At 61.2% G+C, this 115,343-nt stretch carries 87 protein-coding genes, 1 tRNA gene and 1 rRNA gene (1 of these 89 running past the window's edge); 62 read left to right on the top strand and 27 right to left on the bottom strand.

The genetic code is table 11. The annotated features are described in order from the left end of the window. A 5S ribosomal RNA gene (rrf, locus tag HDC30_RS19460) occupies positions 1–86 on the top strand; the annotation flags it as partial. Between the two features lie 65 nt (positions 87–151). Here rrf and HDC30_RS19465 read toward each other — a convergent pair. The 4 genes from HDC30_RS19465 to HDC30_RS19480 form a co-directional block, all read right to left on the bottom strand. Next, positions 152–1,330, bottom strand: coding sequence for a PepSY domain-containing protein (locus HDC30_RS19465; protein ID WP_183784442.1), 1,179 nt, complete (start codon positions 1,328–1,330; stop codon positions 152–154). A 76-nt stretch (positions 1,331–1,406) separates the two neighbouring features. Continuing rightward, a complete protein-coding gene (locus HDC30_RS19470) occupies positions 1,407–3,908 on the bottom strand; it encodes a TonB-dependent siderophore receptor (protein WP_183784444.1) in 2,502 nt (833 codons plus the stop codon). Positions 3,909–3,996: 88 nt separating this feature from the next. Then, a complete protein-coding gene (locus HDC30_RS19475; RefSeq protein ID WP_183784446.1) occupies positions 3,997–4,998 on the bottom strand; it encodes a FecR domain-containing protein in 1,002 nt (333 codons plus the stop codon). Next, positions 4,998–5,498, bottom strand: coding sequence for a sigma-70 family RNA polymerase sigma factor (locus HDC30_RS19480; RefSeq protein WP_183784448.1), 501 nt, complete (start codon positions 5,496–5,498; stop codon positions 4,998–5,000). The genes HDC30_RS19475 and HDC30_RS19480 overlap by 1 nt, the downstream gene beginning before the upstream one ends. A gap of 311 nt (positions 5,499–5,809) precedes the next feature. Here HDC30_RS19480 and HDC30_RS19485 point away from each other — a divergent pair, with 311 nt between their 5' ends. Then, positions 5,810–7,690, top strand: coding sequence for a methyl-accepting chemotaxis protein (locus tag HDC30_RS19485; protein WP_027611105.1), 1,881 nt, complete (start codon positions 5,810–5,812; stop codon positions 7,688–7,690). Positions 7,691–7,836: 146 nt separating this feature from the next. Here the strand turns inward: HDC30_RS19485 and HDC30_RS19490 are convergent, their stop codons facing one another. From HDC30_RS19490 to HDC30_RS19510, 5 genes are all read right to left on the bottom strand, one after another. Continuing rightward, positions 7,837–8,304, bottom strand: a complete 468-nt coding sequence (locus tag HDC30_RS19490) for an SRPBCC family protein (protein ID WP_097086764.1) — start codon at positions 8,302–8,304, stop codon at positions 7,837–7,839. Positions 8,305–8,328: 24 nt separating this feature from the next. Continuing rightward, positions 8,329–11,721, bottom strand: coding sequence for an amino acid adenylation domain-containing protein (locus tag HDC30_RS19495; RefSeq protein WP_183784450.1), 3,393 nt, complete (start codon positions 11,719–11,721; stop codon positions 8,329–8,331). Between the two features lie 13 nt (positions 11,722–11,734). Continuing rightward, on the bottom strand, positions 11,735–12,664 hold the full coding sequence (locus tag HDC30_RS19500) for a diiron oxygenase (RefSeq protein WP_183784452.1): 930 nt from the start codon (positions 12,662–12,664) through the stop codon (positions 11,735–11,737). Then, positions 12,661–13,437 (bottom strand): DUF3050 domain-containing protein, encoded by a 777-nt coding sequence (locus HDC30_RS19505; RefSeq protein ID WP_183784454.1) that lies wholly within the window; start codon positions 13,435–13,437, stop codon positions 12,661–12,663. The genes HDC30_RS19500 and HDC30_RS19505 overlap by 4 nt, the downstream gene beginning before the upstream one ends. Positions 13,438–14,205: 768 nt before the next feature. Beyond that, on the bottom strand, positions 14,206–14,916 hold the full coding sequence (locus tag HDC30_RS19510; RefSeq protein ID WP_027611110.1) for a GntR family transcriptional regulator: 711 nt from the start codon (positions 14,914–14,916) through the stop codon (positions 14,206–14,208). A gap of 196 nt (positions 14,917–15,112) precedes the next feature. Between HDC30_RS19510 and lapG the strand changes: the two genes are divergently transcribed. Further along, a complete protein-coding gene (gene lapG, locus HDC30_RS19515; protein WP_183784457.1) occupies positions 15,113–15,805 on the top strand; it encodes a cysteine protease LapG in 693 nt (230 codons plus the stop codon). A 14-nt stretch (positions 15,806–15,819) separates the two neighbouring features. Continuing rightward, complete coding sequence (gene lapD, locus HDC30_RS19520; RefSeq protein ID WP_098966539.1) at positions 15,820–17,766, top strand: cyclic di-GMP receptor LapD; 1,947 nt, start codon at positions 15,820–15,822, stop codon at positions 17,764–17,766. Between the two features lie 126 nt (positions 17,767–17,892). Here the strand turns inward: lapD and HDC30_RS19525 are convergent, their stop codons facing one another. Together HDC30_RS19525 and HDC30_RS19530 are read right to left on the bottom strand one after the other, a co-directional pair. Then, positions 17,893–18,231, bottom strand: a complete 339-nt coding sequence (locus HDC30_RS19525) for a hypothetical protein (RefSeq protein WP_027611112.1) — start codon at positions 18,229–18,231, stop codon at positions 17,893–17,895. Positions 18,232–18,378: 147 nt separating this feature from the next. After that, on the bottom strand, positions 18,379–34,617 hold the full coding sequence (locus HDC30_RS19530; RefSeq protein ID WP_183784459.1) for a LapA family giant adhesin: 16,239 nt from the start codon (positions 34,615–34,617) through the stop codon (positions 18,379–18,381). 357 nt (positions 34,618–34,974) lie between these two features. On the opposite strand from HDC30_RS19530, the gene HDC30_RS19535 reads away from it, so the two are divergent. From HDC30_RS19535 to HDC30_RS19590, 12 genes are all read left to right on the top strand, one after another. Further along, positions 34,975–36,327 carry a TolC family outer membrane protein gene (locus HDC30_RS19535; RefSeq protein ID WP_007961502.1) on the top strand — a complete coding sequence of 451 codons (1,353 nt, stop codon included), beginning with the start codon at positions 34,975–34,977 and terminating at the stop codon, positions 36,325–36,327. Between the two features lie 42 nt (positions 36,328–36,369). Further along, entirely contained in the window at positions 36,370–38,526 is a 2,157-nt protein-coding gene (locus HDC30_RS19540) for a type I secretion system permease/ATPase (RefSeq protein WP_027611114.1), read from the top strand. After that, on the top strand, positions 38,516–39,883 hold the full coding sequence (locus HDC30_RS19545) for an HlyD family type I secretion periplasmic adaptor subunit (protein ID WP_027611115.1): 1,368 nt from the start codon (positions 38,516–38,518) through the stop codon (positions 39,881–39,883). Before HDC30_RS19540 ends, HDC30_RS19545 begins: the two co-directional genes overlap by 11 nt. A gap of 370 nt (positions 39,884–40,253) precedes the next feature. Beyond that, positions 40,254–41,150 carry a TauD/TfdA family dioxygenase gene (locus tag HDC30_RS19550; RefSeq protein WP_183784461.1) on the top strand — a complete coding sequence of 299 codons (897 nt, stop codon included), beginning with the start codon at positions 40,254–40,256 and terminating at the stop codon, positions 41,148–41,150. Between the two features lie 18 nt (positions 41,151–41,168). Further along, positions 41,169–42,194: an ABC transporter substrate-binding protein gene (locus tag HDC30_RS19555; protein WP_183784463.1), complete on the top strand. Its 1,026-nt coding sequence runs from the start codon at positions 41,169–41,171 to the stop codon at positions 42,192–42,194. Between the two features lie 5 nt (positions 42,195–42,199). Beyond that, positions 42,200–43,060, top strand: coding sequence for an ABC transporter ATP-binding protein (locus HDC30_RS19560; RefSeq protein WP_027611118.1), 861 nt, complete (start codon positions 42,200–42,202; stop codon positions 43,058–43,060). 21 nt (positions 43,061–43,081) lie between these two features. Then, a complete protein-coding gene (locus HDC30_RS19565; protein ID WP_095137828.1) occupies positions 43,082–43,948 on the top strand; it encodes an ABC transporter permease in 867 nt (288 codons plus the stop codon). A gap of 196 nt (positions 43,949–44,144) precedes the next feature. Further along, positions 44,145–45,062 (top strand): LysR family transcriptional regulator, encoded by a 918-nt coding sequence (locus HDC30_RS19570; protein ID WP_027611120.1) that lies wholly within the window; start codon positions 44,145–44,147, stop codon positions 45,060–45,062. 218 nt (positions 45,063–45,280) lie between these two features. Further along, positions 45,281–46,819 carry an MFS transporter gene (locus tag HDC30_RS19575; protein ID WP_183784465.1) on the top strand — a complete coding sequence of 513 codons (1,539 nt, stop codon included), beginning with the start codon at positions 45,281–45,283 and terminating at the stop codon, positions 46,817–46,819. A gap of 26 nt (positions 46,820–46,845) precedes the next feature. Continuing rightward, positions 46,846–47,916, top strand: a complete 1,071-nt coding sequence (locus HDC30_RS19580) for an HlyD family secretion protein (RefSeq protein WP_183784467.1) — start codon at positions 46,846–46,848, stop codon at positions 47,914–47,916. Next, the gene (locus HDC30_RS19585) at positions 47,913–49,487 is read left to right on the top strand and encodes an efflux transporter outer membrane subunit (RefSeq protein WP_183784469.1); all 1,575 of its coding nucleotides are present in this window, start codon (positions 47,913–47,915) and stop codon (positions 49,485–49,487) included. Before HDC30_RS19580 ends, HDC30_RS19585 begins: the two co-directional genes overlap by 4 nt. A gap of 161 nt (positions 49,488–49,648) precedes the next feature. Next, positions 49,649–51,244 (top strand): glycosyltransferase family 39 protein, encoded by a 1,596-nt coding sequence (locus HDC30_RS19590; protein ID WP_183784471.1) that lies wholly within the window; start codon positions 49,649–49,651, stop codon positions 51,242–51,244. Between the two features lie 8 nt (positions 51,245–51,252). On the opposite strand, the gene HDC30_RS19595 is transcribed toward HDC30_RS19590, so the two are convergent. Together HDC30_RS19595 and HDC30_RS19600 are read right to left on the bottom strand one after the other, a co-directional pair. After that, complete coding sequence (locus tag HDC30_RS19595) at positions 51,253–52,011, bottom strand: slipin family protein (protein WP_003220464.1); 759 nt, start codon at positions 52,009–52,011, stop codon at positions 51,253–51,255. A gap of 2 nt (positions 52,012–52,013) precedes the next feature. Continuing rightward, the gene (locus HDC30_RS19600) at positions 52,014–52,544 is read right to left on the bottom strand and encodes an NfeD family protein (protein ID WP_311661723.1); all 531 of its coding nucleotides are present in this window, start codon (positions 52,542–52,544) and stop codon (positions 52,014–52,016) included. Between the two features lie 172 nt (positions 52,545–52,716). On the opposite strand from HDC30_RS19600, the gene HDC30_RS19605 reads away from it, so the two are divergent. The 15 genes from HDC30_RS19605 to pgaD all read left to right on the top strand — a co-directional run bounded on the left by HDC30_RS19605 (position 52,717) and on the right by pgaD (position 68,417). Continuing rightward, on the top strand, positions 52,717–53,178 hold the full coding sequence (locus HDC30_RS19605) for an aminoacyl-tRNA deacylase (RefSeq protein ID WP_041070977.1): 462 nt from the start codon (positions 52,717–52,719) through the stop codon (positions 53,176–53,178). 123 nt (positions 53,179–53,301) lie between these two features. Continuing rightward, complete coding sequence (locus tag HDC30_RS19610) at positions 53,302–53,547, top strand: DUF2789 domain-containing protein (RefSeq protein WP_183784474.1); 246 nt, start codon at positions 53,302–53,304, stop codon at positions 53,545–53,547. A gap of 82 nt (positions 53,548–53,629) precedes the next feature. After that, positions 53,630–53,875, top strand: coding sequence for a type II toxin-antitoxin system Phd/YefM family antitoxin (locus HDC30_RS19615; protein WP_183784476.1), 246 nt, complete (start codon positions 53,630–53,632; stop codon positions 53,873–53,875). After that, a complete protein-coding gene (locus tag HDC30_RS19620; RefSeq protein ID WP_183784478.1) occupies positions 53,865–54,146 on the top strand; it encodes a type II toxin-antitoxin system RelE/ParE family toxin in 282 nt (93 codons plus the stop codon). The genes HDC30_RS19615 and HDC30_RS19620 overlap by 11 nt, the downstream gene beginning before the upstream one ends. 143 nt (positions 54,147–54,289) lie before the next feature. Beyond that, a complete protein-coding gene (locus HDC30_RS19625) occupies positions 54,290–54,718 on the top strand; it encodes a MarR family winged helix-turn-helix transcriptional regulator (protein WP_007961473.1) in 429 nt (142 codons plus the stop codon). Next, positions 54,715–56,778 (top strand): FUSC family protein, encoded by a 2,064-nt coding sequence (locus HDC30_RS19630; protein WP_183784480.1) that lies wholly within the window; start codon positions 54,715–54,717, stop codon positions 56,776–56,778. The genes HDC30_RS19625 and HDC30_RS19630 overlap by 4 nt, the downstream gene beginning before the upstream one ends. Beyond that, a complete protein-coding gene (locus tag HDC30_RS19635; protein ID WP_027611129.1) occupies positions 56,775–56,984 on the top strand; it encodes a DUF1656 domain-containing protein in 210 nt (69 codons plus the stop codon). The genes HDC30_RS19630 and HDC30_RS19635 overlap by 4 nt, the downstream gene beginning before the upstream one ends. Further along, entirely contained in the window at positions 56,981–57,868 is an 888-nt protein-coding gene (locus tag HDC30_RS19640; RefSeq protein ID WP_183784482.1) for an HlyD family secretion protein, read from the top strand. The genes HDC30_RS19635 and HDC30_RS19640 overlap by 4 nt, the downstream gene beginning before the upstream one ends. Then, a complete protein-coding gene (locus HDC30_RS19645; RefSeq protein WP_183784485.1) occupies positions 57,865–59,307 on the top strand; it encodes an efflux transporter outer membrane subunit in 1,443 nt (480 codons plus the stop codon). Before HDC30_RS19640 ends, HDC30_RS19645 begins: the two co-directional genes overlap by 4 nt. Positions 59,308–59,400: 93 nt before the next feature. Next, on the top strand, positions 59,401–60,036 hold the full coding sequence (locus HDC30_RS19650; protein ID WP_025113416.1) for a hypothetical protein: 636 nt from the start codon (positions 59,401–59,403) through the stop codon (positions 60,034–60,036). Positions 60,037–60,283: 247 nt separating this feature from the next. Continuing rightward, positions 60,284–61,789 carry a YdgA family protein gene (locus tag HDC30_RS19655; protein WP_096796921.1) on the top strand — a complete coding sequence of 502 codons (1,506 nt, stop codon included), beginning with the start codon at positions 60,284–60,286 and terminating at the stop codon, positions 61,787–61,789. A 247-nt stretch (positions 61,790–62,036) separates the two neighbouring features. Then, entirely contained in the window at positions 62,037–64,520 is a 2,484-nt protein-coding gene (gene pgaA / locus HDC30_RS19660; RefSeq protein ID WP_183784487.1) for a poly-beta-1,6 N-acetyl-D-glucosamine export porin PgaA, read from the top strand. A gap of 12 nt (positions 64,521–64,532) precedes the next feature. Then, on the top strand, positions 64,533–66,530 hold the full coding sequence (gene pgaB / locus HDC30_RS19665; protein ID WP_183784489.1) for a poly-beta-1,6-N-acetyl-D-glucosamine N-deacetylase PgaB: 1,998 nt from the start codon (positions 64,533–64,535) through the stop codon (positions 66,528–66,530). 1 nt (position 66,531) lies between these two features. Continuing rightward, on the top strand, positions 66,532–67,887 hold the full coding sequence (gene pgaC, locus HDC30_RS19670; RefSeq protein ID WP_007961454.1) for a poly-beta-1,6-N-acetyl-D-glucosamine synthase: 1,356 nt from the start codon (positions 66,532–66,534) through the stop codon (positions 67,885–67,887). Further along, positions 67,884–68,417, top strand: a complete 534-nt coding sequence (gene pgaD / locus HDC30_RS19675; protein ID WP_183784491.1) for a poly-beta-1,6-N-acetyl-D-glucosamine biosynthesis protein PgaD — start codon at positions 67,884–67,886, stop codon at positions 68,415–68,417. Before pgaC ends, pgaD begins: the two co-directional genes overlap by 4 nt. Positions 68,418–68,520: 103 nt before the next feature. On the opposite strand, the gene HDC30_RS19680 is transcribed toward pgaD, so the two are convergent. After that, entirely contained in the window at positions 68,521–70,044 is a 1,524-nt protein-coding gene (locus HDC30_RS19680; RefSeq protein WP_183784493.1) for an FAD-dependent oxidoreductase, read from the bottom strand. 139 nt (positions 70,045–70,183) lie between these two features. On the opposite strand from HDC30_RS19680, the gene HDC30_RS19685 reads away from it, so the two are divergent. From HDC30_RS19685 to HDC30_RS19705, 5 genes are all read left to right on the top strand, one after another. Continuing rightward, positions 70,184–70,744 carry a YbhB/YbcL family Raf kinase inhibitor-like protein gene (locus tag HDC30_RS19685; protein ID WP_115988485.1) on the top strand — a complete coding sequence of 187 codons (561 nt, stop codon included), beginning with the start codon at positions 70,184–70,186 and terminating at the stop codon, positions 70,742–70,744. An 88-nt stretch (positions 70,745–70,832) separates the two neighbouring features. Continuing rightward, positions 70,833–72,518, top strand: coding sequence for a VWA domain-containing protein (locus tag HDC30_RS19690; RefSeq protein ID WP_183784495.1), 1,686 nt, complete (start codon positions 70,833–70,835; stop codon positions 72,516–72,518). A 29-nt stretch (positions 72,519–72,547) separates the two neighbouring features. Further along, the gene (locus HDC30_RS19695) at positions 72,548–73,129 is read left to right on the top strand and encodes an RNA polymerase sigma factor (RefSeq protein ID WP_221303464.1); all 582 of its coding nucleotides are present in this window, start codon (positions 72,548–72,550) and stop codon (positions 73,127–73,129) included. Further along, complete coding sequence (locus tag HDC30_RS19700; RefSeq protein WP_183784499.1) at positions 73,126–73,725, top strand: hypothetical protein; 600 nt, start codon at positions 73,126–73,128, stop codon at positions 73,723–73,725. The genes HDC30_RS19695 and HDC30_RS19700 overlap by 4 nt, the downstream gene beginning before the upstream one ends. 56 nt (positions 73,726–73,781) lie before the next feature. Then, entirely contained in the window at positions 73,782–74,012 is a 231-nt protein-coding gene (locus HDC30_RS19705) for a hypothetical protein (RefSeq protein WP_007963505.1), read from the top strand. A gap of 76 nt (positions 74,013–74,088) precedes the next feature. On the opposite strand, the gene HDC30_RS19710 is transcribed toward HDC30_RS19705, so the two are convergent. Continuing rightward, positions 74,089–74,165, bottom strand: a tRNA-Arg gene (locus HDC30_RS19710). A gap of 443 nt (positions 74,166–74,608) precedes the next feature. Here HDC30_RS19710 and gabD point away from each other — a divergent pair. The 3 genes from gabD (at position 74,609) to HDC30_RS19725 (ending at position 78,856) form a co-directional block, all read left to right on the top strand. Then, positions 74,609–76,051 (top strand): NADP-dependent succinate-semialdehyde dehydrogenase, encoded by a 1,443-nt coding sequence (gene gabD, locus HDC30_RS19715; RefSeq protein WP_096796912.1) that lies wholly within the window; start codon positions 74,609–74,611, stop codon positions 76,049–76,051. 185 nt (positions 76,052–76,236) lie between these two features. Next, positions 76,237–77,514: a 4-aminobutyrate--2-oxoglutarate transaminase gene (gene gabT, locus HDC30_RS19720; protein ID WP_003220503.1), complete on the top strand. Its 1,278-nt coding sequence runs from the start codon at positions 76,237–76,239 to the stop codon at positions 77,512–77,514. Between the two features lie 130 nt (positions 77,515–77,644). Next, positions 77,645–78,856, top strand: coding sequence for a response regulator (locus HDC30_RS19725; RefSeq protein ID WP_183784501.1), 1,212 nt, complete (start codon positions 77,645–77,647; stop codon positions 78,854–78,856). A gap of 139 nt (positions 78,857–78,995) precedes the next feature. On the opposite strand, the gene HDC30_RS19730 is transcribed toward HDC30_RS19725, so the two are convergent. Together HDC30_RS19730 and desA are read right to left on the bottom strand one after the other, a co-directional pair. Beyond that, positions 78,996–79,985, bottom strand: coding sequence for a sensor domain-containing diguanylate cyclase (locus tag HDC30_RS19730; RefSeq protein ID WP_183784503.1), 990 nt, complete (start codon positions 79,983–79,985; stop codon positions 78,996–78,998). Positions 79,986–80,232: 247 nt separating this feature from the next. Then, entirely contained in the window at positions 80,233–81,417 is a 1,185-nt protein-coding gene (desA, locus tag HDC30_RS19735; RefSeq protein WP_095137852.1) for a delta-9 fatty acid desaturase DesA, read from the bottom strand. A 147-nt stretch (positions 81,418–81,564) separates the two neighbouring features. On the opposite strand from desA, the gene dibA reads away from it, so the two are divergent. From dibA to HDC30_RS19765, 6 genes are all read left to right on the top strand, one after another. Further along, complete coding sequence (dibA, locus tag HDC30_RS19740) at positions 81,565–83,484, top strand: phosphodiesterase DibA (protein ID WP_183784505.1); 1,920 nt, start codon at positions 81,565–81,567, stop codon at positions 83,482–83,484. A gap of 291 nt (positions 83,485–83,775) precedes the next feature. Beyond that, on the top strand, positions 83,776–83,958 hold the full coding sequence (gene oscA / locus HDC30_RS19745) for a sulfur starvation response protein OscA (RefSeq protein ID WP_003220508.1): 183 nt from the start codon (positions 83,776–83,778) through the stop codon (positions 83,956–83,958). Positions 83,959–84,095: 137 nt separating this feature from the next. Further along, entirely contained in the window at positions 84,096–85,109 is a 1,014-nt protein-coding gene (locus HDC30_RS19750; RefSeq protein ID WP_183784507.1) for a sulfate ABC transporter substrate-binding protein, read from the top strand. A gap of 231 nt (positions 85,110–85,340) precedes the next feature. Beyond that, on the top strand, positions 85,341–86,159 hold the full coding sequence (cysT, locus tag HDC30_RS19755) for a sulfate ABC transporter permease subunit CysT (protein WP_183784509.1): 819 nt from the start codon (positions 85,341–85,343) through the stop codon (positions 86,157–86,159). A gap of 12 nt (positions 86,160–86,171) precedes the next feature. Beyond that, complete coding sequence (cysW, locus tag HDC30_RS19760; protein WP_003220512.1) at positions 86,172–87,044, top strand: sulfate ABC transporter permease subunit CysW; 873 nt, start codon at positions 86,172–86,174, stop codon at positions 87,042–87,044. A 3-nt stretch (positions 87,045–87,047) separates the two neighbouring features. Further along, positions 87,048–88,037 carry a sulfate/molybdate ABC transporter ATP-binding protein gene (locus HDC30_RS19765; protein ID WP_115988479.1) on the top strand — a complete coding sequence of 330 codons (990 nt, stop codon included), beginning with the start codon at positions 87,048–87,050 and terminating at the stop codon, positions 88,035–88,037. A gap of 81 nt (positions 88,038–88,118) precedes the next feature. On the opposite strand, the gene HDC30_RS19770 is transcribed toward HDC30_RS19765, so the two are convergent. Further along, positions 88,119–88,643: a DUF962 domain-containing protein gene (locus HDC30_RS19770; protein ID WP_096796908.1), complete on the bottom strand. Its 525-nt coding sequence runs from the start codon at positions 88,641–88,643 to the stop codon at positions 88,119–88,121. An 82-nt stretch (positions 88,644–88,725) separates the two neighbouring features. On the opposite strand from HDC30_RS19770, the gene HDC30_RS19775 reads away from it, so the two are divergent. Continuing rightward, positions 88,726–89,403 carry a Crp/Fnr family transcriptional regulator gene (locus HDC30_RS19775; protein ID WP_183784511.1) on the top strand — a complete coding sequence of 226 codons (678 nt, stop codon included), beginning with the start codon at positions 88,726–88,728 and terminating at the stop codon, positions 89,401–89,403. Positions 89,404–89,529: 126 nt separating this feature from the next. Here the strand turns inward: HDC30_RS19775 and uraH are convergent, their stop codons facing one another. Next, positions 89,530–89,940 carry a hydroxyisourate hydrolase gene (gene uraH, locus HDC30_RS19780; RefSeq protein ID WP_097086822.1) on the bottom strand — a complete coding sequence of 137 codons (411 nt, stop codon included), beginning with the start codon at positions 89,938–89,940 and terminating at the stop codon, positions 89,530–89,532. A gap of 11 nt (positions 89,941–89,951) precedes the next feature. Continuing rightward, positions 89,952–90,437, bottom strand: a complete 486-nt coding sequence (locus HDC30_RS19785) for a heme-binding protein (protein WP_183784513.1) — start codon at positions 90,435–90,437, stop codon at positions 89,952–89,954. Positions 90,438–90,573: 136 nt separating this feature from the next. On the opposite strand from HDC30_RS19785, the gene HDC30_RS19790 reads away from it, so the two are divergent. The 4 genes from HDC30_RS19790 (at position 90,574) to HDC30_RS19805 (ending at position 94,210) form a co-directional block, all read left to right on the top strand. Then, positions 90,574–91,254 (top strand): heavy metal response regulator transcription factor, encoded by a 681-nt coding sequence (locus HDC30_RS19790; protein ID WP_183784515.1) that lies wholly within the window; start codon positions 90,574–90,576, stop codon positions 91,252–91,254. Further along, the gene (locus tag HDC30_RS19795) at positions 91,244–92,632 is read left to right on the top strand and encodes a heavy metal sensor histidine kinase (protein WP_183784517.1); all 1,389 of its coding nucleotides are present in this window, start codon (positions 91,244–91,246) and stop codon (positions 92,630–92,632) included. The genes HDC30_RS19790 and HDC30_RS19795 overlap by 11 nt, the downstream gene beginning before the upstream one ends. Positions 92,633–92,745: 113 nt before the next feature. Beyond that, positions 92,746–92,994: a helix-turn-helix domain-containing protein gene (locus HDC30_RS19800; RefSeq protein WP_007963482.1), complete on the top strand. Its 249-nt coding sequence runs from the start codon at positions 92,746–92,748 to the stop codon at positions 92,992–92,994. Then, complete coding sequence (locus tag HDC30_RS19805) at positions 92,987–94,210, top strand: type II toxin-antitoxin system HipA family toxin (protein WP_183784519.1); 1,224 nt, start codon at positions 92,987–92,989, stop codon at positions 94,208–94,210. The genes HDC30_RS19800 and HDC30_RS19805 overlap by 8 nt, the downstream gene beginning before the upstream one ends. Before the next feature lie 3 nt (positions 94,211–94,213). Here the strand turns inward: HDC30_RS19805 and HDC30_RS19810 are convergent, their stop codons facing one another. Beyond that, entirely contained in the window at positions 94,214–95,218 is a 1,005-nt protein-coding gene (locus tag HDC30_RS19810; protein ID WP_007963478.1) for an AraC family transcriptional regulator, read from the bottom strand. 100 nt (positions 95,219–95,318) lie between these two features. On the opposite strand from HDC30_RS19810, the gene HDC30_RS19815 reads away from it, so the two are divergent. After that, positions 95,319–96,392: a fatty acid desaturase gene (locus HDC30_RS19815; RefSeq protein ID WP_183784521.1), complete on the top strand. Its 1,074-nt coding sequence runs from the start codon at positions 95,319–95,321 to the stop codon at positions 96,390–96,392. A gap of 112 nt (positions 96,393–96,504) precedes the next feature. On the opposite strand, the gene HDC30_RS19820 is transcribed toward HDC30_RS19815, so the two are convergent. Genes HDC30_RS19820 through HDC30_RS19830 form a run of 3 tightly spaced genes read right to left on the bottom strand, consistent with a single transcriptional unit; the run spans position 96,505 to position 100,539 of the window. After that, a complete protein-coding gene (locus tag HDC30_RS19820) occupies positions 96,505–98,115 on the bottom strand; it encodes an arylsulfatase (protein ID WP_183784523.1) in 1,611 nt (536 codons plus the stop codon). 13 nt (positions 98,116–98,128) lie between these two features. Then, positions 98,129–98,944: an ABC transporter ATP-binding protein gene (locus tag HDC30_RS19825; protein WP_183784525.1), complete on the bottom strand. Its 816-nt coding sequence runs from the start codon at positions 98,942–98,944 to the stop codon at positions 98,129–98,131. Then, the gene (locus HDC30_RS19830; protein ID WP_183784527.1) at positions 98,941–100,539 is read right to left on the bottom strand and encodes an ABC transporter permease; all 1,599 of its coding nucleotides are present in this window, start codon (positions 100,537–100,539) and stop codon (positions 98,941–98,943) included. Before HDC30_RS19830 ends, HDC30_RS19825 begins: the two co-directional genes overlap by 4 nt. Before the next feature lie 408 nt (positions 100,540–100,947). Between HDC30_RS19830 and HDC30_RS19835 the strand changes: the two genes are divergently transcribed. Beyond that, on the top strand, positions 100,948–101,961 hold the full coding sequence (locus HDC30_RS19835) for an ABC transporter substrate-binding protein (protein ID WP_027611160.1): 1,014 nt from the start codon (positions 100,948–100,950) through the stop codon (positions 101,959–101,961). 122 nt (positions 101,962–102,083) lie between these two features. Here HDC30_RS19835 and HDC30_RS19840 read toward each other — a convergent pair whose 3' ends face one another. Further along, the gene (locus tag HDC30_RS19840; RefSeq protein ID WP_027611161.1) at positions 102,084–103,004 is read right to left on the bottom strand and encodes a LysR family transcriptional regulator; all 921 of its coding nucleotides are present in this window, start codon (positions 103,002–103,004) and stop codon (positions 102,084–102,086) included. A 181-nt stretch (positions 103,005–103,185) separates the two neighbouring features. Between HDC30_RS19840 and HDC30_RS19845 the strand changes: the two genes are divergently transcribed. Further along, on the top strand, positions 103,186–104,106 hold the full coding sequence (locus HDC30_RS19845) for a TauD/TfdA family dioxygenase (protein WP_182403364.1): 921 nt from the start codon (positions 103,186–103,188) through the stop codon (positions 104,104–104,106). Between the two features lie 107 nt (positions 104,107–104,213). On the opposite strand, the gene HDC30_RS19850 is transcribed toward HDC30_RS19845, so the two are convergent. Together HDC30_RS19850 and HDC30_RS19855 are read right to left on the bottom strand one after the other, a co-directional pair. Next, positions 104,214–105,830, bottom strand: a complete 1,617-nt coding sequence (locus tag HDC30_RS19850) for an alkaline phosphatase family protein (protein ID WP_183784529.1) — start codon at positions 105,828–105,830, stop codon at positions 104,214–104,216. 215 nt (positions 105,831–106,045) lie between these two features. Beyond that, on the bottom strand, positions 106,046–106,990 hold the full coding sequence (locus tag HDC30_RS19855) for a LysR family transcriptional regulator (RefSeq protein WP_183784531.1): 945 nt from the start codon (positions 106,988–106,990) through the stop codon (positions 106,046–106,048). Positions 106,991–107,155: 165 nt separating this feature from the next. Here HDC30_RS19855 and HDC30_RS19860 point away from each other — a divergent pair, with 165 nt between their 5' ends. From HDC30_RS19860 to HDC30_RS19900, 9 genes are all read left to right on the top strand, one after another. After that, the gene (locus HDC30_RS19860) at positions 107,156–109,516 is read left to right on the top strand and encodes a TonB-dependent receptor (RefSeq protein WP_183784533.1); all 2,361 of its coding nucleotides are present in this window, start codon (positions 107,156–107,158) and stop codon (positions 109,514–109,516) included. A gap of 23 nt (positions 109,517–109,539) precedes the next feature. Next, a complete protein-coding gene (locus tag HDC30_RS19865) occupies positions 109,540–110,883 on the top strand; it encodes an aryl-sulfate sulfotransferase (protein WP_183784535.1) in 1,344 nt (447 codons plus the stop codon). 189 nt (positions 110,884–111,072) lie between these two features. Further along, positions 111,073–111,399 (top strand): hypothetical protein, encoded by a 327-nt coding sequence (locus HDC30_RS19870; protein WP_096797777.1) that lies wholly within the window; start codon positions 111,073–111,075, stop codon positions 111,397–111,399. Positions 111,400–111,561: 162 nt separating this feature from the next. Beyond that, positions 111,562–111,885, top strand: coding sequence for a hypothetical protein (locus tag HDC30_RS19875; RefSeq protein ID WP_007963450.1), 324 nt, complete (start codon positions 111,562–111,564; stop codon positions 111,883–111,885). Between the two features lie 50 nt (positions 111,886–111,935). Beyond that, positions 111,936–112,271 (top strand): hypothetical protein, encoded by a 336-nt coding sequence (locus tag HDC30_RS19880; protein WP_096797440.1) that lies wholly within the window; start codon positions 111,936–111,938, stop codon positions 112,269–112,271. Positions 112,272–112,545: 274 nt separating this feature from the next. Next, positions 112,546–113,361, top strand: coding sequence for an energy transducer TonB (locus tag HDC30_RS19885; RefSeq protein ID WP_183784537.1), 816 nt, complete (start codon positions 112,546–112,548; stop codon positions 113,359–113,361). Positions 113,362–113,405: 44 nt separating this feature from the next. Beyond that, positions 113,406–114,131 (top strand): MotA/TolQ/ExbB proton channel family protein, encoded by a 726-nt coding sequence (locus HDC30_RS19890; RefSeq protein ID WP_096797442.1) that lies wholly within the window; start codon positions 113,406–113,408, stop codon positions 114,129–114,131. Between the two features lies 1 nt (position 114,132). Beyond that, on the top strand, positions 114,133–114,534 hold the full coding sequence (locus tag HDC30_RS19895) for a biopolymer transporter ExbD (protein ID WP_003220570.1): 402 nt from the start codon (positions 114,133–114,135) through the stop codon (positions 114,532–114,534). Positions 114,535–114,825: 291 nt separating this feature from the next. Continuing rightward, on the top strand, positions 114,826–115,343 hold the 5' portion of the coding sequence (locus HDC30_RS19900) for an alpha/beta hydrolase (protein ID WP_003220572.1). 64 nt of this gene lie beyond the right edge of the window; the window shows 518 of its 582 coding nt (coding positions 1–518); it begins with the start codon at positions 114,826–114,828; its stop codon lies beyond the right edge, outside the window.

Consider the following 115,343-nt stretch of genomic DNA (forward strand, 5'->3'; position numbering starts at 1 on the left):
GATCCCATCCCGAACTCAGAAGTGAAACGATGCATCGCCGATGGTAGTGTGGGGTTTCCCCATGTGAGAGTAGGTCATCGTCAAGATTAAATTCCAGAACCCCTGTCTGCTAACGCAGACAGGGGTTTTGTCGTTTCAGGACCCCCAAACATCAGGCCGTTTTACGAGCCTGGCTGATGCGCCGGGCCTGCCACTTGCGCCACCAGATGTAGACGCCAGTCCCTGACAGCCCCGCAATCACAACACCCAATACCGCGATGATCACTTGCCCGGTGAAGCCGATGATCCGTCCGCCATGTATCGGTAGTTGCAAGCGGTAAAACCGTTCCCCCAATGTCCCTTGTCCGGCAATTTCCTGACCTAATAATCGCCCGTCAGTACCGTGGAAAAACAACCAGGATTTTCCATGCGCTTGAGTGTCATGTTGCCCGAATCCTGCGCCGTAGAAGTTGTACTCAAAGCTGTAATACAACTCCCCGATCGCCGCTGTCAGCCCTAACCTCTTCCCCTCGACCAATGCCCTTTCGTACGCCTGTTGATAACTCAACTGTGTCACCCCCAACTCCGAGGGAGGCATTCGCCCTCGAGCCTCATAAACGCTCGGCTCGATCGGTGAAAACCACGACACTGCCGGTTTGAACACCTGACTCGGCAAATTCATCGCGACACTGCTGACCGCAATCGGTAGCAACAACAACCACAGCCACAATCCACTGGCCCGATGCAGATCGAAGTTGAGTCGATAAACGTGGCCGCCCTTGATCTTCCAGGCCGCCGACCACTTTTTCCAGAACGGCTTGCCACGAGGAAACGTCAGCCACAGCGCGATGAAACAATCGATCACCCAGGCGCTGGCAACCAGCCCCATCAACCACAAACCCCAGTTTCCGGGCAGCGTCAGGTTGTAATGAAACTCAAGAATGAACGGAATGAAGTTCTCCCGGGAAAAGCAGCACTCGCCCCAGTAACGTTGGCCTTTCTGCTCGGCACTCACCGGGTCCAGATAGAACACCTGATTGCGCTCATCGAACGGTTTGCCGGTCGCCGGATCATTACGCGGTACCGCCGCCAACATGGCGGTATGCCCCGTCTCCTGCGGATACTCCATGTACCAGACCTGCAACTTCGGATGCGTGGTTTGCACCACGTCGACCAAGGCCCCGGGAGGCAATCGTTGCCCCTCAAATGAGGCTGCGTAGAAGTGCGAATTCAGCCACTCATCCAACTCATGATTGAACGCAAGAATGCTTCCGGTGATCCCGGCCAGCAGCAAAAACACCGCTGTTGCCAGCCCGATATAGCGATGCAACAACACCAACAATGCGCGCATGAGAATTTCCCCCACAGAAGCGACAAAGCCAGCCCCTGAAAACAGGGGCTGGCTTTTTTATGCACAAGGCAAAGGTTTAGAACTGGTAGCTGACCGTGGCGGCGACGTTGCGCTCTTCGCCCATGTAGCAGAAGTTCAGACTCGCGCAGGAGGCCACGTAGGATTCATTGGTCAGGTTGTTCGCGTTCAGGCGCACGTCGACACCTTTCAAACCAACCTTGCCCAGGTCATAGCCGATCGATGCGTCGAACAGCGTGTAGGAAGGCACCTTCAGCGTGTTTTCCGCATCCGCCCAGCTGTAACCGACATAACGCACACCACCGCCCAGGCGCAGGCCGTCGAGTGCCGCACTGTCGAATTTGTAGTCCGCCCACAACGACGCCATGTGCCGCGGTGCCTGAGTCGGCGAGTTGCCTTTGTTCTCGATCACATCGGTCGGCGTGCTCAAGGTGCTGACCATCGACTTCGAGTACTCGATATCGGTGAAGGTGTAGCTGCCGAGTACTTTCAGGTTGTCGGTCAACTGCATGTGCGCTTCCAGTTCCAGCCCTTGCGAACGGACAGCGCCTACCGCGCGGTAGAAGTTTTCCTGCGGCAGTTTGGTCGCCAGATTTTCTTGATCAATGCGGAACAGCGAGGCTGTGAACAGGTTGTCGGTGCCCGGCGGTTGATACTTCAGGCCGACTTCCCATTGCGTCCCGTCAGTTGGCGGCAGAGGATTACCGGCGCTGTCGGCATACGAGTTCGGGTTAAACGACTCGGAGTAGCTGATGTACGGCGCCAGGCCGTTATCGAACAGATACAACGCACCAGCGCGGCCGGTCAGTTTGGTGCGGCGGTCGTTGATTTCCGTGCCCACCGGACGGCCCGCTTCGGCGATACGGTTCTCATCCGACGTCTCGACCCAGTCCTGACGCAGACCCAGCGAAAACCGCCATTGATCCATCTCGATCAGGTCTTGCAGGTAGACCCCGGTCTGCTCCAGGCGGCGCAGGTAACTTGTGTCGCCGTACATATCGATCGCCGAATTGCCGTAGACCGGGTTGAACGCATTGATCGGCGCCAGACCGCCGCTGGTCCAGTCGACCACCGTTTTGCGCCGCTGATAGTCCGCACCCATCAACACGGTGTGCTTGGTAGCTCCGGTGAAGAATTCGGCCTGCAGCATGTTGTCGACGATGAACGCATGCAGACGTTCATCGCCGCCGGTGTAATAGCGGTTCAGTTCGTTGCTGGTTGGTGTCGTCCAGCCGTAGGCGTAGACCTGATCCATGTTCACTTTGGAGTCGAGGTAACGGAAATTCTGTCGCGCTGTGAAGACATCGTTGAAGCGATGTTCGAACTGATAGCCGAACGATTGCTGATCCCGCGAGTAGCCATCAATCCCCGGCTCGCCCTCGAAGAAGTGCGGCGAGATGCGATTGCCGTTGCGCTGATGAATCGTCCCGTCCGCCGGCACGCCACCGTGGTAGCCGCCATCCGGATCGTGCTGCAGATACGCCTGCAGCGTCAGCGAGGTGTCTTCAGTGAAATCAATGCTCAGGGTCGGGGCGAGGGCGAAGCGTTTTTCCTTGTTGTGGTCGAATTGTGTATCGGACTGATCCGTCAAACCGGTCAGACGATAGGCAATGCGCTTGTCGTCATCGACTGGGCCGCTGAAGTCAAACCCGACCCCGCGCTGACCTTGGGTACCGACCGTGGCCTGAACCTGATGATAGGCCTCGTACAACGGCTTTTTGCTGGTCAGCGCCACCAGGCCACCGGGCGAACTGCGGCCATACAAGACCGACGACGGGCCTTTGAGAATATCCACGCGCTCGAGGAAATACGGATCGACCTGCATGGTGCTGTAGGTCCCGCTGTCGCCCATCGACTTGAGGCCGTCGAGGTAGATGTTATCCACCGAGCCATCGTTGAAGCCGCGCATCGCCACATAGTCGTAGCGATGGGTCGCCCCGTAAGGGTTGGTCAGCACGCCGGGGGTATAACGCATCGCCTGGGAGACGGTCTGCGAGCCTTGATCGTCCATTTGCTCGCGGGTGACCACGGACACGCTTTGCGAAGTTTCTAGCAACGCAGTACTGGTCTTGGTGGCGATCTGGCTGTGGGTGGCGTTATAGCCTTCCATGCTGCCGAGTGCGTTGCCGAGGGCGAAACCTTTGATATCGGTGGTTGGCAGTGCCAGCGCATCGGTTTCACTGACAGGGCGCAGGACGTAGCTGCTGCCGTCCTGGCTGACTGCTTCCAGGCCCGAACCGCTGAGCAAATGGCTCAACGCCTGATCAGTTGAATATTCGCCCTGTACGCCCGGAGACTGTTGTCCCTGCGTTTGCTGCGGAGTCATCGCCAGGGTAATGCCTGCCTGACGGGCAAACTGGTTCAACGCTTCGCCCAGCGGGCCGGCGCCGATGCTGTAGCGATGACTGCTCGCTTCACTGGCAGGGGCGGCGAGGCTCAGCCCGGGCAGCGCACCGGCACCCAGAACGGTGGACAGCAGGGCAGCGCGAACGGCGTGGCGCAGCAGGCCCGATTCGGCAGTGAAATTCAGCGGTTTCTTACAGGTGAGGCGGACAGTCATTGTCGGTTTCCGTGGCAAGTCGCAAAGGCTGAGTTGAAGTGCTTTACAGACCAAGCCGGACTCGTCGCGAAAACCCGCCAAAATAATTTCAGGCCACCGGTTCCAGCGTGACCCACCAACGAGTGCGATAACGCAATTGCACCGGCAGGGTCTGCGGCAGGATGGCCAACAGCTTGTCGGTGTCCTCCAGGCGGAACACTCCAGACAGGCGCAAGTCCGCCACCTGCGGCGCGCACGCCACAAAGCCCTGACGATAACGCCCGACTTCATTGAGGAAATCGCCCAGGCGCATATTGCGGGTCACAATCAAACCATCGGCCCACGCGCCCACGTCCATATCCAGTGGCGCTGCCGGGCGCACCTGATGATGATCGATCAGATAGGTCTGCCCCGCGAGTGCCTCGACGGAGGTTGCGCCGCTGCGGATGGCGACGCTCCCGGAGCTGACGGTGAGCCGTGTGCAATCGCTGTCCTGACGCAAGATGAAGCGGGCTTTTATCGGCTCATAAATACCATGACGACTTTGCACGCGAAGTGGCCGGTTGAACGTCGCGCCTTCATCGTTACCGCCGCATGTGACGATGATTTCGCCGCGAGTGAGTTGGATCAGCCGCTGCTGCGCGGTGTAGTCCAGATCCACTGCGCTGGCAGTGTTCAGCTCGATCCGCGTGCCGTCGGGCAACTGGAACCCGCGACGCTCGCCGGTCGCCGTAGCGTAATCAGCGCGCCACTGCTGCCAGACGGAGGTGTCCTTGGCCAGCCACGCCGCGGAGCCCATCAGCACCGCGCCAGACAGCAGCTTCAAGGCTTGTCGCCGCCCCAGCCCTTGCGCACTGTTTTCCAGCGTATTGAACGCCACCTGGGCGCCGGGCACGGCGCGCAGGTTATGGCTCAGTTCGGCCTGCAGCGACTGCACGCGCTGCCAGGCCAGTTCATGTTCATGATGTTCGGCGCGCCACGCGTCGCACTGATGACTCAGGCGCGCATTGCCATGGTTGTTACGCAGCCGCAGCAACCAGTGGATGGCTTGCTTGACCACCTGTTGCTGCGGCTCGGCGCGGCGCGCGACTGAGTTGTTATCCACAGGCATCAACTTGCGTACCGCAACACGTAGCAGTGATACAGCGCATCGGCGACGTAACGTTCGACTGAACGCAGTGACAAGCCCATCTGCGCGGCGATCTGCTTGTGGGTCAAACCTTCGCACTGCGCCAGCAGAAACGCCTGACGCACTTTCGGTCGCAAGCCTTCAAGCATGCGCGCGATGCTCTCGAGCAACTCGATTACCAGCGCGCGGGTTTCGGCGCTTGGGGTTTCGGCTTCGGGCAAATGGGCGATGGTTTCGAGATAGGCGCGTTCGATTTCTTCACGACGCCAATGGTCGATCACCAGACCCCGGGCGATGGTGCGTAAAAATGCGCGAGGCGCATTGAGTTCAAGACGTTCGCTGCGCTGTATCAGACGGACGAAGGTGTCCTGGGCCAGATCCGCGGCATCCGCGGCGTTACCCAGCCGCGCCCGCAGCCAGGCGTTGAGCCAGCTGTGATGACTCCTGTAAAGCGCCTGCACTGCAAACTCAGGTGAGGACATGAACGCGACAGCCCGAACGTCACAAATGATAATTAGTCGCATTTTTATCAAGGGCTGGGAATTTTGCAACCTCTGCTCGGAGATCCAGCAAAAAAACTTCGTGGCAAACGCTCTGGCACGCCGTTCGGCGGGAATCTGACAGAAATGCAGGCCATTTCCCACGCAGCCCTAAGATTTCCGTGAATGGTGCCGACAGACTGGTGAGACATGCGTGCACCAAAGTAGAGCGGCCGTCAGAACGCCGCCTGCGCTGTACATGGAATGTTGCATCCCGGAACGCATCCCCACTTTTGCATAAGAAGTCCCATGAAATGAATCTCAAGTTCAGCCATAAAATCCTGTTGGCCGCCTCGGGCGTCGTGGTCCTGGCTTTCGCTTTGTTCACCCTCTACAACGACTATCTGCAGCGCAACACCATTCGCCAGAACCTCCAGTCGTCCGTACAGCAGGCCGGCGATCTGACCGCCAGCAGCGTGCAGAACTGGATGAGCGGGCGAATTCTGGTGCTGGAAAACCTCGCGCAGAACGTTGCCCATCAGGGCAAGGACGCCGACTTCCCGGGGCTGGTCGATCAACCGGCCTTCACCTCGAACTTCCAGTTCACCTACGTCGGTCAGGCCAACGGAGTGTTCACCCAGCGGCCTGACGCGAAGATGCCCGACGGCTACGACCCGCGTCAGCGCCCTTGGTACAAGCAGGCCGTGGTCGCCGACAAAACCATGCTGACGCCGCCATACATGGCGGCGGTCGGTGGTCTGGTCGTGACCATCGCCATGCCGGTGAAAAAGAATGGCGAACTGCTGGGTGTGGTCGGCGGTGACCTGAGCCTGGAAACACTGGTGAAGATCATCAACTCGGTGGACTTCGGTGGCCTCGGTCACGCGTTCCTGGTCAGCGGTGACGGTCAGGTGATCGTCAGCCCGGACAAAGACCAGGTGATGAAGAACCTCAAGGACATCTACCCGAATTCCGGTGTGCGCATCGAGAAGGGCAACCAGAACGTGGTGCTCAACGGCCAGGAACGCATCCTGTCGTTCACTCCGGTCAGCGGTTTGCCGAATGCCGATTGGTACATCGGTCTGTCGATCGATCGCGACAAGGCCTACGCCGCCCTCAGCCAGTTCCGTACTTCGGCGCTGATCGCGATGTTCGTCGCGGTCGCTGCGATTGCGCTGCTGCTGAGCCTGCTGATCAACGTCCTGATGCGTCCGCTGACCACCATGGGCCGCGCGATGCAGGACATCGCTCAAGGCGAAGGCGACCTCACCCGGCGTCTGGTCGTGGCAGGCAAGGATGAGTTCGCCGAACTGGGCAGCGCGTTCAACCAGTTCGTCGAGCGCATTCACGCGTCGATTTCCGAAGTGTCGTCGGCTACCCGTCACGTGCACGACCTGTCGCAACGGGTGATGGCCTCGTCCAACGCCTCGATCATCGGCTCCGACGAACAAAGTGCGCGCACCAACAGCGTGGCTGCCGCGATCAACCAGTTGGGCGCCGCCACTCAGGAAATCGCCCGCAACGCCGCCGATGCGTCGCAGCACGCCAGCGGCGCGAGCGAGCAGGCCGATGACGGTCGTCAGGTGGTCGAGCAGACCATTCAGGCGATGACCGAGCTGTCGCAGAAGATCAGCCTGTCGTGCACCCAGATCGAAACCCTGAATGCCAGCACCGACAACATCGGCCACATCCTCGATGTGATCAAAGGCATCTCGCAGCAGACCAATTTGCTGGCGCTCAACGCGGCCATCGAAGCGGCCCGTGCCGGTGAAGCCGGGCGTGGTTTTGCGGTGGTGGCGGACGAAGTGCGCAACCTCGCCCACCGCACCCAGGAATCGGCGGAAGAGATCCACAAAATGATCACCTCCTTGCAGGTCGGCTCCCGTGAAGCGGTGACCACCATGAACGCCAGTCAGGCGTCCAGCGAAGAGAGCGTGGAAGTGGCCAATCAGGCGGGCCTGCGCCTGGTCAGCGTGACCCAGCGCATCGGCGAAATCGACGGCATGAACCAGTCGGTGGCTGCCGCGACCGAAGAGCAGACGGCGGTGGTGGAAACCCTCAACGTCGATGTCAACCAGATCAACCTGCTGAACCAGCAGAGCGTGGCCAACCTCAATGAAACATTGAAGGATTGTGATGCGTTGTCGCAGCAGGCGAATCGGTTGAAGCAGTTGGTCGACAGCTTCAAGATCTGACTTTCAGATTCGAGACCGCGTTATCGTTCTTCGCGAGCAGGCTCGCTCCCACAAATTGACCGCGTTCCTACAGAAGGAATGCGATCAAAATGTGGGAGCGGGCTTGCTCGCGAAGGCGGTAGTTCAGTCACCGCCAAACTGAAGCCTTATACAAACAGCTTCAGCACATTCCCCATCGCATCATCGGCAAACCCCTGCACGAAATCCTTGAATCCCGGCAGTGCCTCGGTACCTCCGCTGGCCGGCTCGGCAATGATCGTCCAGGTCGCCCGCGACTTGCCCGCTCCCAATGATTCCACGTTCATTGCTGCCCACAAATTCGCCACACCCAAGGTGTTGTAGATCGTGGTCCAGGTCATGGCCCGTGCCTGCTCATCGCGTGAGTTGAGTTGCTCGACCACCACGTTGCCGTCCTTGAAGAACTTCTTGCGCAGCGACGACACGCCGTCGCCGGTCATTTCGATGTGCGACAGCGCCGGAATGAATCGGTCGAAGCCTGCGAAATTGCCGACCACCGCCCAGACCTGCGCCGCGTCCGCCGGCACTTCCACCGACGACACAACGTGGCAGCCGTGCGGGTTTTTGATCAGGGTGTCGGGTTGCAGATTGCTCATGGTGTTGCTCCTTTTTTGGATGAATCAGATGAAATTGATTTCTTTCAGGTAATCGCAGCCGCGACGCAGCAGCGCCGGGGATTTTTCCGGGTAGTGCGCGCCCATCTGTTGCACGCCGGCTTCAGCGTTGGCGTGGCCGATCAGGGAGATGTCGCCGATGTCTTCCTCGAAGCCGTTGAGGTAGAAACCGAGCACGCCGAACAGCGCGTTGTCGGCATCGACCCGGCCCAGTTGCTGCTGCCAGTCGGCGACGCTGACCAGCGAAAACTCGCTGCCGGTTTCGCGGAACGAAGCGACGTAGGCATCCCAACTCAGCGGTTCGGGGTTGTGCAGGTTGAACACCGCACGCTCGGTCGAATAACGGCTGGCGTGGAAGGCGATGAAGCGGGCGAGAAAGTCCACTGGCATCAGGTCGAAATTCAGCGCGAAGGCCGGTACCTGACCGAGCTGGATTGAGCCCTTGAGCATCAGCATCAAACGGTTTTTGTGCGGCTGGCAGACGCCGCTCAGGCTGTTGAAACTGATGTTGCCGGGGCGATACAGGTTGACCCACACCCCACGCTCGCGAGCCCGTTCTAGGACGCGCTCGCCGACCCATTTCGATAGGTTGTAGCCGTTGCGGATGTAGATTGGCGGGGTCGGTGCGGCGGGCAATTCGAGCACTCGGCCTTCGCCGTCGACGGTGCTGGAAGCGGACAGCGTCGAGACAAAGTTGAAGACCTTTTTGCTGCGCCCTTCACACAGGCGCAGCAGCTCGAAAATCGGCTCGACGTTATCTGCGGCAAGCGACTCGTAATCGAGCACGTGATTGACGTTGGCGGCGTTGTGCACCAGCGCGCCGAACTCGCGATCCAGGCGCTGATAATCGTCATCGGCCAGGCCGAGTTGCGGTCGGGTGAGGTTCGCGGAGTAGATCCGCACCCGGCTCAAATCGAGATGCTCGAGACGGTTCTCACGCAGCGCCTGAGCAAACCGCTGCGCCGCGGTTTGCCCGCCGCCGTCACGCACCAGACACGCCACCTCGCTGGCGCCCCATCCAAGCAGCGCTTCGACAATGTGCACGCCGACAAAGCTGTTGGCGCCGGTGACGATCACCTTGTGCACATCACCCAGGCGACTGATCGGCAGCGGCTCGATGTTCAGCGGGCGTTCGGCGTCGGCCATGGCCAGGGCGCTGAGCACCGCGCTGTCATCGGTACCGCGCACCAGCGTGGCGAGCTTGATGATGGTTGGCAGTTCGATGAAGCGGTTGATCGAGATGCTGCGCCCGAATTCCTCACGCAAACGCAGCAACATCCGTGACAGCAGGATCGAATGCCCACCGAGGTTGAAGAAACTTTCGTCGGTGGAAATATCGCTGCTCGGCAGCTCCAGCAGTTCCGCCCAGATCTCCAGCAGCAACGCTTCGTCAGCGTTTGCCGGCAGGCATTTCGGACTGCTGTCCTGCACGCTCACCGGCAGCTCCAGCAACGCTTTGCGGTCGACCTTGCCGTTGCTGGCGAACGGCATCTGCGCCAGTTCAGTCCACGCCACCGGTTGCATGTAGTCCGGCAGAAACTGCTGGGCATGCGCCTTCAACAGATCGCGGGCAGCGTCCGACTGCGGCTGCGCAAGAAACGCCAGAATCCGCCGCTGATGGTCGATCACCACCGCCACCTGGCGGTACAACTGGCTCTCGCGCAGGCAGCGCTCGATCTCTTCCGGCTCGACCCGGAAACCGCGAATCTTCACCTGATTGTCGCGCCGTCCGCACAGCTCAATGCCGTGTTCGCCCCACTTGGCCATGTCGCCGCTGCGGTAGGCGCGCAAGTTCTCACCGTGCGGCAGTTGCAGGGTCAGATAACGATCCGCGGTCTGCTGCGGATTGTTCAAGTAACCGAGGCAAACGCCGGGGCCGACGATGAACAATTCGCCGACGGTGTTCTCCGGCACCGGTTGCAACTCGTCATCGAGAATCAGCACCTGACTGTTGGCAATCGGTGCGCCAAGAGTGCGGTTGCTGTCACCCGGTTTGAGCTGGCGAGCGGTAATCAGCACCGTGGCCTCGGTGGGGCCGTAGAGGTTGTGCAGCGTGCCCTGCCGGGTCAGTTGCTCGATGACGAAGGGCTCGCAGACATCACCGCCGGTCATCACTTCCACGCCTTGCAGTTGCTCCAGCGGCAGGATGCTCAGCAGTGCCGGCGGCAGGAACGCGTGGGTCAGTTGCCGGCGGCGGATCAGCGCCACCAGTTGCAGCGGATCGCGGCGCTGGGTGTCATCCGGTACCACCAGTTCGGCGCCCTGCAGCAGCGTCGGAAAGATATCGATCAGCGACGAGTCGAAGCTCAGTGAAGAGAACTGCAACACCCGGCTTTCGGCGCGCAATTGCACGTAATCGGCGTACCACGCGGTAAAATGCGCGAGGTTCGCCTGGCTCAGCAGTACACCCTTCGGATGCCCGGTGGTGCCGGAGGTGTAGAGCGCCATGCACGGTGCTTCAAGCGTCGGCCGTTGACGCATCAACGGTTGGCTGAGATCCGCGTCGGCACTGTCGATATGACTGACATCCAGCCCCGGCATCGACTCACCGAGCGGATGCTCGCCGTCGTGCAGCAACAACACCGCGCCGGCGTTTTGCAGGATGTATTGCTGGCGCTGCAACGGATGGCTCGGCTCCAGCGGCAGATACACGGCGCCACTGCCGAGCACGGCCAGAATCGAGGCGAACAGCGCCGGGCTTTTCGGCTGGCAGATACCCACGATCCACGGCTGCGGATGCTGCTCGAGCAACGGTTGCAGACATTGCTGGATCGCACGGCTGTGGGCGTGCAACTGGCGGTAGCTGAGCGACTGCTCGGCCAGGTGCAGCGCCGGTCGCTCGGCGTGTTCGATCAGGCTGCGTTGCAGGCGTTCGATCAACGGCGTCTGCGCCTGTTGCAACAATGCCGGATGCGTCGTGGCGTTGAGGCGATGGACGTAAGCCAGGCTGTCGAGAAACGACAGATCTTCCACCTGTTCGAAGTCCGGCGCGGTAGCTGGCAATGCCTGCTGAAAAAACTCGGCATCGCGGGAGAAACGGCTGACCAGCAGCGCGACTTCGTCGACCACCTGCGTCAGCACTCGCTGGCGCAGTGCTTGACCATTGCCGGACGGCTCATCGCCAATCGGCACACGGCTGATCAGTGACGAGCCGAGGAAGCACAGCAGGTCGAGCGTCGGTAAACCGCCAAGGCGCTGCGCAGCGATACCCAGGCGCAGATGCAGGTGCGGGATGGCGCAGAAATCGCCGGCGCCGATGAAGCCATCGTCGATGATCAGATCTACTGGCGATTGCGCCGCGCCGCTGCGCCGTAAGGAGTGACCGTGTTGTTCGAGTTCCTGCGCCAGGTCGGTCATGGCCTGGCTGGCGCCAATCAATAAAATGTCGAGACGTCTCATGTCGGCCTCCTCATCAAACCAGATAGTCACGCAGGGCGTGCTGCACGCACGGCGTGTCGAGCAGCGAGCTGTTGTGGAAAAAGCGCACGATGTTGCCCACCAGCGGATGGTGGCGATTGATCGGGAACGCCAGCCCGGCCATCTCGTCCCTGAGCAAACGGCGCACTGCCTCGCTGACCGGCAAGGCGTCGATCAGGCGCAGATCGAAGGACTTCTGGATATCGTTGGTCAGGTAATGGCCGATGAACACCGGCAGGATCTGCGCGATGGTTTCCCGGTCCGCGTCATTGGCGGTGTGCCAATAGATGCGCACCATGCGAGCCCAGAAGCTGGAATGCCGGCCCTCGTCGAGCAAGTGATCGGCCATCAGCCCTTTGATCGATGGCTTGACCGTGTCGTCCCGGGCGAACGCGGCGACGTCGCCGGTTACGGTGTTCTCGGCGATGGCCACGCAGATCAGTTCCACCGCGCTGCGCAGGTGCTCGGGCGCCAACGCCACAGCGGCAGGAATCGCCCGGCTCAGTTCGATTTCTGCGGGCAATTCGATCGGCTCGATGCCGGTCATGGCTACGGTCTGCTGCATGAAGTCCATCGCCACCAGCGCGTGGTAATCCTCGTCCACCACCACGGTCATGGCGTCGTAGCGACAGGCGAACGGGAACGGCACGGCGAAGCGATTCTTGGCGATGGCGCGGGCGGTCTGGTCGACGATTTCGGTTTCGAAAATCACCACGTCGTTGATGAATTTGTACAGCGTCTGCACCAGGGCGAAATCACGCTGCTGCGGGCATTCGCGCAGGAAGGTTTCGCTGAGCACCAGGGGCTGGCGGCTCAGCGGATAGATCAGGCGCTCATCGTCTTCCAGAACACGCCGTGGCCGGGTGCGGATAGTGGCGCGGGTTTCCCAGGCGTCGGCGAAGGATTGGTAGTCGGCGGCGTTCATCGGGCCACCTCCGCCAAGGGCTCGCGCATGCTCAGACGCAGGCCGTCCCACAGGGCGATGCGGCTTTCCACCGCCGCGATGGCGCTGGCATAAACCTCGGCTTCGCGCTGCGGATCGCCGTCGACCAGACGCTCAAGCAATTGCTCCGCCGCCGGACCGTGATCTTCCGAGTCGACCTCGATGTGGCGCTCCAGGTAATAGCGCAAGGTGGGTGCCTGTTCGATGCCGATCCCCCAGTCATCGAGGATGCGCTGGAACATCGTCGGGATCACGCTTTCGCGACCATGCAGGAACGCGGCGGCGACACTGTGGCCCGGTGCGTGCAGCGCGGTGTGCAGCGTCTCGCGCACAAATTTCGCCGCTGCCGGATCAACCTCAACGCTTTGCAGGGCGACGTCGTAACTCACGCCTTCCTGTTGCAGCGCGACAAACCGTTCGACCGCCGTGGTGCTCGCACCGACTTCGCGCATCGCGTCCAGGTACAGTTCGAAATGGCTGTAATGGCCGTGGGCGGGACGATCATCGGACTCTTCGCCAAGCACGATCTCGTTGATCAGCCGCGCAGCATGCGGATCGCGTGGCGGTAACCATGGCAGCCGCGTACAGGTCAGTTCCTGCTGCAGGCGCTTGGTCAACGACATGAAATCCCACACGGCGAAGACGTGGGATTCCATGAACCGGCGCAGTACCGATAACGAATCGATCTCGGTAAAGATCGGGTGAACGCTCAATTGCGCTTTTTTCAGGGCGAGTTGTTCTTTAGTTGGCATCATGGCGAACCTCGGTGTTATTGGAATAGAGGGAGTTGCTCGTTCAGTGCATCAACACGGACTTGATAAGTTTGAAATGTTTTCTATTGGCGAACACGGGCCTCATTCGGATTGATGAAAGTTTGCAAAGTGCATGAAAGGCTCTCGGTCATGCGTTGGCGAATATTTGCCAAAGTTATTGTCTGACTGCGGAGCCGTGCCGTGTTTGCAGGTAGAACCTGCTCGGCGAGGAAAAGCTAATACATCGTCAAATAACTTAACAAGTTTATTTTTAATTATTTTTAGTTGTGTGTTTTTCAAGTGTGAGTCGGCCCGGTAAAACTTTTTGTTTAAGTTTTACTTGGGCGTAGTTGCTCCTTTCGGCAAATAATGGCCAAAATTGAAGACAAGAGTGAATGCCTCACTCAAAGCAACTTTAAGAAGCGGAAATTGAATGTGATGTATAGGAATGAAAGTGGGCCGGAAACGGCGCCGTAACTTCCCTTTTTCCCGTGGCAAGGCTCCTTCCGTAGGTTCCTGGTGCGGGGACTGCGCCGGCGGTGCGGCGCGTCGCCCGTTCTTCATGGGGTGGCCGTTAAAGAGTGCGGGTAAATTGGCGGGACGGCTATGACCGATTCGTCCGCGCCGAGCCGCAATGGCGGGCTTGCCAGCGCTGGGAGGTTAGAGCGAACACGCGGATCCGCCACCAGGTTTGCGGAGGATCGGGGAGAGGATTTGTAAGCGGGTTATTCGCCGGTCAGGCGCGAAGGCCTGAGACCGGCGTGAAGGGTGTCAGCGCACGGCCTTGCGGTTTTGTCCGGCGGGACTGGCGAGGAAGCGGGTGATCACGTCGACGCCACGGTTGAGGTGATGTGTGAGCAACTTCACCGACAGCTCGACATCGCGCTCGATCACGGCCTGGAGCATGGCGCGGTGATCTTCCTGGGAGAGTTTGCCCAGGCCCATGGCTTCGAGATTGAAACGCAGGAAGCGCTCCTCCTCGTTGAGGCCGTCTTCGACCAGCCGCAGCAGACGCTTATTCGGTGCCTTGCTGTACAGGGCCATGTGGAACAGACGGTTGAGCCGACCGATTTCGCTGTAGTCGTGCTGGGTTTCGAGTTCTTCGATATAGCCGGCGGCAAGCGCGTGATCGGCGCTGGTCAGCAACGGGATCGACTGGCGCATGGCTTCGGATTCGAGGAGGATCCGCAACTCGTAGGTTTCGGTGGCGTCGCCCTGGATCAGCGGCGCTACAACGGCGCCCTTGTGGGTGGTGACGCTCAGCAGTTCCTGCGCTTCGAGCTGGCGCAGAGCCTCGCGCACCGGCATGCGGCTGACCCCGAACAGGTCGGCCAGATCCTGCTGGCGCAGGGCGGTGCCGCACGGCAAGCGACCGTCAAGGATCGCCGAGCGCAGGGTTTCTTCGATGATCGAGCGGGCAAGGTGTGCGGGAATCGGCCCATCGACTTTGATGCTGTGCAGCGGTTTGGGCTTCTGTGTCACAACTACTCACCCTGAATGACGACGGAATTTGGATCCAAAGACACTAGTGATTGCTCTACAGGTTGTCAAACCATGTAAAGGATTGCTGTCCTCTGTGAAGTTTAGCGCGATGGCGATGATCTCATGGTGCCATTGTTTTTTGCCGGGCTAAGCTTCACCATCAAACGCTTTCCTTCCTGCCCCCTGGAAACCTGCTGTGGCGGTACGTTTCGTGATCCCCCGGACTCTGCGCTGGCTAGGCTGCGCACTGTTGCTGGCCGGCGTCATGCTGGGCGGCCTGCATGCCGATTGGGATTTTTCCGCGATCAGCCGCAAGGCTACGGCGCTCTACGGCCCGTTGGGTGCCGGGCAGCAGCGGATCGATGCCTGGCAAAACCTGCTGGCCACGCAGAAACAGGTCAGCGAGATGGAAAAGCTGAAAGTGGTGAACCTGTTTTTCAACAAACAGGTGCGTTATGTAGAAGATATCGATCTGTGGGGGCAGGTCGATTATTGGGAGACGCCCATCGAAGCGTTGTGGAAAGGCGCCGGCGATTGCGAAGACTACGCGATCGCCAAGTATTTCAGCCTGCGCCATCTCGGGGTCTCCAGTGACAAGCTGCGCATCACCTACGTCAAGGCACTGCGCCAGAATCGCGCACACATGGTGCTGACTTACTACGCCACCCCCGATGCCATGCCGCTGGTGCTCGACAGCCTGATCGATCCGATTCAGCCTGCGTCCCAGCGAACCGATTTACTGCCGGTCTACTCTTTCAATGCTGAAGGTCTGTACCTGCCGGGAGCCAAGGGCAACAAAAAGGTCGGTGACACCAAACGCCTGTCGCGCTGGCAGGATGTGCTGAAGAAAATGCAGGCCGAAGGTTTCCCGGTCGAAACGACTAACTAGGAGCACGCGCTCAGATGTCTTTGTTCAAACAGCTGTTGATCGCTATCTGTCTGTTCCTGGTGGTCGCCTTCACCGGCAGCTTCATGGTCAGTCTGGAGAGCTCGCGCACCCAGTACGTCAACCAGCTGCGCTCCCATGCCCAGGACGCCGCCACGGCGCTGGCATTGTCGCTGACGCCGAATATCGACGACCCGGCGATGGTCGAGCTGCTGGTCAGCTCGATTTTCGACAGCGGCTATTACGCGAGCATCCGCGTGGTCGATCTCAAGACCGACAAGACCATTGTCGAGCGCAGCGGAATTCCGGCGGTGAGCAATGTGCCTGACTGGTTCGTCAAACTGATCGGCCTGGAGCCGGCCGGTGGCGACGCGCTGGTCAGCCGTGGCTGGGAGCAGGCGGCGCGGGTCGAGGTGGTCAGCCACCCGATGTTTGCCGTGGCCAAGCTGTGGCAGAGCGCGTTGGGCAGCCTCGGCTGGCTGCTGCTGTGCGGCGCGGTCAGTGCAGTGCTCGGCGCGTTGCTGCTGCGCCGGCAATTGCGCCCGCTGGATTACATGGTCAAACAGTCCCACGCCATCGCCCGCCGCGAATTCCTCAGCCTGCCGGAGTTGCCGCGTACCCCGGAACTGCGGCGCGTGGTGCAGGCGATGAACCAGATGGTCGAGAAGCTCAAGGCGCTGTTCCAGGAGCAGGCCGAGCGCAGTGAAAAACTGCGTGCCGAGTCTTATCAGGACAACCTCACGGGGCTGGCCAACCGGCGCTATTTCGAGATGCAACTGCACAACCGCGTGAGCAACCCGGAGCAGGCCAGTTCCGGTTACCTGCTGCTGTTGCGGGTCAAGGATCTGGCCGGGCTCAATCAGCGTCTGGGCGGTCAGCGCACCGATGAATTGTTGAAAGCCGTCGGCGAGCAACTGTCCCGCGAATGCGCCAAATACCCGGAAACCCAAAACCTCGTCACCCGGATTCGCGGCGGTGAATTCGCCGTGCTGGCACCGGGACTGGTGCGCGAAGAAGCGCTGCAACTGGCGCAGAATCTCGACAGCGCATTGAGCAGCCTGCATGCCACTGGCGCAACCGATGTGCCGGCCGTGGCCTCCATCGGCCTCGCTCCGTTTGCTCACGGCGATTCACCGCAAGCGGTACTGACCCTGGGCGATCAGGCGCTGGCGCAGGCCGAGGGACAGGGCGAGCAGAACTGGGCGTGCATCGATCAGAGCCTGGTGGCGGACGTCGGTGACGATCACCATGCCTGGCATCGCTTGCTCGATCAGGCACTGAATCAGCAGCGTTTCGAGCTGTACTTCCAACCGGTGGTGGCCGCTCAGGACACGCAATTGGTGCTGCATTACAAAGTGCTTTCGCGCTTGCTGGATGAACAGGGCCAGACCATCCCGGCCGGGCGTTTCCTGCCGTGGCTCGAGCGTTTTGGCTGGACCGCGCGACTGGACCGTCTGATGCTCGAACGCGTGCTGGAGCAGATGAAAGGGCACGAAGATTCGCTGGCGCTGAACCTGTCTTCGGCAACCCTGGCCGATCCACAAGCGCTGAACAAAGTGTTCGAGATTCTGCGCGCGCACTCCGACCTCGGCGAGCGCCTGACGCTGGAGATCGGCGAGGAGCAATTGCCGGAGCAAGCGGTGCTGGAGCAGTTGACCCGGCGCCTGCGTGAACTCGGTTTCTCCCTGAGCCTGCAGCGCTTTGGTGGACGCTTCAGCATGATCGGCAACCTGGCGCGGCTGGGGCTGGCGTACCTGAAGATCGATGGCAGTTACATTCGCGCGATCGATCAGGAGAGCGACAAGCGCCTGTTCATCGAGGCGATCCAGCGTGCGGCGCACAGCATCGATCTACCGTTGATTGCCGAGCGGGTGGAGACCGAAGGCGAGTTGTCGGTGATTCGCGAGATGGGCTTGTATGGGGTGCAGGGGCAGTTGTTTGGTGAGCCCACGCCCTGGAAGTGAATCTTGGTAAGGCGGTGTCAGTGATGCCGTCTTCGCGAGCAGGCTCGCTCCCACATTGGAATGCATTTCAAATGTGGGAGCGAGCCTGCTCGCGAAGGGGCCAGATCATTCAACGAATATGCGGGATCAGATCAGCCCACCTTCATCATCATCAATCAACTGGCTCAACCCGCCCAATGCCTCACGCGCCTGGGTGCGGTCCATCAACTTGGCCTGCGCCGCCGGCGGCAGGTCGGTGACGCGGATCACGCCCTTCTGGGTCAGCACCTGAATCAGGTCGTCGAGTACCCGAATCATTTCCAGGTCGCTCTGCTTGAGCTGTTTCAGGCTGGTTTCCACCACTTCATTGGCGAACCAGGCCTGGATTTCATGGCTGTCGGCCGGCAGCGTTTCCGTGGCCTCGGCGTAGGCCGCTGCTTCCACGCGAATCAACAGACCTTGCGCATCGCGTTGCACGTAAAACATTGAGCATCCCTCAGAAAGATCCAGCGTCATGCTGTCAGCAGCATAGGCCAACTGCGCGCGAGTATGCGGGGTGGCGACGAAATCGTCACCGCCAAGTTAGCCGCAAACGTGACGGCCGCCCCAAGGGGCGGCCGTTTTGTTCACGCATCAGCTGTTGTTGTGGTCGACCTTGATGGTCGGATCGCTGCCGGCAATCAGGTTGTGAATGTTGGCGCTCGACCAGTTGTTGCCTTCCAGTTTGATCGTCACGTCCGGCGTGGCGGCTGCCGCGTCGCCGGAGTTGAACTTGCCCGCCGAGCTGACTTGCAGCGACGACGTGCCATCAACCGTGGTGATCTTCAGGAAGTTGTCGATGGTGCTGCCGGTTTCACCCTGCAACAGATCGCGCAGGTCGATGCGGTCACCTTCGTTGGCGTTGAAGTCCTTGATCACGTCATTGCCGGTGTCGCCTGCTTTCCAGACGAAGGTGTCGGCACCGGAACCACCGATCAGGATGTCGTTGCCCTGGCCGCCGATCAGCGTGTCGTTGCCGGTGCCGCCGAGCAGGATGTCATTGCCCTTGCCGCCGTCGAGCAGGTCGTTGCCGCCCGAGCCGAACAGGATGTCATTGCCTGCGCCACCCAGCAGCGTGTCGTTGCCGTCATGTGCGCCGGACACATCGAACGCCTGATAGTGCTCGGTGATGTACTGGTGCACGTTGCTGGTGGTGACCTTGCTGACGTCGACCCCGGTCTGCTGCGCCACGAACGCCTGCATCGCCTGATAACCCTCGCCGGCAATGCCGTTGAAGCTCACCAGGTCGCCGAACAGGATGTCGTTGCCGTCGCCACCGCTGACGGTGTCGTTGCCCGGCATCGTCGCTTCGGTGTGGCCGATGATCGAGTTGGCCAGATCCTTCGGATCGATGTTGGTCTGCGGCGAGTGATCCGAGTCATACGGTTTCAGGTCGTTGAGGCTGACACCGCTATTGATACCGATCGCCTCGACGTTCGACAGACTGCTGAGCAGGGCGAAGCTGCTGTTGGAGTTGGAGGTTGTCGCCGAATCCGTACTGCTACCGCTACCGGCCAGGCTCGACAACTCGTAAGTGCCGTCACCCTGAGCGTGAACAGTGCCCAGGTTGGTGGTGCTCCAGCCATAACGGGCAGTGTAAGTCTGCAACTGGGCATAACCGCTGGCGGTGATGCTCAGGTAATGCGTGTTGTCGATGTACGTGCTGAAAGTGTCGCCCAGCTTGTAGTTGCTGGTTGTCACCACACTGTCGAACTTCACGCTGCCGTACAGCGTCGGGTTGGTCTGCTCGCCGCTCTGGTAGTAGGTCGGCTGGCCGTCGGTGATGAAGTACGTGAGGTTCTTCGCCCCGGTGTTCGCCACAGCTTCCGCGCTCTGGAAGAAGTTGGCCGTGGTCTTGAACACGTCCTCGTAGTTGGTGCCGCCGCCGGACGCCATCGAGTCGAGCACGGCTTTGAGCTTGGTCAGCGCGTTCGGGTCGTTGAGGTTCACCGACACCGACTTGTTGACCTGGGTATCGAAGTCCGCCAGGAAGATGTTCACCGTGCCCGAGTTGCTGCCGCCCAGGCTCTGCTTGAGGGTGTTGAACACCGAGGTCAGCGAGTCCTTGGCCGCGTTGATCGACGAGGTGCTCATGCTACCCGAGCTGTCGACCATGAACGCGATGTTGTAGTTGGTGCCCGGCACCACGGTCAGACCGCCGATGTCGGCGACCATGATGTCGTTGCCATCGGTACCGTTGAAGGTGTCGTCGCCAGAGGTACCAACCACCGCGTTGTACACCGCCGGCACCACGGTAACCGGAATCGTCGCGGTGCTGCTGGCCGAACCGCCGACCATTTCAGTGGAGGTCGAGGTCACGGTCAGGTTGAACTGGCCGTTGTAGTAGGTCGGCGGGGTTACGGTCAGGCTGCCCAGGTTCCAGCCGGTGACGTTGGCTTCGCCGTTGCTTGCGGTGACTGTGAAGGTGTGACCGTTGCCGTCGGAGAGAACCGAGCCGACCGGCGCGCCGCTGATCTTCACGCTCAGGATTTCCGAACCGTCGGTATCGGTCAGCGCAGTGTTGATCGCCGACAGTTTCACCGTGGTGCCTTCGGCGCCAGTGTTGAGCTTGTAGCCGTCGTAATAGCCTTCGCCGTTGGTGCCGTGCAGATCGGAGACGGTCACACCGGAATTCACCAGATCCTGCACCCCGGTGTAGATCGGCACGCCGGCGCTGCTCAGGTCGATTGGCGTGCTGCCGTTGACCGACAGGTTCACGTCATAGCTGCCCGGGCCGCTCTGGTTGTGGTGGTAGATGTCCAGGGTGTAGTAGCCGCTGGTGGTCGGGGTGAACGAACCGCTGATCGCACCGCCCGCGCCCCAGGTACCCGACGCCACGCTCTTGCCGCCAATGGTGATCAGCAGGCTGTCGTCAGCCACACCGCTGAAGCTGTAGGTCTTGCCGGCTTCCAGATAGATCAGGCCCGAAGTTTTCGACGCGGTGCCGGCGGCCACACTGCCGTCCGACTGCACGTTGGTCACGTTGGTGCTGGAGTTCGGGGTGCCGGCGCCGTCGATCACGTTTTTCAACGTGGTCGAGTCAGCGCCGTTGCCGCTGGTGCCCAGGCCCGACAGGCCGGTCCAGACTTCCTTGACCAGCCCGGTGGACTTCACGCTGTTGTCGGCCACGCTCACGGTCGGCGCATCCGCCACTGGCGTGATGTCGATCTTCACGGTGCCGGTGTTGCCCAGCAGTTGGCCGTCGGTTGGCTGGAACTTGATCTGTGCGTAGTCGGCCTGGTTGTTGCCCATACCGGTGCCGCCGTAACCGTTGACCCCCGACTCGTTGGCATCCGGCATGAAGCGCAGTTTGCCGGCGTCGATGTCAGCCTTGCTGAAGGTCTGGTTGTTGACGACGTCTTTCCAGGTCGAACCGTCCAGATACTGCAGTTTGCCTTCGCCCGGCAGCTGGGTGATTTTGATGCCCAGGCTGCTGGCCGGACTGTCGACGTCGGTCACGCCGAAGGTCGACCAGCCGAGGATCAGCGGGGTGTCTTCGGTGCCGGTGACGTTGCTTGGCGCGGCCACCGGAGCATCGTTGACCGCCACCACGTTGACCGTGGTGGTCGCGGTGTTGGAGTAGTTGCCGCCATCGGTCACGGTCACGGTGATGATCCGTGGCACGGTGCTCGGGTTTTCACTGCTGTTGGTGAAACTGATGTTCTTGATCGCCTGCATGTAGTCGGCAAGCGTCGCGTTGCCCGACAGGGTCAAGGTCACGGTGCCGTTGGTGCTGTTGGCATTGATCGTGATGCCGTTGACGCTGTTGCCGAGGTTCAGCGCATCGCCGTCCTGACGGTTGGTCAGCACGATGGTCGCGCCTGTCAGCATGGTGCTGTCCGGGTCGGTGATCGTCAGGTCAGTGTCGGCAATCGACACGCCGGCGCCCGGGGTGTTTTCGGTGAACGTCACCTTGTAGTCGGCACCGGTGGCGCCGCTGGAGTTGTTGGCATCCAGGTCGATGACCGGTGGCGCATCGTTGTCGATGATCGAGGTGCTGACGCTGCCGTTGGTGCTGCTGACGGCCAGGTTCTCGAAGTTGCCGCCGGTGGCCGAGTCGATCTTGACCACGAAGTTCTCGGTGCCTTCGGTGATCTTGTCATCGATGGTCGCGACGTTGAACTGTGCGCTGCTGGCGCCCGCCGGGATCTTCACGGTGTAAACACCGGTGAAGTCCGAACCGTCGGCAGCGGTGCCGCTGTAGACGATCTTCAGGGTCACGTCGGTTTGTGCCGGGTGCGTCAGGCTGACGGTGTAGCTGGCGGTCTGGCCTTCGGTCACCGAGGTGCTGCCGGTGATGCTGACAGTGGTGGTGTCGATGGTATCGGCGACGTTGGTCACGGCCGGTGTCGTGCTCGGTACCAGGTTCTCGAAGTTGCCACCGCTGGCGTTGGTGATGGTCGCCTGCACGCTGCCGGCGTCTTTGTAGACGTCGTCAGCCGGAGCCGGAACGGTCACGGTGCCAGTGGTTTTGCCGGCGTCGATGGTGATCACCGAGCCGTTGCTCAAAGTCACGGTTACCGGGGAACCGGCAGCGTTGCTCAGGGTTGCGGTGTAGGTGATCTGGCCACCCTCGTTCACCGCCGGGGTCGCGCTCAGCGACAGGCTGGTGGTATCGACAGTGTCGGTCACGGTGGTGCTGACCGGGGTTTTGTCGGCTACGAGGTTTTCGTAGTTGCCGCCGCTGACGTTGGTGATCGCATTGGTCAACGGTGCGTGGCCGGTCAACACGTCGTTCGGCGCAGTGGTGGTCACGGTGCCGGTGGTTTTGCCGATGTCGATGGTGATGGTCTGGCCGTTGGACAGGCTTACGGTCACTGGCGAACCGGTGACCGGAGCGCCGACAGTGGCGGTGTAGGTGACAGTGCCACCCTCGGCCACGGTGCCAGTGGCGGTAAGTTTCACGCCAGTGGTGTCGATGGTGTCGGTGACGCTGGTTACGGCTGGCGTGGTGCTTGGCACCAGGTTTTCGAAGCTGCCACCTGTCGCCGACTTGATGGTCGCCTGCACGGTGCCGGCGTCTTTGTAGACGTCGTCCGCTGGAGCCGGAACGGTCACGGTGCCGGTGGTTTTACCGGCGTCGATGGTGATCACGGCGCCGTTGCTCAACGTTACGGTCACTGGCGAACCCGCGGCGTTGGTCAGGGTTGCGGTGTAAACGATCGAGCCACCTTCGGCCACGGTGCCGGTCGCGGACAACGACAGATTGGTGGTGTCGACGGTGTCGGTCACGGTGGTACTGACCGGGGTTTTGTCGGCCACCAGGTTTTCGTAGTTGCCGCCGGTCACGTTAGTGATGGCGTTGGTCAACGGCGCGTGGCCGGTCAGCGCATCGTTCGGTGCGGTGGTGGTTACGGTGCCGGTGGTTTTGCCGATGTCGATGGTGATGGTCTGGCCATTGGACAGAGTCACCACGACTGGCGAACCAGTGACTGGCGCACCGACGGTGACGGTGTAGACGACGTTGCCGCCTTCAACCGCTGTACCGGTGGCAGACAACTTCACAGTAGTGGTGTCGATGGTGTCGGTGACACTGGTCACGGCCGGTACGGTGCTCGGCACCAGATTTTCGAAGTTGCCACCGCTGGCATTGGTGATGGTTGCCTGCACGGTGCCGGCGTCTTTGTAGACGTCATCAGCCGGGGCAGGAACGGTCACGGTGCCAGTGGTTTTACCGGCGTCGATGGTGATCACTGCGCCGTTGCTCAGGGTCACGGTCACTGGCGAACCAGCGGCGTTGGTCAGGGTGGCGGTGTAAATGATCGAACCGCCCTCGGCGACCGTATTAGTGGCGCTCAGGGACAGGTTGGTGGTGTCGACAGTGTCGGTCACGGTGGTGCTGACCGGGGTCTTGTCGGCCACAAGGTTTTCGTAGTTGCCGCCGGTCACGTTAGTGATCGAGTTGGTCAACGGCGCGTGACCGGTCAGCGCATCGTTCGGTGCGATGCTGGTCACGGTGCCGGTGGTTTTGCCGATGTCGATGGTGATGGTCTGACCGTTGGCCAGGGTCACGACGACAGGCGAGCCGGTAACTGGCGCACCAACGGTAGCGGTGTAAGTGACGGTGCCACCTTCGGCCACGGTGCCCGTGGCGGTGAGTTTCACGCCCGTGGTGTCGATGGTGTCGGTGACGCTGGTCACGGCTGGCGTGGTGCTCGGCACCAGGTTTTCGAAGTTGCCACCGCTGGCATTGGTGATGGTTGCCTGCACGGTGCCGGCGTCTTTGTAGACGTCATCAGCCGGGGCAGGGACGGTGACGGTACCGGTGGTTTTACCGGCGTCGATGGTGATGACTGCACCGTTGCTCAGCGTCACGGTCACTGGCGAACCAGCGGCGTTGGTCAGCGTTGCGGTGTAAACAATCGAGCCACCTTCGGCCACGGTGCCGGTCGCGCTCAGGGACAGGTTGGTGGTGTCGATGGTGTCGGTAACCGTGGTGCTGACCGGGGTTTTATCGGCCACCAGGTTTTCGTAGTTGCCGCCGCTGACGTTAGTGATCGCGTTGGTCAGCGGCGCGTGGCCGGTCAACACGTCGTTCGGCGCAGTGGTGGTCACGGTACCGGTGGTTTTGCCCACTTCGATGGTTATGTTCTGGCCGTTGGCCAAGGTCACCACAACCGGCGAACCGGTGACCGGCGCGCCGACGGTCGCGGTGTAAGTGACGGTACCACCTTCAGCAGCAGACTCGGTCGCGGTCAGTTTGACCGTGGTGGTGTCGATGGTGTCGGTGACGCTGGTCACGGCCGGGGTGTTGCTGGTCACCAGGTTTTCGAAATTGCCGCCAGTCGCGGTCTTGATCGTGGCCTCAACGGTGCCGGCGTCTTTGTAGACGTCATCAGCCGGTGCCGGGACGGTCACGGTGCCGGTGGTTTTGCCGGTGTCGATGGTGATCACGGCGCCGTTGCTCAACGTCACGGTAACCGGCGAACCGGCAGCGTTGGTCAGCGTCGCGGTGTAAACGATCGAGCCGCCTTCGGCCACGGTGCCGGTCGCGGACAGCGACAGGTTGGTGGTGTCGACGGTATCGGTGACCGTGGTATTGACCGGGGTCTTGTCGGCAACGAGGTTTTCGTAGTTGCCACCGCTGACGTTGGTGATCGCGTTGGTCAACGGCGCGTGGCCGGTCAGCGCATCGTTCGGTGCGGTGGTGGTTACGGTGCCGGTGGTTTTGCCGACTTCGATGGTGATGTTCTGACCGTTGGCCAGAGTTACCACGACTGGCGAGCCAGTCACTGGCGCACCAACGGTCGCGGTGTAGGTGACGGTGCCACCTTCGGCAGCAGACTCGGTCGCGGTGAGTTTGACCGTGGTGGTATCGATGGTGTCGGTGACCTGAGTCACAGCCGGCACGGTGCTCGGCACCAGGTTTTCGAAGTTGCCACCGGTAGCGTTGGTGATCTGTGCCTGAACGGTGCCGGCGTCTTTGTAGACGTCATCGGCAGGTGCCGGAACGGTCACGGTGCCAGTGGTTTTACCGGCTTCGATGGTGATCACAGCGCCGTTCGACAGGGTCACGGTGACTGGCGAGCCAGCCGCGTTGGTCAAGGTCGCGGTGTAGATGATCGAACCACCCTCGGCGACCGAGTTGGTTGCGCTCAGCGACAGGTTGGTGGTGTCGACAGTGTCGGTCACAGTGGTGCTGACTGGCGTTTTGTCAGCCACCAGACTCTCGTAATTACCGCCGGTCACGCCAGTGATCGCGTTGGTCAGAGGAGCATGACCGGTCAGTGCATCGTTCGGTGCGGTGGTAGATACAGTGCCGGTGGTCTTGCCGACTTCGATGGTGATGGTCTGGCCGTTGGCCAACGTCACTACGACCGGCGAACCGGTCACTGGGGCACCGACAGTCGCGGTGTAGGTGACGGTACCGCCTTCAGCGGCAGACTCGGTCGCGGTCAGTTTCACCGTGGTGGTGTCGATGGTATCGGTAACGTTGGTGACGGCCGGAACAGTGCTTGGCACCAGGTTCTCGAAGTTGCCACCGGTAGCGCTGGAAATGGTTGCTTCGACTTTACCCGCGTCCTTGTACACGTCGTCAGCCGGAGCTGGAACGGTCACGGTGCCGGTGGTTTTGCCAGCCTCGATGGTGATCACGGCGCCGTTGCTCAACGTCACGGTGACTGGCGAGCCAGCGGCGTTGGTCAGGGTCGCGGTGTAAACGATCGAGCCACCTTCGGCCACGGTACCGGTCGCGGACAGCGACAGGTTGGTGGTGTCGACGGTGTCGGTGACGTTAGTGCTGACCGGGGTTTTGTCAGCCACGAGGTTTTCGTAATTGCCACCGGTGACGTCGGTGATCGCGTTGGTCAGAGGAGCATGACCGGTCAATGCATCATTAGGCGCAGTGGTAGTCACGGTGCCAGTGGTTTTACCCACCTCAATGGTGATGTTTTGACCGTTTGCCAAGGTCACGACCACAGGCGAACCGGTCACTGGCGCGTCGACGGTTGCGGTATAGGTGACGGTGCCACCTTCGGCCACTGAGGTATCGGCAGTCAGTTTGACGGTCGAGGTGTCGATCGTGTCGGTGACTTCGGTGACAGCCGGCACGGTACTTGGCACCAGGTTCTCGAAGTTGCCACCGGTGGCGGTGGAAATGGTCGCTTCGACTTTGCCCGCGTCTTTGTAGACGTCATCGGCAGGCGCCGGAACGGTTACGGTGCCAGTGGTTTTGCCGGCGTCGATAGTGATTACGGCGCCGTTGCTCAATGTCACGGTGACTGGGGTGCCGGCCGGATTGGTTAGGGTCGCGGTGTAGACGATCGAGCCGCCTTCAGCGACGGTGCCAGTGGCACTGAGCGACAGGTTGGTGGTGTCGACGGTATCGGTGACATTGGTCGAAACCGGCGTTTTATCCGCCACGAGGTTTTCGTAGTTACCGCCGCTCACGTCGGTGATGGCGTTGGTCAGTGGCGCATGTCCGGTCAACGCATCGTTCGGCGCGGTGGTGGTCACGGTGCCTGTGGTCTTGCCGACTTCGATGGTGATGTTCTGACCGTTGGCCAGGGTCACGACCACAGGCGAGCCGGTTACCGGAGCACCGACGGTGGCGGTGTAGGTGACGGTGCCACCTTCCGCAGCCGATTCGGTCGCGGTCAGTTTGACCGTGGTGGTGTCGATGGTATCGGTGACATTGGTGACGGCCGGCACAGTGCTCGGTACCAGATTTTCAAAGTTGCCACCGGTAGCGCTGGAAATGGTCGCTTCGACTTTGCCGGCATCTTTGTACACGTCATCGGCTGGCGCCGGAACGGTCACGGTGCCAGAGGTTTTACCGGCGTCGATGGTGATCACTGCGCCGTTGCTCAACGTCACGGTAACCGGTGAGCCGGCAGCGTTGGTCAGCGTCGCGGTGTAGACGATCGAGCCACCCTCGGCCACGGTGCCGGTCGCACTGAGCGACAGATTGGTGGTGTCGACGGTGTCGGTGACATTGGTCGAAACCGGCGTTTTATCCGCCACGAGGTTTTCGTAGTTACCGCCGCTCACGTCGGTGATGGCGTTGGTCAGCGGCGCGTGGCCGGTCAACGCATCGTTCGGCGCAGTGGTAGTCACGGTGCCAGTGGTTTTACCCACTTCGATGGTGATGTTCTGACCATTGGCCAAGGTCACCACGACCGGCGAGCCAGTCACTGGCGCGCCGACAGTCGCGGTGTAAGTGACGGTGCCACCTTCCGCAGCCGATTCGGTCGCGGTCAGTTTGACCGTGGTGGTATCGATGGTGTCGGTCACGTTGGTGACGGCCGGAACGGTGCTAGGCACCAGGTTCTCGAAGTTGCCACCGGTAGCGGTGGAAATGGTTGCTTCGACTTTACCCGCGTCTTTGTACACGTCGTCAGCCGGAGCTGGAACGGTCACGGTGCCCGAGGTTTTACCGGCTTCGATGGTGATCACCGCGCCGTTGGACAGAGTCACGGTTACCGGAGTGCCTGCCGCATTGGTCAGGGTCGCGGTGTAAACGATCGAACCACCTTCCGCCACCGAGTCGCTGGCGGTCAGGTTCAGGTTGGTGGTGTCGACAGTGTCCGACACCGAGGTGTTCGCCGGTGTCTTGTCGGCAACCAGGTTTTCATAGTTGCCGCCGGCAACCTTGTCGATGGCCACGCTCAACGAGCTGCCGCCCGCCAATGGGCTGTTCGGCGCGACGAAGTTCACGCTGCCGGTGGTCTCACCGACGGCGATGGTGATGGTCTGGCCATTGGACAGAGTGACCACAACTGGCGAGCCGGTTACCGGCGCGGTGACGCTCGCGGTATAAACCACGGTTTCGCCTTCGGCGACGTTGGCGGTGGCGGTCAGCGACACGGTGGAGGTGTCGATGGTGTCGTTGACGCTGGTCACCGCCGGAGTGTTGCTGGTGACCAGATTTTCGAAGTCGCCACCGGTCGCGCCCTTGATGGTCGCTTCAACGGTGCCGGCGTCCTTGTAGACGTCATCCTTCGGCGCATCGACGGTCACGGTGCCGGAAGTTTTGCCGGCCTCGATGGTGATCACCGCGCCATTGCTCAAGGTCACGGTCACCGGAGTGCCGGCGGCGTTGCTCAGGGTGGCCGTGTAGGTGATCTGCCCGCCTTCGTTCACCGCCGGCGTCGCGCTCAGCGACAGGTTGGTGGTGTCGACGGTGTCGGTCACGGTGGTGCTGACTGGCGTCTTGTCGGCGACGAGGTTTTCGTAGTTGCCGCCGCTGACGTTGGTGATCGAGTTGTTCAGCGGTTCGTGACCGTTCAGCGCATCGTTCGGTGCGGTGGTCGTCACGGTGCCGGTGGTCTTGCCGATGTCGATGGTGATGGTCTGACCGTTGGCCAGGGTCACAACAACAGGTGCGCCAGTCACTGGAGCGCCAACAGTCGCGGTGTAAGTGACAGTGCCGCCTTCAGCCACCGAAGTATCGGCGCTCAGCTTCACGGTCGAGGTATCGATGGTGTCGGTGACTTCGGTGACGGCCGGAACGGTGCTCGGCACCAGGTTCTCGAAGTTGCCGCCCGCAGCATCCTTGATCGTGACTTCGACCTTGCCGGCGTCTTTGTAGACGTCATCGGCAGGTGCTGGAACGGTCACGGTGCCGGTGGTTTTACCCGCGTCGATGGTGATCACGGCGCCGTTGCTCAGGGTCACGGTGACCGGCGAGCCGGCAGCATTGGTCAACGTCGCGGTGTAAACGATCGAACCGCCCTCAGCCACGGTACCGGTCGCGCTCAGCGACAGGTTGGTGGTGTCGACGGTATCGGTCACGGTGGTGCTGACCGGGGTTTTGTCGGCAACCAGATTCTCGTAGTTGCCGCCGCTCACGTCGGTGATGGCGTTAGTCAGCGGCGCATGACCGTTCAACGCATCGTTCGGTGCGGTGGTGGTGACGGTGCCAGTGGTTTTGCCGACTTCGATGGTGATGTTCTGACCGTTGGCGAGGGTCACGACCACAGGCGAGCCGGTCACTGGTGCACCGACAGTGGCGGTGTAGGTGACGGTGCCACCTTCAGCAGCAGACTCGGTTGCGGTCAGTTTCACCGACGTGGTGTCGATGGTGTCAGTGACTTCAGTCACTGCCGGAACAGCGCTCGGAACGAGGTTCTCGAAGTTGCCGCCGGTTGCACCGTTGATGGTGACTTCGACTTTGCCGGCATCTTTGTAGACGTCATCGGCTGGTGCTGGAACGGTCACGGTGCCGGTAGTTTTACCGGCTTCGATAGTGATCACCGAGCCGTTGCTCAGGGTCACGGTGACTGGCGAGCCAGCAGCGTTGGTCAGGGTCGCGGTGTAGGTGATCGAACCACCCTCGGCGACCGAGTTGGTGGCGCTGAGCGACAGATTCGTCGTGTCCACGGTGTCAGTGACGGTGGTGCTGACCGGGGTTTTGTCAGCGACCAGATTTTCATAGTTGCCACCGGTGACGCCGGTAATCGAGTTGGTCAGTGGTTCGTGACCGTTCAGCGCATCGTTTGGCGCGGTGGTGGTCACGGTGCCGGTGGTTTTGCCGACTTCGATGGTGATGTTCTGACCGTTGGCCAGGGTCACGACCACAGGCGAGCCGGTTACCGGAGCACCGACAGTCGCGGTGTAGGTGACAGTACCGCCTTCAGCGACCGAAGTATCGGCGGTCAGTTTGACGGTCGAAGTATCGATGGTGTCAGTGACTTCGGTGACAGCCGGAACCGTGCTAGGCACCAGGTTCTCGAAATTGCCGCCTGCGGCGTCTTTGATCGTGACTTCAACCTTGCCAGCGTCCTTGTAAACGTCATCGGCTGGTGCTGGAACGGTCACGGTGCCGGTAGTTTTACCTGCTTCAATGGTGATCACCGAGCCGTTCGACAGGGTCACGGTCACCGGCGTACCGGCCGGATTGGTCAGGGTCGCGGTGTAAACGATCGAACCACCTTCGGCAACGGAGCCAGTGGCGCTCAACGTCAGGTCGGTGGTATCGACGGTGTCGGTAACGGTGGTCGAAACCGGGGTTTTGTCAGCGACCAGATTTTCGTAGTTGCCACCGGTGACGCCGGTAATCGAGTTGGTCAGCGGTTCGTGACCGTTCAGCGCATCGTTTGGCGCGGTGGTGGTCACGGTGCCGGTGGTTTTGCCCACTTCGATGGTGATGTTCTGACCATTGGCCAAGGTCACCACGACTGGCGAACCGGTGACCGGTGCGCCGACGGTGGCGGTGTAAGTGACAGTCCCGCCTTCAGCGACCGAAGTGTCGGCGGTGAGTTTGACCGTCGACGTATCGATGGTATCGGTAACTTCGGTAACAGCCGGAACGGTGCTCGGCACCAGGTTCTCGAAATTGCCGCCTGCGGCGTCTTTGATCGTGACTTCAACCTTGCCAGCGTCTTTGTAAACGTCATCGGCTGGTGCTGGAACGGTCACGGTGCCGGTAGTTTTACCGGCTTCGATAGTGATGACGGAGCCATTGCTCAGGGTCACGGTGACTGGTGTGCCCGCTGGATTGGTCAAGGTCGCGGTGTAGACGATCGAACCGCCTTCAGCGACGGAACCGGTGGCGCTCAACGTCAGGTTGGTGGTGTCGACGGTGTCGGTGATGGTGGTGCTGACAGGGGTTTTGTCGGCCACGAGGTTTTCGTAGTTGCCGCCCGTTACGGCGGTAATCGAGTTGCTCAGCGGCTCATGACCATTCAACGCATCATTTGGCGCGGTGGTGGTTACGGTGCCAGTGGTTTTGCCGACTTCGATGGTGATGTTCTGACCATTGGCCAGGGTCACCACGACTGGCGAACCGGTCACTGGTGCGCCAACGGTCGCGGTATAGGTGACGGTGCCACCTTCAGCCACCGAGGTATCGGCGGTCAGCTTGACGGTCGAGGTGTCGATGGTGTCAGTCACTTCAGTGACCGCAGGGACGGTGCTCGGCACCAGGTTCTCGAAATTGCCGCCGGTTGTTCCGGTGATGCTGACCTCAACCTTGCCGGCATCTTTGTAGACGTCATCGGCTGGCGCCGGAACGGTCACGGTGCCGGTGGTTTTACCTGCTTCGATGGTGATCACCGAGCCATTGCTCAGGGTCACGGTTACCGGAGTACCGGCCGGATTGGTCAGGGTTGCGGTGTAGACGATCGAACCGCCTTCCGCCACGGTGCCGGTCGCAGTCAGCGACAGGTTGGTGGTGTCGACGGTGTCGGTGACGCTGGTCGAAACCGGGGTTTTATCCGCTACAAGATTCTCGTAGTTGCCGCCGCTCACGTCAGTGATCGCGTTGGTCAGTGGCTCGTGACCGTTCAATGCATCGTTTGGCGCAGTGGTGGTGACGGTGCCGGTGGTTTTACCCACTTCGATGGTGATGGTCTGGCCGTTTGCCAACGTGACGGTCACTGGCGAACCGGTTACCGGGGCCCCGACAGTCGCGGTGTAGGTGACGGTGCCGCCCTCGACCACCGAGGTATCAGCGGTCAGTTTGACGGTCGAAGTATCGATGGTGTCAGTGACTTCGGTGACAGCTGGAACGGTGCTCGGCACCAGGTTCTCGAAATTGCCACCCGTGGTGCCGGTGATGCTGACTTCCACTTTGCCGGCGTCTTTATAGACGTCATCGGCTGGGGCCGGAACGGTCACGGTACCGGTGGTCTTACCGGCCTCGATGGTGATGACGGAGCCATTGCTCAGGGTCACGGTCACCGGGGTGCCGGCCGGGTTGGTCAGGGTCGCGGTGTAGACAATCGAACCGCCTTCAGCGACGGAGCCAGTGGCACTCAGCGAGAGGTTGGTAGTGTCGACGGTATCAGTCACGGTGGTGCTGACCGGCGTCTTGTCGGCGACCAGATTCTCGTAGTTGCCACCGCTCACGCCAGTGATCGAGTTGCTCAGCGGCGCCTGGCCGTTGAGCACGTCGTTCGGTGCGGTGGTGGTCACGGTGCCAGTGGTTTTACCCACTTCGATGGTGATGGACTGACCGTTGGCCAGAGTCACGACAACCGGCGAGCCAGTCACAGGCGCACCAACGGTCGCGGTGTAAGTGACGGTGCCACCCTCGGCGACCGAGGTGTCAGCGGACAGTTTGACCGTCGAGGTGTCGATGGTATCGGTCACTTCGGTGACCGCAGGGACAGTGCTTGGCACCAGATTTTCGAAGTTGCCGCCGGTCGCACCGTTGATGGTGACTTCGACTTTGCCAGCGTCTTTGTATACGTCATCCGCAGGCGCCGGAACCGTCACGGTGCCGGTGGTTTTACCGGCTTCGATGGTGATCACGGCGCCGTTGCTCAGGGTCACGGTGACCGGCGAGCCGGCAGCATTGGTCAACGTCGCGGTGTAAACGATCGAACCGCCCTCAGCCACGGTACCAGTCGCGCTCAGCGACAGGTTGGTGGTGTCGACGGTGTCGGTAACGGTGGTCGAAACCGGAGTTTTATCGGCGACGAGGTTCTCGTAGTTACCGCCACTGACATTGGTGATGGCGTTGGTCAGCGGTGGGTTGCCGGTCAACGCATCGTTCGGCGCGGTGGTGGTCACGGTGCCGGTGGTTTTGCCCACTTCGATGGTGATGGTCTGACCGTTGGCCAGGGTCACGACAACTGGCGAACCGGTCACAGGTGCACCGACGGTGGCGGTGTAAGTGACGGTGCCGCCTTCAGCGACCGACGTGTCGGCGGTCAGTTTGACGGTCGAGGTATCGATGGTGTCAGTGACTTCGGTAACAGCCGGAACGGTGCTCGGCACCAGGTTCTCGAAATTGCCGCCGGTGGTGCCGGTGATGCTGACTTCGACCTTGCCGGCGTCTTTGTAGACGTCATCCGCAGGCGCGGGAACGGTCACAGTGCCGGTGGTTTTGCCGGCGTCGATGGTGATGACGGAGCCGTTGCTCAACGTCACGGTCACCGGGGTACCGGCCGGGTTGGTCAGGGTGGCGGTGTAAACGATCGAGCCGCCTTCAGCGACGGTGCCGGTCGCGCTCAGCGACAGGTTGGTGGTGTCGATGGAGTCGGTGACGGTGGTGGTCGCCGGCGTGGTGTTCGGCACCAGATTCTCGAAGTTGCCGCCGGTCGCACCGGTAATCGTGGTGCTGACGGTGCCGCCGTTGTTGTAGACGTCGTTCGGCGCGGTCGGCACGTTGACCGTGCCAGTGGTCTGGCCGGCTTCGATGGTGATGGTCAAACCGTTGGACAGGGTGACGGTGACCGGCGTCTGTGCCGGGTTGGTCAGGGTCGCGGTGTAGGTGATCTGGCCACCCTCGACCACGGTGCCCGTGGCGGTCAGGGTCAGGCCGGTGGTGTCGCGCGAATCGACGATGTTCGTTACGACTGGCGTCGTGTTCGGCACCAGGTTCTCGAAGTTGCCGCCGGTGGCACCAGTGATGGTGGTGCTGACGGTACTACCGTTGTTGTAAACGTCATTCGGCGCGGTCGGCACGTTGACGGTGCCGGTGGTCTGGCCGGCTTCGATGGTGATGGTCGAACCGTTGGACAGGGTGACGGTGACCGGCGTCTGTGCCGGGTTGGTCAGGGTCGCGGTGTAGGTGATCTGACCGCCTTCGGTGACGCTGTTGCCAGCAGTCAGGGTGACGGTGGTGGTGTCGATGGTGTCGGTGACCTGAGTCGTCGCCGGGGTGGTCGGCGGGGTCACGGTAATGCCGTTGCCGCCGGTGGTGCCGGTGACGGTCACGTTGATCTGGGTCGGGTCGTTATAAACGGTGTCGTTCGGTGCCAGCGGGACGTTGACGGTGCCGGTGGTGGAGCCGGCCGGAATTACGATCACCGAGCCGTTGGACAGGGTGATGGTCAGGTCGGTCAGCGGCGCCTGGGTCAGGGTCGCGGTGTACACCAGCACGCCGCCGGCTTCGGTGATGGTCGGCGTGGCGCTGAGGCTCAGAGTCGATTCACGCAGGGCGTTGGTGGTGGTGTCGGTGGTCTGGCCACCGGTGATGTTCTGTGCCGCTTGTGCACCGGCGTTGATGCCCGCGGTCGGGAAGCCGATGGTCGGATCGACGCGGCCAGCCGTGGCATCGAGCATCACGAAGCTGTGGCCGCCGCCTGCCGCGCCGCCAGTGCCTGCGGCGGTGGCGCCGGCAGCGGTGGCTTCAAGGGCGGTGGTCGGGTCGGCACCGGCAGCGATGGCCTGCTGCAGCTCGGCTACAGACGGCGCGGCCTGCGCGGTGGCTTCGGCCAGGTCAGTGCTGGAGTCGGGCGCGTTGGCGCTCCACTGGGTTTCACGGCCCAGGTCCAGGGTGCGGCCATCCGCCAGTTCCAGCGACACGGCGCCGGAGAGGCCGGTATCGATCTGGTCGCCGACGAACAGGCGATCGCCTTCAACGAGCACGCGGCGTACACCCTCGGGGGAGACCACGAATACCTGACCGACAATGCTTTTGACGATGGCAACAACACTGCTCATTGAAGACTCTCCGGGTGTCACGTTCAGTTGACTTCCATAGCCTGATGGCTTCGGCGCCGATTCAGTCTGGACGTACTTTTAAAATTTGCGAATCAAGATTGACGCTGTTCTTCGTCAATAATTTGGCTAGATTCTTTCGCTATTAACTTTATGCCAAACTATTGACCTTCTGGGTGCCATCCTAAACAATCGCCCCACTAATGTCACATTGATATTTCCGCGGCGACCTGTCCCTCAGCGTGTGATCCAGTTCCTATTTTGAACTTTCCGACATACGGTCATTCCGGTTGCCAATCATCCGACGCAGCAGCACGTTTTGCTGTGATTCAAGACAAGAAGTCCTGGGAAATCTTTACCATGCGTTTGCACTTGTTCAAGGCTCTACCGTTCGCCCTCGCCGCCTCTTTCGTCCAAGCACAATCCTTACCAGAAGCCATGCAACAGGCACTGGATGTCCATCCGGAAATCCAGGCGGGGGTCAACAGTCGTTTGGCCGCGGATTATCAGTTAAAGGCAGCCAAAGGTGGATACCTGCCCAAGGTCGATCTGCTGGGCGGTTATGGCCGTGAGGGCACTGACAGCGTGACCACGCGCGCCAACGGTGGCGGCAACCACTGGGAAACGTTGAACCGCAGCGAGTCAAGTTTACGTCTCTCGCAAATGGTTTTTGACGGTTTTGCCACGTCCAGCGAAGTCGGGCGTCAACAAGCCACCGTCAACTCCCGCGCCTACTCGCTGCTCGGCACTTCCGAGCGCACCGCGCTGACCGTCGCCCAGGTTTACCTGGACGTGCTGACCCGCCGCGAATTCGTGCGTCTGGCCGAAGAAAACCTCAAGAGCCACCAGCGCATTTACGACCAGATCCAGTTGCGCACCCAGCGCGGCGTTGGTAGCGGCGCTGACCTTGATCAGGCTGAAGCGCGGATGGCCCAGGCCCGCAACAACCTGATCACCGAACAGACCAACCTCGCCGACTCCGAGACCAACTTCCTCAGTGCCGTCGGCCAGATGCCTGACCAGTTGGAGCGCCCGGCGCCGTTCATGGCGATGATGCCGGCCAACCTCAATGAAGCCCGTACGCAGATGCTGGAAAACAGCCCCATCCTGCGCTCGGCCGAGTCCGATATCGCCGCTGCCGAGAAACAGTACGAAACCGCCAAGTCGACGTTCTACCCACGTTTCGACGCCGAGCTGGGTCGCACTGCCGACAACGATCTCGACGGTCAGAACGGCCACAACAACGAGTGGCAGGCCATGCTGCGCATGCGCTTCAACCTGTACTCGGGCGGCAGCAACAAGGCCGATCTGGAATCCAAGTCGTACCTGTCGAACCAGGCGCTGGACATCCGCAACAACGCCCTGCGTCAGTTGAACGAAGAACTGGGCCTGGCCTGGAACGCCCTGAACAACGCCAATGCGCAGGTGCCGATCGCTCAGCAGTACGTTGATCACAGCACCGCCGTGCGTACCGCCTACCAGCGTCAGTTCAGCCTCGGCGAGCGCACCCTGCTCGATTTGCTCGACAGCGAAAACGAGTTGTTCACCGCTTCGCGCCGTCTGGCCGAGATCAAGAACATTCAGTTATTTACTCAGTATCGAATCAAGGCGACCATGGGCGAGTTGCTCAAGAGCCAGGGAGTGGTCGCACCATTGGCATCCGTCGTGCAGAACGATGTGAAGCCGAAGGTCCAACTGCCGGGTATGAATTGAGCAGAACCTTCATTGTTCAATTGTTAGCCAAGAGTGCCGAGCGTGGAATCAGAAGTCAGTCGAGTTCAACTCATTCATGATCCGCGCGCGATGCACGACGATCCGTTACTGGATGGCTTGCTCGCTCTATGCATGTTGCACCAGAAGCCGGCCAGTGCCGCGATGCTTACCACTGGTCTGCCGCTGCCCAAGCAGCGCCTGAGTGTCGAGTTGCTGCCCCGCGCAGCGGCTCGCGCCGGGCTGCAGGGCCGGGTGCTGCAACGCAAGCTGGAAGAGATTCCGGCGATTGCCATGCCGGCGCTGTTGCTACTCAAGGATGGCCGCAGCGCCGTCCTGCTCGGCTGGCAAGGTGACAACGAAGCCCGGGTGCTGCTCAGCGAAAGCGACGGCGGCGAATCGGTGGTCAGCCGCGAACTGCTGGCTGACGACTACACCGGCAAAGTGTTCTTCGCCCAGCCGCAGCACAAATTCGACGTCAACCACGGCACGCTGATCCCGCGTGCACGCTCGTGGTTTCGCGACACCCTCAAGCGTTCACGCTGGCTGTATGCCGATGCGATCGCCGCGAGTTTCCTGATCAACATCATCGCCATGGCCGCGCCGCTGTTCGTGATGAACGTCTACGACCGTGTGGTGCCGAACCAGGCCGAGGCGACTCTGTGGGTGCTGGCGCTGGGCATTACCGGTGCCTACATTTTCGACCTGATCCTCAAAAGCCTGCGCAGCCTGTGCCTGGATCTGGCCGGCAAGAAAACCGACCTGATCATCTCCGCGACGCTGTTCGAGCGCATCGTCGGCATGGCCATGAAGTACCGCCCGGCGCGGGTCGGCAGCTTCGCGCAGAACATCCATGAGTTTCAGAGCCTGCGCGACTTCCTCGCCTCGCTGACCCTGACCAGCCTGATCGACCTGCCGTTCACCATCCTGATCTTCATCGTCATCGCGATTCTCGGCGGGCATCTGGTGTGGATTCCGGTGCTGGCGTTCCCGATTGCGCTGTTGATCGGCTATGCGTTGCAAAAGCCGCTGGTAGCGACCATGGAACGCACCATGGCGCTCGGCGCCGAGCGTCAGTCGAGCCTGATCGAAACCCTCGCCGGCCTCGATGCAGTCAAGGTCAACAACGCCGAAAGCGAACGCCAGTACCAGTGGGAACAGACCATCGGCACCCTCAGCCGCCTCGAACTGCGGGTGAAAATGCTCTCCGGTCTGGCGATGAATATCACCCTGCTGATCCAGCAACTGGCCGGGGTGATCATGATCGTCTTCGGCGTGTACCAGATCATCGCCGGCAACCTGAGCATGGGCGGTCTGATTGCCTGCTACATGCTCAGTGGCCGTGCGCTCAGCCCGCTGGCCTCGCTGTCCGGTCTGCTGACCCGCTACCAGCAGGCGCGGGTGACCATGACGTCGGTTGATCAGATGATGGAGCTGCCGCAGGAGCGCAATTTCGAAGAGCGTCCGCTGAGCCGCAAGGTGCTGCAAGGCGCGATCGAGTGCCGTCAGCTGAACTTCACCTACCCGGAACAGCAGAACCCGGCGCTGAAGAACATCAACCTGGTGATTCGTCCCGGCGAGAAGATCGGCATCATCGGCCGCAGCGGCTCGGGCAAGAGTTCGTTGGCGAAACTGCTGGTCGGCCTGTACCAACCGGACGACGGCGCATTGCTGGTGGACGGCGTGGACATCCGCCAGATCGACGTCAGCGAGCTGCGCTACAACATCGGCTACGTGCCGCAGGACATCCAGCTGCTGGCCGGCACCCTGCGTGACAACCTGGTCTCCGGCGCGCGCTATGTAGAAGACGAGCTGGTACTGCAAGCCGCCGAACTGGCCGGCGTGCACGAATTCGCCCGCCTGCACCCGCAGGGTTATGAGCTGCAAGTCGGCGAGCGCGGGCAGAACCTGTCCGGTGGCCAACGGCAGAACGTTGCTCTGGCGCGGGCGCTGCTGCTCAACCCGCCGATCCTGCTGCTTGACGAACCGACCAGCGCCATGGACAACACCGGCGAAGAACGCCTCAAGCAGCGTCTGGCCGCCGTCGTTGAAAACAAGACCGTGGTGCTGGTGACGCACCGGGCCTCGCTGCTGTCGCTGGTCGACCGCCTGCTGGTGGTCGACCGTGGACAGATTCTCGCCGATGGCCCGAAAGCCGCCGTGATGGAAGCGTTGAAGAAGGGGCAGATCAGTGTTGCTTAAGTCGGGTGTCAAAGAGTCGATCCGTCGCTACTTCAAGGGCTCTGCCTCGCTGCAGGGCCAGCCGCTGCCGGAGGTCAACAAGGCGCTGATCGAGGACGCCCCGCGCGTCGTGCGCCTGACCATCTGGGCAATCATCGGCTTCTTCCTGTTCCTGTTGCTGTGGGCCAACTTCGCCGTCATCGACGAAGTGACCAAGGGCGACGGCAAGGCGATTCCGTCGTCGAAGATCCAGAAAATCCAGAACCTTGAGGGCGGGATTGTCTCGGAAATGTTCGTCAAGGAAGGTCAGATCGTCGAGGCCGGCGCACCGCTGATTCGTCTGGACGACACGCGGTTTGCTTCCAACGTCGGCGAAACCGAAGCTGATCGACTGTCGATGCTGCTGCGCGTCGAGCGTCTGAGCGCCGAGGTCGATGACCGTCCGCTGAATTTCCCTGAAGACGTGCTCAAAGCCGTGCCGGGCCAGGCGAAAAGCGAAGAATCGTTGTACATCAGTCGTCGTCAGCAACTGCACGACGAGATCGGCGGTTTGCAGGAGCAGTTGATCCAGCGTCAGCAAGAGCTGCGCGAGTTCAGCTCCAAGCAGGCGCAGTATCGCCAGCAATTGGGATTGCAGCGCCAGGAAATCAACATGTCCGAGCCGCTGGTGGCGCAGGGCGCGGTGTCGCCGGTGGAGGTGCTGCGACTCAAGCGTGCCGAAGTCGAAACCCGTGGTCAGCTCGACGCCACCACGCTGGCGATCCCGCGTGCTGAATCGGCCATCAAGGAAGTCCAGCGCAAGATCGACGAGACTCGCGGCAAATTCCGCAGCGAAGCGCTGACTCAGCTCAATGAAGCCCGCACCGACCTGAACAAGGCCCAGGCCACCGGCAAGGCCCTGGAAGACCGGGTCAGCCGGACGCTGGTCACCTCGCCGGTACGCGGCATCGTCAACAAGTTGCTGGTCAACACCATCGGCGGTGTTATTCAGCCGGGCAGCGACATGGTGGAAATCGTGCCGCTGGATGACACCTTGCTGGTCGAAGCCAAGATCCGTCCGCAGGACATTGCGTTCCTGCATCCGGGGCAGGAAGCGATCGTCAAATTCACCGCGTACGACTACACCATTTATGGCGGGCTGAAAGCCAAACTGGAGCAGATCGGTGCCGACACCATCACCGACGAAGACAAGAAAACCACCTACTACATCATCAAGGTGCGCACCGAGCGCAGCCACCTGGGCACTGATGAAAAGCCGCTGCTGATCATTCCGGGGATGGTGGCGTCGGTGGATATCATCACCGGCAAGAAATCGGTGTTGAGTTATCTGCTCAAACCGATCATCCGGGCGCGGGCCGAGGCGTTGCACGAGCGTTAATTCTCTAGTGGTCATTACCGCCTCATCGCTGGCAAGCCAGCTCCCACAGAGTTTTCGGTTGGAACACGATTGTGTGCTCGACATCGGAAACTGTGGGAGCTGGCTTGCCAGCGAAGGCGCCAGTGAAGTTGCCACATTACGCCTAGAAGTGACACAAATCGTCACTCACCATCCAGTCCATTCCTCACCATCCGCCATATCGTTATTCATTAACGGTATTTAATTTCCAGTTCTTATAGCTTTAAAGTCATCCACCTGCGTACCTGCCGACCAATCGGCGCGCCGCACGACCTGAACCAACACGCAATCCAGCGTGAGTGTCTGATCGACGTGCGCGCCTGTGAGCGCGCCGTGCGTGGGAGATTTAAAGATGTCCGCAGCTACTGCCACCCCAAGCGCCGCGACTGCCGCGCCGCAAACCTTTGAAATTCGTCCGTTCAGCGGTGCCGTCGGTGCCGAGATCATCGGCCTGGACCTGACCCGGCCGGTCAACGATCAGGACTTCGCGCGTATTCATCGTGCGCACCTGGATCACCACGTGGTGGTGTTCCGCGACCAGCGCATCACCCCGCAACAGCAGATCGATTTCAGCCGCCGCTTCGGCGTGTTGCAGATTCACGTGCTCGAGCAGTTCCTGCTGGCCAATCACCCGGAAATCCTCATCGTTTCCAACATCGTCGAGAACGGCCAGAACATCGGCCTCGGCGATGCCGGCAAGTTCTGGCACTCCGACCTTTCCTATAAAGAGCTGCCGAGTCTCGGCTCGATGCTGCACGCCCAGGAGTTGCCGTCCGAGGGCGGCGACACGCTGTTCGCCGACATGCACAAAGCCTGGGACAACCTGCCCGAGGCGCTGCGCAAAGCCGTGGAAGGCCGCTCTGCCGCGCATTCCTACACCGCGCGCTACAGCGAAACCAAATTCGAAGGCAACTGGCGTCCGACCCTGACCCCGGAACAACTGGCGCAGGTCGCCGAAGTGGTGCATCCGATCGTCCGCACCCACCCGGAAAACGGCCGCAAGGCATTGTTCGTCAGCGAAGGCTTCACCACCCGCATCGTCGGTCTGCCGGAGGACGAGAGCAAACAACTGCTCGCCGAGCTCTACGCCCACAGCGTGCTGCCGCAAAACATTTACCGCCACCAGTGGCAGCCCCACGACATGGTGTTCTGGGACAACCGTTCGCTGATCCACCTCGCCGCCGGCTGCCCAGCGCACCTGCGCCGCAAGCTGTATCGCACGACCATTCAGGGCGACGCGCCTTTCTGATTTGCCGGAGATTCGATCATGTCCAAACGTCTTCCATTCGCACCGCTGGCGGCGGCCATCGGCCTGGGTTTCAGCCTGCTTGCCGGCAGCCTGGTGGCGCCGACCGTGGCCCACGCCGAAGGTGAAATCCGCATCGCCGAACAGTTCGGGATTGTCTATTTATTGCTCAATGTGGTGCGCGATCAGGGCCTGATCGAAAAGTACGGCAAGCAGCAAGGCCTCGACATCAAGGTCGACTGGACGCAGCTCTCGGGCGGCGCGGCGGTCAACGATGCGCTGTTGTCCGGTTCCATCGACATTGCCGGCGCCGGCGTCGGCCCGCTGTTGACCATCTGGGATCGCACCCACGGCAAGCAGAACGTCAAGGCAGTCGCCTCGCTCGGCAACTTCCCGTACTACCTGGTCAGCAACAATCCCAAGGTCAAAACCATTGCCGACTTCACCGAGAAGGACCGCATTGCGGTACCGGCGGTGGGCGTGTCGGTGCAGTCGCGCTTCCTGCAATTCGCCGCGGCCAAACAGTGGGGTGACAAGGAATTCAATCGCCTCGACAAGTACACCATCGCCGTGCCGCACCCGGATGCGACCGCTGCGCTGATTGCCGGCGGCACCGAGCTGACCGGGCATTTCTCCAACCCACCGTTCCAGGATCAGGCGCTGCAGAACCCGAACGTGCACGTGGTGCTCAACTCCTACGACATCCTCGGCCCGAACTCGCCGACGGTGCTGTTTGCCACCGAGAAATTCCGCAACGACAACCCGAAAACCTACAAAGCATTCGTCGAAGCGCTGACCGAAGCCGCGCAATTTGCGCAGAACGATAAGGGCGCGGCGGCGGACACTTACATCCGCGTGACCAAGGCCAGGATCGACCGCGCCGAGCTGCTGAAAATCATCGACAACCCGCAATTCGAATTCAGCGTCACGCCGAAAAATACCTATCCACTGGCCGAATTCCTCTACCGCGTCGGTGCGATCAAGAACAAACCGGAATCGTGGAAGGACTACTTCTTCCAGGACGCCAAACCGCTGCAGGGGAGCTGATCGAGATGAATGCCCCTTTGCAAGGCCACGCGGCCAGCAACCCGGTCGCCAGTACGCAAGCGCTGCTGGCGGTGGATAACGTCAGCCTCGAATACCGCACCCCGCAACGGGTGGTGCGAGCTACCCATCAGGTCAGTTTCGAAATTGATCCGGCAGACCGCTTCGTGCTGCTTGGCCCGTCCGGCTGCGGCAAGTCGACTTTGCTCAAGGCGGCCGCCGGTTTCATTGCGCCGAGCGAAGGCGAAATTCGCCTGCAAGGTCAGCGGGTCGATGGACCGGGTCCGGACCGGATCGTGGTGTTCCAGGAATTCGATCAACTGCCGCCGTGGAAAACCGTCAAACAGAACGTGATGTTTCCGCTGCTGGCCTCGCGAACCTTGAACAAAAAAGACGCCGAAGAACGTGCACTGCACTACCTGGAAAAAGTCGGTCTGGCAGCATTCGCCGACGCCTATCCCCACACTTTGTCCGGCGGCATGAAGGCGCGGGTGGCGATTGCCCGCGCGCTGGCGATGCAGCCGAAAATCCTTCTGATGGACGAGCCGTTCGCCGCGCTGGACGCGCTGACCCGGCGCAAGATGCAGGAAGAATTGCTGCTGCTCTGGGAGGAGGTGCGCTTCACCTTGCTGTTCGTTACGCACTCGATTGAAGAGGCGCTGGTGGTCGGCAATCGCATCCTGCTGCTGTCGCCACATCCGGGGCGGGTACGCGCTGAGGTGCACAGCCATCAATACGATCTGCAAAGCCTCGGCGGCGTAGCGTTTCAGGAATCGGCGCGGCGCATTCACCGTTTGCTGTTCGATGAAGGCCAGTCGCCGGAAACCGAGCGTGACCATGACTTCAACGACATTCGTATCGCTTATTGAGCGTTCTGGAGGGATTGCCCGATGAGCCAACCATCGTCTGTACGACAAGAGTTTGAAACGGTCCTTGAACCACTGACCAGCGTGCCGCTCGAGCGCGAATTGCCGCTGGGCCAACGCCTGTGGCAACAAGGCTGGCTGCGCAAAAGCCTGATCCTGATTCTGCTGGCGATCCTTTGGGAGGTGATCGCCCGGGTGCAGAACAACGACCTGCTGCTGCCAGGTTTTCTGCAGACCAGTCATGCGCTGTACGACGGCCTGCTCAGCGGCGAGCTGCTGGGCAAGGTGTGGATATCGCTGGTGGTGCTGATCAAGGGCTATCTGATCGGCATCGTGCTGGCGTTCGCCCTGACCACGCTGGCGGTGTCGACCCAGTTTGGCCGGGATCTGCTGAGTACCCTGACCTCGATGTTCAACCCGCTGCCAGCGATTGCCTTGCTGCCACTGGCGTTGCTCTGGTTCGGGCTGGGGCAGAACAGCCTGATTTTCGTGCTGGTGCATTCGGTGCTGTGGGCGCTGGCGCTGAACACTTACGCCGGCTTTCTCGGCGTTTCGGAAACCTTGCGCATGGCCGGGCGCAATTACGGGCTGAAGGGCATGCGTTTTGTGCTGTTCATCCTGATCCCGGCAGCGCTGCCGTCGATCCTCGCCGGTCTGAAAATTGGCTGGGCGTTTGCCTGGCGCACGCTGATCGCCGCCGAACTGGTATTCGGTGCCACCAGCGGCAAGGGCGGGTTGGGCTGGTACATCTTCCAGAACCGCAATGAGCTGTACACCGACAAGGTGTTTGCCGGGTTGGCGGTGGTGATCCTGATCGGGTTGTTGGTGGAGAATCTGGTGTTCGATACGCTGGAGCGGGTGACCGTAAAACGCTGGGGCATGCAGCGCTGATGTGTATTGACTGAGCTGGCCCCATCGCTGGCAAGCCAGCTCCCACAGGGATTGTGGCGTTCACTCATTCTGTGACCGCCGAAAATCCTGTGGGAGCTGGCTTGCCAGCGATGGCGTCCTTACAGCCGCCGCGAAGTTGAAGGATGTTTGCTAGCATTGCGCCCGGATCAATCCAGATCAGCCATGAGTGCTCAGCATGCAACTCCCGGACATGAACCTTCTGGTCGCCCTCGACGCCCTGCTCGACGAGGGCAGTGTGGTCGGCGCCGCGCGGCGGATGAACCTCAGCCCCGCCGCCATGAGCCGCACTCTGACGCGGATCCGCGAGGCGATCGGCGATCCGATCCTGGTGCGCGCCGGTCGTGGCTTGGTACCCACCCCAAAAGCCCTCGAATTGCGCGAGCAGGTGCGCGATGTCGTCGAGCAGGCGGCGCTGCTGTTTCGCTCCGCCGACAGCGTGGATCTGGGCACCCTGCGCCGGCGCTTCAGCATCCGCGCCAACGACTTTTTCATCGGCGTGTATGGCGGCAAACTGTTCGATACCCTCGACCAGCAGGCGCCACACTGCGAGTTGCGCTTCGTCCCCGAGGGCGATGGCGACGATGAAGCGCTGCGCGAAGGACGGATCGATCTGAGTGTCAGCAACACCCGTCCGGTGACCCCGGAAGTCAAAGTGCAGAACCTGTTTTCCACGCATTTCGTCGGTCTGGTACGTGAGGATCATCCGTTGCTCGACGGCGAAATCACCGCCGAGCGCTATGCCGGCTACTCGCATATCAGCATGTCGCGCCGTGGCATTGCTCGCGGCCCCATCGACACCGCGTTGAACGCCTTGGGTCTGGAGCGGCGGGTGGCGGTGATTGCGCCAAGCTTCCACGCGGCGATGTTTGCCTTGCCCGATTCCGACCTGATCTTGCCGGTGCCCAAGGAAGCGTTGCTCAGCGTGCGCCGACTGGGCCTGAAGCTACGTTCGTTCAATCTGCCGATTCCGTTGCCGACGCTGATGCTGACTCAGGCCTGGCACCCGCGCTTCGACAAGGACCCGGCGCACCGCTGGCTGCGCGAAACGCTCAAGGCGTGTTGTGACGAGACGTGGCTGGCCACGCAACCCTGATACAAGCAGAGTCCGTGTGGGAGGGGGCTTGCTCCCGAAGGCGTCGTGTCAGGCACCGCACAGGTTGAATGATCCACCGCTTTCGCGAGCAAGCCCGCTCCCACATTGGATATTCATTGCTGAACTGAGCGCACTTATAACCTGCCAATAAGTCAATTTTCGTCAGCAGTAAGCCTTACTAAAATGCTCCGGTATTTTTCCTTCCGGAGTGTGTATCCATGACATCCCTGTCGGTTCCGGCGCCCATTGCTGCGGCCAGTCCGGCGACGGCGGCTGCGCCACCGGTGTTCGGGGCGCGGATCATCACCGGCCTGGTTGGTGTGCTGCTGGCGGTGCTGGTCTCGGGCCTCAACGAAATGGTGACCAAAGTCGCACTGGCCGACATTCGGGGCGCGCTGAACATCGGTTATGACGAAGGCACCTGGCTGGTGTCCTGCTACGCCGCGACCTCGGTGGCGGCGATGGCGTTCGCGCCGTGGTGCTCGGTGACCTTTTCGCTGCGCCGTTTCACCCTCTGCGCGATCAGCCTGTTCACGCTGCTCGGCGTGCTGTGCCCGTTCGCCCCGAATTACGAAAGCCTGCTGCTGATGCGCACCCTGCAAGGGCTGGCCGGCGGCGCGTTGCCGCCGATGCTGATGACCGTTGCGCTGCGCTTTCTGCCGGCCAATTTCAAACTCTATGGTCTGGCCGGTTATGCGCTGACGGCGACGTTCGGCCCGGGTCTCGGCACGCCGCTGGCTGGCTTATGGAGTGAATACGTCGGCTGGCAATGGACGTTCTGGCAAATCATCGTGCCGTGCCTGATTGCCATGGCAATGGTCGCTTGGGGGATTCCACAGGATCCGCTGCGCCTGGAGCGCCTCAAGACCTTCAACTGGAAGGGCCTGCTGCTGGGCTTCCCGGCGATCTGCATGCTGGTGATCGGCTTGCTCCAGGGCAATCGGCTGGACTGGTTCGAGTCGAGCCTGATCTGCGGTTTGCTCGGCGCCGGTTCGCTGTTGCTGGTGGCGTTTCTGATCAATGAATGGTCGCAGCCGATTCCGTTTTTCAAGTTGCAGATGCTCGGCATCCGCAACCTGGCGTTCGCCCTGATGACCCTGGCCGGGGTGCTGGTGGTGTTGCAGGCGGTGGTGCTGATCCCGTCGAGCTATCTGGCGCAGGTCCAGGGTTATCGCCCGGTGCAGACCGCGCCGATCATGCTGATCGCCGCGTTGCCGCAACTGATCGCGCTGCCGCTGGTGGCGTCGCTGTGCAACTTGCGCTGGGTCGATTGCCGCTGGGTGCTCGGCATCGGTTTGAGCATGTTGACCCTGTCCTGCATGGGGGGCTCGCTGCTGACTTCGGAGTGGATCCGCGACAATTTCTACGTCCTGCAATGGCTGCAGATTTTCGGTCAGCCAATGTCGGTGCTGCCGCTGTTGATGCTCTCGACCGGCAGCATCCAGCCGCAGGACGGGCCGTTCGCCTCCGCGTGGTTCAACACGGTGAAAGGCCTGGCGGCGGTGATCGCCACCGGAGTCATTGAGGCGCTGACCACCGCGCGCCTGCATTTCCACTCGACCATGTTGATCGACAACCTCGGCAACTCACCGCTGGCCGATCGCAGCGACCCGGGCCTCGCCCATCGCCTGCACGAACAGGCCGTGGTGCTGACTTCCTCTGATCTCTATGTGTGCATGGCCGGCGTCGCGGTGGCGCTGATCCTGCTGATTTTCTGGCTGCCGACGCGGATCTTTCCGCCCCGCGCGCCGACCTGATTGCTTCACTGATACCGAAGGTTTTTATGACGACTCAAGCAAAGCAAAAACTCGCGGTGGCCGTGGCGGCCGCACTGGCGGTCGGCGTGTTGCTGTACCTGGCGGTGCCGGGACTGTTCGGCAAGCGCACCCAGCAAAACACCAACGATGCGTTTGTTTCCGCCGACTTCACCCTGGTGGTGCCGCGCGTGGCCGGATTCATCAAGGAAGTGCTGGTGGAAGACAACCAGCAGGTCAAGGCCGGGCAGTTGCTGGCGCTGATCGATGATCGCGATTTGCGCGCCGCCGCTGAAGCGGCCGATGCGCAAACCCTGGTCGCCCGCGCTCAGCTGCAAAACGCCAAGGCCACGCTGGAGCGGCAGACGTCGGTGATTGCTCAGGCGCAGGCCTCGGTGGTCTCGGCCAAGGCAGAAATGGCCTTCGCCCAGCAGGAACTCAATCGCTACAACCACCTCGCCGGTGTAGGTGCCGGCACGGTGCAGAACGCGCAACAGGCCCGTACGCGCATCGATCAGGCGAGCGCTCGGCTCGACACCGCCAGCGCGAAACTGGCGGCCGAGCGCAAGCAGGTGGAAATTCTCACGGCGCAGCGCGATGCCGCCGAAGGCAATCTGAAGCATGCGCAAGCGGCGCTGGAAATCGCCAGTTTCGAGCTGTCGTATACACGCATCACCGCGCCGCAGGACGGCATGGTCGGCGAGCGCGCGGTGCGTGTCGGCGCTTATGTCACGCCGGGCAGCAAGCTGCTGGCGGTGGTGCCGTTGCGTCAGGCGTATGTGGTCGCCAACTTTCAGGAAACCCAACTGACGGACGTGCAGCCGGGCCAGCACGTGCAGGTGCGCGTCGACAGCCTCGGCGGCGAGGCCTTGAGCGGTCGCGTCGAAAGCATTGCCCCGGCGACTGGCGTGACATTCGCCGCGGTGAAACCGGACAACGCCACGGGTAACTTCACCAAGGTCGTGCAGCGGATTCCGGTGAAGATCGTACTTGAACCGGGTCAGCCGTTGGCCGAGCGTTTGCGTGTGGGCATGTCGGTGGAGGCGAGTATCGACACTCGCTGTTCGGCGCCGGCGGAGCGCGAGGTGACTCAGCGATGATTTTTGTTGAATCGGTTGGCGCCATCGCTGGCAAGCCAGCTCCCACAGAGGGTGTGCAGACTGGCCGGGATTCTCACTCCAAACAGAGTTCTCTGTGGGAGCTGGCTTGCCAGCGAAGAGGCCCGTGGCAGCAACTCACCTTAAGTGCCTTGCTTACCCTTGGCCTCAGCGCCTGCACCGTCGGCCCGGACTTCCGCAAGCCCGAGCCCACGCAGATCGCCGACTGGGCCAAACCCGCCAAATCAGCCCCCAGCCAAGCCGTCAGCGAACCGCTGAACGAACGCTGGTGGGAGGTTTTCCACGACCCGCAACTCTCAGCCCTGACCCAGCGGGCGATGAACAGCAACCTCGATCTGCAACTGGCCAGCAGCCGCTTGCAACAAAGCCGTGCCGCGCGCCAGGTGATCACCGCGGATCGCTACCCGAACACCGCCGCTACCGGCAGCTACGCGCGTAAACGCAACAGTGGCGAAGGCCTGAATGACCCGTCCGGGCACAACGGCGATTCCGCCTTCAACCTGTGGGACGCCGGTTTCTCCGCCTCCTGGGAACTGGATTTCTGGGGCCGTGTACGCCGCGAAACCGAAGCCGCCGATGCCAACCTCGAAGTCGCCGAAAACGACCGTCGCGGCGTGCTGCTCGCGGTCCTCGCCGACACCGCACAGAACTACATCCAGTTGCGCGGCGTGCAGAACACCCGCGCGGTCACCGAGCAGAACCTCGACGTCGCCCGGCACAGCCTCAAACTGTCGCAACTGCGCCTCAACGACGGTGTGGCGACCGATCTGGACGTCGCCGAAGCGGCCGCGCAGGTCGCGGCCATCGAATCGCGCCTGCCGGCCCTTGAGCAGCGTCAGTCGCAATTGATCAACGCGATAAGCCTGCTGATGGGCGAACCGCCCCAGGCCCTGGCCAAGGAGTTATCCACAGAAGGCGCGGTGCCGCAGTCACCGCTGCAAGTCGCCATCGGCCTGCCGTCGCAGCTGGCCGAACGCCGGCCGGACATCCGGCAGGCCGAGGCGCACCTGCATGCCGCCACCGCCAACATCGGCGTGGCCAAGGGCGATTTTTATCCGCGCATCACCCTGTCCGGCAACCTCGGCTCGCAAGCGATGCAACTGAGCGATTTCGGCTCCTGGGGCTCGCGCGCTTTCGGTATCGGCCCGCAATTGAGCCTGCCGCTGTTCGACGGCGGACGCCTGCGCGGCATGCTGCAACTGCGCGAAGCCCAGCAACAGGAAGCGGCCATCGCCTACCAGCAGACCGTGCTGAGCGCCTGGCATGAAATCGACGACCAACTGACGGCTTACAACGCCAGCCAACGCCGCCGCGACAGCCTCGCCGAAGCCGTACGCCAGAACCAGATCGCCCTGCGCACCGCGCAGCAGCAGTACGTCGAAGGCGTGGTCGATTTCGTCAACGTCCTCACCGTTCAAGGCGCGTTGCTGGCGACTCAGGAGCAGTGGGTGGAAAGCTCGACCGGCGTTTCGCTGGCGATGGTCGGGTTGTACCGGGCGTTGGGCGGGGGCTGGGAGTCGGTGTATCCGGCGGGGGAGGTGGCGCGGCGCTGATGGCCTGAACTGGAAATGCCGAGGGCTGTTTGGGATTGGCCGGGGTGCCGGATGTCGTGAAAGCGCACACCGCCATCGACGGCTCTCCTGTGGCTGACCTAAAGTGACGGGCAGGTTCGGCTCCATCCGTTCGCGATATTCCGGCACAGCAAGAGGATGCAATGGCGGCACACAGAGAAACGCCGGTTGGCGACACGCAGGATCCGCGCGCGGTCCCGGGTGCATGGCTGGTGGCCTTGCGTCTGCTTCGCTGGGCCAGAGAGCACTGGTTGTTACCGATCATGCTGCTCGCGGCGGCGGTGCGTTTTTTCGACCTGACGGCGGCGGCGATCTGGTTCGACGAAGGCTCCAGCGTCCTGCTGAGCCAGTTTCCACTGGCCGAGATCTGGGGGCTAGCGGGCCACGATGTGCACCCACCGCTGTATTTCCTGCTGCTGCACGGCTGGATCGGGCTGTTCGGTGACGGCATCCTGTCCATTCGCTTGATGAGTGCGCTGCCGGGGATCATTACCGTCGGTCTCGGTGTGTGGCTGGTGGATCTGCTCGCCACCCGTCGCGCTGCGTTGCTGGCCGGGCTGTTGCTGGCGTTGTTGCCCACGGCCGTGCGCTACAGCCAGGAAGTGCGCATGTATTCGCTGCTCGGCATGTGGCTGATCGGCGCGACGATCGCGCTGGTCTACTGGGTGCGCCAGCCGCGTCGGCATCGCTATCTGGTGGCCTATGCGCTGCTGATGACGGCAGCGTTCTACACCCACTACTTCACCGTTCTGTGCGTGATCAGCCACTGGCTGTATCTGACAGCGGTGCGCGTGCAGCCGGGGTATCGGCTGCGGCATATACAGCGTCCGGCCTGGTGGCTGGCCAACTTGAGCATCGCGTTGCTGTACATGCCGTGGGTGCCCAACCTGCTTGATCTGCTGCAGCACATCCCGGAACTCAAGGCCAGCAATGACATAGGCTGGGAAGATCCGGTGACCGTCAGCTCATTGCCGTCGATGGTCTGGTCGTTGCTGATCCAGGACGACGGCATGACCTTGCCGGGGTGGCTGTTTTTGCTTTTGCCATTGGCGCTGGTAGCCGTGATTGCCGTTGCCCTGCATCGTGATCGCAGCGTATTTCGCGGCAGCTTGTTGTTGCTGTGCTACAGCGTGATGCCGATTCTGCTGGTGTTTGGCGTGTCGTTCATCTCGCCGGTGTTCATCGAGCGGTATTTGACGGCCTATGCGTTGGGGTTGCCGATGCTGGTGGCGCTGGCGATTGATCGGCTGTACATAGGTTCTCGCGTTCTGGCGCTGGCGATTCTGGTGCTGTTCGTCGGGGTCGAACTGGTGGGTGTGAAGAACAACGCCACGGTCGACAGCAATGATCAGTTCAGCGTGCTGGTCGACTACGTCAATCGACACTTCACCGAGGGTGACCGGATCGTCACCAGCGACATGATGTGGTACCTCAGCTACATCTACTACAACCGCACTGACGCGCAGATCCGTCTGTATACGCCACCAGCGGCGGATGGGCGTTCCACGCGTCCCAATGCCTACGGATTTGGCACTTTGGTCGGCGAGGAGGTTTTCCTCGATCAGCTTGGCGACGTGTCCAAGGGCAGCACGCGGATGTGGTTGATCGGCACGCTGGATGAACCCGATGAGTTTGCGGCGTTGCCTGAAGGCTGGCAGCGGCAGAGCGATGTCCATGCAGGCGGCGCATTTGCACGTTTGTACGTGAGGGAGCCGAGCGCCGATAAACCGGGCGGGTGATCGCAGGCTCAGGATTTTCCCGACAGATCCGCCATCCCCTTGAGCAATTCGATCGGCAACGGAAAGACGATCGTCGAGCTCTTGTCACCGGCAATCGAACTCAGGGTCTGCATGTAACGCAATTGCATGGCACCGGGCTGGCGGCCGAGCATTTCGGCGGCCTGCATGAGTTTTTCCGAGGCCTGCAGTTCGCCTTCTGCGTGGATCACCTTGGCCCGGCGTTCGCGTTCGGCTTCGGCCTGTTTGGCAATCGCACGCACCATCGATTCGTTGAGGTCGACATGCTTGATCTCGACGTTGGCGACCTTGATGCCCCAGGCGTCGGTCTGGGCGTCGAGCACCTGCTGGATGTCGATGTTCAACTGCTCGCGTTCGGCCAGCAGTTCATCCAGCTCATGTTTGCCGAGCACCGCGCGCAGGGTGGTCTGCGCCAGTTGGCTGGTGGCCGAGAGAAAGTCTTCGACCTGAATGATCGCCTTCTGCGGGTCGAGCACGCGGAAGTACAGCACCGCGTTGACCTTCACCGAGACGTTGTCGCGGGTGATCACGTCCTGCGGCGGCACGTCGAGGACCACGGTGCGCAGGTCGACCCGGACCATTTGCTGCACCACCGGAATCAGCAGGATCAGCCCCGGGCCCTTGACCTGCCAGAAGCGTCCGAGCTGGAACACCACGCCGCGCTCGTACTCACGCAGGATGCGGAAGGTCGACCCGGCGAGGGCGATCACCAACAGCAGCAGTGCAACGAAACCGATTTGCAGACCCATGATCACTCTCCGTGTCGCACCGCGTCAGTCGCGGCGACTTTCAGCAGTAAACCCTTACGCCCGACCACGCGCACCGATTGCCCGGCGTGCAGCGGTGTTGTGCTGTGCACTTGCCAGTGTTCACCCTGCAATTGCACCCAGCCGTTGTGGGCGTTTTGCGCTTGCACGGTGGTCACCGCCGTCACGCTGCCGACCAGCCCGGCATCGCCGCTGACGGCGTGGCGCGGGCGGGTTTTCAAGGCGCGGACGATCAATGCGATCAGCAGCAGGGCGCTGAGCAGGCCGAGGCCGATGATCATCGGCACCGGCAACTCGGCGTTGCCCAGAATCAGCGCGCCGATGACGAACATGATGATCCCGCCGAGGCCGATCACCCCGTAGTTGGGCAGCGCTGCTTCGGCGATCAGAAAGGCAATGCCAAGGGTGATCAGCCACAGGCCGAGCGGATTGACCGCCGTCGGCAGGACATCAGCCGCGAGGGCTGAGCCGCTGGCCAGCAGTATCAGGAAAAACGTGCAACATCGGCTGTTCACGTGACCCTCCGGGAGAGTCATGGGTGTTTCCTAAGTCTAGTTGAGCCTGGCGCCGGATGAATTTTGATCAATAAGCGTATGTGTCCAATGAGCGGATTTCTCTTCATCAGCAACTGGCCGAACTAGACTCAGCAGAACAGGCACAACGTTCAGCGGGACACCGAGGTGCAGCATGCGTATGGCAAAAAAAGTGCAGAGCAGCCTGAACCGGGCGCACTGCGAATATGACATCGTGGCCCACCGCCACTCGGCCAGCAGCCTGGAAACCGCGCGGGTTTCCGGGGTGCCCGCCGAACGCGTGGCCAAGTCAGTCATTCTCGACGACCACCACGGGCATTACCTGATGGCCGTGCTGCCGGCCAGTCGGCATCTGGACTTGAGTAAAGTGCGTAGTCGCGGCGAATGGCAGATCACCCGGGAGAGCAACCTGGCGCATATCTTCGATGACTGCGAACGCGGCGCGGTGCCGCCGCTCGGTGATTCCTACGGCCTGGACATGGTCATCGACCCGCTGTTGACCCGGCAGAAAGACATCTACCTGGAAGCCGGCAACCACAACTACCTGCTGCACATGAGCATGCCCGAGTTTCTGAAAATGGTGCCGCATGCCGAGGTGCGGGAGTTGAGTCAGTAGGATTTGTAGCGTTTTTGCCAACGCCTTCGCGAGCAGGCTCGCTCCCACAGGTTGAGCGCGTTCCCCTGTGGGAGCGAGCCTGCTCGCGAATAATCTCCCACCGCATTTTTGAAGGAGTCTTCCATGGAGCAGCCAACCCACAGCCTGCCATCCCTGTTCGAGCAGCTCGGCCTGAGTAGCGACCCGGTGAGCATCGACCAATTCATCGCCACCCATTCCCCGCTCAAACCCGAACTGCACTTGGCGGACGCGTTTTTCTGGAGCGAAAGTCAGGCGGACTTCTTGCGCGGCGAGATTCTTGATGATGCGGATTGGGCGGAGGTGGTGGATCAGCTGAACGTGCTGTTGCGCAAGGGGCGGGAGGGATGACCACTTGGCGGCTGAGCACATTTTCGGTTGTATGGAAGGTATAAATAGACCAATATCACGACCTCAATTAAGGTCTTTTATTATGCAAAGTGTTCTTGCCGATATGGCGGTCAGTGTTTCCGAATTGAAGAAAAATCCATCAGCAGTGCTGAGTGGCGCACATGGTGGTGCTGTGGCTGTGCTGAACCATAATCGCGTCATGGGTTACATGGTGCCAGCCGATGTCTACGAAGCCATGATGGAGCGGCTTGATGATTTGGAATTGGCTGAGATCGTCCGTTCCCGCAGTCATGAAACCCCCATTTCGGTAAACCTGGATGACCTATAAGCTCGAATTTCTGCCGTCTGCTCATAAGGAGTGGAGCAAGCTGGGTCATACGCTGCGAGATCAATTCAAGAAAAAGCTCGCTGAAAGGTTATCGCTGCCAAGGGTATCGGCTGATGCGCTTCATGGAATGCCTGACTGCTACAAAATCAAACTGAAGGCTTCTGGTTACCGTCTGGTCTATCAAGTGATAGATGAGCGAATCGTCGTTTCGGTAGTCGCTGTGGGAAAACGCGAGCGCAGCAGTGTCTATGAGAAAGCCAAAAAACGCTGAGTCGTCCAACCTCGGCGTTTTTTTCTCCCCTGACAACCTATTTGTTTCAAAACTTGACTGAAATTCCCCGCCAATGCGATATTGATAGTTAGCAAACTAACAGTGTGCATTTTCCCGTGGCGAATTCCCTCGACGCTCTCCAGATGAACATCAGCAGTGCCATGGTGGTGGCCGCCAGGCATTGGCGGAAGATCTGCCAGACCACGTTGGTCAACTATGGAATCTCCGAAGCCTGCGCCGTGCCGTTGTTGATGATCGGGCGGTTGGGCGAGGGTGTGCGTCAGGTGCAGGTGGCGCAGGCAGCCGGGATGGAGAGTCCGTCGCTGGTGCGCCTGCTCGATCAGTTGTGCCACGCCGGCTACGTCTGCCGCACCGAAGATGCGCAGGATCGTCGGGCCAAGTGCCTGAGCCTGACCGACACCGGCCGTGAACTGGTGCAAGCGGTGGAGATCGAACTGGTGCGTCTGCGTCATGAAGTGCTCGAAGGCATCGACCAGAGTGATCTGGAAGCTACGCTTCGGGTACTGCGAGCTTTTGAGGCGGCCAATCCGCCTGTGGTGATCAATTCTTGAACGGTTTTTTCTCTGGCATCCCGCCTGCCCGTGACTGGTTTTACGGGGTTCGTACCTTTGCAGCGTCGATGATTGCGCTGTACATCGCCTTGCTCATGCAAATGCCGCGTCCGTATTGGGCGATGGCCACGGTGTACATCGTCTCCAGCCCGTTTCTCGGGCCGACCAGCTCCAAGGCGCTGTACCGCGCCATCGGCACTTTTCTCGGAGCGGCGGCGGCAGTGCTGTTCGTGCCGATGTTCGTGCAGAGTCCGTACGTGTTGGTGGTGGTGATTGCCTTGTGGACGGGGATTTTGCTGTTCCTGTCGCTGCACCTGCGTACCGCCAATAACTACGCGCTGATGCTGGCCGGCTACACTCTGCCGCTGATCGCTTTGCCGACCGTGGATAACCCGCTGGCGGTGTGGGACGTGGCGGAGGCGCGCACCGAAGAGATTTTTCTCGGCATCGCTGTGGCGGCGGTGGTCGGCGCGATGTTCTGGCCACGGCGTCTGGCGCCGGTGTTCAACGACGCGGTGGGCAAGTGGTTCGCTGACGCCACCACCTACAGCCTGAAGTTTCTCAGCCGCGACGTGCAGCCTGAACAGATCGCCACGCTGCGCATGGCCATGGTCGCCAATTTCAACAGCCTCGAATTGATGATCGGCCAGTTGCCCCACGAAGGCGCCCGGCCGCAAACCGTGCGCAACACCAAGGAACTGCGCGGGCGGATGATCCACCTGCTGCCGGTGATCGACGCTCTGGAAGATTCGCTCTACGCGCTTGAACGGCGCACACCGGAACTGGTGGAAAAGTTTGCCCCGCTGCTGACCGCGACCCAGGAGTGGCTCGGCCATAACGACGCCGATCTGGCGCGTTGGCAGGCACTCAAGGATCAGCTGCAGACCCTGCAGCCAAGCTGCGAGGCGCTGGAAGATCGCAAGCAATTGCTGTTCTCCAACGCGATTTATCGCCTCGGCGAATTCATCGATCTGTGGCAGGACTGCCGCAGTTTGCAGGACGCGATTCTCTGCGAGCGCCAGGACAGCTGGCGCGCGGTTTACCGGCACTGGCGCCTCGGGCGGCTGACGCCATTTCTCGACCGCGGGATGATGCTGTATTCGGTGGCCTCGACCGTTCTGGCGATCATCGTCGCTTCGGTGCTGTGGATTCTGCTCGGCTGGCCGGACGGTGGCAGCGCGGTGATTCTGGCGGCGGTAGCGTGCAGTTTCTTCGCCTCGATGGACGACCCGGCACCGCAGATCTACCGGTTCTTTTTCTGGACCGGGATGTCGGTGCTGTTCGCCAGTCTCTATCTGTTTCTGATTCTGCCGAACCTGCACGATTTTCCGATGCTGGTACTGGCGTTTGCGGTTCCGTTCATCTGTGTCGGCACCCTGACGGTGCAGCCACGGTTCTTCCTCGGCATGCTCCTGACGCTGGTCAACACCTCGTCGTTCATCAGCATTCAGGGCGCCTACGACGCGGACTTCTTCGCCTTTGTGAACTCCAACCTGGCCGGCCCTCTGGGCCTGTTGTTCGCGTTCATCTGGACCCTGATCGCCCGCCCGTTCGGCGTCGAGCTGGCCGCCAAACGTCTGACCCGCTTCAGCTGGAAAGACATCGTGCGCATGACCGAGCCGGCCAATCTGGCCGAACATCGGCATCTGGGCGTGCAGTTGCTCGACCGTTTGATGCAGCACTTGCCGCGTCTGGCCATGACCGGCCAAGACACCGGGATTGCCATGCGTGAAGTGCGCGTCGGCCTGAACCTGCTCGATCTGCTGGCTTACACGCCACGGGTCAGCGGCGCGCCGAAGGCCCTGCTGCAGCAAGTGGTGGCTGAGGTCGGCGAGTATTTTCGCGCGTGTCTGAAGGCCGGCGAACGCTTGCCGGCACCGAGTCCTTTATTGATGACCATGGATCGCGCCCGCCGTGCGCTCAAAGGCCACGGCGACGAAGAAACCCGGCTAAACCTGTTGCATGCCTTGAGCGGTTTGCGCCTGGCGCTGCTGCCCGGCGTGGAATTCGTCAGCACCAGCGATGCCGAAGAACCGCTGCCCGATGGAGCGCCCCTATGATCGGTGATCTGGATATCAGCGGGATTTTCCTGCCCACCCTGCTGGTGCTGATGGGCATCACCTATGTGTTGTTTTTGCTGGTGCACGGCGTGCTCACGCGCCTGCACTTTTACCGTCTGGTCTGGCACCGGGCATTGTTCAACGTGGCCCTCTACGCCGTGCTGCTGTACGGCGTGGACTCACTCAGTCGATACCTGATGACATGAAAAAACCGTTTCTGACTATCGGTCGCGTGATCCTGACCCTGCTGATCGTGACTTTTGCCGTCGTCCTCGTCTGGCGCATGGTGATGTATTACATGTTTGCGCCGTGGACCCGCGACGGCCACATCCGCGCCGACATCATCCAGATCGCTCCGGACGTGTCCGGGCTGATCCAGCAGGTCGAGGTCAAGGACAACCAGTTGATCAAACGTGGTCAGGTGTTGTTCAGCATCGATCAGGACCGCTTCAAACTGGCTCTGCGTCAGGCTAAAGCGGCGGTTGCCGATCGCGAGGAAACCCTGGCCCAGGCGCAGCGCGAAGCCAAGCGTAACCGTGGCCTGGGCAACCTGGTGCCGGCCGAGCAACTGGAAGAAAGCCAGTCGAAAGTCGCCCGGGCGCAATCGGCGCTGGCCGAAGCGCTGGTGACGGTGGACAGCGCGCAGCTCAACCTGGATCGCTCGGTGATCCGCAGCCCGGTGGACGGCTACGTCAACGACCGTGCGCCCCGGGTGCAGGAATTCGTCACCGCCGGGCGTCCGGTGTTGTCGGTGGTCGACAGCAACTCGTTCCACATCGACGGCTATTTCGAAGAAACCAAACTCGACGGCATTCATGTCGGGCAGTCGGTGGATATCCGCGTGATCGGCGACAAGGCCAGGCTGCGTGGGCATGTCGAAAGCATCGTCGCCGGTATCGAAGACCGTGACCGCACCAGCGGCAACAACCTGCTGCCGAACGTCAACCCGGCGTTCAGCTGGGTGCGCCTGGCACAACGGATTCCGGTGCGCATCGCCTTTGACGAGGTGCCGGAAGACTTCCGCATGATCGCCGGGCGTACCGCGACCGTGTCGATCATCGACGACAAAACGCAGGAGCCCGCGCAATGAACAAGGCCCTGATAATCGCCGGGTTGGGCTTGATGCTCTCGGCCTGTCAGATGGTCGGGCCGGACTATCAGCTGCCCGCTGACGCCGCGGTGCAGCGCAAGGACTTTCAGGGCGAACTGGCGGTGGAGGGCAAACCGGTGGTGTCGGCGCCGGTGCCGGCGGATTGGTGGCGGCTTTATAAGGATCCACGTCTGGATCAACTGGTGCAGCAGGCCATGGCGTCCAACACCGATTTGCGCGTAGCGGCGGCGAACCTTCAACGGGCTCGCGCGCAAGTCGATGAGGCTGAAGCGGCGGGTGGCTGGAGCGCAGGCGTGAAGATGGGCGCGCAGCGTTTGCAGGAATCCGGGCAGGCGTTCTTGCTGCCGGAAAAAGTCCCGGTCGACAACGTCGGCGATATTGGCATCAGCGCGTCTTATCAGTTCGATCTATGGGGCACCCTGCAACGCGGTATCGAAGGCGCGAAGGCTAACGCCGATGCGACTCAAGCAGCGGCTGACACCGCACGCATCACTTTGGTGGCCGACGTGGTTCGCGCCTACACCCAGGTGTGCGCGGCCAACGAAGAGCGGGAAATTGCCCAGCATTCCCTCGACCTGCAATCGCAGAGCACCACGCTGATCCAGCGTCTGCGCGATGCCGGGCGTGGTGATGAGACCCAGGTCACCCGTTCGCAAACCCAATTCAAGTCGTTGCGCGCCGACCTGCCGCGCTATGAGGCAGCGCGTCAGGCCGGGTTGTTCCGCCTGTCGATGCTGCTGGCCAAACCGGTCGAGCAATTGCCGGCCGGTACCGCCACTTGTGCCGAACTGCCGAAAATTGCCCAACTGGTGCCGGTGGGCGACGGTGCGGCGCTGCTCAAGCGTCGTCCCGATATCCGTCAGGCGGAACGTCGCTTGGCGGCCTCGACAGCGGGCATCGGCGTCGCCACGGGCGAGCTGTACCCGGACATCAGCATCGGCGCGACCATCGGCACCGTCGGTCTTATTGACGACTTGGGCGATCCGTCGACCAACCGCTGGGGCTTCGGACCGTCGTTGAGCTGGAAGGTGCCGACCAACGGCGCCCGTGCGCGGATCCGTGAAGCCGAGGCCAACACCCAGGCCGCACTGGCGCATTTCGACGGCGTGGTGCTCAACGCCATCCGCGAAACCCAGACCGGTCTGGCCCAGTACAGCGCGCTGCTGCAACGCCGCGACGCTCTGGCCGATGCCGAGCAGTCGGCGAAACTGGCGGCGGACCAGACCCACCGCTTCTTCCAGGCCGGGCGCGAGTCGTTCCTCGCCGACCTGCAGGCGACCCGCACCTACACCGACGTCACTGCGCAACTGGCCGCCGCCAACACCCAGGTCGCCATGAGCCAGATCGATTTATTCCTCGCCCTTGGTGGTGGTTGGGAAAGCGGACGAACGCAAGCCTCAAGCGCCAGCAAACCCTGAAGCCGTTGCTATGCTTTGAAGTGTTGAAGGGGTGCCACGTGCAACGCACCCTTTCAGCGCACATTGCTAGCGCTGGTCTAGGGGAAACCAATAATGAAAAACCCTTACGCTCTCGGCTTCTGGTGCGCCCTGGTAGCGCTGGTGCTGCTATCGGCCACCTATTTCTACGGCATCATGCTGGCCCATCAGATCGACAAGGCCATGGTCTTCCTCGACAGCGCCACGGCGTTGATCGCGGTGATGGCAATTGTCGTCGTGGCCTGGGCGTCGATCCAGGTGCAGCGAGTCAAGAAAAGACAGCTTGAACAAGGCAAGACCCTGGTGCTGATCTGGGACACCAAAGTCGCCCTGCGCCGGGTCGAAACCGTGTTCGACCGCTACTTCTGGGGCAGCTATTGGCAACCGGGACGGACCTTCGCCGAAGTCATGGGCGAACTCACCGGCACGCCGCTGGAAAAAAGCCTCGAAGCCCTGAAAAAGCAGTGTCTGGAGCTCGACAAGCAGATTGCCGATGAAGGCTGGCACTGGCTCAACAATGCCCGCGAACTGTCGGATGTCGCCACGGCCATGGCCCGCGAGCGCTATCAGCTGGATTTCTGTGACCCCCGGGCGGATGGGCCGGGCGGGGCGGTGATCGATCGCGACTTTGAAGTGCTGGTGTATACCTGGACGGCGCGGTTGAAGAGCTTTGATCATCAGCTGGATGAGATCGAGGTTCAGTATTCCTGAAAAGCAAAAGATCGCAGCCTTCGGCAGCTCCTACAGGAAACGCATTCCTTTGCAGGAGCTGCCGAAGGCTGCGATCTTTTTGCTTTTGCGCGTGTCCATAGACACTCTTTAACCTTTAAACATTGGGCCGCCTCGCGCTGCCAGTGCTAATCTCCACCGCTAATTTCAGCGGAGTCGAGCCGCGACCCGGTCACGGGTTCAGGGAAGACGACCACATTTTCAGCCACGGACATTGATCAGGTCATTCATGAATAAATCAGCAGGCGTGCTTCTCGGGATTGTTGTTGCCATCGGTGCGATCAGCGCCGGCGGGGCCTGGTACACCGGGACCAAGATTGAAGGCGTGCTGAATAACGCCGTCAGCAACGCCAACAAAGAGCTGCAGACCGCGATGGCCGGCTCCAATGGCACCGCGTCGCTGGAGCTGGTGTCGCTGGAGCGGCACACCTTCACCAGCACCGCGCACTACCGTCTCAAGGGCGAAGGCGAGATGTTCGGTGACCAGCCGGTCGAGTTGCTGTTCGTCGACCACATCGAGCACGGCCCGCTGCCGTTCTCGCGCCTGGTATCGCTGAAGTGGCTGCCGGTCATGGCCACCAGCAATTACGAGCTGGAAAAGAGCCCGGCCACCGAAAAATGGTTTGCCGCCACCAAGGGCGCCGCGCCGCTTAAAGGTGTGACCAACATCGGCTACGACGAATCCACCACCAGCAGCTTGGAGTTGCTGCCGCTGGAAACCGCGCTGGACGAGCAGTCGAGCCTGAAATTCTCCGGCCTGACCATGAACATCTCCGCCAGTGCCCAGGCGCAGAAGGTCAAGGCTGACGGCTACATGGATAACCTGAAACTGGTCACCGTGTCGCAGGATCAGGCGCCGGTGCAGGTCGAACTCAACGGTCTGACCCTGGCCAGCAACCTCACCAAGAGCAGCTACGGCTACTACACCGGGGAAAACACCCTGGAGCTGACCAACAGCAAAACCACCTTTGGTCCCAAGCAGTCGGTGCTCGGCGTGAAGAACTTCGAAATGAAGAACCTCACCGAAGAGAGCGGCAGCAATGCCTCGGGCCGCGCTGACTACAAGGTGGGTGAAGTCACCCTCAACGACAAGAAAATCGGTTCGGCCAACATGGCCATGAGCCTGAAGAACCTCGACATCCCGTCGACCATGTCGCTGATGCAGATCTACCAGACCAAATTGCAGCCGTACGAGAAGGAAGCGGCGGCCGCTGCCGAAGCCGGCCTGCCGGCACCTGAACTGAACCTGACCGAGGCCGAGTCGGCACAGGTCAAGGCTGACCTGCAGAAACTGCTGGCCGCCAGTCCACAGATCGCGCTGGAAAACCTGTCGCTGAAAACCGCCAACGGTGAAAGCCGCGCCAGCCTGGTGATTGATCTGACCAAGCCACAGTCGATGGATCTGCCGCCGGATCAACTGGGTAAACAGTTGGTCGCGCTGCTGGACCTGAACATTCAGGTGTCCAAGCCGATGCTGATCGATCTGCTCAGCGTGCAAGCGCAGCTCGACGGTCAGACTGACGCCAAAGCCATCGTCGACCAGGCCAGCGCCGGTGCTGACATGTTCTCCGGCATGGCCGTCGGTTCGCAGTTGGCGACCGTCGAGGGCACCAACGTCGTGACCAAGCTGCATTACGCCGCCAATCAGGTGGAGTTCAACGGCCAGAAGATGACCGTCGAGCAGTTCGTCGGCTTCCTGATGAGCAAGTTCGCTGGCGTCACGCAAGTGCAGTAATCCTGCGCTCTTAATAGCAACGCCCGGCCTCTGATCCCCAGACGCCGGGCGTTTTGCTGTCTGGTGTTCGGGTTTTCGTCTCAGCCGGCACCGCGATTCTGAACAATTATTGCGTTCTGGATATTCGACTACGCTTGCATGCAAGACTGCCTGACTAAGCTTGGCTGGGTCTCTTTTGACTCGGTCTCCGTTACGAATGGGCAAGGGGGGCATTGCGACCCGGCTGGCCATGTAAGGATGCTGACGAATGCCGCGTATTGATGTTCCTGTTTTACATCGTGGTTTACGCCCGTTGTTTCGCGTTGCGCTGTGCAGCCAGTTGCTCTGGCCGGCACTGGCGTTTGCCGATACGCCCTATGATCAGATGGTGCGTGATGCCCGTGCCGGGCAGACCACGCCTGCGCTGAACGTGCTGCGCCAGGTGCCACCGGGGCAATCGACCACCGGCCAGATCAGCGATCACCTGCAAATCGCCAGTTGGGCCGGCCTCGATGCCGAGGTGGTGCAGGTCTATGAGACCCAGGGCCGTGACCGGGTGCTGCCGGTGCAGGCACTGACCGCCACCGCACGCGCCTATCGCAACCTCAAGCGTTGGGAGCAGGCGACCCAGGTTTACAACAAGGCGCTGGCGCTGGAGCCGGACAACGCTGACCTGCAACTGGGGCTGGCGCTGACTCAGGCTGACTCGGGTAAACCCGACGAAGCCGTGACCCGCGCCAAGGCTCTGGTTGCCGCCAAACCCGACGATCCCTCACGCCGTCTCGCACTGGGCTATGCCCTGACCCGCGCCGGCAAGCAGTACGACGCACTGTTTGAATACGATCAGGCGTTCATGCGTGCCGGCAGCAAGCCGGACGTTGCCCGTGAATATGTGGTCGCCCTGCAAAAGGCGCGGCTGCCGGAACCGGCGCTGCGTCTGGCCAATCAACGTCCGGGGCTGATCGACCCGGTGACCTTGCGCCGTCTCGAAGGCGATCTGGCTGCCGAACGGGTGCGTCTGGCCGAACTCGCCACCCGCAGCGAAAAAGAACGCTACGTGATCGCCGACCGTGCGTTGGCCGATTACGACAAATTGCTCGCCACCTGGACCCCGGACGCCAGCGCCCACGATGACGTGATTCGCTGGCGCATCGACCGCATGGGCGCACTCAAGGCCCGGGCGCGCACCGCCGACGTGATCAATGAATATCAGAAGCTGCAAAGCGAAGGCGTGAAGATTCCGACCTACGCCTTGCGCTGGGTGGCGGCGTCGTATCTGGATCAGCGCCAGCCGGAAGTCTCCACTGACCTGTATCGCCAGGTGCTGTCGGCCCCCGACGCTGATGTCGGTGATCGTCTCGAAGACACCACCGCGTTGTACTACTCGCTGCTGGAAAGCGACCGCGCCGATGAAGCGCGCAAAGTCGCCGAGGATCTGGCCAAGACCCAGAAGCCGCGCGTCGAACTCAAGGGCTTGCCGATCGGCAACCCCAACGACGAATGGATGGACGCCCAGCAGCTCGCGGCGCAGGCCGGTACCTACGGCTCTGACCTGCCGCACGGCGAGGAGCGCCTGCAGACATTGGTCGATCAGGCCCCGGGCAACCTCGGTTTGCGTCTGGCCCAGGCCGATCTGTACCTGGCCCGACAGTGGCCACGCCGCGCTGAAAACCAGCTCAAGGAAACCGAAAGCATGGCCCCGCGCGACATGGGCCTGGAACTGGCTCAGGCGCGCACCGCGATGACCCTGCAGGAATGGCGGCAAATGGATGCGCTGACCGATGACGTGGTCGCGCGTTTTCCCGACAACCGCCAGGTGCAACGCGCGGCCCGCGAGCGCGAAGTGCACGACATGTCCGAATTGCGCGTCGAAGCCTACGGTGGCAAGGCCAATGGGGGCGGCGGCAGCGGCGGTGCGGGCGCGGTCAGTGGCAGCCGCGATTTCGGCATCCAGAGCACCCTGTACAGCCCGCCGATCGATGAAGACTGGCGGGTGTTCGTTGGCGCCGGTTATGCCACCGGCGACTTCGCCGAAGGCACCGGTACCGACCGTTTCCAGCGCGTGGGCCTGGAACGTCGTACCCGCGACATGAGCCTGGAAGCCGAGGTCTCCAACCACAATTACGGTTATGGCGCCAAGCAGGGCGCGCGCATCGCGATTGCCCGCGACATCAACGATAACTGGCAGTACGGCGGCAGCTTCGCCTATCTGTCGGCCGAGACGCCGTTGCGTGCGCTCAACAGCGACATCAAGGCCAACGGCGGCAACGCGTTCATCCGCTGGCGCGCCAACGAGAGCCGCGAGTGGCGGCTGTCGGTCAGCCCGTCGCACTTCAGTGATGGCAACAACCGCCTCGAGGCCTTGCTCACCGGGCGCGAGGGTGTCTACAGCGCGCCGAACGTGCAGGTCGATGCCGGTCTGGAAGTCGGCACCAGCCACAACTCGAAATCCGATGACGTGCCGTACTTCAACCCGAAGTCGGACTTCAGCGTGATGCCGACGGTCAACGTCAACCATGTGCTTTACCACCGCTACGAAACATCCTGGAGCCAGCAATTCCAGGCGGGTGCGGGCACCTACAGCCAACGTGATCACGGCACCGGCGGCATGGCGATGCTCGGCTACGGTCAGCGTTATGCCTGGAACGACGTGTTCGAGGTGGGCGGCTTGTTCAGTGTGATCAACCGGCCCTACGACGGTGATCGGGAGACCGATCTGCGTCTGCTTGTCGACCTCACTTTCCGCTTCTAGAAGAGTTTGAAGATGCCTTTGATGACGCGTTTCATCCTTCTGCTGGGAGTGCTGCTGATCAGCGCCTGCGCCCAGCAAGCCCCGGCCTTCGCGCCGCCGTCGCAACGTCCGGTGGCGGCCAATGAAAAACCGTGGCCGAAAAACCACGTGCTGGGCATCGCCTATCACGACGTCGAAGACCGTGACCCCGATCAGGCGGTGGTGGCGGTGCGCACCGAGCGCATGATCGAGCAGCTCGCGTGGCTGCGCGAGAACGGCTATCAACCAGTCACCGTCGACCAGATCATGGCCGCGCGCAAGAGCGGCCCGGAACTGCCAGCCAAAGCGATCCTGCTCAGCTTCGACGACGGTTATTCAAGCTTCTATACCCGCGTGTTGCCGGTGCTGCGTGCTTACAACTGGCACGCCTTGCTGGCACCGGTCGGCACCTGGATCGACACCCCGCTCAATCAACCGGTGGATTTTGCCGGTGCACCCCGCGCACGCTCCGACTTCCTGACCTGGGATCAGGTGCGCGAGATTTCGCGATCGGGGCTGGTGGAAATCGCCGCGCACACCGACGCCAACCACAAAGGCGTTCTTGCCAACCCGCAGGGCAACCTGCAGCCGGCGGCGGCGACGCGTCGCTACGATCCGCTCACCAAACGCTACGAATCCGAAGAAGAGTTCCGTGCCCGAATACGCAATGACGTCGCGGCCATCTCGGAAAAAATCCGCAAGGTCACCGGCAAAAAACCGCGTGTCTGGGTCTGGCCATACGGCACGGCGGACGGCACTTCGCTGACCGTGGTCGGCGAGCAGGGCTACGAAATGGCCCTGACCCTGGACGACGGTCTCGACGCCCTCGACAACCTGATGAGCAGCCCGCGTTTCCTGGTGGCCTCCGATCCTGACGGCGAGCATTTCGCCAACAGCATCGTTGGCGTGCAGTCGGATTTCGCCATGCGTGTGGTGCACGTCGATCTCGACAACGTTTATGACCCGGATCCGGCGCAGCAGGAAATCAACCTTGGCAAGCTGATCCAGCGCATGGCCGACATGGGCGCCAACACCGTGTTCCTGCAGGCCTTCGCCGATCCGAAGGGCGACGGGCTGGTGCACTCGCTGTACTTCCCTAACCGTCATCTGCCGGTGCGCGCCGACATTTTCGATCGCGTTGCCTGGCAACTGCGCACTCGGGCGCACGTGAAAGTGTTCGCGTGGATGCCGGTGCTGAGTTTCGGCCTCGATTCGAAGCTGCCGCGTGTTACGCGCTGGGATCCGAAGACCGGCAGCACCTCGGTCGATCCGGGCCAGTATCAACGCCTGTCGCCATTCGATCCGCAAGTACGGCGGATCATCGGTGAAATCTACGAAGACGTGGCGCGTCTGACCTCGGTCGACGGCATCCTTTATCACGACGACACGGTGCTCTCGGACTTCGAAGACGCCAGTCCGGAGGCCTTGAAAGCCTATACGGCGCACGGTTTGCCGGGTTCGATCGCCGCCCTGCGCGATGATCCGGCGGCGATGCAGCGCTGGACGCGCTTCAAGAGTAAATACCTGATCGATTTCACCAACGAACTGACTGCCAAGGTGCGTGCGATCCGTGGCCCGCAGGTGCTGACCGCACGCAACCTCTTCGCCGAACCGGTGCTCAATCCTGAGAGCGAAGCCTGGTTTGCGCAGAACCTCGACGACTTCCTCGTGACCTACGACTGGACGGCGCCGATGGCCATGCCGCTGATGGAAAAACAGACCCAGGCGCAATCCGGCCCGTGGCTCGAACAACTGGTGGCGAAGATCAAACAGCGCCCCGGCGCGCTGGATCGCACGGTGTTCGAACTGCAGGCCCGCGACTGGACGAAAAAGGATCAGGCCGACATCGATGGCGCCCAACTGGCCGACTGGATGGGCCGGCTCAAGCGTCAGGGTGCGACCAGTTTCGGTTACTACCCGGACAACTTCCTCGACAACCTGCCGGACCTGAAAACCGTAAGGCCTGCGCTCTCCAACAAATGGAACCCATGACATGCTGGATAGACTGTTAGCCCTGCTTGTTCTGGCGCTCGTCCTCGGCGTGCCGCTGGGGTTGATCTTCCTGGTCACCGGGCAGTTCCTGATGGACTTCGTGTTCTTCTACCCGTTGTTCATGTCCGGGCTGTGGATCGCCGGCGGCCTGTATTTCTGGCTGCACTGGGAACGCCACTGGCCGTGGAAGGACGACACTTTGCCGCCGCCACTGGAAGGCGAGCCGCTGATCTCGATCCTGATCCCTTGCTACAACGAAGGCGAAAACGCTGCCGACACCATTCACGCGGCGCTGGCCCAGCACTACCCGAACATCGAAGTCATCGCGATCAACGACGGCTCCAAGGACAACACCGCCGAAGTGCTCGACCGGCTCGCTCAGGAAGACCCACGCCTGCGGGTGCTGCATCTGGCGGAAAACCAGGGCAAGGCCGTGGCCCTGCGCATGGGTGCGATTGCTGCGCGCAGCGAATATCTGGTGTGCATCGACGGCGACGCGCTGTTGGCGCCGAACACGGCGGCCTATCTGGTGGCGCCGATGCTCGACAACGCGCGGCTTGGCGCAGTGACCGGCAACCCGCGCATCCGCACACGTTCGACCCTGGTCGGGCGGGTGCAGGTCGGCGAGTTCTCGTCGATCATCGGTCTGATCAAGCGTACGCAACGGGTGTTCGGGCGGATCTTCACCGTGTCCGGGGTGATCGTCGCGTTTCGTCGTACCGCGTTGAACCGGGTCGGCTACTGGAGCCCGGACATGATCACCGAAGACATCGACATCAGCTGGAAGCTGCAACTCGATCACTGGAGCATCTTCTACGAGCCGCGCGCGCTGTGCTGGATCCTCATGCCGGAAACCCTGCGCGGTCTGTGGAAGCAGCGCCTGCGCTGGGCGCAGGGTGGCGCCGAGGTGCTGTTCAAGAACATTCGCGGCATCTGGCAGTACCGCCATCGTTACCTGTGGCCGCTGCTGTTCGAATATTGCCTGTCAACCGGTTGGGCCTTCACCTTCCTGCTGTCGGTGATTTTCTGGGGCGTCGGCAAGTTCGTGGTCATGCCGGAATCGATTGCCGTGCATCACCTGATGCCCCCGGCGTTCACCGGCCTGTTGCTGGCGTTCGTCTGCCTGGTGCAATTCGCGGTCAGCATCATCATCGATCGGCGCTATGAACCGGGTCTGGGCCGAACCATGTTCTGGGTGGTCTGGTATCCGATCGCGTTCTGGCTGGTCAGCCTGCTCACCACCTTGGTCAGTTTCCCAAAAGTGCTGTTTGGTCAGCATCAGAAGCGTGCACGCTGGGTCAGCCCTGACCGCGGCATCAAGCCGGTTGGCGACGACGAAGAGGAGGTCATCAAATGAAAATCATCCGGACCCGGCAGCGGCCCTTCCTGGTGGTGGTCGATGTGGTCCTCACCGTGCTGGCCTGGGTCGGCCTGCTGTTTCTGCTGATTCGCGGACTGTGGCCGTTGATCGAGACCCACGCCGGTGGGCCACGCATCGACAACTCGGCGTTCGAGGCTCTGGGTACGTTGCAGATCTACCTGTGGGTGGCGCTGGTCAACGCAGTGATCCTGATTGGTTGGGCGCGTTATCAGCAGCGCAAAAGCAGAAGCTTCGCCCAGCGTCGCTTGCCGGCACCGGTGGTCGATGATGAAGGGCTGAGCAAGAGCTTCCGCCTTTGCGATGACCGCCTGGAGAAGCTGCGCACACCCGGGGTGATGACCATCCACAACGATCAGGAAGGTGATATCAGCCATGTGGTGCTGAACTTTCGTCCACTGGCACCGACGGAATTGCCGCCACCGCTGGCGCCGCTGGAATATCCCCGGGTGATCTTCCTGCACGCCGAGGACGACGATAATCGCGACCCAGTGAACCGCCCCACCTGAACGACGACTCCCCTGTAGGAGCTGCCGAAGGCTGCGATCTTTTGATCTTGATTTTAAAGATCAAAAGATCGCAGCCTTCGGCAGCTCCTACATTGTTCAGCATTCAACTGCGAATCAGCCGCCAAGCCTCCTCCATGGTGAGCGGCTGCTTCATCCGCTCGGCCAGCATCGCCATGGCCCGCTCCTCCTCGCATGCCACGGCGGCAACCACCACGCCGTTGTGGCCAAACAGGCCGATGAAGGGCGGATGCTCGGGTTCGCCCTTGAACTCGATTTCATCCCACTGACTGGCGTGGCCCAGGTAGTCGTAGTTCCTGCCGAAGTGCCAGGTCCAGAAAAACGGCACATCCAGATAATGCTCATCGGCGCCCAACATGTTGGCGGCAGCGATGCGTGCGTGCTGCTGGGCCAGGCGCCAATGCTCAATGCGTTGCGGCTGGCCGCTCAGGGTGAACGTGGCGATATCGCCAATCGCCCATAGACCTTCGCAGACCCGCAGACCGGCATCAACGCGCAGTGACTGGTCTTTCTCCCTTGGCAGCGAAGCGAACGCTTCTGTGGCCGGATGAACGCCAACTCCCGCCAGCACCAGATCCGCCGAAACGCGCAAACCGTTATCCAGCAGCACCGCCTCGACCTTACCGTCACCGGTGATTTCCCGGGCTTCGTGATCGGTGATGAATTTCACCCCGTGTTGTTCATGCAGCGCACGGATCGCCTTGCCCACCGCTTCGCCAAATTGCGCGGCAAACGGAATCGCATGGCGGGCGATGACCGTGACGTCGAGGCCGAACTGACGCAGGGCCGAGGCGCATTCGAGGGCGATAAAGCTGTCGCCGATGATCAGCGCCCGCTGTTCGGGGTTGGCGGTGCGCATGATCTGTTCGGCCTGGGCTTTCGAGCGCAAGACAAACACCTGCGGCAGGTCGGCGCCGGGCAGTTGCAGCGGGTTGGGCTCGCCGCCGGTGGCGAGCACTGCGGCGTTGTAGGACAGGGATTGGCCGTCGCTCAGATGCAGGGTTTTCGCTGAAGCGTCGAGGGCAGTGATTGCGCCTTGCCGGCGTTCGATGCGTTGTTCTTTATAAAAGTCTTCGTCGCGCAGAGGCGGAGTTTCCTGCGCCGACATCTCGCCGGCGAGGACGAATTTGCTCAGCACCGTGCGGTCGTAACCGGCCTCCGCTTCGCGGTCGAGCATGATGATCTGGCCACCGAAACCTTTCTCCCGCAGAGCCGCCGCACATGCCGTGCCCGCTGCACCTGCGCCGACAATCACAAAGGTGCGTGAATCATCGGCCGGAGGCGTGTGCGCATCCGGCAGCGGTTGATCATCGACCCAGACCTCATCGCCACGTAACTCCAGCGGATAACGCTTGAGGCTGTCGAGGGCCGGTGGCTCGCACAACGCGCCGTCTTCGACGCGAAATGCGGCTTTATGCCAAGGACAGATCAGGCGTCCGTTGCACAGCGCGCCGTCAGCCAGTGGCGCCCCGGCATGTGGGCATTCGCCCTGAAATGCGCGCAGTTGGCCATTGGCGTGGAGCAGGACAATCTTGCGCTCGCCGATTTCGACTTGCAGGCCACGGTCTTCGGGGACATCGGCGACACGGGCGACACGGTGCAGGCTCATGTTCGTGCTCCTGACAGGCATTTCTCTTACGAGTTTGCGCCGCCGTGCGAGGTTCAGCCAATTGCCACTGCCAAGCTACGAACGGTACAGCTATAGTTTGCAGGCCGACGAAGGCCCAACTGCACAAGGTACTCCCGGAATGACCCGATTGACCTCTCTCAACCCTTGGCTGGCGGCCGTCGCCGTCGCCCTTTGCGTGCAGTTTCCGGCGCAGGCGGCCGAGCGCTTTACCCTCGACATCCCCGGTGTCTCGGACAACCGTCTGTTCACCTCGGCCGCCGCGAGCGATGCGACCGGTTGCGGTGGCAAGAACCAGTCCCCGGCACTGGCCTGGAACGCCGGGCCTGCCGGCACTCTGAGCTACGCGATCGTCATGCACGACCCGGACGGCCAGAAAGGCGCTGGCGTCGATCACTGGATTCACTACGGCATCAAGGCCACCACCCGGCAGATCCCGGCCGGCGTCGGCGCCAAATCCAGTCTTGAAGGCGTGGGCGGTACCAACAGTAAAGGCACCACCCATTACATCGGGCCGTGCCCACCGGTCGGCGACAGCGCCCACCACTACATCATTCAGATTTACGCCCTGGATCTGGCCCCGGACGCCTTGCCCGCCGGTCTGACCCGCGCCGAGCTGATGGACAAAATCAAAGGACACGTACTGCGTAACAGCAGCGTGGTGCGGCGTTATCACCGCTGAAAATATTTTCAGCGGCGCTTAACCCGATCTGAAGGGGCTGCCCGTCTCAGTGGATGAATGGATCACTTTCATCCCGAGGTCAGCCCCCATGTCCCGCTCCCTGCCTTTTCTGCGACCCGTTGCCGTCGGTGTGTTGTTGACCGTCGCCGGTTGCGGCGTGTCTTCCAATCCCGAATCGGCTGCCGTTCCGGCGCCGGCCCAGCCACAGGCGTTGATTCAGCATGAGGCGCTCGTTACCGACAGTGCGCTGGCCAAGCGCAGTGCGCGTACGGCGCCGATTGCCAGTTTCGCGGCGATGCCGGCTTCGGAAAGTTATCCACAAGGCTATCGTGACGAGCAGCGCGAGCAATATCAGGCGCTGGCCGACAACCCGATCCACAGCGTGGACGAGGCTCCGGTCTCGACCTTCAGCGCTGACGTCGATACGGGCGCCTACGCCAATGTCCGGCGTTTGCTCAATCAAGGGCGTTTACCACCTGAAGGCGCGGTGCGACTGGAAGAGATGGTCAATTACTTTCCCTATGACTACGCGCTGCCCAGCGATGGTTCGCCCTTCGGCGTAACCACCGAACTGGCCGCCACGCCATGGAATCCGCACACCCGCCTGCTGCGCATCGGCATCAAGGCCTCTGACCGGGCTGTGGCGGAGCTGGCCCCGGCGAATCTGGTGTTTCTGGTGGATGTGTCCGGCTCGATGGATCGCCGCGAAGGGCTGCCGCTGGTCAAAAGCACATTGAAACTGCTGGTCGATCAGTTGCGCGAACAGGACCGTGTTTCGCTGGTGGTGTATGCCGGCGAATCCCGCGTGGTGCTGGAGCCGACTTCCGGACGCGAGAAAGCGAAAATTCGCACAGCCATCGAGCAATTGACCGCCGGCGGTTCAACCTCTGGTGCGTCGGGCATCGAACTGGCCTATCAAATGGCGCAGCAGGCGTTCATCCCCAAAGGCATCAACCGCATCCTGTTGACCACTGACGGTGACTTCAACGTCGGCATCAGCGACTTCGACAGCCTCAAGCAAATGGCTGTGGATAAACGCAAAACCGGGATTTCCCTGACTACCCTGGGTTTCGGTGTGGATAACTACAATGAACACTTGATGGAGCAACTGGCCGACGCCGGTGACGGCAACTACGCCTACATCGACAACCTGCGCGAGGCGCGCAAGGTGCTGGTGGATCAACTCGGTTCGACCCTGACGGTGGTGGCGAAAAACGTCAAATTGCAGGTGGAATTCAACCCGGCGCAGGTCAGTGAATATCGCCTGCTTGGCTACGAAAACCGCACCTTGAAGCGTGAGGATTTCAGCAATGACAAAGTCGATGCCGGTGAAGTCGGCGCAGGACACACGGTGACCTCGCTGTATGAAATTGTCCCGGCAGGTAAGCAGGGCTGGCTGGAACCGCTGCGCTACGGTAAATCGGAGAAGGTGGTTGCTGCGAAGGATGGAGAATTGGCGATGCTGCGTGTGCGTTATCAACAGCCCGAAGGTGGGAAAAGTCTGCTGATCGAGCGGCCGATTGCCAATCAGGTCGCACCGGCCAGTGAGGACCTGCGTTTCGCGGCGGCAGTGGCGGCGTTTTCCCAGCAGCTCAAGGACGCTCGCTACACCGGCGACTTCAGCCTCAAGGACACCGAAACCCTGGCCCGTGGCGCTCGGGGCGACGACCGCTTCGGCTTGCGCAACGAGTTCGTGCAACTGGTGGAACTGGCGCAAAGCCTGCGCACCTCAACCGCATCGATCGCGATGCCCACTGAGCGACGGATTGAATAGTGAGCCGCTTGCAAGGCTTCATCAGTCAGCTGTTTGCTACGCCAGACAGCCCGGCCGCCAGCAGCGATGAAACGCTGCTGGCGCGTTATCGCGAGGGCGACGGCGCGGCGTTCGAGATTCTGTACGCGCGCCATCGTCAGGGTTTGTATCGGTTTCTGCTCGGATTGAGCGGCAAACCGGAACTGGCTGACGAAGTCTTTCAGGACACCTGGCTGAGCCTGATCCGCAGCAACAGTCAGCCACAGGGACGGGCGACGTTTCGTACATGGCTGTTCCAGATTGCGCGCAATCGGCTGATCGATCACTGGCGCAAACACGGCGCACATCAGCCGCTGCACGACAGCTACGACGAACAGCTGCATGCGATTGGCGACGAGACCAATGATCCCGAACAATTGCTGAACCTCAGCCGCGACAACCAGCGCCTGGAAAGCGCTCTGCAAACCTTGCCTGCCGATCAGCGCGAAGTGTTCCTGCTGCGTGCCCACGGCGACCTCGACCTGGAACAAATCGCCAGCCTCACCGAAACACCGCTGGAAACCGTCAAAAGCCGCTTGCGCTACGCCCAGCAAAAACTGCGTCGGCTGCTGGCCGAGGAGGTACTGACATGACTGACGCCCGCCAGACACCCGAAGAATCTGTGATCAAACATGTACGCGAACAGCACAATGTTGAACCGCCGGCGCACCTTGATGCGTTCATCCTCAAGGCTGCTCTCCGCGAAACACCGGTGCCCAAGCCAGGCCTGTGGCAACGCTGGCTGCGGGCCTGCCAGAAACCGCGTTGGCAGGTCGCATTCGCCAGCGTGGTCGGTGTGGCACTGATGTTGTCGCTGGTGCAACGTGCACCCGAGCCGCAGCCGCAATTCGACTTCGCCCCGGCGGCCAAACCGGCTGCGCCACTGGCGCGCAAGCAAGCCCCCGAAGCGCAATCACTGCCGGCTCCGCCCGCTGCGGCCATGTCCGCACCGGCACCGATGATGGAAATGGCCGAGCCGATGCAAAGCGACGCGATCAGCGCCGACGAAGCCAGACTCAGCAAACGCGCCGCCGCCCCGGCCAACGGCCTGGATGAGCAACTGCGCGAAGTCCTGCGCCTGCGCGAGGCCGGCCAGTCGCAAGCCGCGGATGCGCTGTACAACAATCTGCACAAACGCTACCCCGGGGTGAACCTCGACCTGCGACTTGAGCGCATACGCCAGAACTGACCGCTTGTTCACCCAGCCATTTGGCATTGCCCGGCAAAAACGCGCACTATCGGGCCATGGCTGAAGCGCTGGAGAACAAAGTGGCAGCAAAAATCGACCGCATCGCCCAACTCCTCAACTGCCCGCAGAAGGGCGAGGAGATGCGGCGCGCGATTACTGAGGCGCGCAAGGAATTTCTGCTGAACCAGTCGGAAGAAGACGTCGTGGAAGAAGACGAGGTTTTTGAGGAGGTTGGGGAAGAAGAGGAAGACGACGATTACGATGAGTTTGACTGGACGACGGAGTGACCGTCGTCGCATGAAACACTGCGCCCACAAAAAAGCCCCGGACCATCACAGTCCGGGGCTTTCTCGTTTCAATTCATGGCGCACCAGGCGGGATTCGAACCCACGACCCCTGCCTTCGGAGGGCAGTACTCTATCCAGCTGAGCTACTGGTGCAGCGGGCGACATCATACCTAGGTCGGCTCGGGGCGTCCATGCCGGGTTTTGGCGGGTTTTGTCAGTGCGCGTGTCGGTGTGAATCGCTGCATTCCTTAAAGCTGTAACGTCCTGCAAAACCCTCGCTTGGCGCTTTTTCCTGGCTGATCTATGGTTTGGCTGCGGCCGGGGCTTTTTGCTCGTTGATCTGAAAAAACCAGCAAACGCTGGGATTTTGTTCTTTTTTTCGAACGACCTATTGTCCTTTACCCCCTTTGCTCCTACGATCCGTTTGAGATTTCAAACGCTCTTTGACGGGGTGTGGATGCGCAGATGCTGTGAATAACGCACGATCGCTGCGCCTCACCCGGTAGATGATTTCCCTGACGGCAGCCTTGCGAGGCGCCTTTCTACAATCATAATTTTGCTCCGCGCAGGCCGCGGTGCTGTTAAGGAAAGCCGACATGCAGCTTAAAGATACCCAGTTGTTCCGCCAGCAAGCCTTCATTGATGGCGCTTGGGTCGATGCGGACAACGGTCAGACGATCAAGGTCAACAACCCGGCCACCGGCGAAATCCTCGGCACCGTGCCGAAAATGGGCGCCGCCGAAACCCGCCGTGCCATCGAAGCCGCTGACAAAGCGCTGCCGGCCTGGCGTGCACTGACCGCCAAGGAGCGTGCAGGCAAGCTGCGTCGCTGGTTCGAACTGATGATCGAGAACCAGGACGACCTCGCGCGCCTGATGACCCTCGAGCAAGGCAAGCCGCTGGCCGAAGCCAAGGGCGAAATCGTTTACGCCGCTTCGTTCATCGAGTGGTTCGCCGAAGAAGCCAAGCGTATCTACGGTGACGTGATCCCGGGCCACCAGCCGGACAAGCGTCTGATCGTGATCAAGCAGCCGATCGGCGTTACTGCTGCCATCACCCCGTGGAACTTCCCGGCGGCGATGATCACCCGTAAAGCCGGCCCTGCGCTGGCCGCCGGTTGCACCATGGTGCTCAAGCCGGCTTCGCAAACCCCATTCTCCGCCTTCGCTCTGGCTGAACTGGCCCAGCGTGCCGGCATCCCTAAAGGTGTGTTCAGCGTGGTCTCCGGCAGCGCCGGCGACATCGGCAGCGAGCTGACCAGCAACCCGATCGTGCGCAAGCTGTCCTTCACCGGCTCGACCGAAATCGGCCGTCAGCTGATGTCGGAATGCGCCAAGGACATCAAGAAAGTCTCGCTGGAACTGGGCGGCAACGCGCCGTTCATCGTGTTCGACGACGCGGATCTGGATAAGGCCGTCGAAGGCGCGATCATTTCCAAGTACCGCAACAACGGCCAGACCTGCGTCTGCGCCAACCGTCTGTACATTCAGGATTCGGTCTACGACGCGTTCGCCGAGAAGCTGAAAGTGGCGGTGGCCAAGCTGAAGATCGGCAACGGTCTGGAAGAAGGCACCACCACTGGCCCGCTGATCGACGAAAAAGCCGTGGCCAAGGTGCAAGAGCATATCGCTGACGCCGTGGCCAAAGGCGCCACCGTGCTGGCCGGTGGCAAGCCGATGGAAGGCAACTTCTTCGAGCCGACCATCCTGACCAACGTGCCGAAAAACGCGGCTGTCGCCAAGGAAGAAACCTTCGGCCCGCTGGCGCCGCTGTTCCGCTTCAAAGACGAAGCCGAAGTGATCGCCATGTCCAACGACACCGAGTTCGGTCTGGCGTCCTACTTCTACGCTCGTGACCTCGGTCGTGTGTTCCGTGTAGCGGAAGCCCTGGAATACGGCATGGTCGGCGTCAACACCGGGCTGATCTCCAACGAAGTCGCGCCGTTTGGCGGCATCAAGGCCTCGGGCCTGGGCCGTGAGGGCTCCAAGTACGGCATCGAAGATTACCTGGAAATCAAATACCTCTGCCTTGGCATCTAAGCCGGGAAAGGGATCGCTGCAAACGCAAAGGGCACGAGAGCGCTGTCCCTTTGCGTCGTTTCAAACCGGAATTTTCTCTGCGGCCAGGAACGCCGTGGCAGTCGATCATCGCATGCTGCCACCGCCGATTTCTCCCGCTTAATCCTTGAACCACGCCGCCCGATGAGCGGTGAATGAGGACTGTAATGAGCAAGACTAACGCTGAACTGATGGCCCGTCGTACCGCAGCTGTTCCACGTGGTGTTGGCCAGATTCACCCGATCTTCGCTGAATCGGCGAAGAACGCTACCGTGACTGACGTTGAAGGTCGTGAATTCATCGACTTCGCCGGCGGTATCGCTGTGCTGAACACCGGCCACGTGCACCCGAAAATCATCGCCGCCGTGACCGAACAGCTGAACAAGCTGACCCACACTTGCTTCCAGGTACTGGCCTACGAGCCGTACGTTGAGTTGTGCGAAAAGATCAACGCCAAGGTGCCAGGTGATTTCGCCAAGAAAACCCTGCTGGTGACCACCGGTTCCGAAGCCGTGGAAAACGCCGTGAAAATCGCCCGTGCCGCCACTGGCCGTGCCGGCGTGATCGCCTTCACCGGTGCTTACCACGGTCGCACCATGATGACCCTGGGCCTGACCGGTAAGGTCGTGCCTTACTCGGCCGGCATGGGCCTGATGCCAGGCGGCATCTTCCGCGCGCTGTATCCGAACGAACTGCACGGCGTGAGCATCGATGACTCGATCGCTTCCATCGAGCGCATCTTCAAGAACGACGCCGAGCCGAAAGACATCGCCGCGATCATCATCGAGCCGGTGCAGGGTGAAGGTGGTTTCTACGTCGCGCCGAAGGAATTCATGAAGCGTCTGCGTGCCCTGTGCGACCAGCACGGCATCCTGCTGATCGCTGACGAAGTGCAGACCGGCGCTGGCCGTACCGGTACTTTCTTCGCCATGGAACAGATGGGCGTTGCTGCCGACCTGACCACTTTCGCCAAATCCATCGCTGGCGGCTTCCCGCTCGCCGGTGTCTGCGGCAAGGCCGAATACATGGACGCCATCGCTCCGGGCGGCCTGGGCGGCACCTACGCCGGTAGCCCGATCGCTTGCGCGGCGGCGCTGGCCGTGATGGAAGTGTTCGAAGAAGAGCAACTGCTGGACCGCTGCAAGGCTGTCGGCGAGCGTCTGGTAACCGGTCTGAAGGCCATCCAGGCCAAGTACCCGGTGATCGGCGAAGTGCGTGCGCTGGGCGCGATGATCGCGGTCGAGCTGTTCGAAAACGGCGACAGCCACAAGCCGAACCCGACCGCCGTTGCGGCTGTCGTGGCCAAGGCGCGCGACAAGGGTCTGATCCTGCTGTCCTGCGGCACCTACGGCAACGTGCTGCGCGTTCTCGTACCGCTGACCTCGCCGGACGAGCAACTGGACAAAGGTCTGGCGATCATCGAAGAGTGCTTCTCGGAGCTGTAATTCCGGGCACTGTGTGATCTGATCGAGAAAAACCCGCTTCGGCGGGTTTTTTTATGCCTCGGAAACCCTTTTGCGCTGTATCGATAGGCCAGCATTGGCTAAGGTTCAGGCATTGCAAGGGAGAGCGCGCATGACCGCCGTTGATTTACCCGCCGTACCCCGAGTGCTGATTGCCGAGGCCGATCCGTGGTCTCGTGACCTGCTTAAACAAGTGTTGCTCAACGTGCGCTGTGATGCGCGGCTGGACTTGTGTGCCGATGGCCAGCAAGCCATGTCGTTACTCAGCGAAGTGCCTTATGACCTGGCTATCGTCGATTGGGAGTTGCCGGGCATCGATGGTTTGAGCGTGCTGCGCAGCGTGCGCCAGCGCAAACGCAATCCGCCGCTGCCGTTCATTCTGATGAGCAGTCGCGCTGACAGTGCCAGCGTACGCGAAGCTCTGCCACTGGCGCCGACGGCGTATCTGACCAAGCCCCTGAACATGGAAACCCTGACCGAGCGCCTTCAAGGATTGCTGCTGGATGCCGGCGAAGAAGTGTTCTGCGAAGTGCCGACGCTGGCGCCGGGCATGACCTTGTCGGTGTTCCTTGAGCGGCGTCGCGAGCAGGCCGACGGCGCGCCATTGATGACCGATGTGCAAGTGGCGGTCAAACGCAGCCTCAACCCCAATGGCCTCGACCTGAAGCTGCTCGAAGAAGAGATCCGCACCGATCCGCAGATCACCGCCGTGCTGATCGCCGCCGCCAACAGTGCGGCGCAACATCATGGTGTGGCGGTGCAGACCCTGGGGCAGGCGCTGCACCGCCTCGGCACCGGGCAGAGCATGAACCTGATCCTCGGCCTGGCGCTCAAACGCAGCGCGAGACTCAGTGACCCGTGCCTGGCGGATTACGCCGAGCGCTATTGGGGGCTGTCGCTGCACACGGCGGAATACGCCCGCACCTTGGCGCGCCTGCTCGATCTGGATCAGGAGCGCTGCTACTGCGCGGGCATGCTGCATCGTCTCGGTGATTTGGCCTTGCTGCGCTGTTTGCAGGAGTGGAAGCAGGCTGGCGGCGAGCTGGATGAGTGGGAGGAGGTCGGTGACGCGCTGGCGGAGTTTGGCGCGGCCTACGGTTCGGCGCTGCGGACACGCTGGCGCCTGCCGCTGGAGCTGCGCGAGTTGATTGCGTCGGTCTATCAGCTCGGTGGCGGGGTCTATTCCCGGGAAGCGCTGGTGATGAACATGGCAGCGCAAATGGCCCGTCTGACCGAGCATGAGGGCGTTGAGGAACTGGCCAGGAGTCGTACGGCGCGGCTGCTGAAGATCGGGCTGCCGGAGTTGATGCGGATGCGTAAGTAATCTGACTTTTCACAAAACCCTGTGGGAGCGGGCTTGCTCGCGAAGGCGGTGTATCAGCCAACATAAATGCTGAATGACCTACCGCCTTCGCGAGCAAGCCCGCTCCCACATTGGATATTCGGGTGGCTGAAATTCTGGATCAGGCAGAAATGATCCGGTTCTTGCCCTGCCGTTTTGCCTCGTACATGGCCGCATCCGCTCTGGCGAACAGGCTCTCGAGACTGTCGTCGCCATCCCTGATGCTGGTCAGGCCCTGGCTGACGGTGATGCCGAATGTCTGCCCCTCGTGGTTGAAACTCAGGCGCTGAATCTCCTGCTGCAGCCGCTCGGCCACTTGCAGCGCCATGTCCGGTGCGCAACCGGGAAACACCGCAGCGAACTCCTCACCGCCAATGCGTCCGAACAGATCGCCCCGGCGTAACGACCCACGTCCGCATTCGGCAATCCGTTGCAGCACGTTGTCACCCTCCGGGTGGCCGTAGCTGTCGTTGATCAGCTTGAAGTCATCGATGTCCAGCAGCAGGAAGGCCAGTGGTGCACCTTGCAGGCGCGCCTCTTCGAACTCGCGGTTGGCGCATTCGAAGAAGTGTCGGCGGTTGCTGCTCTGGGTCAGTACGTCGGTGGTCGCCAGGCGATGCAACTCGGTTTCCATGTGCTTCTTGTCGGTGATGTCTTCGGCGATGCCGACGATGATCACCGGTTGCCCGGGTTCGTCCTGACGGTTGATGAAGCATTTGTCGCTGAGCCAGCGCACCTGACCGTCGGCGGCGATAATCCGGTACTCGCGGTCTTCCACCGCGCCCTTGTGCAGCACTTCGGCAAGACTGCGTTCGGCGTAATCCAGGTCGTCGGGGTAGATGCTGTCGCGCCACTGGTTGTAGTCGGCCAGCAACAGGCCTGCGGAGCGACCGAAAATCCGCTCGTAGGCAGGGCTGACATACAGCACCTGACGGGTTTCCCAATTGAACGCCCAGAGCACCGCGTTGACGCTCACCAGTAATGAACTGAACAGTTGTTCGCGCTCGCTCAGCCGGGCGACTTCGCCTTGAGCGTGCATCAGCGCCATCAGGGTTTGCGCGGCCTCGGGCCACTGCGCAAGGGATGAGTCTTTTTGATTGTTGTTGACCATCGGCACGTTTCTCAAAAGGTGTGCCGCAATTTCGACAACGGCCACAGTACAGCCCGCCGGGGTGGCGAAGTGTCTTTGAGATAGGGCTTTCGGTGCTAAGTTCCGCGCTTTTGTAGAGAGGAAGCCTGCTCCCGCCGGGCGGTAGAAATGACGCGTTTCAGCAATGAGAACGCGTCGACAAATTTGCGGTAGCTGCGCTACCGATCGGGGATGAATCCCCTCGCCACAGGGGATTCGTTCATGGCGGTCAGGCTGCGGCGGGGCGCAGCGAGTAGGTTTTCAGCTGGTCGGCGAATTCACGCAGGGACTGGATGCCGCTGGCTTCGGCCTCGTGCACCCATTCCTTGATGGCGGCGAGCATGTCGTGGCCATTGGCGCTGGTTTTGACCCAGATCTGCTGCAGGGCCAGGCGTTTTTCGTAAATGACCTTCAGCGCCTGGCTGTGCTCGAGCATGTTCTGGATGCGCAAGTGATGACGGTCTTCCAGCAGGCTGGTTTCCCGCGACAGCAGGCGCTTGGCCCGATGGAATTGATGGCGTACCGAATGATCGACCTTGTCCAGCTCCTGCTTGACCAGCGGGCCGATCACCAATTTGCGGTACTGGGCCATGATCTGGAAGCGGTTGTTGAGGATCGCCATGGCGGTGTCCATGTCCAGATGGCCCTTGCCTTCGACGCGGTGGGCGATCGGTGCCACACGCTGCACCTTGGCCAGCCTGAAGAAGCTGAAGACCTTGATCCACGCCCAGCCGAGGTCGAACTCCCACTTCTTCACCGACAGCTTGGCCGAGTTGGGGTAGGTGTGATGGTTGTTGTGCAGTTCTTCGCCGCCGATCAGGATGCCCCACGGCACCAGATTGGTCGCCGCGTCGCGGCATTCGAAGTTGCGGTAGCCGATGGCGTGACCCAGACCGTTGACCACGCCGGCAGCCCAGACCGGGATCCACATCATCTGGATCGCCCAGATGGTGATGCCGATGGTGCCGAACAGCAGCAGGTCGATGACGCCCATGATCGCCACACCCAGCAACGGGTAGCGGCTGTAGAGGTTGCGTTCGATCCAGTCTTCGGGGCAGTTCTTGCCGTAGATGCGCAGGGTCTCCGGGTTCTCGGCTTCGGCGCGATACAGCTCGGCGCCTTTGCGCAGCACGGTGGACAGACCCTTGATGACCGGGCTGTGCGGGTCATCTTCGGTTTCGCATTTGGCGTGGTGTTTGCGGTGGATGGCAGTCCACTCGCGGGTGTTCTGCGCCGTGGTCAGCCACAGCCAGAAACGGAAAAAGTGTTTCAGGCCGGCATTCAGCTCGAGCGAGCGATGGGCCGAGTAACGGTGCAGATAGACCGTGACGGCGACAATTGTCACGTGGGTCATCAGCAGGGTGACCGCGACCAGAGACCAGGCCGACAAGCCAAGAAAACCTTCGTACCACATAGGCTATAGGGCCCTCGATAAAGATAAAAACAGCCGTTGCATTATCACCAAGCACACAGATAAAACCAGTCGCCCTTTCAGATAAGAGTCGCTGGATGTTTCTTGACCTATAATTCCAACCTTTTTTGTAGGGACATGGACAGCCGAATGCCTGCCACTTACCGCGATGCCTTGCGTGCAGCGCTGCTTTACCTGTTGCTTGCTGTGGTCTGGCTGCAGGGAACTGGTTACTTATTGAACAGTTTCTTTGATGAGTCTGTCGATCTGCAGCGATGGCAACTGATCAACGGTTACGTCTGGGCTGCCGTCAGCGCTGGCCTGATTTTCCTGGCACGGGCCAGATTGTGCGAATTTCTCGGCATTGGTGCGCGGCTACGCGAGCGTCAGTCTGACCGTGAACGCTTGCGTCAGGCGGCAGCCGTGTTCGATTGCACCCGCGAAGGGGTGCTGGTCACCAACCGTCAGGGCCTGATCGTGCACGTCAACCGTGCGTTCATGGAAATCACCGGCTACCAGTACGACGAAGTTCTCGGCCATCAGCCAAGCCTGTTCAAGTCCGGCCACCATCCGCCGGGCTTTTACCAGGCGATGTTCGCCACGCTGGAGAGCGAGGGCGAATGGAGCGGTGAGATCTGGAACCGGCGCAAGAGCGGCGAGATTTATCCACAGTGGCAGACCATCCGCGTGATTCACGATGATCAGGGCCGGCTCAGTCACTACGTGGCGGTGTTTTCCGACATCAGTGCGATCAAGGACTCCGAACACGAACTCAAGCACCTTGCCCACCACGATCCGCTGACCGACCTGCCCAATCGCCTGTTGTTCAGCGACCGCGCCGAGCAGGCACTGGCCTCGGCGCAGATCCACAAGCGCGGCTGCGCCCTGCTGATGATCGATCTGGATCACTTCAAGATGATCAACGACAGCCTCGGGCACAACGTCGGCGATCGCCTGCTCAAAGCGGTGGCGGCGCGCCTGCAGGACCTGTTCGGCCCCGGGATTACCCTGGCACGGCTCGGCGGTGACGAATTCGCGGTGCTGGCGGAAAGTTGTCCACAACTGGTTCAGGCAGCGGCGCTGGCCCAGCGCATTCTCGATGCGCTGAAGGAACCGTTCAGCATCGAGCGGCATCAGCTGTTCATCAACGCCAGTATCGGTATCAGCCTGTTCCCCAGTGATGCATTGAGTGCCGATCAATTGCTGCGCAATGCCGACGCCGCGCTGTTCAAGGCCAAGAGCAGCGGGCGCAACGGCTACGCGCTGTACACCGAAGAGTTGACCGCCCATGCGCAGCAACGGGTCGAGATTGCCTTCGAGCTGCGTCGCGCGCTGGAGCAGCAGGAGCTGCGCGTCTATTACCAACCGGTTCACGATTTGCACAGCAGTCGGCTGATCGGCGTCGAAGCGCTGGTGCGCTGGGAGCATCCGCAGCGCGGTCTGGTGTCACCGGCGGAATTCATCCCGATCGCCGAGCGCACCGGGCTGATCGCCGAAATCGACGCCTGGGTGATGCGTCAGGCGTGTTCGCAGATGTGCCAGTGGCAGCAGGCCGGGATTGAGTTGTCGTTTGTTGCGGTGAACGTGTCGTCGCGCTTGTTTGCCCGGCGTGAGCTGTATCAGCAGGTGGCGCAGGTGCTGCACGAGACCGGGCTGGATCCGGCGTATCTGGAGCTGGAAGTCACCGAAAGCGCGGTGATGGATGACCCGGAAGTGGCGCTGGAGCAGATGCATCGCTTGCGTGAATTGGGCATTCGCTTGGCCATCGATGACTTTGGCACCGGGTACTCGTCGTTGTTGCGGCTCAAGCGCTTGCCGGTGCAGAAGCTCAAGATCGATCAGGGTTTTGTCGCCGGTCTGCCGTGGGACGAGGATGACGCAGCCATCGTTCGGGTGATCGTCGCCCTGGCACGCAGCATGGGCATGCAGGTGCATGCCGAGGGGATCGAGCAGGCCGAGCAGGCGGCGTTTCTGCTGGAGCAGGAATGTGATCTGGGCCAAGGCTACTGGTTTGGGCGGCCGGTGCCGGCGGGGGAGATTGATTGGGGCAATGCGCCTTTTATTGATTGAGCCCGATTCTGTGGCGAGGGAGCTTGCTCCCGCTGGACTGCGTAGCAGGCCCAAAAAAACGGCGAGTGCTTCGCACTCGAGCGGGAGCAAGCTCCCTCGCCACAGGGGTTGCGGTGTTCTCTTGTACCCGTGAATACCGCGCAAACCCTTGCCCCGTCAGATAATGTTTTCTAGTTATATAAACATTCTTAAATAGTCTTTTTAAGAATATCTGCGCCTCTCTTATATTGCTCCCACGCCGAACGCAGTGCCGCCCACTGCCAGGCATATCCCATTCAAAGGAGCAGCACCATGAGCGCATCCCTTCGCAGCGTTGACGGTCAGGACGAAACCACCATCTTGCGTGAAATCCAGAGCGCCCTGCGCGATCTGCGATTTGGCGCGGTGGAGATCACTGTGCACAACGCTCAGGTCGTGCAGATCGAACGCAAAGAGAAATTCCGTTTGCAGCAGCCGGGTAACAAGCCGAGCTGAAAAAGATCGCAGCCTGCGCCAGCTTTTGCAGGGGGCTGTGCGCAAGCGCTGGCGCAGGCGGCGATCTTTGAATGAGCAACCCGATTCCAGCAACACATAAGAAAAAGCCACCACCAAGAATTCCAGGAGCTTTCACCATGTCGTCGATTCGCCGTTACGCTTTGGCCGCGCTGGCCAGCGCTGTGTTTGCCGGTTCCGCGGTTGCCAAGGATTACGAACTGCTCAACGTGTCGTATGACCCGACGCGCGAGCTGTATCAGGACTACGACGCCGAATTCATCAAGTTCTGGCAGAAGGATCATGCCGGCGACACCGTGAAAATCCAGCAGTCCCACGGTGGTTCGGGCAAGCAGGGCCGGGCGGTGATCGACGGTCTGCGCGCCGACGTCGTGACCCTGGCACTGGCCGGCGACATCGACGAAATCGCCAAGCTCGGCAAGACCCTGCCGGCCGACTGGCAGAAGCGTCTGCCGGACGCCAGCACCCCGTACACCTCAACCATCGTGTTCCTGGTGCGCAAGGGCAACCCGAAAGGCATCAAGGACTGGGGCGACCTGGTCAAGAACGACGTCTCGGTGATCACCCCGAACCCGAAAACCTCCGGTGGTGCACGCTGGAACTTCCTCGCCGCGTGGGCCTATGGTCTGAAAGCCAACGGCGGCAGCGAAGAAAAAGCCAAAGAATACGTACAGACCCTGTTCAAGCACGTGCCGGTATTGGACACCGGTGCTCGTGGCTCGACCATCACCTTCGTCAACAACGGTCAGGGTGACGTGTTGCTGGCCTGGGAAAACGAAGCGTTCCTGGCACTGAAAGAAGACGGCGGCGCTGACAAGTTCGATATCGTTGTGCCGTCGCTGTCGATCCTTGCCGAACCACCGGTGGCGGTGGTCGACAAGAACGCCGAGAAGAAGGGCAACGAGCAGATCGCTGAAGCCTATCTCAAACACCTGTACAGCCCGGCCGGTCAGGAGATCGCCGCGAAGAACTTCTACCGTCCACGCGACAAGGACGTGGCGGCGAAGTACGCCCAGCAGTTCCCGAAACTGGAACTGGTGACCATCGACAAGGACTTCGGCGGCTGGAAATCCGCACAGCCGAAATTCTTCAACGACGGTGGCGTGTTCGACCAGATCTATCAGGCGCAGTAATCTGAATCAAAATGAGCCTGAAGTTCAGGCACTTGAGATGTGGGAGTGAGCTTTTGTGGTGAGGGGATTCATCCCCGATGGGTTGCGCAGCAGCCCCAATGCCGACCTTTGCGGTGGATCAAATCTACCGCGAGCTCTGGTTTTTGGGGGCAGCTACGCTGCCCATCGGGGATAAATCCCCTCACCACAGGGCTCGCTCCCACATTGATGCGTTTTCAACCAAGGACTTTTATGTCGCGTCGTATCTCCCCCGTCATACCCGGCTTCGGGCTGACGCTGGGCTACACCTTGGTGTACCTCAGCCTGATTGTGCTTATCCCGCTGGCGGCGATGTTCGTCCACGCCGCCCAACTCACCTGGGATCAGTTCTGGACGATCGTCACCGCGCCACGCGTGCTGGCAGCCTTGAAGCTGAGCTTCGGCACTGCGCTGTGTGCGGCGATCATCAACGGCATCATCGGTACGCTGCTGGCCTGGGTGCTGGTGCGCTACACCTTCCCCGGGCGCAAGGTGATCGACGCGATGATCGACCTGCCGTTCGCCCTGCCGACGGCGGTGGCCGGTATCGCCCTGACCGCGCTGTACACCCCGACCGGTCTGGTCGGACAGTTCGCCGCCGACCTCGGTTTCAAGATCGCCTACACCCCGTTGGGCATCACCTTGGCGCTGACTTTCGTCACGCTGCCGTTCGTGGTGCGCACGGTGCAACCGGTGCTGGCTGACATTCCCCGTGAAGTCGAAGAAGCCGCCGCCTGCCTCGGCGCGAAACCGTTGCAGGTGTTCAGCCATATCCTGCTGCCAGCGCTGTTGCCCGCTTGGCTGACCGGTTTCGCCCTGGCGTTCGCCCGCGGTGTCGGTGAGTACGGTTCGGTGATTTTCATTGCCGGCAACATGCCGATGAAAACCGAGATCCTGCCGCTGCTGATCATGGTCAAGCTCGACCAGTACGATTACACCGGCGCCACTTCCATCGGCGTGCTGATGCTGGTGGTTTCCTTCGTCCTGTTGCTGCTGATCAACCTGTTGCAGCGGCGCATCGAAACCCCATAAGGAGGCGCGAACATGTCCCAATCGTCTATTGCGGCCGCGTCCTCGGCCAACGCTGCGCGGCGTGGCAGCGCTACGTCACGGCGCGTGCTGATCGGCCTCGGCTGGCTGATCTTTTTCCTGTTTCTGGTGCTGCCGCTGTTCATCGTGGTGTCGCAAGGTCTGAAGAATGGCCTCGGCGCATTTTTCACCGCGATCTTTGAACCGGACGCCTTGTCGGCGCTGAAACTCACGGTGATCGCCGTGCTGATTTCGGTGCCGCTGAACCTGGTGTTCGGCGTCAGCGCTGCATGGTGCGTGAGCAAGTATTCGTTCCGTGGCAAGAGCATGCTGGTGACGCTGATCGACCTGCCGTTCTCGGTGTCGCCGGTGATCGCCGGTCTGGTCTACGTGCTGATGTTCGGCGCTCAGGGCCTGTTCGGGCCTTGGCTGCAGGATCATGACATCCAGATCGTCTTCGCCCTGCCGGGCATCGTCCTGGCGACGATCTTCGTCACCGTGCCGTTCGTGGCCCGCGAGTTGATCCCGCTGATGCAGGAACAAGGCACGCAGGAAGAAGAAGCCGCGCGCCTGCTCGGCGCTAATGGCTGGCAGATGTTCTGGCATGTCACCGTCCCCAACATCAAGTGGGGTCTGATCTATGGCGTGGTGCTGTGTACCGCGCGGGCCATGGGTGAGTTCGGTGCGGTGTCGGTGGTCTCCGGGCACATTCGCGGGGTGACCAACACCTTGCCGCTGCACGTTGAGATCCTCTACAACGAATACAACCACGTGGCCGCGTTCGCCGTGGCGAGCCTGTTGCTGATCCTGGCGCTCTTCATCCTGCTGCTCAAGCAGTGGAGCGAAAACCGTATCAACCGCCTGCGCGCCAGCGCCGCGGAGGAATAATTCATGTCGATCGAAGTGCGTAACGTCAGCAAGAATTTCAATGCGTTCAAGGCGCTGGACAACATCAGCCTGGACATTCACAGCGGTGAACTGGTGGCGCTGCTTGGCCCGTCCGGTTGTGGCAAGACCACGCTGCTGCGGATCATCGCCGGCCTGGAAACCCCGGATCAGGGCAACATCGTGTTTCACGGCGAAGACGTCTCCGGCCACGACGTGCGTGATCGCAACGTCGGTTTCGTGTTCCAGCACTACGCGCTGTTCCGGCACATGACGGTATTCGACAACGTCGCGTTCGGCCTGCGCATGAAACCGAAAAACCAGCGCCCGAGTGAAAGCCAGATCGCGACCAAGGTCCACGAACTGCTGAACATGGTGCAGCTGGACTGGCTGTCGGATCGCTACCCGGAGCAATTATCCGGCGGCCAGCGTCAGCGTATCGCCCTGGCCCGTGCCTTGGCGGTGGAACCGAAAGTGCTGCTGCTCGACGAGCCGTTCGGCGCTCTCGACGCAAAGGTGCGTAAAGAACTGCGCCGCTGGCTCGCACGCCTGCACGAAGACATCAACCTGACCTCGGTGTTCGTGACCCACGACCAGGAAGAAGCGATGGAAGTCGCCGACCGCATCGTGGTGATGAACAAGGGCGTGATCGAGCAGATCGGCTCACCGGGCGACGTCTACGAAAACCCGGCCAGCGATTTCGTTTATCACTTCCTCGGCGACTCCAACCGCTTGCTGCTCAGCGACGACAACCATGTGCTGTTCCGTCCGCACGAAGTGTCGTTGTCCAGGCATGAACTGGAGGATCACCACGCCGCTGAAGTGCGTGATATTCGCCCGTTGGGTGCGACCACGCGAGTGACGTTGAAGGTGGAGGGGCAGACGGATCTGATCGAGGCTGAAGTGGTGAAGGATCACGACAGCCTGATTGGTCTGGCCAAGGGTGAAACGCTGTTCTTCAAGCCGAAGGTCTGGCAGAAAGTCGCCAGTCTTTAAGATCAAAAGCTTCGCGAGCAGGCTCGCTCCCACAGGGAAATACATTCCAAATGTGGGAGCGAGCCTGCTCGCGAATACGATCTACACAGCCGCACGATTCGGATTGACCCGCACCACCCCCGCCCGCGCCTCGATCTGCTCTTTCAACTCATGCCGCATGCCGAGCAGGAACGCCACTTCGGCCACGACAAACAGCGGCCCGACAATCAGCCCGCTCACGTCATCGACGAACGCCGGTTTGCGCCCCTCATAGTGGTGCCCGACAAACTGGATCACCCAGCCAATCACGAACATCGCCAGCCCGCTGCTCAGCCAGACCATGGTGCTCTGCTGCGCCAGCGTGTGCCCGGCCCAGACCGACAGCCCCATCAATAGCGTCATCAGCACGCCCAGCTTCAGTTCCAGGCGCAGGTAAAACCACGCCGACGCCAGTGCCAGCAGCACCGCCGGAGAGATCCACAAGCCGCCCAGTGACCATTCTGGTCGCGACAGCAACACCGCCACCGCCACCACGATCAGCGGAATGCCGATAAAGTGGCTGGCGATGTTGCGCGGGTCGCGGTGGTAGGCGGCGTATTGACTGAGATGGTCGACGAGGCTTTTCATTGTTGTTCCTCCTGTAGGGTGCGTGCAGCATGCCTCGGGTTCGGCGTTCGCTCTGTCAGGCAGGCGACAATTGGGAGTGATCATGGATAAGCGTTCACGGCTGCTGACCGGGCAATGGTTCAGTCATCTGCCAGCGTCCTTTCAGGATAGTCTGCTGGCGGCGGCCCGGGAGCGGCGGCTGGCGGCGGGGCAACGCCTGTTCCAGCGCGGTGATCCGCCCTGCGGCCTGTACGCGGTGCTCGACGGCGCGATCCGAATCGGCGCGGTGAGCGAGCAGGGCAAGGAGGCGTTGCTGAGCCTGGTGGAGGCGCCGCACTGGTTCGGCGAAATCTGCCTGTTCGACGGCCAGCCACGCACTCACGATGCTTATGCGGTCGGGACGTGCACCCTGCTGAATATCCCGCAGGCCACGCTGCTGAAAATCCTCGACCAACAGCCGGTGTATTGGCGCCATCTGGCATTGCTGATGAGCCACAAACTGCGCCTGACCTTCATCAATCTCGAACAGTTGAGCCTGCTGCCGGCCCCGGCTCGCCTGGCCCATCGCTTGCTGATGATCGCCGAGGGCTACGGCGAAATCGATGCGCCACGCCGGGTGCTGCAACTGCCGCAGGAGCAGCTGGCGTCGATGCTGTCGCTGTCACGGCAGACCACCAACCAGATCCTCAAGGATCTGCAGGGGCAGGGGATTATCGGGTTGGGGTATGGCGAGATCGAGATTCTCGATGCCGAGCGATTGCGCGCGCTGTCCACAATTTGACGGGCACCTGAGATCCCCTGTGGGAGCGAGCCTGCTCGCGAAAGCGGTGGGTCATTCAACGGTGATGTCGACTGAACCGACGCCTTCGCGAGCAGGCTCGCTCCCACATTTTTGATCTGTGTTGATTCAGGAGCCGCGATAGGTCGAGAAGCCGTAAGGGCTGAGCAGCAACGGGATGTGGTAGTGCTGGTCAGTCTGCTTCACTTGGAAAATCACCGGAATCTCCGGGAAAAACGTCTCGCGCTTGTTCTTCTCGAAATACTCGCCGGTCTTGAACACCACCCGGTATTCGCCTGCCTCGAAAGGCTGTTTGGCCGGGAACAGTTCCGCGATGCGTCCCTGCTCGTTGGTGGTGCCTTGGGCCAGTGGCTGCCAGTTCTGGCCGACGTGTTTTTCCAGGGTCACGTTGACGCCCGGGGAGGGCAGGCCGTTTTCCAGATTGAGCACGTGCACGCTCAATGGATTGCCGGCGGCCAGCGCCAGGCTGGAGAAGGCACTCAGGCCGAGTGCGGCGAAGGTCATGCGCAGGGTGGTCATGGTCAGTCTCCTTAGTGGGAACGGGTAATGGTCAGGCCGGCCTTTTCGGCGGCCTTGATGGCACAGTTTTCGTCCTGCTCGCCGCCGCCGGAACCGGCCACGCCCATGGCGCCGACCAGTTCATCAGCGGCGAACAACGGAATCCCGCCACCGAGCAACAGCAGCTCATCGAGGGTGTTGAGGTTGGCGGTCTCCGGATTACTGCGGGCGCGCTCGGCGAACAGCCGGGTCGGAGTTTTCGTCGACAGTGCGGTGTAGGCCTTGCGCTGGCTGGCGACGGTGTTGTGCGGGCCGATGCCGTCGCCGCGCAGGGTCACCAGCGTGTTGCCGCCCCGGTCGAGCACCGATACCGTGGCGGTGCAATTGCTCAGTGCGGTGTCGGCCAGCAGGCGTGCGGTTTTCAGGTCGAGGTCAGCGTGGCGCGGCAGTTCAGGGGCGGCGAAAACGCTGGCGCTGAGACCCAGGGCGAGGCTGGCTGCAAGGTATTTGACGGTCATGAACAGGCTCCGAAAGCGAAGTACATCACCTTAGCCGCCGCTCTTCGTCAGAACCCCGTCAGGCGGATTACAAGTTTGTAATGGGCAACGCCGCCGAAGGCGCCTAGCCTGTGTGCTTGATCAATTGAGGTGTGCCATGCGTTTGCTGGTCGTAGAAGATGAAGCCAAAACCGCGAATTTCCTGGCCAAGGGCCTGGGCGAATCGGGATTTGCCGTGGACGTGGCGCTCAATGGCCTCGACGGACGCTATTTCGTCGAGCAGCAGGAATACGACCTGATCATCCTCGACGTGATGCTGCCGGGCCTCAATGGCTGGCAACTGCTGCAACTGATCCGCCAGCGCGGCGCCACCCCGGTGCTGTTCCTCACCGCCAAGGACGCCATCGAAGACCGCGTGCGCGGCCTCGAACTGGGCGCCGATGATTACCTGCTCAAACCCTTCGCCTTCGCCGAATTGCTCGCGCTGGTGCGCACGTTGCTGCGCCGCGGGCCGCTGCGCGAGGCCGAGTCCTACAGCATCGCCGATCTGGAAATCGACGTGCTGCGGCGTCGGGTCAGTCGCGGCGGCCAGCGCATTGCCCTGACCAACAAGGAATTTGCCCTGCTGCAATTGCTCGCCAGCCGTCAGGGCGAAGTGCTGTCGCGCACGCTGATCGCCTCGCAGGTGTGGAACCTGAATTTCGACAGCGACACCAACATGGTCGAAGTTGCAGTGCGCCGCTTGCGGGCCAAGGTCGATGATCCGTACATGCCGAAACTGATCCACACCGTGCGCGGGGTCGGCTATCAGCTGGAGGCGCCCGACGATGCGGTCTAGGTCGATCGCCTGGCGTCTGGCGCTGGCGTTCGCCGTGGTTTGCGCATTGGTGTTGAGTGCGATCGGTGTGTTTCTCTACCGCTCGCTCGACTCGGAAATCGCCTACCGCGACGACCTCGCGTTGCTCGGCCGTCTGGAGCAGGTGCGCGCCTTGCTAGCCGACAGTGACAGCCTCGGCGCCTTGCAGGCGCGGCCACGTCTCTATCAGAACATGCTCGGTAACCTCGACAGCCTGCTGTTGGTGCGGCGTGCCGATGGCTCGAACGTGATCGCGATCAACCCGCGCCAGCGCGAGCTGCCGCCATTTAACGCGATCCCCCGCGAGCACACGCCGCAGCGTCACGACGTGCTGACCTGGCAGGCGCCGGACGGCGCCGAGCTGGCGTTGTTGTCCGGTGAAGCCCAAGGGCCGAACGGAGAACCGCTGACGGTGATCGCCGGCAAGGTACTGACCGAACGTGAACAGATGCTCGCCAGTTATCGCTTGCGCCTGTACCTGGCCGTCGGGCTTGGCGCGTTGCTGGCGTTCGCGCTGGGCCTGGTTTTGCTGCGCCGTGGTTTGCAACCGTTGCGCCAGTTAAGCGCGGCGGTGCGCGGCATTGATCTGCGCAGCCTCGACCAGCGTCTGCCCACCAGCGGCACCCCCGCCGAATTGCTCGAACCGGTGCAGGCGCTCAACGGCATGCTGGCGCGGCTGGACGACAGCGTGCAGCGGCTGTCGCAGTTTTCTGCCGATCTGGCCCACGAGTTCCGCACCCCGCTGCACACCTTGCTCGCCAGCAACGGCCAGGCGCTGAATCACCCGCGCAGCACGGCGGAGTATCAAGAATTGCTGGCGTCGAACATGGAAGAATTCGAACGCCTCAAACGCATGGCTGAAAATCTGATGTTCCTCGCCCGCGCCGAACAGGCGGAGCGCGCGCTCGACTTGCAAACGCTCGATCTGCACAGCGTCGGCAGCGAGCTGTGCGATTACTTCGAAGCCTTGGCCGATGATCGCCAGTTGCGCCTGGAAAACCGGCTGCACGGCGAACTGTTGGCCGATCAGCAACTGCTGCAACGTGCCCTGGGTAATCTGCTGGCCAACGCGGTGCGTCACGCCGATGAAGGCACACTGATCAGCCTGCGCCGCCACGATGAGCCGGGCGTGTGCTGGTTACAGGTACACAACCACGGCCCGGTCATCGCGCCAGAACATCTGGGCAAACTGTTCGACCGCTTCTATCGCGTCGACCCTTCACGCGCGCAGCCTGGGGATTCCGGTGGGCTGGGGCTGGCGATCGTGCAGTCGATCATGCTGTTGCATGGCGGGCAGGTCAGGGTGAGCAGTGATGCGAGTGGCACAGTGTTTGAGTTGGGTTTTGTCCTGAGCCAATGATGCGCCGTGCAAGTATTCTGAAACTCAGCTAGAGTTTGGTGACTGGTGCATCGCATGTGATGCATTTCATTTATTTATCTATAAATGCATCGTAAACAGTGCAGGTTTGCGCAATGGAACAGATCGGCGAAGTGATCAGAAGCTTGCGCAAGGCGCGCAAACTCTCTCAGCAGGCACTGGCTCAACAATACGGCATGAGCCGCGCCACCATCTCGGGGATCGAAAACAACACGGTCTCCGAAATCGGCCTGCGCAAGGTTGAGGCGATACTCAATGGCTTCGGTTACGAGCTGGTTGCCGTTCCCCGCAAGTCCAATCGCCCAACCCTCGACACTCTGCAAAAAGTGAATTTCCATGACTGAAACGCCGGACAGGTTGCAAATCCGTGTAGGTGAGCAGGTGGTTGGGACGCTGGGGCGCGGGCAGATTCGCGACGACAGTGTGTTCAGTTATCGCGAAGATGCCAGCGCCGACAATGCGGTATCGCTGACGATGCCCACTCGCCTGGACAGCTATGGCTGGGAACATGGCATTCACCCCGTATTCGAGATGAACTTGCCCGAAGGCGCGCTGCGTGAGGAGTTGATGCGGCGCTTCAGTAAAGCCGTGCGTGGCTTCGATGATTTTGCTTTATTGGCTATCGTTGGCCCACATCAGCTCGGCCGTCTGGCAATTGCCAGCACACCGGCGACTGATCAGCCTCCGGCAACATCCCTCAGCGATCTGCTGGTGCACGATGGTGCTCAGGGGCTGTTCGAAGATCTGTTACAGACCTACGGTCAGTATTCCGGAGTGTCAGGCGTGCAGCCCAAAGTGCTGGTGCGTGACAGCGCTGCCGTGATTGATCGCCTGACTCATCGGGGCGCGACTCATCTGGTCAAGGCCTTTCGCGCCGAAGAGTATCCGCAGCTGGCAACCAATGAATATTTCTGTATGCGGGCGGCACAGCACTGCGGCCTCGAAGTGCCAACATTCGAGCTCAGCGAGCGCGGCAAATTTCTGGTGGTCGAGCGTTTTGACCTGAGCGATTCGGGGTACCTCGGTTTCGAAGACTTCTGTGTACTGAACGGGTGGCCGTCGAAAGCCAAATACGACGGTTCCTATGAAGGTGCCGCGCGGCAGATCAAGGCATTTGTTTCACCGCAGTTGCTGGGCTCTGCCTTGGAAGCGTTTTTCAAGATTGTCGCGTTGTCTGCAGGGCTGAAAAACGGTGATGCGCATCTGAAGAATTTCGGCGTGCTTTACGAAGATTGTGCAGAGCAGTCATCCGTCAGGCTCGCGCCGGCGTACGACATCATCACAACGTCGGTTTATATCAAGAGCGACAGCATGGCGCTGCTGCTGGGCGGTTCAAAAGCCTGGCCCAAGTACAAGATGCTGGTGCGGTTCGGTCGTACGGCATGCAACCTGACCGAGGCGCGTTGCAACGAATTACTGCAACAAGTGGCTCACGGCATGCAGATGGCGATCGAGGAAATGGCCAGACACAGCCGCAAGTACCCCGATTTTGCCGAAGTAGGCGAGGCGATGATCGAACAGTGGACTTCCGGCCTGCAACGCAGCTTGATCAAGGGCTGATGTTCAGCGCAACTGATCGCGAAACTGCCCCGGCGTCATTCCCGTCCAGCGCTTGAACGCGCGGCTGAAGCTGCTGGTGTCGGCAAACCCCAGCAGGTAACTGACTTCACTCAACGAACACTGCGGATCGCGCAGGTGCAGCAGCGCGAGGTTTTCGCGGCTCTCGTTGAGCAGCGTGTCGAAGCGACAGCCCTCATCCGCCAGATGCCGTTGCAGGCTGCGCAGGCTCAGGTGCAAGGCCTGAGCGATGCGTTCGGCGCTGGGTTCGCCTTCGGGCAGTTGTTCTTCGATGGCGTCGCGCACCTTGCGCTCCCAGGTCAGCGGCTGGAGTTGGGCCATCGTGCGTTTGAGCACCGCTTCGTTGTGTTCGGCCAGTTCCGGGTTGGCGTCGTCGAGGTGGCTGTCGAAGTCGGCGAGGGCGAACTCCAGGCGATCTTCGGCGCAGGAGAAATGCACCGGGGCGCGGAACACCTTGTGCCACTGATGCGCATCGGACGGTTCCGGTCGGCGCAGGTACACCGCCAGCGGCGCGTAATCGCGACCGAGGCGATTACGGCAGGTGCGTACGTAGATCGCGGCAAACGCGTCGATGGCTTCGAAGGCCGGCGCCGGATTGCCTGACGGAATTTTCAGACGAAACAGATAGCGGTCATCGCTGCGGCTCAACTCCAGTTCCAGCGCATCGCTGACCACCGGGTGATAACGCACGATGCGTTCGAACACTTCGCGCAGACTGCCGCTGGCCACCAGCGCATAACCCAGCGCATGGAACGTGGTCGGGCTAACGAAGCGCGACACTCGCAGGCCGATCGCCGGATCCCCGCTGAACTGCACTGCCAGTTGCCACAGGCGCGTGGTGCCGGACAACGGATAACGCGCGTTCGGGTCGTCCATCAACTGCGGATCGAGTCCGGCCTGTTGGCACAGGCCGAGACTGTCCAGCCCCAGCGCATCGAGTTGCTTGCGCAAGGCACGGGTCCAGCTGGCGAGCGAGGTCGGTTCCTTCATGCTGATTGGCGCTTCCGGTCAACAGGTTGGCGTTCACGGCTACCATTAATAAAGCGTTCGCAGGGCAGGATGCGAACATCAATAACCAGAGGATGGAAGCATGGACCGTACTTCTGCAAGTCCCCAGCGACACAATGCTGCTCAGCGATCAGCGCATATTCGCGAAGTGGTGCTGGCCAAGGGCGTCGAGTTGCGTCAGCGCTATCCGATTTTGCAACACCAGGACGCCCTCGGCGCGGGGATTCTGGCCTTCGCCCTGGCCGGGATGATCGGTTCGGCGACGCTGTACATCACGGGTCACATGGCATGGTGGGTGTGCCTGCTGCTGAATGCGTTTTTCGCGTCCTTGACCCACGAGCTGGAGCACGACCTGATCCACAGCATGTATTTTCGCAAGCAGCGCGTGCCGCACAACCTGATGATGGGCCTGGTGTGGCTGGCGCGGCCGAGCACGATCAACCCGTGGATCCGCCGCCATCTGCACCTCAATCACCACAAGGTCTCCGGCACCGAAACCGATATGGAAGAACGCGCGATCACCAACGGCGAACCGTGGGGTTTTGCGCGGTTGCTGATGGTCGGTGACAACGTGATGTCGGCGTTCATCCGCATGCTAAGGGCCAAGACCTGGGCGCACAAAATCAACATCATCAAGCGCACGCTGAAAGTCTATGCGCCACTGGCGCTGGTGCATTGGGGCGCGTGGTACGTGTTCCTCGGCTTCCATGCGGCGAATGGCATCGCCTACCTCATGGGTTCGCCGATTGAATGGTCGGCGACCACGCTGTCGGTGATGCAGGTGATCGACATCGCGGCGGTGGTGATCATCGGCCCGAACGTGCTGCGCACCTTTTGCCTGCACTTCATCAGCTCGAACATGCATTACTACGGCGATATCGAGGCGGGCAACGTGCTGCAGCAATGCCAGGTGTTGAACCCGTGGTGGTTGTGGCCGTTGCAGGCGTTCTGCTTCAACTTCGGCAGCAGCCACGGGATTCATCATTTTGTGGTGAAGGAACCGTTTTACATCCGGCAGATGACCGTGCCGGTGGCGCACAAGGTGATGCGCGAGATGGGCGTGCGGTTCAATGATTTCGGCACGTTCGGGCGGGCGAACCGGTTTGTTCGCAGGGATGAGTTGGTGCCGGAAGAGGTGCGCACTGCCCGGGCTTGATGGCTGAGTTTGAGGGCCTATTCGCGAGCAGGCTCGCTCCCACATTGGATCGTATTCGCAAATCCAGTTTGTGGGAGCGAGCCTGCTCGCGAAAGCGATCTATCAGGCAACCTCAATCCGGCTGAAACGGCGAAGCACTGAGAATCACCCCGGTCTCCTCCACATACTGCTGCCAATGCCCTATCAAGCTGTTGAGCTTGTCCGGCTGATGCGCCGCCAGATCATGAATCTCCCCCGGATCCCTGCTCAAGTCATAAAGCTGCCAGGTCGCCGGCCCCACCGGCCCGGGGATCCACACCGCTTTCCACGAGCCCTGACGAATCGCCCGCCGCCCAAACAGCTCCCAACCGGTGACGGTGTGCTCGTCATGCACCTGCGCCGTCTCGCCGGACAAAAAGCCCAGCCATGATTTACCGCGCAGCGGCGCCACCGGTTTGCCGTGCCATTGCTTGCCCGGATGACGCACGCCGGCCAGATCGAGAATCGTCGGAGTGATGTCCATCACCGTGCCAAAGCCGTGGCTGATCTGCCCTTTGATCGGCAGTTGCGGATAGTGCAGCAGCGCCGGTACGCGAATCCCGCCTTCAGTGGTGAACGCCTTGAACAGCCGTGACGGCGCGGTCGCCACCTGCGCCCAGCTCGGCCCGTACCAGACATAGGAATTGGCACGACCGATGTTGTCGAGGCTGTTGTCGTAATGCTGATTTAGGTAGGTCAGCAGTTCCGGGCCGAACTTGGGAAACGCCTCCAGCAGTGCGCCCTCGGCACCGTTGTCGGACATGAACAGGATGAAGGTGTTATCGAGTTGGCCCTGCTGGCGCAGGTAATCGACCACCCGGCCGATGTTCCAGTCCATGCGCTCGACCATCGCCGCGTAGACCTCCATGGCCCGCGCGGAAATCTGCCGTTGCTCATCACTCAGCGCGTCCCATTGCGCATTCAGTTGAATCAGTGGATGCGGCTCGACATCCGGCTCGATGAGGCCCAGCGCCTTGAGTTTTTCCAGGCGCTCCAGACGCAAGACTTCGGGCCCGGCGTCGTAACGGCCACGGTATTTTTCGACTACCTCGGCCGGTGCCTGCAATGGCCAGTGTGGTGCGGAGAAGGGCAGGTAGGCGAAGAATGGCCGGCTCTGATCGCGCTCCTTGAGGTACTGCAGCAGCTTGTCGCCGAAGGCATCCGACGAGTAGAAATCCTTGGGTAATTTGTCGATAAAGGTGTCGTCTTCGATGTACAGCGCCGGAGTCGATTTCAGCAGGCCAGGGGTGTGTTCATCGTAGGTCGGCTCGAAACCATAATGGTTGGCCGCACCCGGCAGCAGCGAGAACGAACGCTCGAAACCACGGGCCTGCGGCGCCAGTTCAGCAGTCAGGCCGAGGTGCCATTTGCCGCTCATCAAGGTTTGATAACCGGCCTCGCGCAGCAGCTCGGGCAGGGCCACAACGCGGTCGTTGAGATAGCCTTCGTAACCCGGTTTGCCGATCAACTCCGGGGTCAGCGCTTCGGCCATGGTGCCGATGCCGGCGATGTGGTGGTCGGTGCCGGTCAGCAGCATCGAGCGGGTTGGCGAGCAGGTCGGCGCGGTGTGGAAATCGGTCAGGCGCAGGCCGTTATTGGCCAGGGCATCGAGGTTCGGCGTGGCGATTTCGCCACCGAAGGCGCCGATGTCGGAAAAGCCGAGATCGTCGGCCAGAATCACCAGAAAGTTGGGGCGTTGCGGCATCGAAAAGCTCCTCTCAGCAGGCAATGAACGACAGCGGCAGATCGCGGATCTGGACCGGCAGGCTCGGTTGGTAATGGTCGTCACTGGTCAGTTCGTGCAGCAGCTCTTCACGCAACTGATGGAAGTCGAAACTGCTGCGCTGACGCGGGTGCGGCAGGGCGATGTCGACGACTTGCTTGATCCGTCCCGGACGCGGCTCCATCACCACCACGCGATCGGCGAGAAAGATCGCTTCTTCGACGTCGTGGGTGACGAGGATCGTGGTGATTTTCGCCCGGTCGCGGATCGCCAGCAGCTCGTCCTGCATTTGCTGACGGGTCAACGCATCGAGCGCGCCGAACGGTTCGTCGAGCAGCAGAATCCGTGGGCTGGCGACCAGTCCGCGAGCAATCGCCACGCGCTGGGCCATGCCGCCGGAGAGCTGGTGCGGATAGGCGCGGGTGAAATCGCGTAGGCCGACCAGATCGATGAAATCGTTGATGCGCTGCTGCTTTTCGGCGGTGCTCAGCGGCTCGTTGACCAGGCCCAGACCGATGTTGTCGGCCACGGTCAGCCACGGGAACAGCCGATGCTCCTGAAACACGATGCCGCGCTCGCCGCCGATGCCGCTGACCGCTTTGCCATCGACGCTGATCTGCCCGCGAAACTGCGTATCCAGACCCACCAGCAAACGCAGCAAGGTGGATTTGCCGCAACCGCTGGACCCGACGATGGCGACAAATTCGCCCTCGGCGATGTCGAGGTTGAATTCGCGAATCGCCTCCAGTTCGAAACCGTCGACGTCGAAGGATTTGCCTACATGGGTGAAGCTGACAATCGGTGTGTTCATGCGTGTCTCCAGCGAGTAGCGCGAATTTCCAGGCGTTGGCCGATGAGGTTGAGCAGGGCGCCGGTGAGGCCGACCAAAAGCATCCCGGCCATGATCAGATCCATGCGTAGCAGTTGTTGGGCGCCGATCATCTGGCTGCCGATGCCGCCGTTGGACGGCATGAAATATTCGGCGCCGATGGTGCCGAGCCAGGCGTAGATCAGACTCAGGCGCAGCCCGGCGAAAATCCCCGGCGCCGCACCCGGAAGCACCAGACGACGCAGGCGCTGGCCGAGGTTCAGGCGCAGCACCTGCGCGGCTTCGTTGAGTTGTGGCGAGAGGTTGGCGACGCTGCGCTGGGTGGCGATGAACAGCGGGAAAAACGCGGCGAGGGCGACGAACACGCACTTCGCCAATTCACCCAATCCGAACCACGCGGTGAGCAGCGGCACCCAGGCGAAAATCGCGATCTGGCGAATGGCGGCGAGAGTCGGGCCGAGCAGCCGTTCGCTGGTGCGCGACAGACCCAGCAACAGGCCGAGGGCGAAACCGAGTCCGCCGCCCAGCAGCAAGCCGCCAAGGGTACGACCGAGGCTCAAGGCCATGCCGCTGATCAGCGTGCCGTCGAGCAGACCGTTCCTGGTCGTTTCCAGTACCGCCAGCGGGCTGACCAGAATATTCACATCGACCCACTGCTGATCGCTCGCCACTTGCCACAAGCCGATCAGGCTCAGCGGCAACAGCCACGGTTGCAGCCGTTGCCAGCTTTGATAACGTGGGCCTCGGCGGATTTCCGCAGTCGCCGGGTGCGGCCAGTGCACCAGTTTGCGGTCGAGAAAACCGATGCCGCGATCCATCGCCACACCGAGTACACCGATGACCACGATGCACACGAACACGATGTCGAGCATGAACAGTTGCCGTGCCCAGACCATCAGGTAGCCGATGCCTTCGCTGGACGCCAACAGCTCCACCGCCAGCAATGAAGTCCAGCCAGCGGCCAGGGCCAGGCGCACGCCGGCCATGAACGCCGGCAGTGCAGCGGGCAGCACCAGGCGCCGGATCAGCAAATACGACGGCAGGCGCAATACGGCGGCGGCTTCGCGCAGTTTCGGTTGCGCATCACGAACGCCGACCAGGGTGTGCAGGGTCACCGGCACCACGATGGCCTTGATCAGCACCACCAGTTTCAGCACTTCGCCGATGCCGAAAAACACCATGAACAGCGGAATCCACGCCAGCGTCGGTACCTGTGCCAGACCGGCGAACGTCGGGAAGACCAGGCGTTCGAGACGCCGGCTGAAGCCCAGCGCGGCACCCAGCAGCGCACCAGCTGAGATCCCTGCCAGCAAGCCCCAGAGCAGACGTTGCAGGCTGATCCACAAATGACTCCACAACTCGCCTTGGGACAGCTCGATGGCGCTGTTCCACACCAGCGATGGCGCCGGCAGGATCTGCTCGCTCATCCATTGATTGCGTGCGGCCAGCCACCACAGAGCGAACAGGCTGATCGGCAACAGCCATGGCAACAGACGTTGGTTGAGGCTCGGCCACGCGCGCCGGCTTTTCAGAGGTGGCGCGGGCAGCGGCAGGCTGAGCAGGGAATCACGGGCCATGGGTGACCTCCGTTGTCGGGTTGCATGGCGAACCGCTGTGCCTGTGTGGGAGTGGGCTTGCTCACGAAGACGGAGTGTCAGGCACCGATGATGGTGAATGACACGGCCTCTTCGCGAGCAAGCCCGCTCCCACAATTGGCTAGCGGTGTATGCAAAATCGATCTATAAAAATTCAAATCAATTCTATTGAGAGATAAGCCAGACCATTTAAGGCTTGCAGCGCGACGCGCATCCAATGCATTCGAAGAATATTTTCGATGCTGTTAATGCATACGCCGCTGCAGCCCGCGTGATTTCACGCTTAGCGCTAAAGGCTATAAAAATGTGCATTTATAGTATTTAAGCGAAGGTCATGCTTCGGCCTACTTTCGGCTCCTCAACGCCTGTCGTGATCTAGGAGCCGTACCCATGAACCTTCCCTTCAAACGAGTCTTCAGTCTGTTTGCCATTCCGGCACTGGCGGGCCTGCTGGCGTTTAACGCGCAGGCTGACGAACTCAAGGAAATCAGGATCGCCGTGCCTGACCTGAGCGCCGGCACCCAGCACAGCGGCGGCGGTGTGGTGGACGTGCTGCGTGACCAGCAGATCTTCGAAAAAGCCTTCGCCGATCAGGGCATCAAGATTCAGTGGAGCTTCTTCAAGGGTGCCGGGCCGGTGATCAACGAAGCGTTTGCCAATGGTCAGGTCGATCTGGCATATCTGGGCGACCTTGCGGCGATCATCGGCAAGTCCAATGGCCTCGACACGCGTTTGCTCAGCGCCAGTGCGCGTGGGGTGAAACAGTATCTGGGCGTGGTGCCGGGGTCGGGGATCAAGACACTGCAGGATCTGAAGGGCAAGCGCGTGGCGATCTTCCGTGGCACCGCCACGCAGCTGTCGTTTGATGCGGCGCTGGCCAGTCAGGGCTTGAGCGAGAAGGATCTGAAAGTGATCAATCTCGACTTCAGCGGGGCGGTCGCGGCATTGGCGGCGAAACAGATTGACGCGTCGTGGGGCAGTTCAGGGCTGACGGCGCTGCAAGCCAAGGGGCTGGCGGAATTGCCGCTCAATACCAAGGATCTGGGTGGCGCCGGCAGTGTGCAGTCAGTGCTGGTCGGCACCGGCAAGTTTGTCGACGGGCACCCGGAGGTCGTGGCCAAACTGCTGAAGGCGCAGCAGCAGGCGGTGGAGTGGCTGACCCAGGACAGCAACAAGGACGCTTATGTGCAACTGGTGTCGGGGCTGGCGAGTTATCCACCGGTGATCCTGACCCAGGACCTTCAAGATCAGAAACTCAGCGAAGTGTTCCCGTCGACGCTGGACCCGGTGTTCCTCGGCAAGTTGCAGGACTCGGTAGACCTGGCGGCGCAGCAGAAGCTGATTCGCAAGCCGTTCAAGGTCAGTGATTGGGTGGCGCCTGAACTGGCGGCGGCCAAGCTCTGAATCTCCAGTGTCTGGACGGGCCTTTTCGCGAGCAAGCCCGCTCCCACAGGGATCTTCAGTGAACACAGATTTTGTATTCACAACGATCCCCTGTGGGAGCGGGCTTGCTCGCGAAGGCGTCCTCAAACCGCGACACTGATTGCCTGTTTATCCACCGCCACCAACGTCTCGATCATCTCTCTGGCTGCCGGCGACAAGCGAAATCCTGTGCGACTGACAATCCCGCAGCGCGCGTTCATGCTCTCCAGATTCTGCGGCAGATTGCGCCAGTGCAGCAGCGCCAGTGAACCCTGGGCAATGTCCTCGTAAAACGCTTCTTCCGTACCGATGCCGATGGCATTCGATTGCAGCACCACTTTCACCAGCGCCGGGAAATGCTCGGTCTCGATGGTCGGGGAAAAATCGATCCGGCCGCTGAGGTTCGCCAGCAGTTTGCGAATCCCTGGCGGGATCAGCGTGGTCGCCAGCGGGTAGTCGAACATGTCGTTGGTCGACAGGCTTTCCTTGGCCAGCAGCGGATGCCCGGGTCGGCAGAAAAACACCCCGCGCTTGGGCGTCAGGGCCTGGGTCTGGAAGTTCGGGTCGGCTTCGAAGTGGCGGATGTCGGCGATGAAGAATTCGATCTCTTCACGGCTCAGCGCACGGCTGAGTTTTTCCCAGTTATCCACCTGAAAACAGGTGCGCACTTTCGGGTGCGCGTTGATGAATTGCGCCACCGCGTCCGGCACCAGTTTCACCGCCGGGGCCGGGCCGCAGCCGAAGTGCAGTTCTCCGGCATCGAGCTTGGTCATCTGCGTCACTTCCGCGCTGAGCAGCGCCGCGCCTTGCACCAGGGTCAGGGCGTGTTGCAGCACCACCTGGCCTTCGGGTGTCGGGCGCAGATCCTTGTTGCCGCGATCCACCAGCACGCAGCCGAACTCCTGCTCCAGCCCTTGAATGCTGCGGCTGAACGCCGGTTGAGTGATGCCCATCGCGTCCGCCGCACGGACAAAACTGCGGTGTTCGTTGAGGGCGATGAAGTAGCGCAACTGGCGAAGATCCATATGCTTTTCCGGCATCCTAAAAATAGCTCGAAGGCATTTGCGACGAGGGTTGCTTGAGGTTTTAAATGCAAGCTCTTATTCCGTCAACGAAGCATGTGAATATCTATTAGATGTAAATGGAATATAGATAGAGCGATGTTTCGCTGCCGCCTAACCGCAAGCAGTCGATGAGGGTCTACCCATGAGCAATGCCGCACTCGCTGTAAAACCTGCTGTCCACGCGTTGGAAATCCATCCGGTGGCCGGCCGTATCGGCGCCGAGATTCGTGGCGTGCACCTGTCCGGTGAACTGGACGCCGCCACGGTCGAAGCCATTCAGCAAGCGCTGATCCAGTACAAGGTGGTGTTCTTCCGCGAGCAGACCCAGCTCGACGATCAGCGCCAGGAAGCCTTCGCCCATCTGCTCGGCGAGCCGGTGGCGCATCCGACCGTACCGGTGCGTGAAGGCACGCGTTATCTGCTGGAGCTGGACGGGGCCGAAGGCCAGCGCGCCAACTCCTGGCACACTGACGTGACCTTCGTCGACGCCTACCCGAAAGCCTCGATCCTGCGCTCGGTGGTGGCGCCGGCCTTCGGTGGCGACACGCTGTGGGCCAACACCGCGACCGCCTACAACGAACTTCCGAGCGAGCTGCGTGAGCTGGCGGACAAACTGGTCGCCGTGCACAGCAATGAATACGACTACGCCGGGGCCAAGCCGGACGTGTCGGCGGAGAAGTTGGAGCGCTATCGCAAGGTCTTCACCTCGACTGTCTACGAGACCGAGCATCCGGTGGTGCGTGTGCATCCGATCAGCGGCGAGAAAAGTTTGTTGCTGGGGCACTTCGTCAAACGCATCAAGGGGTATTCGCAAGCCGATTCGGCGCACCTGTTCGGCCTGTTGCAGAGCCATGTGATTCGTCAGGAAAACACCGTGCGCTGGCGCTGGAAGGCGGGTGATGTGGCGATCTGGGATAACCGTTCGACCCAGCATTATGCGATTGATGATTACGGCACTCAGGATCGTATCGTGCGGCGGGTGACGCTCAAGGGTGAGGTGCCGGTTGGGGCATCGGGGCAGCGTAGTCAAACCATTAAAGGCGCGGATATCGTCGGCGTTTGATAAGGCCCCATCGCTCGCAAGCCAGCTCCCACAGAGATTTGTGTTGGACACAAAGGATGTGAACAACGCAAAACCTGTGGGAGCTGGCTTGCCAGCGATGCTTTTAACTACCACACACCGATTTGCACGACCTTCTCGGTCTCCGGCTCGCCATAGCGAAACCGCTGTCCACGCAAATCAATCTCCTGATGACTGATCGTGGTCCGCCGCTTCAACCCGCGCACCCACTCGAACAGATACCCCGCATGCTCTTCGCGCACCGCCGCGTAGGCCGGATCCTCACCCAGATCGCGCAACTCCTGCGGATCATTCAACAGGTCAAACAGTTGCGGCCGGAAGCCGTCGTACGCCAGGTATTTCCAGCGCTCGCTGCGCACCATGGTCATGCGGCAGCGGTCGATCGGCTGGCCAAGTCGCTCGCGTGCCGGGGCCTGAAAGGCGTAGTCGTATTCGCTGATCGCGTAGCGACGCCAGTCGGGATTTTCGCCGTGTAAAAGCGGGATCAGCGAGCGCCCTTCCAGCCGATGTTCGGCGCCCGGCAAGCCCAGTGCCTGGAGAAAAGACGGCAAGGCATCAATGGTTTCCGCCAGCCGCTCATCCACCGTGCCCCGAGTGATGTCCGCTGCGGCGCGCGGGTCGCGCACGATCAGGGGCACGCCCACTGCCTGTTCCAGCAAAAACTCCTTCTCGCCCAGCCAATGGTCGCCGAGAAAGTCGCCGTGATCGCTGGTAAACACGATCAACGTGTCATCCCAACGTCCGTTGCTCTGCAGAAAATCGAACAGCCGCCCGAGTTGATCATCCACCTGCTTGATCAGACCCATGTAGGTGGGGATTACATTCAATCGTACTGAGTCACGGGAGAAGTTGAGGCTTTCCTCATGCTGGCGAAACGCCGTGTATACGGGGTGTTTGCTGGCTTCGGAGGGCGTCGCGCGGACCGGTTCGAGAATCGATTTCGTACTGTACAAGGCGTGGTATGGCGCCGGTACGATGTAGGGCCAGTGCGGTTTGATGTAGGAGAGGTGTAAACACCAGGATTTCTCACCTTGCTCGGTGATGAAGTCGATGGCTCGATTTGTAGTGTAGACAGTCTCTGAGAACTGCTCGGGAATTCGCGCTGGCAAATGCGCATGACGCATCTGCCAGCCGCTGAGGATTTCGCCGTTCTCGCCTTCGGCGGCGTTGGCCCAGTCGTGCCAGGGGTTGCGCCCGTCGAAGCCCTGCTCGCGCAGGTAATGGGTGTAGGGCGCGGATTCGCGTTTGTCGTCGAACAACGGGTCGTCGGGGAAGATCCCGTCGTGACGAAAGTACGGTTCGAAACCGACCTCGTTGAGCACCTCGGCCTGCGCGCTGTCCGGGTTGATCGCCAGACGCTGCAGGGCATCGACATTGGCCGTGGCGTGGGTCTTGCCGACCAGCGCGGTGCGGATGCCGTGGGGGCGCAGGTAGTCGCCGATCGTCAGTTCTTCCAGCGGCAACGGCACGGCGTTCCACGCGACCTGATGGCTGCTGACGTAGCGCCCGGTGTAGGCCGACATCCGCGACGGGCCGCAGATCGTGCCCTGGGTGTAAGCGCGGCTGAAGCGCACGCCAGCGGCGGCCAGGCGATCGATGTTCGGCGTGTGCAGATGCGGATGACCGTAACAGGACAGGTAATCGCGGCGCAGCTGATCGCACATGATGTACAGCACATTGCGCACAGGGTTTTGCGGGTTGGACATGGGGTTCACCGGTCAGAAAGACAGGCGAGGGTTTTCGCTTTCGGCGGGGGTGTTCGGCAAGTGCATTTGGGGAATGGGTTTTATGCGGGGATTGCATTGGCGCCTGTAACGGCCTCTTCGCGAGCAGGCTCGCTCCCACAGTGGATTGTGGTGAGCGCAGAATTTGTGATCGACGCTAACTCTGTGGGAGCGAGCCTGCTCGCGAAGGCGTGCTGTCAGACGGCAAAATTCTCCAGCGAACACACCTCCTCATCCACCGCATCAATCGCCTTGATCTGCTCAATCATCGCCTCGGCCAACGGCGACAAGCGATACCCCGCGCGACTGACAATCCCGTAGCGGGTGTACAGCTCTTCCAGATCATCCGCCAGACCCTCGATCCGCACACACACCAGCTCACCCTTGGCCTGATGCAGCGCATCTGAATACGCCCCGACAATGCCGATCGCATCCGAACGCAGCACCACGCTGAGCAGGCTCGAGCTGTTTTCGCATTCCACATTCGGCGTGAAATCCGGGCGGCCGCTGAGGTCGACGATGACCTTGCGCAAGTTCGGCGGACGAATGCTCACTGCCAGTGGATAGCTCATCAATTGCTCGGCCGAAACCCGTTCAAATGCCGCTAACGGATGCCCGGCACGGCAACAGAAATGCCATTTGCGCGGCCGCAAGCGGTACGTCAGGTAATCCGGATCGGCCTCGAAGTGTCGAGTGTCGGCGACGAAGAACTCGAACTCCTCACTGAGCAGGCGTTTGCTCAGGCTCTGCCAGTCATCGACCTGAAATTGCACCCGCGCTTTCGGGTAGCGCCCGATGAACGCGCCGATCGCGCGCGGGATCAATCCGGCCGCCGGCGCCGGGCCGCAACCGAAGCGCAACTCGCCCGCCTCCAGACCATTGAACTGACTGATCTCGTTGGCCATCTGCTGCGCGCCGCTGACCAGTCGCCGTGCATGTTCGAGCAGCACCTGACCCTGCTTGGTCGGCGGCAGATCCTTGCGCCCGCGATCGACCAACTGACAGCCGACGCTGTGTTCCAGCGCCTGAATGCTGCGGCTGAACGCCGACTGCGACAGGTTCACCGCCTGCGCGCCTGCGACGAAGCTGCGTTGTTCGGCGAGGGCGATGAAGTGACGAAGTTGGCGCAAGTCGATATGCATTTTTCACATAAAAAATATCCGGGAAATGCATTGGATATGCATTAGGTCGACTCCTTATAAAGGCAATCTCTTATGCAGTAAATATTTGTAAATCCATAAATAAATAACTGAAAAGAATATGCAGCGCTGAAGACGTCTGTGTATTTTTTGACCAGGAGCCGCGCCATGAGTCCGTTGAACCTTGCGTCACCCTTAACGCCACGACGGCTCAAACGCCTGCCTCTAGCCCTGTTGCTGGCGGGGAGTGCCAGCTGGACTCACAGCTACGCCGCCGACGCCGAGACCCCGCCGCCAGCTCCCGCCGGCAAACCCGCGGCCAACAGCTCGCAGCTGGAAACCGTGACCGTCACCACCCGCCGTCGCGAGGAAAGTTCGCAAGATGTGCCGACGCCGATGAGCGTGGTCAGCGGCCAGACCCTGGAGACGCAGCGCGTCTACCGCATCCAGGATCTTCAGCAACTGGTGCCGAGCGTCAACGTCGCCTACATGCACGCGCGCCAGTCCAGCGTGTCGATTCGTGGCCTGGGCAACAACCCGGCGAGCGACGGCCTGGAAGGCAGCGTCGGTCTGTACATCGATAACGTGTATCTGGGCCGTCCGGGGATGGCGGTGTTCGACCTGATGGACATCGAACAGCTCGAAGTCTTGCGCGGGCCGCAGGGCACGCTGTTCGGCAAGAACACCACCGCCGGGGTGATCAACATCAGCACCCGCGCGCCGACCTTCACCCCTGAGCGCAGCATCGAAACCTCGTTCGGCGAGGACGGCTACTTCCAGACCAAGGGCACGATTTCCGGGCCGCTCAACGATCAACTGGCCGGACGTTTCTCGGCCTATCGCACCCGCAGCGACGGCGATATCAAGAACGAATACAACGGCCATGACCTGAACGGTGGCTCGCGCGATGGCTTCCGTGCGCAGTTGCTGTTCAAGCCCAACGAAGACTTCAACCTGCGCTGGATCGGCGACTACAACGAAGAGGACTCCAGCGCCGGCAACCGCGTGCTGTACAACACCGGACCGACCATCAACGGCGTCAACCTCTACCAATCGCGGGCCAATGCCGCCGGTGCGACGCTGGTCAACGGCTCGCACCGCAAGGTCAATCTGGACAACGACCAGCACGTCACCGTGCATCAGGGTGGCACGTCGGTGGAGGCCAACTGGACGCTGCCGAGCGATTTCACCCTGACCTCGATCAGCTCCTATCGCTTCTGGAATTTCACCCCGGCCAACGACGACGGTCTCAACGTTGCGGCGACTTACAACGCCGGGGTTTCGGTCGAAGACAAACAGTACTCGCAGGAATTTCGCCTGGCCTCGCCCAAGGGCGAGTTCTTCGATTACGTGGTGGGCGCGTACTACTTCGGCTCGGATCTGGACAACAAATCCTTCGCCTATTACGGCCCGCAGGCCGACATCTGGAACGGCACGCCACGCGGTGCGCTGGCCAACGTCGGCAGCGTCGGCAACGGCCACATCAAGACCGACAGTTTCGCGCTGTTCGCCCAAGGCACCTGGCACCTCACTGAGCGCCTGGACTTCACCGCCGGGGTGCGCGGCACCTATGAAGAGAAGAACGCCTGGGTCACCCGCGATGCGCCGGTCGGTGGCGCCACTGTCACCGGTGCAGCGGCCACGGCACGCCGCGGACGCACTGGCGCCTACGATTCCGGCGATCTCAATCAGTACAGTTCCAGCCCCTCTGGGTTGCTCAACCTCAGCTATCGCTTCACCGATGATCTGCTCGGTTACGCCACGCTGTCCCACGGCGAAAAATCCGGTGGGGTGAACCTCGCAGTGGGTTCGGCGCCAACCGCCGGCGCCGACTCGCTGCTGATCGGCACCGAACGCGCGAACAACGCCGAACTCGGTTTCAAAAGCACCTTGTGGGACCGGCGTCTGCAGCTCAACGCCAACGTTTTCTGGACTCAGGTCAACGCCTATCAGACCAACGCCTACGACGACCTCAACCGCGTGCAATACCTGACCAACGCCGGCTCGGTGCGCTCGCGCGGCGTCGAATTCGAAAGCACCGTGATCCCGTTGCGCGGCCTGACGCTGAACTTCAACGGCTCGTACAACGACGTCAGCTACCTCTCGTACAAAGATGCGCCATGCCCGCCGGAAGTCAGCCAGGCACCGAGCGCACCGGCGTCCTGCGACCTCAGCGGGCACCAGGTGGTCGGCGCGTCGAAATGGATCGGCAACGCCAACGGCAAATACGAATGGAATCTGGCCAACAGTCTGCAACCCTACGTCACCGGCAGCTACGCGTTCCGCTCCAAAGCGGTGGGCACGGTCGAAGATTCCGACTACGGGCAGATCCCGAGCTACGCGGTGGTCAACCTGTCCACCGGTCTGCGCGGCGATTTCAATCAGGGCCAGTGGGACGTTTCGCTGTGGCTGAAAAACGCCTTCGACAAGACCTACTACACGACCCTGTGGACCGGCGGCAACGGCGGTTATGAAGGCCTGCTCGGTACGCCGCGCACCCTCGGCGTTACCGGTCGCTACGACTTCTGATCTGTCATTCAAGGAGCTGCATCATGTTGCCAGGCAAAACCGCTTTAGCGCTGTTGTTATCCGGCGCAGCGTTGAGTACCTCGGTGTTCGCCGCACCCAGCGTGTACCCGACCGGCGTCACCCGCTACGACCCGAACAAGGCGTTCAACCAATACGTGATTTTCAGTGGTGCCGACAAGCAGACGCACCTGATCGACATGAACGGCAACGAGGTGAAAACCTGGCCGCAGGCGGGGTTTCCGTCGGCGATCATCGACCCGCAACTGGTCGGCGGCGAGCGCGGGCATGTGCTGTTGCAACTGAGCGACAAGGATCCGGGCAAGCTCGGCTCCGCCGGTAACGGCCTGGGCAATCAGAGCGTCGGCGAGCTGGACTGGAACGGCAAAGTGGTCTGGCAGTGGGGCGACAAGGCGCCCGGCGGCGCAGCGCAGCAACACCATGATCAGCGGCGCCTGAGCAACGGCAACACCGTGGTGCTGGCGAACAAGGTGCACAAGGTCAAAGGCTTCAAAGTGCCCGAGGTGATCGACGATGCGATCTACGAAGTCAGCCCCGACGGGCAGGTGAAATGGCAGTGGCTGGCCTCGGAACACCTCAACGAATTCGGCTTCACCCAGGAGCAACTGAAGCTGGTGCGCGCCAGCGACAACCCGGATTACCTGCACATCAACAACCTCAGCGTGGTCGGGCCGAACAAGTGGTTCGATGCCGGGGACAAGCGCTTCAATCCAGATAACCTGTTGCTCGATTCACGCAACGCCAACTTCATCGCGATCATCGACAAACACAGCGGCAAAGTGGTCTGGCGCCTCGGCCCGAACCTGCCGCTGATCAACCCGAAAACCGCACAGAAACTGCCGCGTCCGGTGGATCAATTTGTCGGCCAGCACGACGCGCACATCATCCCTGCCGGGCTGCCCGGTGCGGGCAACCTGCTGGTGTTCGACAACCAGGGTTCGGCGGGGTATCCGAACGTCACCCTCGGGCTGATTTCCGGCTCGCGAGTGCTGGAAATCGACCCGCAGAAAAATGAAATCGTCTGGCAGTACAGCGCGGCTAATTCGAAGCAGCCGGGGTGGGCGTTCTATAGCTCGTTCATCAGCAGCGCGCGACGTTTGCCCAACGGCAATACGCTGATCGACGAAGGCATGAACGGGCGCTTTTTCCAGGTCACGGCCGGCGGCGAAAACGTCTGGGAATACGTCAGTCCTTATCTGGGTAAAGCACCGGGCAGCGACGCGATCAGCAACTGGGTCTATCGGGCGTTGCCCGTGAGTTACGACTGGGTGCCGAAGGGTACGCCGCGCTCCGAGACCGCCGTGATTGCCCCGACATCGGCAGTGCAGCAGACCAGTGCCAGTCGTTAGTTGAAAAGGAATTAATGCTCGAATGAATGGCGATAAGTTATGTGCGGTTTGAATACTGCTTATTGCAATTTCGTTGAAAAGTCGCGTGGACAATAAGTGAATGGCCAACCATCCTGAGTGTCGTGAGTTTCCAGGAGGGAACTTGCTCTCATCGGAAGACACTTATCCAACCATAAAGGAAATCACGTTATGTCGAGCATTAATGGAACTTATGTAAACGCTAACGCTGGCGCCAAACTGACGATTACCGATGGCAACGACTCCAACGGCACCTTCAGCGGCAAGTTGAACCAGAACGGCGTGAACTACGACATCGCTTACGGGCATTACCATTTCCAGAACAGCACCGGGCAGCCTACGATCATCACCTTCGCGGCTCTGAATGACGGCACGGGTTATCAATCCTGGGCGCTGTTCTCGCCGGATCACACCTATTCGAAAGTTCGTGCGGCGGGTTCGCGCACCAACTTTGATGGTGATGTTGTTAGTCTGGCTGGAGAGTTTGTTAAACAGTAATTTTGTGTCACAAAAAAGCCGTCATGCTATTGAGCATGGCGGCTTTTTTCTTACATGAAATAAGTCATTTTCATGTTGGTTGCGCTTCCTATGGATGACAGCGTTTGCTGGCGTCTGATTCTAAGCTCGAGGTGAACTCAATCATTCGAGCAGGACGCTTACATGCAAAACGCGCTTTATTCCAACACCCTCGATGGGCCCTCTCTGACCATTGTCGATTCCGATGACCGCACCGGGGTCTTCGGCGGCACGTTGCATCACCAAGGCATCAACTACGGCATTGTCAGTGGCCGTTATGCCAGCCTCAACGGCTACCAGCCGCCAACCGTGGTCACGCTGATTGCCAATAACCAGGATCACGGTTATTTCGCCCTGACCCTGTTCTCGCCAAGTCGCGGCACTCACGAACTGCAGGGGCACTGCGTGCGCGTTACCTATGACGGCGTGGTCAGCAGCCTGCCGGGCGACTTCGTTCGCCACGCATGAGGCGCAGCCAGCGCCAGATTTCTTCGCAAACACAAGCAAGGATGCTGCACATGTCCACGATCAATGGCGTTTATCGTCATGAACCTTCAGATACAACCTTGACCCTGACCGAGGGCGATGACCGCACCGGCAGTTTCACCGGCACGTTGTCCGTGTCCGGCACCGATTACCCGATCGCATTTGGCAATTTTCATTTCAGGCATGGCTTTTCAACAGGCCCGGTCGCTATCTCTTTCAATACGCTGACGGCCGATGGCACGGCGCAAGCCTGGGTGATGTTCTCGCCCGATCAGGCCTACACACGCTTGCGGGCAATGGGCAGCGCGGCGGACATGATGGGCAACACCGGGTTGAATGGCCTGGAATTCATCCGGAAAAACCGCTGAAGAAGCGCGAAATGAGCGGGTTTCGCATGCCTTCGCCGAATAATTTTCATGCTTGAAAAGCATTGTAAATTCAGCCCTCGGCGCCAGCCCTTGCAGGCCGTGGCTTCGCGACAATCTACGAAAACCTATATTCGTTAAAAATCTAAACACATCGATAAAAGTTACTTTCGGAGATAAGCGATTGCTCCAATGATTCACCCAACGACCGGTCGCCCGGGGGATGTTTGCGGCGACCTGTCGGGTACTTCGCAAAAAGACCGCAGGGAGTGAATCAATGGGCAATGTCCAGACCGCCGCCAGCGCACAGGAATTGCTGTGGCGTCAGACGCCGAGTGGCGAACTGGTCGATCTCGGCCGGCCGCATCGTGTGCCGCTGGGGCAGCTGCGTTTGCAGCGTGCGCCCAAGGGCATTCTGAGCCGCCGTGAAACCATTCTGCTCGGCGTGCTGGCGCTGCTGGTGCACGGCGCGGTGATCTATTGGATCAACCAGCATCCGACGCCGCCGTTGCCAATCGTGCCGCCGGAAATTCCGCCGATGACCATCGAGTTTTCGCGGCCGGCGCCACCCGCGCCGCCGGTGGTCGAACCGCCGCCACCGGCACCGGTCGTGGAGCCACCGCCACCGGTTGAAGACGAGTTGGCCGTAAAGCCGCCGCCGCCCAAACCGATTCCCAAGCCCAAGCCGAAACCGGTGGCCAAACCGGTTCCGAAACCAGCACCGAAAGCTGTTGAACAACCACCCGCGCCGCCACAACCGGCAGCTCCGGTTGCCGCCCCGGCGCCACCTGCACCACCGGCCCCGGCGCCCGTGACGCCGGCTTCGGCCAACGCCGCGTATTTGAAGAATCCGGCGCCGGAATATCCGTCGCTGGCCCAGCGTCGCGGTTGGGAAGGCACGGTGATGTTAAGGGTGCACGTGTTGGCCAATGGCAAACCGGGCGAGATCCAGATTCAGAAAAGCAGTGGTCGGCAACAGCTCGACGATGCGGCACTCAATGCCGTCAAGCAGTGGAGCTTCGTGCCGGCCAAGCAGGGTGATGTCGCCCAGGACGGCTGGGTCAGCGTGCCCATCGATTTCAAGATTCATTAAACCGAAACCTATTCGCGCTAAATGTTTACACGAGGGAATACATCATGACGTTACTGGCCTCTCCACTGGAATCCATCGAAAGCGCGGTGATCTGGCTGCTGGTGGTTTTTTCCGTTGCCACCTGGGGACTGGCGCTGCTCAAGGCTGTGCAGTTCGGTCGTCTGAAGGCGCAGGATCGCAAGTTTCATAAACGCTTCTGGGCGGCCTCGAGTCTGGATTCCGCCGCCGAGTTGAGCGAAACCCAACCCGGCGCTGCGGCCCGGGTGGCACAAGCCGGTTACGCGGCGATTCAGGTGGGTGAGGCGCCGCAGGCCAATGACCTGAGCCAGGCGATCAACCATCAGGATCGTCTCGAACGGGCCTTGCGCCAGCAGATCGTCCGCGAACGGCGTTCGCTGGAAACCGGTCTGGCGGTAGTCGCGAGTATTGGTAGTACGTCGCCGTTCATTGGTTTGTTCGGCACGGTGTGGGGAATCATGGAGGCGTTGAAAGGCATCAGCGCGGCAGGCTCGGCGAGCCTGGAAACCGTCGCAGGTCCGATTGGCGCGGCACTGGTCGCCACTGGTGTGGGGATCGCCGTCGCGGTGCCGGCGGTGCTGGTTTACAACTACTTTTTGCGTCGTCTGAAACTGACGGCGGCGGATCTGGATGACTTCGCCCACGACTTTTACAGCCTGGCGCAAAAGAGCTCGTTCCGCGTGCTGATCCATCCGACGGCGAACAAGGTCGCGGCACCGGGCAACGCGACAAAAGTGAAGGAGGCGTCCTGATATGGCCTTCTCCACGCAAGACAGCGATGAGGTGCTGAGCGAGATCAACGTGACACCGCTGGTGGACGTGATGCTGGTGCTGCTGGTGGTGTTTATCGTCACCGCGCCGCTGCTGACCAATGCGATCCCGATCAACCTGCCGAAAACCGAAGCGGTGGCGCCGGTCGAGCAGAAAGATCCGCTGGTGGTGAGCATCGACGGCGCCGGCAAACTGTTTATCAACAAGGATGAAATTCAGCCGGACTTGCTGGAATTCAACCTTAAGTCGGCCAAGGCAAAAGACCCGGAAGTGCGCGTGCAATTGCAGGCCGACGACGGGGTGAACTACGGCGAAGTGGCGCGGGCCATGGCTTCGATTGAACGGGCGGGGATTACCAAATTGTCGGTGATCACTGCGCGGTAAACAGGATTTACGTTTTTCCGGGGCCGTCTCCTTGGCAGGGTGCGGCCCTTTTTTTATTCCGCAAAACCAGCCTCACCACCGACCTATTGTGGGAACGGGCTTGCTCGCGAAAGCGTCAGCTGCATCGACATCAATGTTGACTGAGACACCGCATTCGCGAGCAAGCCCGCTCCCACAGATGCATCTCTTATATTCTTTTTGGGTCTTAATAAATAGCTTCTTATTCCTTAACGAATATAAATCCCGTCCCTATACTCGATCAGGAACAGACACGACGCAGGAGAGCTCCCCATGCGCAACGAATCAATCCGCTACCTGATTGTGCCGGGCTGGCAAGGATCGCCAGAAGATCATTGGCAAACCCACTGGCAGAACAGTCTGCCCAACAGCGCACGCGTGGAGCAGGCCGACTGGCTGACGCCGCGCCGTGAAGACTGGGTCGCGGCGCTGGCCGAAGCGATTGCTGCCGACAGCACGCCGGTGATCCTGATTGCTCACAGCCTGGGTTGCATCACCGTTGCACATTGGGCGGCTACCGCGCCTGTGCAATACCTGCGTCAGGTGCGCGGTGCGTTGCTGGTCGCACCTGCCGATGTCGAGCGTCCGGCCTGCGCGCCGGCACTGCGCAATTTCGCGCCGATCCCGACCGATCTGTTGCCGTTCCCCAGCCAGGTGGTCAGTTCCGACAACGACGCCGCCGTCAGCGCTCCGCGCGCTCTTGAGCTGGCGCGCAACTGGGGCGCCGAGGCGGGAATTCTTGCCGGGGCGGGGCACATCAACGTCAAGTCTGGGCATCAGCGCTGGGAGCA

This window comes from Pseudomonas sp. JAI115 (assembly GCF_014200835.1).
In the GTDB taxonomy this organism is placed as follows: domain Bacteria; phylum Pseudomonadota; class Gammaproteobacteria; order Pseudomonadales; family Pseudomonadaceae; genus Aquipseudomonas; species Aquipseudomonas putida_A.

Coding starts and splice junctions, on each gene's coding strand:
- HDC30_RS19605 (WP_041070977.1), top strand. CDS start 52,717: ATGCGTATGGCAAAAAAAGTGCAGAGCAGCCTGAACCGGGCGCACTGC.
- pgaA (WP_183784487.1), top strand. CDS start 62,037: ATGCCGCGTATTGATGTTCCTGTTTTACATCGTGGTTTACGCCCGTTG.
- HDC30_RS19480 (WP_183784448.1), bottom strand. CDS start 5,498: ATGTCCTCACCTGAGTTTGCAGTGCAGGCGCTTTACAGGAGTCATCAC.
- HDC30_RS19560 (WP_027611118.1), top strand. CDS start 42,200: ATGAATGCCCCTTTGCAAGGCCACGCGGCCAGCAACCCGGTCGCCAGT.
- HDC30_RS19620 (WP_183784478.1), top strand. CDS start 53,865: ATGACCTATAAGCTCGAATTTCTGCCGTCTGCTCATAAGGAGTGGAGC.
- desA (WP_095137852.1), bottom strand. CDS start 81,417: ATGTGGTACGAAGGTTTTCTTGGCTTGTCGGCCTGGTCTCTGGTCGCG.
- HDC30_RS19750 (WP_183784507.1), top strand. CDS start 84,096: ATGTCGTCGATTCGCCGTTACGCTTTGGCCGCGCTGGCCAGCGCTGTG.
- pgaC (WP_007961454.1), top strand. CDS start 66,532: ATGCTGGATAGACTGTTAGCCCTGCTTGTTCTGGCGCTCGTCCTCGGC.
- HDC30_RS19635 (WP_027611129.1), top strand. CDS start 56,775: ATGATCGGTGATCTGGATATCAGCGGGATTTTCCTGCCCACCCTGCTG.
- HDC30_RS19810 (WP_007963478.1), bottom strand. CDS start 95,218: ATGAAGGAACCGACCTCGCTCGCCAGCTGGACCCGTGCCTTGCGCAAG.
- HDC30_RS19855 (WP_183784531.1), bottom strand. CDS start 106,990: ATGCATATCGACTTGCGCCAACTTCGTCACTTCATCGCCCTCGCCGAA.
- dibA (WP_183784505.1), top strand. CDS start 81,565: ATGCCTGCCACTTACCGCGATGCCTTGCGTGCAGCGCTGCTTTACCTG.
- HDC30_RS19850 (WP_183784529.1), bottom strand. CDS start 105,830: ATGTCCAACCCGCAAAACCCTGTGCGCAATGTGCTGTACATCATGTGC.
- HDC30_RS19775 (WP_183784511.1), top strand. CDS start 88,726: ATGGATAAGCGTTCACGGCTGCTGACCGGGCAATGGTTCAGTCATCTG.
- HDC30_RS19800 (WP_007963482.1), top strand. CDS start 92,746: ATGGAACAGATCGGCGAAGTGATCAGAAGCTTGCGCAAGGCGCGCAAA.
- uraH (WP_097086822.1), bottom strand. CDS start 89,940: ATGACCACCCTGCGCATGACCTTCGCCGCACTCGGCCTGAGTGCCTTC.
- HDC30_RS19830 (WP_183784527.1), bottom strand. CDS start 100,539: ATGGCCCGTGATTCCCTGCTCAGCCTGCCGCTGCCCGCGCCACCTCTG.
- HDC30_RS19890 (WP_096797442.1), top strand. CDS start 113,406: ATGACGTTACTGGCCTCTCCACTGGAATCCATCGAAAGCGCGGTGATC.
- HDC30_RS19650 (WP_025113416.1), top strand. CDS start 59,401: ATGAAAAACCCTTACGCTCTCGGCTTCTGGTGCGCCCTGGTAGCGCTG.
- cysT (WP_183784509.1), top strand. CDS start 85,341: ATGTCGCGTCGTATCTCCCCCGTCATACCCGGCTTCGGGCTGACGCTG.
- HDC30_RS19550 (WP_183784461.1), top strand. CDS start 40,254: ATGTCCGCAGCTACTGCCACCCCAAGCGCCGCGACTGCCGCGCCGCAA.
- HDC30_RS19770 (WP_096796908.1), bottom strand. CDS start 88,643: ATGAAAAGCCTCGTCGACCATCTCAGTCAATACGCCGCCTACCACCGC.
- HDC30_RS19840 (WP_027611161.1), bottom strand. CDS start 103,004: ATGGATCTTCGCCAGTTGCGCTACTTCATCGCCCTCAACGAACACCGC.
- HDC30_RS19820 (WP_183784523.1), bottom strand. CDS start 98,115: ATGCCGCAACGCCCCAACTTTCTGGTGATTCTGGCCGACGATCTCGGC.
- HDC30_RS19705 (WP_007963505.1), top strand. CDS start 73,782: ATGGCTGAAGCGCTGGAGAACAAAGTGGCAGCAAAAATCGACCGCATC.
- HDC30_RS19875 (WP_007963450.1), top strand. CDS start 111,562: ATGCAAAACGCGCTTTATTCCAACACCCTCGATGGGCCCTCTCTGACC.
- HDC30_RS19700 (WP_183784499.1), top strand. CDS start 73,126: ATGACTGACGCCCGCCAGACACCCGAAGAATCTGTGATCAAACATGTA.
- HDC30_RS19895 (WP_003220570.1), top strand. CDS start 114,133: ATGGCCTTCTCCACGCAAGACAGCGATGAGGTGCTGAGCGAGATCAAC.
- gabT (WP_003220503.1), top strand. CDS start 76,237: ATGAGCAAGACTAACGCTGAACTGATGGCCCGTCGTACCGCAGCTGTT.
- HDC30_RS19690 (WP_183784495.1), top strand. CDS start 70,833: ATGTCCCGCTCCCTGCCTTTTCTGCGACCCGTTGCCGTCGGTGTGTTG.
- HDC30_RS19570 (WP_027611120.1), top strand. CDS start 44,145: ATGCAACTCCCGGACATGAACCTTCTGGTCGCCCTCGACGCCCTGCTC.
- HDC30_RS19645 (WP_183784485.1), top strand. CDS start 57,865: ATGAACAAGGCCCTGATAATCGCCGGGTTGGGCTTGATGCTCTCGGCC.
- gabD (WP_096796912.1), top strand. CDS start 74,609: ATGCAGCTTAAAGATACCCAGTTGTTCCGCCAGCAAGCCTTCATTGAT.
- HDC30_RS19470 (WP_183784444.1), bottom strand. CDS start 3,908: ATGACTGTCCGCCTCACCTGTAAGAAACCGCTGAATTTCACTGCCGAA.
- cysW (WP_003220512.1), top strand. CDS start 86,172: ATGTCCCAATCGTCTATTGCGGCCGCGTCCTCGGCCAACGCTGCGCGG.
- HDC30_RS19500 (WP_183784452.1), bottom strand. CDS start 12,664: ATGAACGCCGCCGACTACCAATCCTTCGCCGACGCCTGGGAAACCCGC.
- HDC30_RS19565 (WP_095137828.1), top strand. CDS start 43,082: ATGAGCCAACCATCGTCTGTACGACAAGAGTTTGAAACGGTCCTTGAA.
- HDC30_RS19885 (WP_183784537.1), top strand. CDS start 112,546: ATGGGCAATGTCCAGACCGCCGCCAGCGCACAGGAATTGCTGTGGCGT.
- HDC30_RS19835 (WP_027611160.1), top strand. CDS start 100,948: ATGAACCTTCCCTTCAAACGAGTCTTCAGTCTGTTTGCCATTCCGGCA.
- HDC30_RS19815 (WP_183784521.1), top strand. CDS start 95,319: ATGGACCGTACTTCTGCAAGTCCCCAGCGACACAATGCTGCTCAGCGA.
- HDC30_RS19555 (WP_183784463.1), top strand. CDS start 41,169: ATGTCCAAACGTCTTCCATTCGCACCGCTGGCGGCGGCCATCGGCCTG.
- HDC30_RS19525 (WP_027611112.1), bottom strand. CDS start 18,231: ATGTTTTACGTGCAACGCGATGCGCAAGGTCTGTTGATTCGCGTGGAA.
- HDC30_RS19475 (WP_183784446.1), bottom strand. CDS start 4,998: ATGCCTGTGGATAACAACTCAGTCGCGCGCCGCGCCGAGCCGCAGCAA.
- HDC30_RS19465 (WP_183784442.1), bottom strand. CDS start 1,330: ATGCGCGCATTGTTGGTGTTGTTGCATCGCTATATCGGGCTGGCAACA.
- HDC30_RS19825 (WP_183784525.1), bottom strand. CDS start 98,944: ATGAACACACCGATTGTCAGCTTCACCCATGTAGGCAAATCCTTCGAC.
- HDC30_RS19730 (WP_183784503.1), bottom strand. CDS start 79,985: ATGGTCAACAACAATCAAAAAGACTCATCCCTTGCGCAGTGGCCCGAG.
- HDC30_RS19785 (WP_183784513.1), bottom strand. CDS start 90,437: ATGACCGTCAAATACCTTGCAGCCAGCCTCGCCCTGGGTCTCAGCGCC.
- HDC30_RS19530 (WP_183784459.1), bottom strand. CDS start 34,617: ATGAGCAGTGTTGTTGCCATCGTCAAAAGCATTGTCGGTCAGGTATTC.
- HDC30_RS19575 (WP_183784465.1), top strand. CDS start 45,281: ATGACATCCCTGTCGGTTCCGGCGCCCATTGCTGCGGCCAGTCCGGCG.
- oscA (WP_003220508.1), top strand. CDS start 83,776: ATGAGCGCATCCCTTCGCAGCGTTGACGGTCAGGACGAAACCACCATC.
- HDC30_RS19685 (WP_115988485.1), top strand. CDS start 70,184: ATGACCCGATTGACCTCTCTCAACCCTTGGCTGGCGGCCGTCGCCGTC.
- HDC30_RS19625 (WP_007961473.1), top strand. CDS start 54,290: ATGAACATCAGCAGTGCCATGGTGGTGGCCGCCAGGCATTGGCGGAAG.
- HDC30_RS19640 (WP_183784482.1), top strand. CDS start 56,981: ATGAAAAAACCGTTTCTGACTATCGGTCGCGTGATCCTGACCCTGCTG.
- HDC30_RS19790 (WP_183784515.1), top strand. CDS start 90,574: ATGCGTTTGCTGGTCGTAGAAGATGAAGCCAAAACCGCGAATTTCCTG.
- pgaD (WP_183784491.1), top strand. CDS start 67,884: ATGAAAATCATCCGGACCCGGCAGCGGCCCTTCCTGGTGGTGGTCGAT.
- HDC30_RS19680 (WP_183784493.1), bottom strand. CDS start 70,044: ATGAGCCTGCACCGTGTCGCCCGTGTCGCCGATGTCCCCGAAGACCGT.
- HDC30_RS19615 (WP_183784476.1), top strand. CDS start 53,630: ATGCAAAGTGTTCTTGCCGATATGGCGGTCAGTGTTTCCGAATTGAAG.
- HDC30_RS19870 (WP_096797777.1), top strand. CDS start 111,073: ATGTCGAGCATTAATGGAACTTATGTAAACGCTAACGCTGGCGCCAAA.
- HDC30_RS19535 (WP_007961502.1), top strand. CDS start 34,975: ATGCGTTTGCACTTGTTCAAGGCTCTACCGTTCGCCCTCGCCGCCTCT.
- HDC30_RS19580 (WP_183784467.1), top strand. CDS start 46,846: ATGACGACTCAAGCAAAGCAAAAACTCGCGGTGGCCGTGGCGGCCGCA.
- HDC30_RS19845 (WP_182403364.1), top strand. CDS start 103,186: ATGAGCAATGCCGCACTCGCTGTAAAACCTGCTGTCCACGCGTTGGAA.
- lapD (WP_098966539.1), top strand. CDS start 15,820: ATGTCTTTGTTCAAACAGCTGTTGATCGCTATCTGTCTGTTCCTGGTG.
- HDC30_RS19880 (WP_096797440.1), top strand. CDS start 111,936: ATGTCCACGATCAATGGCGTTTATCGTCATGAACCTTCAGATACAACC.
- HDC30_RS19590 (WP_183784471.1), top strand. CDS start 49,649: ATGGCGGCACACAGAGAAACGCCGGTTGGCGACACGCAGGATCCGCGC.
- HDC30_RS19490 (WP_097086764.1), bottom strand. CDS start 8,304: ATGAGCAATCTGCAACCCGACACCCTGATCAAAAACCCGCACGGCTGC.
- HDC30_RS19795 (WP_183784517.1), top strand. CDS start 91,244: ATGCGGTCTAGGTCGATCGCCTGGCGTCTGGCGCTGGCGTTCGCCGTG.
- HDC30_RS19865 (WP_183784535.1), top strand. CDS start 109,540: ATGTTGCCAGGCAAAACCGCTTTAGCGCTGTTGTTATCCGGCGCAGCG.
- HDC30_RS19610 (WP_183784474.1), top strand. CDS start 53,302: ATGGAGCAGCCAACCCACAGCCTGCCATCCCTGTTCGAGCAGCTCGGC.
- HDC30_RS19495 (WP_183784450.1), bottom strand. CDS start 11,721: ATGAGACGTCTCGACATTTTATTGATTGGCGCCAGCCAGGCCATGACC.
- HDC30_RS19805 (WP_183784519.1), top strand. CDS start 92,987: ATGACTGAAACGCCGGACAGGTTGCAAATCCGTGTAGGTGAGCAGGTG.
- HDC30_RS19505 (WP_183784454.1), bottom strand. CDS start 13,437: ATGATGCCAACTAAAGAACAACTCGCCCTGAAAAAAGCGCAATTGAGC.
- HDC30_RS19485 (WP_027611105.1), top strand. CDS start 5,810: ATGAATCTCAAGTTCAGCCATAAAATCCTGTTGGCCGCCTCGGGCGTC.
- pgaB (WP_183784489.1), top strand. CDS start 64,533: ATGCCTTTGATGACGCGTTTCATCCTTCTGCTGGGAGTGCTGCTGATC.
- HDC30_RS19765 (WP_115988479.1), top strand. CDS start 87,048: ATGTCGATCGAAGTGCGTAACGTCAGCAAGAATTTCAATGCGTTCAAG.
- HDC30_RS19655 (WP_096796921.1), top strand. CDS start 60,284: ATGAATAAATCAGCAGGCGTGCTTCTCGGGATTGTTGTTGCCATCGGT.
- HDC30_RS19595 (WP_003220464.1), bottom strand. CDS start 52,011: ATGGGTCTGCAAATCGGTTTCGTTGCACTGCTGCTGTTGGTGATCGCC.
- HDC30_RS19860 (WP_183784533.1), top strand. CDS start 107,156: ATGAGTCCGTTGAACCTTGCGTCACCCTTAACGCCACGACGGCTCAAA.
- HDC30_RS19725 (WP_183784501.1), top strand. CDS start 77,645: ATGACCGCCGTTGATTTACCCGCCGTACCCCGAGTGCTGATTGCCGAG.
- HDC30_RS19585 (WP_183784469.1), top strand. CDS start 47,913: ATGATTTTTGTTGAATCGGTTGGCGCCATCGCTGGCAAGCCAGCTCCC.